This is a genomic window from Rhodoferax sp. GW821-FHT07G04 (assembly GCF_059418585.1).
Genome location: NZ_JBWKQD010000003.1, coordinates 112,054 through 224,489 on the forward strand (window position 1 = coordinate 112,054; position 112,436 = coordinate 224,489).

General features: G+C 62.9%; 104 protein-coding genes (2 of these 104 only partly in view). 45 read left to right on the forward strand and 59 right to left on the reverse strand.

What is annotated here, in order from left to right; genetic code table 11:
* Positions 1-573 carry the start of a M3 family metallopeptidase gene (locus tag AC07OO_RS17810; RefSeq protein ID WP_495083472.1) on the reverse strand. It extends 1,296 nt beyond the left edge of the window, so the window shows 573 of its 1,869 coding nt (coding positions 1-573); its start codon is at positions 571-573; its stop codon lies beyond the left edge, outside the window.
* 78 nt (positions 574-651) lie between these two features.
* Positions 652-1,398 (reverse strand): TerC family protein, encoded by a 747-nt coding sequence (locus AC07OO_RS17815; protein WP_495083473.1) that lies wholly within the window; start codon positions 1,396-1,398, stop codon positions 652-654.
* Positions 1,399-1,585: 187 nt separating this feature from the next.
* Here AC07OO_RS17815 and AC07OO_RS17820 point away from each other — a divergent pair, with 187 nt between their 5' ends.
* Together AC07OO_RS17820 and AC07OO_RS17825 are read left to right on the forward strand one after the other, a co-directional pair.
* Positions 1,586-2,152, forward strand: a complete 567-nt coding sequence (locus tag AC07OO_RS17820; protein ID WP_495083474.1) for a TetR/AcrR family transcriptional regulator — start codon at positions 1,586-1,588, stop codon at positions 2,150-2,152.
* Positions 2,153-2,204: 52 nt separating this feature from the next.
* The gene (locus AC07OO_RS17825) at positions 2,205-2,972 is read left to right on the forward strand and encodes an SDR family NAD(P)-dependent oxidoreductase (RefSeq protein WP_495083475.1); all 768 of its coding nucleotides are present in this window, start codon (positions 2,205-2,207) and stop codon (positions 2,970-2,972) included.
* 4 nt (positions 2,973-2,976) lie between these two features.
* Here the strand turns inward: AC07OO_RS17825 and AC07OO_RS17830 are convergent, their stop codons facing one another.
* Positions 2,977-3,912: a DUF2145 domain-containing protein gene (locus AC07OO_RS17830; RefSeq protein ID WP_495083476.1), complete on the reverse strand. Its 936-nt coding sequence runs from the start codon at positions 3,910-3,912 to the stop codon at positions 2,977-2,979.
* A complete protein-coding gene (locus AC07OO_RS17835) occupies positions 3,902-4,366 on the reverse strand; it encodes a hypothetical protein (protein WP_495083477.1) in 465 nt (154 codons plus the stop codon). Before AC07OO_RS17835 ends, AC07OO_RS17830 begins: the two co-directional genes overlap by 11 nt.
* A 204-nt stretch (positions 4,367-4,570) precedes the next feature.
* On the opposite strand from AC07OO_RS17835, the gene AC07OO_RS17840 reads away from it, so the two are divergent.
* The 4 genes from AC07OO_RS17840 (at position 4,571) to AC07OO_RS17855 (ending at position 9,026) form a co-directional block, all read left to right on the forward strand.
* Entirely contained in the window at positions 4,571-5,029 is a 459-nt protein-coding gene (locus tag AC07OO_RS17840) for a PA2169 family four-helix-bundle protein (RefSeq protein WP_495083478.1), read from the forward strand.
* A 69-nt stretch (positions 5,030-5,098) separates the two neighbouring features.
* Positions 5,099-7,255 carry an acyl-CoA dehydrogenase gene (locus tag AC07OO_RS17845; RefSeq protein WP_495083479.1) on the forward strand — a complete coding sequence of 719 codons (2,157 nt, stop codon included), beginning with the start codon at positions 5,099-5,101 and terminating at the stop codon, positions 7,253-7,255.
* A 129-nt stretch (positions 7,256-7,384) separates the two neighbouring features.
* Entirely contained in the window at positions 7,385-7,888 is a 504-nt protein-coding gene (locus AC07OO_RS17850) for an arsenate reductase/protein-tyrosine-phosphatase family protein (RefSeq protein WP_495083480.1), read from the forward strand.
* 106 nt (positions 7,889-7,994) lie between these two features.
* A complete protein-coding gene (locus tag AC07OO_RS17855) occupies positions 7,995-9,026 on the forward strand; it encodes a transporter (protein WP_495083481.1) in 1,032 nt (343 codons plus the stop codon).
* 12 nt (positions 9,027-9,038) lie between these two features.
* Here AC07OO_RS17855 and AC07OO_RS17860 read toward each other — a convergent pair whose 3' ends face one another.
* The 3 genes from AC07OO_RS17860 to AC07OO_RS17870 form a co-directional block, all read right to left on the reverse strand.
* The gene (locus tag AC07OO_RS17860) at positions 9,039-10,517 is read right to left on the reverse strand and encodes a C13 family peptidase (protein WP_495083482.1); all 1,479 of its coding nucleotides are present in this window, start codon (positions 10,515-10,517) and stop codon (positions 9,039-9,041) included.
* 65 nt (positions 10,518-10,582) lie between these two features.
* Entirely contained in the window at positions 10,583-10,975 is a 393-nt protein-coding gene (locus tag AC07OO_RS17865) for a VOC family protein (RefSeq protein WP_495083483.1), read from the reverse strand.
* 158 nt (positions 10,976-11,133) lie between these two features.
* Positions 11,134-11,940, reverse strand: coding sequence for a PRC-barrel domain-containing protein (locus AC07OO_RS17870; RefSeq protein WP_495083484.1), 807 nt, complete (start codon positions 11,938-11,940; stop codon positions 11,134-11,136).
* A 172-nt stretch (positions 11,941-12,112) separates the two neighbouring features.
* Here AC07OO_RS17870 and AC07OO_RS17875 point away from each other — a divergent pair, with 172 nt between their 5' ends.
* Positions 12,113-12,334 (forward strand): hypothetical protein, encoded by a 222-nt coding sequence (locus AC07OO_RS17875; RefSeq protein WP_495083485.1) that lies wholly within the window; start codon positions 12,113-12,115, stop codon positions 12,332-12,334.
* A 10-nt stretch (positions 12,335-12,344) separates the two neighbouring features.
* Here AC07OO_RS17875 and AC07OO_RS17880 read toward each other — a convergent pair whose 3' ends face one another.
* Positions 12,345-13,958 carry a diguanylate cyclase domain-containing protein gene (locus AC07OO_RS17880; protein WP_495083486.1) on the reverse strand — a complete coding sequence of 538 codons (1,614 nt, stop codon included), beginning with the start codon at positions 13,956-13,958 and terminating at the stop codon, positions 12,345-12,347.
* Positions 13,959-14,342: 384 nt separating this feature from the next.
* On the reverse strand, positions 14,343-16,442 hold the full coding sequence (locus AC07OO_RS17885; RefSeq protein ID WP_495083487.1) for an oxidoreductase: 2,100 nt from the start codon (positions 16,440-16,442) through the stop codon (positions 14,343-14,345).
* Between the two features lie 186 nt (positions 16,443-16,628).
* On the opposite strand from AC07OO_RS17885, the gene AC07OO_RS17890 reads away from it, so the two are divergent.
* Positions 16,629-16,958 carry a DUF7709 family protein gene (locus tag AC07OO_RS17890; RefSeq protein ID WP_495083488.1) on the forward strand — a complete coding sequence of 110 codons (330 nt, stop codon included), beginning with the start codon at positions 16,629-16,631 and terminating at the stop codon, positions 16,956-16,958.
* A gap of 33 nt (positions 16,959-16,991) precedes the next feature.
* Here AC07OO_RS17890 and AC07OO_RS17895 read toward each other — a convergent pair whose 3' ends face one another.
* Together AC07OO_RS17895 and AC07OO_RS17900 are read right to left on the reverse strand one after the other, a co-directional pair.
* A complete protein-coding gene (locus AC07OO_RS17895) occupies positions 16,992-17,462 on the reverse strand; it encodes a cupin domain-containing protein (RefSeq protein ID WP_495083489.1) in 471 nt (156 codons plus the stop codon).
* A gap of 205 nt (positions 17,463-17,667) precedes the next feature.
* Positions 17,668-18,075 carry a DUF5071 domain-containing protein gene (locus AC07OO_RS17900; RefSeq protein ID WP_495083490.1) on the reverse strand — a complete coding sequence of 136 codons (408 nt, stop codon included), beginning with the start codon at positions 18,073-18,075 and terminating at the stop codon, positions 17,668-17,670.
* 322 nt (positions 18,076-18,397) lie between these two features.
* On the opposite strand from AC07OO_RS17900, the gene AC07OO_RS17905 reads away from it, so the two are divergent.
* The gene (locus AC07OO_RS17905) at positions 18,398-19,885 is read left to right on the forward strand and encodes a M61 family metallopeptidase (RefSeq protein WP_495083491.1); all 1,488 of its coding nucleotides are present in this window, start codon (positions 18,398-18,400) and stop codon (positions 19,883-19,885) included.
* A gap of 156 nt (positions 19,886-20,041) precedes the next feature.
* Here AC07OO_RS17905 and AC07OO_RS17910 read toward each other — a convergent pair whose 3' ends face one another.
* Positions 20,042-20,941 (reverse strand): LysR family transcriptional regulator, encoded by a 900-nt coding sequence (locus AC07OO_RS17910; protein WP_495083492.1) that lies wholly within the window; start codon positions 20,939-20,941, stop codon positions 20,042-20,044.
* 91 nt (positions 20,942-21,032) lie between these two features.
* On the opposite strand from AC07OO_RS17910, the gene AC07OO_RS17915 reads away from it, so the two are divergent.
* From AC07OO_RS17915 to AC07OO_RS17930, 4 genes are all read left to right on the forward strand, one after another.
* Positions 21,033-22,043 carry a zinc-binding alcohol dehydrogenase family protein gene (locus AC07OO_RS17915; protein WP_495083493.1) on the forward strand — a complete coding sequence of 337 codons (1,011 nt, stop codon included), beginning with the start codon at positions 21,033-21,035 and terminating at the stop codon, positions 22,041-22,043.
* Between the two features lie 195 nt (positions 22,044-22,238).
* Positions 22,239-22,901 carry a DNA-3-methyladenine glycosylase I gene (locus AC07OO_RS17920; protein ID WP_495083494.1) on the forward strand — a complete coding sequence of 221 codons (663 nt, stop codon included), beginning with the start codon at positions 22,239-22,241 and terminating at the stop codon, positions 22,899-22,901.
* A gap of 70 nt (positions 22,902-22,971) precedes the next feature.
* Positions 22,972-26,364, forward strand: coding sequence for a response regulator (locus AC07OO_RS17925; RefSeq protein WP_495083495.1), 3,393 nt, complete (start codon positions 22,972-22,974; stop codon positions 26,362-26,364).
* A gap of 128 nt (positions 26,365-26,492) precedes the next feature.
* Positions 26,493-27,233 (forward strand): diguanylate cyclase domain-containing protein, encoded by a 741-nt coding sequence (locus AC07OO_RS17930; protein ID WP_495083496.1) that lies wholly within the window; start codon positions 26,493-26,495, stop codon positions 27,231-27,233.
* Here the strand turns inward: AC07OO_RS17930 and AC07OO_RS17935 are convergent.
* The 4 genes from AC07OO_RS17935 to AC07OO_RS17950 are packed head-to-tail and all read right to left on the reverse strand — an operon-like array spanning position 27,230 to position 30,143.
* A complete protein-coding gene (locus tag AC07OO_RS17935; protein ID WP_495083497.1) occupies positions 27,230-27,952 on the reverse strand; it encodes a LytR/AlgR family response regulator transcription factor in 723 nt (240 codons plus the stop codon). The genes AC07OO_RS17930 and AC07OO_RS17935 overlap by 4 nt on opposite strands.
* Positions 27,949-29,046 (reverse strand): sensor histidine kinase, encoded by a 1,098-nt coding sequence (locus AC07OO_RS17940; protein WP_495083498.1) that lies wholly within the window; start codon positions 29,044-29,046, stop codon positions 27,949-27,951. Before AC07OO_RS17940 ends, AC07OO_RS17935 begins: the two co-directional genes overlap by 4 nt.
* 15 nt (positions 29,047-29,061) lie before the next feature.
* Positions 29,062-29,766 carry a LiaI-LiaF-like domain-containing protein gene (locus AC07OO_RS17945; protein WP_495083499.1) on the reverse strand — a complete coding sequence of 235 codons (705 nt, stop codon included), beginning with the start codon at positions 29,764-29,766 and terminating at the stop codon, positions 29,062-29,064.
* On the reverse strand, positions 29,763-30,143 hold the full coding sequence (locus tag AC07OO_RS17950) for a LiaI-LiaF-like domain-containing protein (RefSeq protein ID WP_495083500.1): 381 nt from the start codon (positions 30,141-30,143) through the stop codon (positions 29,763-29,765). Before AC07OO_RS17950 ends, AC07OO_RS17945 begins: the two co-directional genes overlap by 4 nt.
* Before the next feature lie 196 nt (positions 30,144-30,339).
* Here AC07OO_RS17950 and AC07OO_RS17955 point away from each other — a divergent pair, with 196 nt between their 5' ends.
* The 3 genes from AC07OO_RS17955 to AC07OO_RS17965 all read left to right on the forward strand — a co-directional run bounded on the left by AC07OO_RS17955 (position 30,340) and on the right by AC07OO_RS17965 (position 32,805).
* Positions 30,340-30,747, forward strand: coding sequence for a YeeE/YedE family protein (locus AC07OO_RS17955; protein ID WP_495083501.1), 408 nt, complete (start codon positions 30,340-30,342; stop codon positions 30,745-30,747).
* Positions 30,748-30,758: 11 nt separating this feature from the next.
* Positions 30,759-31,250, forward strand: coding sequence for a DUF6691 family protein (locus AC07OO_RS17960; RefSeq protein ID WP_495083502.1), 492 nt, complete (start codon positions 30,759-30,761; stop codon positions 31,248-31,250).
* Between the two features lie 67 nt (positions 31,251-31,317).
* Positions 31,318-32,805 carry a DUF3336 domain-containing protein gene (locus AC07OO_RS17965; protein ID WP_495083503.1) on the forward strand — a complete coding sequence of 496 codons (1,488 nt, stop codon included), beginning with the start codon at positions 31,318-31,320 and terminating at the stop codon, positions 32,803-32,805.
* On the opposite strand, the gene AC07OO_RS17970 is transcribed toward AC07OO_RS17965, so the two are convergent.
* The 3 genes from AC07OO_RS17970 to coaE all read right to left on the reverse strand — a co-directional run bounded on the left by AC07OO_RS17970 (position 32,792) and on the right by coaE (position 35,453).
* On the reverse strand, positions 32,792-33,631 hold the full coding sequence (locus AC07OO_RS17970; protein ID WP_495083504.1) for a hypothetical protein: 840 nt from the start codon (positions 33,629-33,631) through the stop codon (positions 32,792-32,794). The two genes, AC07OO_RS17965 and AC07OO_RS17970, sit on opposite strands and share 14 nt — an antisense overlap.
* Before the next feature lie 69 nt (positions 33,632-33,700).
* Positions 33,701-34,840, reverse strand: coding sequence for a pantetheine-phosphate adenylyltransferase (gene coaD, locus AC07OO_RS17975; RefSeq protein WP_495083505.1), 1,140 nt, complete (start codon positions 34,838-34,840; stop codon positions 33,701-33,703).
* A 1-nt stretch (position 34,841) separates the two neighbouring features.
* On the reverse strand, positions 34,842-35,453 hold the full coding sequence (coaE, locus tag AC07OO_RS17980; RefSeq protein WP_495083506.1) for a dephospho-CoA kinase: 612 nt from the start codon (positions 35,451-35,453) through the stop codon (positions 34,842-34,844).
* Between the two features lie 83 nt (positions 35,454-35,536).
* Here coaE and AC07OO_RS17985 point away from each other — a divergent pair, with 83 nt between their 5' ends.
* Complete coding sequence (locus AC07OO_RS17985) at positions 35,537-37,783, forward strand: EAL domain-containing protein (RefSeq protein ID WP_495083507.1); 2,247 nt, start codon at positions 35,537-35,539, stop codon at positions 37,781-37,783.
* Positions 37,784-37,805: 22 nt separating this feature from the next.
* Here the strand turns inward: AC07OO_RS17985 and AC07OO_RS17990 are convergent, their stop codons facing one another.
* From AC07OO_RS17990 to AC07OO_RS18000, 3 genes are read right to left on the reverse strand one after another with little or no spacing between them, the layout of a single operon-like run.
* Positions 37,806-38,288, reverse strand: coding sequence for a BON domain-containing protein (locus AC07OO_RS17990; protein ID WP_495083508.1), 483 nt, complete (start codon positions 38,286-38,288; stop codon positions 37,806-37,808).
* Between the two features lie 45 nt (positions 38,289-38,333).
* Complete coding sequence (locus tag AC07OO_RS17995; RefSeq protein WP_495083509.1) at positions 38,334-39,149, reverse strand: hypothetical protein; 816 nt, start codon at positions 39,147-39,149, stop codon at positions 38,334-38,336.
* 43 nt (positions 39,150-39,192) lie between these two features.
* The gene (locus AC07OO_RS18000) at positions 39,193-39,666 is read right to left on the reverse strand and encodes a cupin domain-containing protein (RefSeq protein WP_495083510.1); all 474 of its coding nucleotides are present in this window, start codon (positions 39,664-39,666) and stop codon (positions 39,193-39,195) included.
* Positions 39,667-39,825: 159 nt separating this feature from the next.
* Between AC07OO_RS18000 and AC07OO_RS18005 the strand changes: the two genes are divergently transcribed.
* Together AC07OO_RS18005 and AC07OO_RS18010 are read left to right on the forward strand one after the other, a co-directional pair.
* Positions 39,826-43,740: a DUF748 domain-containing protein gene (locus tag AC07OO_RS18005; RefSeq protein WP_495083511.1), complete on the forward strand. Its 3,915-nt coding sequence runs from the start codon at positions 39,826-39,828 to the stop codon at positions 43,738-43,740.
* A gap of 214 nt (positions 43,741-43,954) precedes the next feature.
* Positions 43,955-44,740, forward strand: coding sequence for a dienelactone hydrolase family protein (locus AC07OO_RS18010; RefSeq protein WP_495083512.1), 786 nt, complete (start codon positions 43,955-43,957; stop codon positions 44,738-44,740).
* 17 nt (positions 44,741-44,757) lie between these two features.
* On the opposite strand, the gene AC07OO_RS18015 is transcribed toward AC07OO_RS18010, so the two are convergent.
* Positions 44,758-45,591, reverse strand: a complete 834-nt coding sequence (locus tag AC07OO_RS18015; RefSeq protein WP_495083513.1) for a substrate-binding periplasmic protein — start codon at positions 45,589-45,591, stop codon at positions 44,758-44,760.
* A 138-nt stretch (positions 45,592-45,729) separates the two neighbouring features.
* Complete coding sequence (locus AC07OO_RS18020) at positions 45,730-47,484, reverse strand: LTA synthase family protein (protein WP_495083514.1); 1,755 nt, start codon at positions 47,482-47,484, stop codon at positions 45,730-45,732.
* 408 nt (positions 47,485-47,892) lie between these two features.
* Between AC07OO_RS18020 and AC07OO_RS18025 the strand changes: the two genes are divergently transcribed.
* Positions 47,893-48,705 (forward strand): substrate-binding periplasmic protein, encoded by an 813-nt coding sequence (locus AC07OO_RS18025; RefSeq protein WP_495083515.1) that lies wholly within the window; start codon positions 47,893-47,895, stop codon positions 48,703-48,705.
* A gap of 28 nt (positions 48,706-48,733) precedes the next feature.
* Positions 48,734-48,907: a hypothetical protein gene (locus AC07OO_RS18030; protein ID WP_495083516.1), complete on the forward strand. Its 174-nt coding sequence runs from the start codon at positions 48,734-48,736 to the stop codon at positions 48,905-48,907.
* Positions 48,908-49,086: 179 nt separating this feature from the next.
* Here AC07OO_RS18030 and AC07OO_RS18035 read toward each other — a convergent pair whose 3' ends face one another.
* The 19 genes from AC07OO_RS18035 to AC07OO_RS18125 all read right to left on the reverse strand — a co-directional run bounded on the left by AC07OO_RS18035 (position 49,087) and on the right by AC07OO_RS18125 (position 68,313).
* Positions 49,087-49,983 (reverse strand): peptidoglycan DD-metalloendopeptidase family protein, encoded by an 897-nt coding sequence (locus tag AC07OO_RS18035; RefSeq protein ID WP_495083517.1) that lies wholly within the window; start codon positions 49,981-49,983, stop codon positions 49,087-49,089.
* A gap of 47 nt (positions 49,984-50,030) precedes the next feature.
* Entirely contained in the window at positions 50,031-51,047 is a 1,017-nt protein-coding gene (locus tag AC07OO_RS18040; protein WP_495083518.1) for a trypsin-like peptidase domain-containing protein, read from the reverse strand.
* Positions 51,044-51,451 (reverse strand): DUF4124 domain-containing protein, encoded by a 408-nt coding sequence (locus AC07OO_RS18045; RefSeq protein WP_495083519.1) that lies wholly within the window; start codon positions 51,449-51,451, stop codon positions 51,044-51,046. The genes AC07OO_RS18040 and AC07OO_RS18045 overlap by 4 nt, the downstream gene beginning before the upstream one ends.
* Positions 51,452-51,609: 158 nt before the next feature.
* The gene (locus tag AC07OO_RS18050; RefSeq protein ID WP_495083520.1) at positions 51,610-52,698 is read right to left on the reverse strand and encodes a TonB family protein; all 1,089 of its coding nucleotides are present in this window, start codon (positions 52,696-52,698) and stop codon (positions 51,610-51,612) included.
* Positions 52,695-53,192 (reverse strand): ExbD/TolR family protein, encoded by a 498-nt coding sequence (locus AC07OO_RS18055; RefSeq protein WP_495083521.1) that lies wholly within the window; start codon positions 53,190-53,192, stop codon positions 52,695-52,697. Before AC07OO_RS18055 ends, AC07OO_RS18050 begins: the two co-directional genes overlap by 4 nt.
* Positions 53,193-53,204: 12 nt before the next feature.
* Entirely contained in the window at positions 53,205-53,699 is a 495-nt protein-coding gene (locus AC07OO_RS18060) for an ExbD/TolR family protein (protein ID WP_495083522.1), read from the reverse strand.
* 13 nt (positions 53,700-53,712) lie between these two features.
* Positions 53,713-54,387 (reverse strand): MotA/TolQ/ExbB proton channel family protein, encoded by a 675-nt coding sequence (locus AC07OO_RS18065; protein WP_495083523.1) that lies wholly within the window; start codon positions 54,385-54,387, stop codon positions 53,713-53,715.
* A 51-nt stretch (positions 54,388-54,438) separates the two neighbouring features.
* Positions 54,439-54,768, reverse strand: a complete 330-nt coding sequence (locus AC07OO_RS18070) for a hypothetical protein (RefSeq protein WP_495083524.1) — start codon at positions 54,766-54,768, stop codon at positions 54,439-54,441.
* Positions 54,765-57,821, reverse strand: a complete 3,057-nt coding sequence (locus AC07OO_RS18075; RefSeq protein ID WP_495083525.1) for a tetratricopeptide repeat protein — start codon at positions 57,819-57,821, stop codon at positions 54,765-54,767. The genes AC07OO_RS18070 and AC07OO_RS18075 overlap by 4 nt, the downstream gene beginning before the upstream one ends.
* Positions 57,805-59,727, reverse strand: a complete 1,923-nt coding sequence (locus tag AC07OO_RS18080; RefSeq protein ID WP_495083526.1) for a tetratricopeptide repeat protein — start codon at positions 59,725-59,727, stop codon at positions 57,805-57,807. Before AC07OO_RS18080 ends, AC07OO_RS18075 begins: the two co-directional genes overlap by 17 nt.
* A 15-nt stretch (positions 59,728-59,742) precedes the next feature.
* Complete coding sequence (locus AC07OO_RS18085) at positions 59,743-60,309, reverse strand: AraC family transcriptional regulator (protein ID WP_495083527.1); 567 nt, start codon at positions 60,307-60,309, stop codon at positions 59,743-59,745.
* A gap of 16 nt (positions 60,310-60,325) precedes the next feature.
* The gene (locus tag AC07OO_RS18090) at positions 60,326-61,450 is read right to left on the reverse strand and encodes a DUF3570 domain-containing protein (protein ID WP_495083528.1); all 1,125 of its coding nucleotides are present in this window, start codon (positions 61,448-61,450) and stop codon (positions 60,326-60,328) included.
* 7 nt (positions 61,451-61,457) lie between these two features.
* Entirely contained in the window at positions 61,458-61,688 is a 231-nt protein-coding gene (locus AC07OO_RS18095) for a DUF4266 domain-containing protein (RefSeq protein ID WP_495083529.1), read from the reverse strand.
* Positions 61,685-62,221 carry a peroxiredoxin family protein gene (locus AC07OO_RS18100; RefSeq protein WP_495083530.1) on the reverse strand — a complete coding sequence of 179 codons (537 nt, stop codon included), beginning with the start codon at positions 62,219-62,221 and terminating at the stop codon, positions 61,685-61,687. Before AC07OO_RS18100 ends, AC07OO_RS18095 begins: the two co-directional genes overlap by 4 nt.
* Before the next feature lie 23 nt (positions 62,222-62,244).
* Complete coding sequence (locus tag AC07OO_RS18105) at positions 62,245-62,913, reverse strand: outer membrane beta-barrel domain-containing protein (RefSeq protein WP_495083531.1); 669 nt, start codon at positions 62,911-62,913, stop codon at positions 62,245-62,247.
* Positions 62,914-62,923: 10 nt separating this feature from the next.
* Entirely contained in the window at positions 62,924-63,664 is a 741-nt protein-coding gene (locus AC07OO_RS18110) for an SH3 domain-containing protein (protein WP_495083532.1), read from the reverse strand.
* A gap of 14 nt (positions 63,665-63,678) precedes the next feature.
* Complete coding sequence (locus AC07OO_RS18115) at positions 63,679-64,290, reverse strand: hypothetical protein (RefSeq protein WP_495083533.1); 612 nt, start codon at positions 64,288-64,290, stop codon at positions 63,679-63,681.
* 4 nt (positions 64,291-64,294) lie between these two features.
* Positions 64,295-67,264: an HzsA-related protein gene (locus tag AC07OO_RS18120; RefSeq protein WP_495083534.1), complete on the reverse strand. Its 2,970-nt coding sequence runs from the start codon at positions 67,262-67,264 to the stop codon at positions 64,295-64,297.
* A 41-nt stretch (positions 67,265-67,305) separates the two neighbouring features.
* Positions 67,306-68,313, reverse strand: coding sequence for an FAD:protein FMN transferase (locus AC07OO_RS18125; RefSeq protein WP_495083535.1), 1,008 nt, complete (start codon positions 68,311-68,313; stop codon positions 67,306-67,308).
* A gap of 432 nt (positions 68,314-68,745) precedes the next feature.
* On the opposite strand from AC07OO_RS18125, the gene AC07OO_RS18130 reads away from it, so the two are divergent.
* The 9 genes from AC07OO_RS18130 (at position 68,746) to AC07OO_RS18170 (ending at position 77,980) form a co-directional block, all read left to right on the forward strand.
* Positions 68,746-70,281, forward strand: a complete 1,536-nt coding sequence (locus AC07OO_RS18130) for an amidohydrolase family protein (protein ID WP_495083536.1) — start codon at positions 68,746-68,748, stop codon at positions 70,279-70,281.
* 30 nt (positions 70,282-70,311) lie between these two features.
* The gene (locus AC07OO_RS18135; RefSeq protein ID WP_495083537.1) at positions 70,312-71,016 is read left to right on the forward strand and encodes a response regulator transcription factor; all 705 of its coding nucleotides are present in this window, start codon (positions 70,312-70,314) and stop codon (positions 71,014-71,016) included.
* Positions 71,016-72,440, forward strand: a complete 1,425-nt coding sequence (locus AC07OO_RS18140) for a sensor histidine kinase (protein WP_495083538.1) — start codon at positions 71,016-71,018, stop codon at positions 72,438-72,440. Before AC07OO_RS18135 ends, AC07OO_RS18140 begins: the two co-directional genes overlap by 1 nt.
* Before the next feature lie 222 nt (positions 72,441-72,662).
* On the forward strand, positions 72,663-73,328 hold the full coding sequence (locus AC07OO_RS18145; protein WP_495083539.1) for a hypothetical protein: 666 nt from the start codon (positions 72,663-72,665) through the stop codon (positions 73,326-73,328).
* Positions 73,329-73,590: 262 nt separating this feature from the next.
* On the forward strand, positions 73,591-74,802 hold the full coding sequence (locus AC07OO_RS18150) for an MFS transporter (RefSeq protein ID WP_495083540.1): 1,212 nt from the start codon (positions 73,591-73,593) through the stop codon (positions 74,800-74,802).
* A 126-nt stretch (positions 74,803-74,928) separates the two neighbouring features.
* Positions 74,929-75,339 carry a cupin domain-containing protein gene (locus tag AC07OO_RS18155; RefSeq protein ID WP_495083773.1) on the forward strand — a complete coding sequence of 137 codons (411 nt, stop codon included), beginning with the start codon at positions 74,929-74,931 and terminating at the stop codon, positions 75,337-75,339.
* A gap of 127 nt (positions 75,340-75,466) precedes the next feature.
* Complete coding sequence (locus AC07OO_RS18160; RefSeq protein ID WP_495083541.1) at positions 75,467-75,976, forward strand: septal ring lytic transglycosylase RlpA family protein; 510 nt, start codon at positions 75,467-75,469, stop codon at positions 75,974-75,976.
* Positions 75,977-76,116: 140 nt separating this feature from the next.
* A complete protein-coding gene (locus AC07OO_RS18165) occupies positions 76,117-77,502 on the forward strand; it encodes a hypothetical protein (RefSeq protein ID WP_495083542.1) in 1,386 nt (461 codons plus the stop codon).
* 193 nt (positions 77,503-77,695) lie between these two features.
* The gene (locus AC07OO_RS18170; protein WP_495083543.1) at positions 77,696-77,980 is read left to right on the forward strand and encodes a hypothetical protein; all 285 of its coding nucleotides are present in this window, start codon (positions 77,696-77,698) and stop codon (positions 77,978-77,980) included.
* Positions 77,981-78,036: 56 nt separating this feature from the next.
* Here the strand turns inward: AC07OO_RS18170 and AC07OO_RS18175 are convergent, their stop codons facing one another.
* The 6 genes from AC07OO_RS18175 to AC07OO_RS18200 form a co-directional block, all read right to left on the reverse strand.
* Complete coding sequence (locus AC07OO_RS18175; protein WP_495083544.1) at positions 78,037-78,579, reverse strand: GntR family transcriptional regulator; 543 nt, start codon at positions 78,577-78,579, stop codon at positions 78,037-78,039.
* The gene (locus AC07OO_RS18180; protein ID WP_495083545.1) at positions 78,579-81,221 is read right to left on the reverse strand and encodes a TonB-dependent receptor; all 2,643 of its coding nucleotides are present in this window, start codon (positions 81,219-81,221) and stop codon (positions 78,579-78,581) included. The genes AC07OO_RS18175 and AC07OO_RS18180 overlap by 1 nt, the downstream gene beginning before the upstream one ends.
* A 63-nt stretch (positions 81,222-81,284) precedes the next feature.
* Positions 81,285-82,442 (reverse strand): ABC transporter ATP-binding protein, encoded by a 1,158-nt coding sequence (locus AC07OO_RS18185; protein WP_495083546.1) that lies wholly within the window; start codon positions 82,440-82,442, stop codon positions 81,285-81,287.
* Between the two features lie 39 nt (positions 82,443-82,481).
* Positions 82,482-83,339: a carbohydrate ABC transporter permease gene (locus AC07OO_RS18190; RefSeq protein ID WP_495083547.1), complete on the reverse strand. Its 858-nt coding sequence runs from the start codon at positions 83,337-83,339 to the stop codon at positions 82,482-82,484.
* Positions 83,340-83,346: 7 nt separating this feature from the next.
* The gene (locus tag AC07OO_RS18195) at positions 83,347-84,261 is read right to left on the reverse strand and encodes a carbohydrate ABC transporter permease (protein WP_495083548.1); all 915 of its coding nucleotides are present in this window, start codon (positions 84,259-84,261) and stop codon (positions 83,347-83,349) included.
* A 3-nt stretch (positions 84,262-84,264) separates the two neighbouring features.
* The gene (locus tag AC07OO_RS18200) at positions 84,265-85,515 is read right to left on the reverse strand and encodes an ABC transporter substrate-binding protein (RefSeq protein ID WP_495083549.1); all 1,251 of its coding nucleotides are present in this window, start codon (positions 85,513-85,515) and stop codon (positions 84,265-84,267) included.
* Positions 85,516-85,793: 278 nt separating this feature from the next.
* Here AC07OO_RS18200 and AC07OO_RS18205 point away from each other — a divergent pair, with 278 nt between their 5' ends.
* From AC07OO_RS18205 to AC07OO_RS18220, 4 genes are all read left to right on the forward strand, one after another.
* Positions 85,794-87,104, forward strand: coding sequence for an ABC transporter substrate-binding protein (locus tag AC07OO_RS18205; RefSeq protein WP_495083550.1), 1,311 nt, complete (start codon positions 85,794-85,796; stop codon positions 87,102-87,104).
* A gap of 22 nt (positions 87,105-87,126) precedes the next feature.
* On the forward strand, positions 87,127-87,846 hold the full coding sequence (locus tag AC07OO_RS18210; RefSeq protein ID WP_495083551.1) for a response regulator: 720 nt from the start codon (positions 87,127-87,129) through the stop codon (positions 87,844-87,846).
* Positions 87,833-89,314 carry an ATP-binding protein gene (locus AC07OO_RS18215; protein ID WP_495083552.1) on the forward strand — a complete coding sequence of 494 codons (1,482 nt, stop codon included), beginning with the start codon at positions 87,833-87,835 and terminating at the stop codon, positions 89,312-89,314. The genes AC07OO_RS18210 and AC07OO_RS18215 overlap by 14 nt, the downstream gene beginning before the upstream one ends.
* A 254-nt stretch (positions 89,315-89,568) precedes the next feature.
* A complete protein-coding gene (locus AC07OO_RS18220; RefSeq protein ID WP_495083553.1) occupies positions 89,569-91,074 on the forward strand; it encodes a hypothetical protein in 1,506 nt (501 codons plus the stop codon).
* A 13-nt stretch (positions 91,075-91,087) separates the two neighbouring features.
* On the opposite strand, the gene AC07OO_RS18225 is transcribed toward AC07OO_RS18220, so the two are convergent.
* The 9 genes from AC07OO_RS18225 to AC07OO_RS18265 all read right to left on the reverse strand — a co-directional run bounded on the left by AC07OO_RS18225 (position 91,088) and on the right by AC07OO_RS18265 (position 101,214).
* Positions 91,088-92,020, reverse strand: coding sequence for a carbohydrate kinase family protein (locus AC07OO_RS18225; RefSeq protein WP_495083554.1), 933 nt, complete (start codon positions 92,018-92,020; stop codon positions 91,088-91,090).
* Positions 92,017-93,231: an AGE family epimerase/isomerase gene (locus AC07OO_RS18230; protein WP_495083774.1), complete on the reverse strand. Its 1,215-nt coding sequence runs from the start codon at positions 93,229-93,231 to the stop codon at positions 92,017-92,019. Before AC07OO_RS18230 ends, AC07OO_RS18225 begins: the two co-directional genes overlap by 4 nt.
* A gap of 30 nt (positions 93,232-93,261) precedes the next feature.
* Positions 93,262-94,329: an ABC transporter ATP-binding protein gene (locus AC07OO_RS18235; RefSeq protein ID WP_495083555.1), complete on the reverse strand. Its 1,068-nt coding sequence runs from the start codon at positions 94,327-94,329 to the stop codon at positions 93,262-93,264.
* Between the two features lie 42 nt (positions 94,330-94,371).
* Positions 94,372-95,226 (reverse strand): carbohydrate ABC transporter permease, encoded by an 855-nt coding sequence (locus tag AC07OO_RS18240; RefSeq protein ID WP_495083556.1) that lies wholly within the window; start codon positions 95,224-95,226, stop codon positions 94,372-94,374.
* 22 nt (positions 95,227-95,248) lie between these two features.
* Positions 95,249-96,127 (reverse strand): carbohydrate ABC transporter permease, encoded by an 879-nt coding sequence (locus AC07OO_RS18245; protein WP_495083557.1) that lies wholly within the window; start codon positions 96,125-96,127, stop codon positions 95,249-95,251.
* 159 nt (positions 96,128-96,286) lie between these two features.
* On the reverse strand, positions 96,287-97,471 hold the full coding sequence (locus AC07OO_RS18250) for a carbohydrate porin (RefSeq protein ID WP_495083558.1): 1,185 nt from the start codon (positions 97,469-97,471) through the stop codon (positions 96,287-96,289).
* 100 nt (positions 97,472-97,571) lie between these two features.
* Positions 97,572-98,837, reverse strand: coding sequence for an ABC transporter substrate-binding protein (locus AC07OO_RS18255; RefSeq protein ID WP_495083559.1), 1,266 nt, complete (start codon positions 98,835-98,837; stop codon positions 97,572-97,574).
* 259 nt (positions 98,838-99,096) lie between these two features.
* Entirely contained in the window at positions 99,097-100,104 is a 1,008-nt protein-coding gene (locus AC07OO_RS18260; protein WP_495083560.1) for a Bug family tripartite tricarboxylate transporter substrate binding protein, read from the reverse strand.
* A 171-nt stretch (positions 100,105-100,275) separates the two neighbouring features.
* On the reverse strand, positions 100,276-101,214 hold the full coding sequence (locus AC07OO_RS18265) for a LysR family transcriptional regulator (protein ID WP_495083561.1): 939 nt from the start codon (positions 101,212-101,214) through the stop codon (positions 100,276-100,278).
* Between the two features lie 125 nt (positions 101,215-101,339).
* On the opposite strand from AC07OO_RS18265, the gene hpaH reads away from it, so the two are divergent.
* The 10 genes from hpaH to AC07OO_RS18315 all read left to right on the forward strand — a co-directional run bounded on the left by hpaH (position 101,340) and on the right by AC07OO_RS18315 (position 110,812).
* A complete protein-coding gene (gene hpaH / locus AC07OO_RS18270) occupies positions 101,340-102,143 on the forward strand; it encodes a 2-oxo-hept-4-ene-1,7-dioate hydratase (RefSeq protein WP_495083562.1) in 804 nt (267 codons plus the stop codon).
* The gene (gene hpaI / locus AC07OO_RS18275) at positions 102,140-102,964 is read left to right on the forward strand and encodes a 4-hydroxy-2-oxoheptanedioate aldolase (RefSeq protein ID WP_495083563.1); all 825 of its coding nucleotides are present in this window, start codon (positions 102,140-102,142) and stop codon (positions 102,962-102,964) included. Before hpaH ends, hpaI begins: the two co-directional genes overlap by 4 nt.
* Before the next feature lie 19 nt (positions 102,965-102,983).
* Complete coding sequence (locus AC07OO_RS18280; protein ID WP_495083564.1) at positions 102,984-104,462, forward strand: aldehyde dehydrogenase family protein; 1,479 nt, start codon at positions 102,984-102,986, stop codon at positions 104,460-104,462.
* Between the two features lie 30 nt (positions 104,463-104,492).
* Positions 104,493-105,380, forward strand: a complete 888-nt coding sequence (locus tag AC07OO_RS18285) for a DODA-type extradiol aromatic ring-opening family dioxygenase (protein WP_495083565.1) — start codon at positions 104,493-104,495, stop codon at positions 105,378-105,380.
* Positions 105,377-106,345 carry a fumarylacetoacetate hydrolase family protein gene (locus AC07OO_RS18290; protein WP_495083566.1) on the forward strand — a complete coding sequence of 323 codons (969 nt, stop codon included), beginning with the start codon at positions 105,377-105,379 and terminating at the stop codon, positions 106,343-106,345. Before AC07OO_RS18285 ends, AC07OO_RS18290 begins: the two co-directional genes overlap by 4 nt.
* Before the next feature lie 19 nt (positions 106,346-106,364).
* Entirely contained in the window at positions 106,365-107,951 is a 1,587-nt protein-coding gene (locus AC07OO_RS18295; protein ID WP_495083567.1) for a gamma-glutamyltransferase family protein, read from the forward strand.
* Between the two features lie 81 nt (positions 107,952-108,032).
* Positions 108,033-108,530, forward strand: a complete 498-nt coding sequence (locus tag AC07OO_RS18300) for a hypothetical protein (protein WP_495083568.1) — start codon at positions 108,033-108,035, stop codon at positions 108,528-108,530.
* A 31-nt stretch (positions 108,531-108,561) separates the two neighbouring features.
* A complete protein-coding gene (locus AC07OO_RS18305; protein ID WP_495083569.1) occupies positions 108,562-109,725 on the forward strand; it encodes a DUF4349 domain-containing protein in 1,164 nt (387 codons plus the stop codon).
* A 20-nt stretch (positions 109,726-109,745) separates the two neighbouring features.
* Complete coding sequence (locus AC07OO_RS18310; RefSeq protein WP_495083570.1) at positions 109,746-110,333, forward strand: DUF4349 domain-containing protein; 588 nt, start codon at positions 109,746-109,748, stop codon at positions 110,331-110,333.
* Positions 110,330-110,812, forward strand: a complete 483-nt coding sequence (locus tag AC07OO_RS18315; protein WP_495083571.1) for a hypothetical protein — start codon at positions 110,330-110,332, stop codon at positions 110,810-110,812. Before AC07OO_RS18310 ends, AC07OO_RS18315 begins: the two co-directional genes overlap by 4 nt.
* Positions 110,813-111,055: 243 nt before the next feature.
* Here the strand turns inward: AC07OO_RS18315 and AC07OO_RS18320 are convergent, their stop codons facing one another.
* A complete protein-coding gene (locus tag AC07OO_RS18320) occupies positions 111,056-112,297 on the reverse strand; it encodes an NADH:flavin oxidoreductase/NADH oxidase family protein (RefSeq protein WP_495083572.1) in 1,242 nt (413 codons plus the stop codon).
* Positions 112,298-112,366: 69 nt separating this feature from the next.
* On the opposite strand from AC07OO_RS18320, the gene AC07OO_RS18325 reads away from it, so the two are divergent.
* A protein-coding gene (locus AC07OO_RS18325; RefSeq protein WP_495083573.1) for a MerR family transcriptional regulator crosses the window boundary here: on the forward strand, positions 112,367-112,436 show its beginning. Its footprint extends 419 nt past the window's final position; only the first 70 of its 489 coding nucleotides appear in the window; it begins with the start codon at positions 112,367-112,369; the stop codon falls past the right edge of the window.

Here is a 112,436-nt window from a genome sequence, read left to right on the forward strand (position 1 = left end):
GTAATTGGCGAAGCCTTGGGCGCGTGCAAAGGCATTGCGCTTCTTCACAATGTCCAGCCAGCCATTGGCCAGTACCCAGCGCTCCAGCTGCATCAGCGCATCATGCGAGCTCTTGCGTGCGGCCTCATTGCGGTTGGTGCCCATGTTGGTGGACAGCATGCTCAGCGTGGCATCTTCTACCTGGCCGGCTTCATTGGTGTGCTGCAGCACCAAGTCGCGGCGCTTGGCAAACAGGTCGGCTTCCAGTTGGATCAGTTCCGCCATCATCGTGCGGGCCGCATCGCTGTCGATGATATTGGCCTCGAACAAGGCCAGCCAGCCTTTGAGGCCGTGGCGCAGGGCGGCCGTGGCCTCGTCCGCGTCGGTATCACCCAAGCTGGCCAAGGCCTTGCGTACCGTGGCCAGGCGGGCCGGGTCCGAGATGAAATTTTTGTAGGCCTCTTCGGCCCGGGCAAAACCTGCGTCGTCGCTGGAGACGGCCATATAGGTGTCCCAGAACAGGTCTTCTTTGGTCTTGTGAACGGCGAGGTAGTCGGTGTTGAGGGTGTCAAACACCGTGCGTGCATTCTGCATTTTTATCAGTCTCCTTGTGGGGAAGCTGATTCTAGGACCTGGCCAATACCCGTTGATTACCCTGGGGTGCTGGAGGACTCAGGCCCCGCTTTTCAAGGCCTTGCGTTTGGAGCGGGCGCGGATATTGAGTACCTCCACGCCCAGCGAGAACAGCATGGCCACATAGACATAGGCCTTGGGCACATGCACATCAAAAGCTTCGGCAATCAGCAGTGTGCCCACCATGGTCAGGAAGGCCAGCGCCAGAACCTTGATCGAGGGGTGGTTGTCGACGAATTCGCCAATGGGCTTTGCTGCAAACATCATGACCGCGACCGAGGCAATGACGGCAGCCACCATCACACCAATCTTGTCCACCATGCCCACGGCCGTGATCACCGAGTCCAGCGAAAACACAATGTCCACAATGCCGATTTGCACAATCGTCCCCCAGAACAGGGCGGCTCCGGTCTTCAGATTGTCTTTGTCGGTTTGGACTTCATCCGCTTCACGGGCTTCCACTTCCATGAAGATTTCATGGGAAGCCTTGTAAATCAGGAACAGCCCGCCGCCCAGCAGAATGAGATCGCGGCCGCTGATCGCCTGGCCCAGTGTGGTGAACAGCGGGGCGGTCAGCGTCATGACCCAGGTCAGGCTGAACAGCAGCGCAATGCGCGACACCATCGCAAAGCCCATGCCCAGGCGGCGGCCCAGGTCGCGGCTTTCGGGTGGCAGGCGTCCCACCAGAATGCTGATGAAGATGATGTTGTCTATGCCCAGCACGATTTCCAGTGCCGCCAGCATGAAGAAGGCAATCCAGGTGTTCGGGTCAGTTAGTAGTTCCATGGCACAAGCACCGCAAATAAAGGGGGCCAGTCTAGTGGGCCGCGGGTGTTTGCAGGCCCCAAATCGGCCAGGAGTCCTCAGCGGTCTTGAGGAATTGCGCTTGACGGGCGGAGCCTGTTGGCTCTGGAATGCGCCGTCTTTTTTAAAAACAACGACTACCTTCCATTAGGTAGGTTATACTTTCCCTATGGACACCAAAGAGCACATCCTTTCCAGCGCGCAACGTCTGGTGCAACAGCGCGGCTTCAACGGCTTCAGCTATGCCGATGTTGCCGACGAGGTGGGCATACGCAAGGCCAGCCTGCACCACCACTTTGCCAGCAAGACGGACCTGGGTGTGGCCTTGGTCGAGGCCTACGCGGCGCAGTTTGACGAGCGGCTGGCGGGCATTGAGCGCAGTGAGGGCTCCGCCCTGGACAAGCTCAAAGCCTATGCGGCCATTTACCGCACCACCCTGGACCATGAACGTATTTGCCTGTGCGGCATGCTGGCCGCCGAGGTGCTGACGCTGGATGCCGCCATGCTGCCCAAGCTCAAAGGATTTTTCAACCGCAATACCGAATGGCTGGCCCAGTTGTTGGCCGAAGGGCGCTCACAAGGGGTTTTCGCTTTCGAAGGTGCCGCGGCCGACCACGCCCGAGCCGCATTGTCCATGCTGCAGGGCGCCTTGCTGGTGTGCCATTCCAGCGGCGACACCGATGCCTTCGATCGTACGGTGGCGATTTTGGTCCATGGTTTTATGAGGAAGGGCTGACCTTTTTTTTAGCCCATAAAACTACCTACTAGTAGGTTAATAGGAGTGTTAAATGAAGCAAAATTTTTCCGGCAAAAGCGCATTGGTCATCGGGGGCTCCAGCGGCATAGGCCGCGCCGTAGCCCATCGCCTGGCCGATGCCGGCGCAGAGGTGTTGGTGGTGGGCCGCAGTACGCAGAAACTGACCCGCACGGCAGTGGAGCGCGAGGCGTCCATCGGCACGCTGCAGGCGGACATCACTACGTCGGCGGGATTGCAGGCGCTGACGGAAGCCGTGCAGTCGCGCAGCCAGCCCTTTGATCTGTTGGTCAATGCGGCCGGCGTGTTTTCGCCCAAGGCCTTTCTGGACCACAGCGAGGCCGATTACGACAGCTACCTCGCCATCAGCAAAGCGTTGTTCTTCGCCACACAGGCCGTTGCGCGGCGTATGGTCGCGGTGCAACGCGGGGCGATTGTCAACATCGGCTCCATGTGGGCCCAGCAGGCCATCCTGGCCACACCTTCATCGGCCTACTCGATGGCCAAGGCCGGCATCCATGCGCTGACGCAGCATCTGGCGCTGGAGCTGGGCGTGCACCACATCCGCGTCAATGCGGTCGCGCCGGCCGTGGTGGACACGCCGGTCTATGACAGCTTTGTACCGCGTGAGCAGCATGACGCGGTGCTGGCTAGCTTCAACGCCTTCCACCCGCTGGGCCGCATTGGCCAGTCCTCGGATGTGGCTAGCGTCGTGGCCTTCTTGTTGTCTGACCAAGCCAGCTGGGTGACCGGTGCGGTGTGGAACGTGGACGGCGGCGTCATGGCCGGGCGCAACAGCTAGGGCTTCACTGGGGCTGGGGAACGGCCAGTGCCAACACGGTGTCGCCCGCGTCCGGTTGGCATCCGCCAGCAATGGCACCCCAGCCCCGGTGCACCACAATGTGCCTTGGCGTGTAGCACAGCTCAATGCGCTGGGTATCAGGCAGGCGTTGGTGCACAAAAGCTTCAATTGAGGCGGGCATGCTGACCAGGTACTGGGCCTTGGCGATATTGGCTGGCGGGTGATCGTCCGTATGCAGCCATGGCAAACGGCCAGCCAGCCATGCCAGGGAACCCCACACCAGATCAAAGGTGCTGGCGGTATAGCTCTGGGCGCGCAACCACGCTTGCGCCTGCGCGCGTGCGTCATCGCCCTCTGGTGCGGGGGTGCCCCAGGCTTGCGCCATCAATTCAATCAGCCACTGGTTGCAATTTTGGTAGCGCTGGCTGAAGGCGTAGGCATTGGCGCTGTAGGTGCCACCCAAAAGGCGCAGGGCTTGTTGTTCGTCCAAAGCCATGCGTTCCAGTGCTTGTTCCGCATCTGGCGGCAGCAGCAGGACCGAGACATAGCCCTCGGCCGGGTCCAGCGCACCCATCACAAAGCCGGACATACCCTGGTCAAAAATGCGGGGTCGGCTTTCGTCGCAAGCGTAGTACAACTGGCGCACCGACCAGGGAATGCTGGGGCTGGCTTTGAGGCTGATACCGGCGTGGGAATAGCGGTGGTCAAATCGTTGCAAGGCCAGGCCGGAGCGGGCCACGATGGCAGCGCTGTGGCCGGAGCGCTCCAACTCCGCCTTGACCACGGCCGCGACCTGTATCAGGCGGTCTTGCGTGGCCGCGCTGGGCTCGGTCTGGCCCTGGCAATAGTTCAGCGAACTGGCCCATGCGCCCTGCACGGCCAGGCCATAGACCGCAACCCACATTGCGCGCCCCGCTGCGTGCAGCAGCTTAGACGCCAAGCGGGCGGCTTTGCAGCTCACCAAACCACGCGTCGTCCAGCACCAGGAAGAAGGGCGTGGCGGCCTGCCCTGCGGGATTCAGCGTCGTAAATGCCAGGCCATAGGGCCGGTGCTCGGCCGAGATGACCTGGCCAACAGCCAATTGCCCGCGCTCGGCGGCTTGCCGCGGCAGCAACAGGAAAAATTCGTTGCTGGCGCCCGGTGCCGGCATAACCGCCTGCAACTGCACGCGCAGCATATCGGGCTGCTGTGCCACGGCCACCATGTCCACCACGGTATAGGGGCCCTGGGCCACCTTGTCCTTGTTGGAGGAACTGTTGCTGGACTTCTCTATGGATGCCGACGAACTGCCAACAGAAGTAGACGATGCGCTGGAAGCCGAAGAGGTGCTGTCAGCCCATGCAGGATGGCCGGCCAGCGCCCATGCTGCGACCAGGGGAAGGGTGGCTTTCATTAGGTGGTGCATAGAAGGCATTGCGGTTAGTTAGTGGGGGCAAGACCCGGTGCGGGAAAAAACTGGCGCAAGGATAGCCGCAATGCCCCACCCCGCGCAATGTGTGATGTTGCACAGACCCCAAACCACGGGCTGCCTACATTGGACTGGTGGCGCGGCATATCTCGCTTGCGTTGCTTTCTTCTCAACCCGAAAGGACTTTGTATGAACGAAACCATTTTGAAACCTACCGAAGTGATCAACGCTTTGAATGGGCTCATTGAACTCAACCGTGATGGCCAAAAGGGCTACCAAGAGGCCGCTGACAAGATTGACCTGCACCAGACCAAGACCTTCTGCCTGGAGCAAAGCCGTGTGCGGGCGCACTTTGTCGGTGAACTGCAAGCCCTGGTGCATGGCCTGGGTGACGAGCCGGAAAACACGGGAACCGTTACCGGTGCGCTGCGGCGCGGCTGGATGGACCTGAAGGCCGCGTTGGGCGGTGACGACCACGCCATCCTGTCCGTTGTCGAATCCAGCGAAGACCAGGCTGTGCGTGAGTACCAGAAGGCGCTGGGCAAGGCTTTGCCTGCCAATGTGCGCGACATCGTTCAACGCCAGAGCAATAGCGTCAAGCAGGCGCACGACACCATCCACGTGATGCGGGACCGCGTGAGCATCTAGCCAGCCACGCCATACCTGCCTCGGCGCTGCGGCGTGCGCGCCGGCAAGGGCTAGCGGAGTCACACCACGATGAATCCTTTTGCCCTTACTGTCGGTCGCATGGCGATGGCGCCGTTTGCCCGTGCGCTGCCCAACTTGGGGCCCACCGAGCGCGCTGCACTGGAGGCGGGCACGGTGGGCTTTGAAGGGGCATTGTTCACGGGCCGCCCCAATTTCGACGATCTGCGTGCGCGCGGCATCAACCACCTTACGCCGCAGGAGCAACACTTTTTGGCGCAAGACGTCTGCATGCTGAACGCGATGCTGGACGAATTCGCCATCGACGAGGCAGGCGATCTGCCGCCCGAAGTCTGGGCTTTCTTACGCGAACACAAGTTCTTCGGAATGATCATCCCCGTGCGATACGGTGGTCTGGGCTTTCGCCACTACGCCCATGCCAGCGTGGTCGCACGCATCGCCTGCGTCAACGTGCCTGCGGCCGTGACGGTGATGGTGCCCAATTCACTGGGGCCGGCCGAACTGCTGCTGCGCTATGGCACGGCCGCCCAAAAAGACCATTACCTGCCCCGACTGGCCGATGGGCGGGAGCTGCCGTGCTTCGCGCTGACAGCACCCTATGCGGGCTCGGATGCCGCGTCTATCCCTGATACCGGTGTGCTGACCGTGCGTGAGCACAATGGGCGCAGGCAGCGGGGCTTTGTCTTGAACTTTGACAAGCGTTACATCACGCTGGCACCGGTGGCAACCGTGGTGGGCCTGGCGTTTCAGGCCATAGACCCCACGCTGTCGGAAGGTCGGCAGCAAATGGGCATCACCTGTGCTTTGATTCCGGTGCCCACCGAGGGCATGGAGATCGGCCGGCGGCACTCGCCGATGCGCTCGGCCTTCATGAACGGCCCGGTGCGGGGTACCGAAGTCTTTGTGCCCATGGACTGGATCATTGGTGGCGAGGAGCAGATCGGCAAGGGTTGGTCCATGCTGATGGAGTGCCTGGCCGCCGGGCGCGCCATCTCGTTGCCCGCGCTGGGCTCGGCGATGCAGCAGACCAGCTTGTTTGTCGCCAACGGCTATGGGCAAATCCGCGAGCAGTTTGGCCTGCCCGTCGGCAAATTCCATGCGGTGGCCGCCACTGTGGCGCGCATGGCCTTGGCCCTGTACGCCAGTGACGCGGCCCGGCGCTACACGGCAGCGGCACTGGACGCTGGCGAGCAGCCCAGCCTGGCCAGCGCCATGCTCAAGGTGCAACTGACGGAAGCCGGCCGCCGCGCAGTGAACGACGGCATGGACATACTGGGCGGCAAAGGCATCATGCGCGGCCCGCACAACCTGCTGGGTGTGGCCTACCGGCATGCGCCCATTGCTATCACCGTGGAGGGGGCCAACCTGCTGACCCGGGCCCTGATCACTTTTGGACAGGGGGCCGTGCGCTGCCACCCCTATGTGCTGCGCGAAATGGATGCCGTGCAGGCGGGTGATGCGTCTGCCCTGGGCAGCGCGCTGCTGTCCCATCTGGCGCAGGGGGTGCGCAACACCATGCGGGGGTTGCTGGGTGCGCGCGTCGTGGGTTCGCCGCCGGTGGATCTGCGCCCGCAGACCGCACAGATTGCACGGCTGTCGGCCCAGTTTGCGCTGGCGGTGGATCTGGCCATGGGCCTGCTCGGTGGCAAGCTCAAGCGGTTGGAGTTGCTGTCGGCCCGGCTTGGCGATGTGTTGTCGGCGCTGTACCTCGCCTCGTGCTGCGTGTGGCGTTACCAGGCAGATGGTGATGTTGCCTTGCTGCCAATCGCCCGTGCCGCGATCCAGATGCAATTGGCTGGGGCGGCTCAAACGCTGCGCGGACTGTATGCCAACCTGCCCGGTTGGCCGGTCGGATTGCTATCCCCGGCCCTGCAGGGTGGCATGCACCACTTGGCCATGCCCGATGACCGCACGCTGTTGGCCGTAGCGGAGTCGCTGCGCAGTGATGCACGGCTCATGCCGCGCCTGTGCCCCGACCTGGGGCGACCCAAAGCCGGTGGCCTGTTGGACTTGATGCTCGCACTGGAGGCCGCCAAAACCCTGGGGGATGCAGAAATGGCGACACTGAACCGCGCGCTGCGCAGCGGCGAGGCGCCGAAGACGGTTGCGGCCTTGTCACGCGATCCCGTCGCGGCACTGGCCTACCTGCTGGCGGCCGACCGGGTGATCCAGGTGGACGACTTTGCGCCCGGCCAAGCCCACAGCTGAACGGCGGTTCACGCGTCAGTGATGCCTTTGGGTTGCAAGTGCTTAGGAAAAATAGGCCGCTAGCCCTCGTCAAATATGTGTGTTCCGCTATCAAAAGCATAGTCAATATTCAGCCGCTAAGATGGCCGCATGTACAGCTCTGATGAATCAGCGGTGTTATTTGTGTCGCGTGACAATGCGGGCAGAAGCCTGCTGGCCGAGGCCTGTTTGCGGCACCTGGGAAAATCCCGTTTCCGGGCCTACTCCTGCGGGTTGCCGGCCTTGTCCACTGGGCAAGCCAGCGAGTGGACTTTGCTGGCACTGAAGACAACCGGCATTGCCACCGATGGCCTGCAGTGCAAAGGCTGGGGCAAATTCACCCGCAATGGCGCACCGCGCATGGACTACGTGATTGCGCTGGACGAAGAAACCAGCTACCAGCACCCCATCTGGCCCGGCCAGCCGCAAACCGCCGTCTGGGCGTATCCGCCCTTGGTGGCTGGCAAGGGTGCACCGGGTGTGGACGTGGGGTTGGCCACGCTGCAAACCCTGCATTCGCTACGCCGGCGCATCGAGCTCTTGGTAAGTCTGCATGCCCGAGGCGTCAAGGGGGCGGACCTGCGTGACGACCTGCGCGATATGGCCCATCTGTAATGCGGTGGGCTGGTGCTTGTCTGGCGGTAGCGTGGCACCGCCCGCGTCATGGCCACGACACAATTGACCGCCATACTGAAAAGTTTATCCAGCAAAGCCACATACCATGCCCACAACCCTTGCCACCACCTATGGCGCCGATGCGTCGGGGCTGATCTGCGGCTTCCAGTTCGATGCCAATGGCAAAGGCCTGCCCATTGATACGCAGCAGGCGCTGCAATGGCTGGCGCCAACGGCGGGGCAGGGCGATGCGGAGACCCCGGCCGGCTTTGTGTGGCTGCATTTCAATTTGGCGCACAGCGCCACGGAGAAGTGGTTGCGCGACAACGTGCGGCTCTCCGATGTCTTCCATGAATCCCTGAAAGACGGCACGCAGTCCACGCGCGTGGAATTGGACGACGACATGCTGATCGCCGTCGTCAATGACGTGCACTACGACTTCGCCTTTGAGCCCAGCGACATTTCCACGATGTGGCTGTCAGTCGGCCCGCGGCTGGTGGTCAGCGCGCGCCTGCAACCCCTGCGCTCTATCGACCGGCTGCGCGATGCTGTCAAGCGCGGCGCGCCGCTGCGTTCGTCGGTGGATTTGCTGGTGCACTTGATGCATGACCAGGGCGACGTCTTGGTTGGCATCGTGCGCACCACGACCGCGGGAGTGGATGAGATCGAGGACAACCTGCTGTCTGGCCGCCTGGAGAAAAAGCGGGCTAACCTGGGCGCGCTGCGCCGCCTGCTGGTGCGGCTGCAGCGGCTGCTGGCACCCGAGCCCGCCGCGCTGTTTCGCCTGCTGAAGCTGCCGCCCCACTGGATGGACGAAGAAGACGTGGAAGACCTGCGCCAGTCCACCGAGGAATTCAACGTGGCCCTGAGCGACATGGCGGCGCTGCAAGAGCGCATCAAGCTGCTGCAGGAAGAAATCGCGGGCCGTGTGGCCGAGGCCAACAACCGCAGCCTCTATGTGCTGACCATCGTGACCGTGCTGGCCCTGCCCATCAACATCATTGCCGGCCTGCTGGGCATGAATGTGGGGGGCATCCCCCTGGCGGACAGCCCCCACGGTTTCTGGACCGTGGTGGCCATCATCATCACCTTCACTCTGATTGCCGCGTGGATCGCGTTCAAGCGGCCACGCGACTGAGCCTGGCGTCGGTTACTGCGCCAGCTTGCGCTCGCGCTCCAGCTTGGCCAGTACGCCGCGTATGCCGTGGCCCACGGCGATCTGCGGATTGGAGAAGCCGTCCTCCTTGTTGCCTTCGATCTCGCGCTGCCGGATGATGGGGCCGGCCGCTGCAAAGGCCTCTTCAAACGAATAGGTCTGGCGCAATTGCTCGTCAAACAGGGCGCGGCCAAAGAAGGTGAGCTCCGAGCGGCTGCCGCAGCCATACGAGGTGTGGGTGGCATCGGCGGCTGTCATCACCAGCGTGCTGTCACTGGCCAGCGGCTCCACCCAGCCACCCGAGAAGCAGGCCGACACCGCGATGACCCGGTTGCGCACACCCACGCTGTCCAGCATGTCGCGCAGCATCTGCGGCGTCAGCTCGGCCACATCCAGCGGCGGATGCTGCGTGGCGAGCTTGAAGTCCGAACCGCCGTGCGAGCTGAGGTAGACCACCAGCACATCGTTCTCGCGGTCCATCTGCCGGGCCAGGGCCTGCAGGCTGGCGCGCAGGTTCTGGTTGGTGGCCCAGGGGATGCTGTCGGTGACCGCGGGATGGTTGACCAGTTGCACCACATGGCCCTGGGCGCCAAAGCGCTCTTGCAGCACACCGGCCACCATGGCGCTTTCGCGCACAAACACGCTCTGGGCATAGGGGGCATAGACCAATCCGAACACATTGATGCGGTCCGCCTGCCGTGGCGTGATGGCGCCTAGCGCATCGGCCAGCAGGGCCTGCTGGTCTTCAAAAACTTCCTGGCTTAGCGTCAGGGTTTCGGATGCGTTGGGAGTGGCTTCCGTGGCCTCCTGGTCGGCATAGTCGGCTTGCCAGGGCCGGCTGTCCAGCTGCACCGTGGAGAAGCCCTCAATCAGCAGCACGCCGACGATGACCCAGGTCTGCGCCACGCGGGCGCTGGTCACCGCGGCTGTGACCCGCCAGGCCACCAGCATCAACCACACCCAGACCAGGGCATAGAGCAGCCAGGCCAGCCAGGTGCCCTCCGTCCACCAGCCAGGCAGCATTTCGCGGGCGGACAGCGCAGTGAGCAACACACCTGCGGCCGACATCGGCACGCCAGCCACGCTCCACAGGCCGAACCACGCGGGTACCGGCGCCGGGTGGGCCTGAGGTGCGCGGGGATCTCCACTCAAGCTGGCCCAGACCAGAAAGACCAGGAAGCCTGCGGTACACAGCGGGTAGATCCAGCCCAGCAACTGGAAGCTGGCAGCGCCGGGCACCTCCAGCCGCGCCATCGCCAATTGCGCCAGCGCAGACAGTGCGATCAGCCAGAACAACTGGGCCCGGTTGGGGCTGGCACGCCCGATATGGGGCGCCAGGCATGCGGCGGCCCGCAGGCCCGCGGCGGTCCATTGCAGAAAATTCAGCTGCGCGGGGGGCTGTGGTGCCGGAGGTGGTGGCGGCGGCTCGGCAGAAGCGGGATAGGCGTGTGGCGCGTCGATCGGGTCTTGCATGGAAAAGGACTCAACTACGGTGGGCAATGCAGGTGCGCATTGTCTCCGACGCTGCCCTCCGGTCCTCAGGGCGCGCTGATACGCAGTTGCAAGACATTGCCTTCGGGGTCGAATCCGTCACAGGCACGAAAGCCGCGGGCTTCCCACTCGTGCTCCACCGGGTTCAGGCCACCGCCGAGTTGCGCGGCCACGGTGCGGGCCTGTGCAAGGTCTTGCACCGTGAAGAAGAGCTTGATAGCGGTCTCGGTGCGCCGCTCGGGCGGGGTGGTGATCTCAAAGCTATCAGCAATGTGCTGGGGGATCGCATGGACCACGAGCTGCAGGCCCTGTGCTTCCAGTACGGCATGGTCCGGCTCGCGGTGCACCACGGCCATGGACAGCAGGGATTCGTAGAACGCGGTGAGCCGGTTCAGGTCTTTGGCGAAGATGACGGCACCGGGCTTGGGGTTGCTTGCCATGGGAGACTCCATTGCTTGAGGGGTGAAATGGCGTTTTCGCCAAAACACCTTAAGCATAACTGGCATTCAGCCCTTGCCGAATATGCACGAGTAGCTATTGAAAGGATAGCATTCATTCCCGGCTGGTCTGGGCTTGCCAGCCGGCCGCAGGCCCATGGTCACTCCATGAATTCAGCGGGTACCACCTCGCGCGCGTGCTCCCGTTCCCAGTAGTTGGGGCGGCCATAGTGGCTGTAAAGCTCCAATTCATGGCTGCGGTTCAGGTCGGCGGTCGACTCGTAGCGCGGGCTGTTTCGGATGGTGGTGCGGGTCAGGTTCACGGTGAGGCTGGAGTCCGCCCAATTCACGTTCGTGATCCACTCCGGTGGGATCAAGACGCGGTTGCCTATCCACCAGTTGCTGGTGTCGATGACCATGTAGCGAATCGCCCAGGTGGCCTCGTCCACCAGCATGCTTTGCAGGTGACCAATGTCGCCATCGCTGGCATGGATGTGGTAGCCCATCACGGCCTGGCAGCTGCGCAGGTGCGGGTCGCTCTGGCTTTGCTGGCGCGCGCGCTCGGCCAGCGCATGCAGTTCTGCGGCGTCGGAGCGGTCGCTCTCCAGCGGGTAGTAAAGCCCATCACCCCAATAGCTGTCTGCGCCCCAGTAGTAGGGGTAGCGGTAGTAGTCCGCATAGGCGGCCTCATGTTGGCGTGAGACCGGCATATTCGTATCGATGTCCGGGCTGTTCTTGACCTGCTCACGGGACAGGCTGACCGCAAGGCGTTTGTGTTCCCAGTCGGCGCGCTGCACCGCATAGGGGGAGATCAGCACTTTGCGGCTGGTCAGCCAAGTGCCGGTGTCCACCACCAGGTAGCGGACCACCCAGGATTTGTCGTCAAAGAAGATGTCAGTGACTTTCCCGACCTCGCCATCGCTGGCCCCAATGGTGTAGTGCTTGAGTTCCTGCATGTTTCGCAGCATGGTGCATTCCCCCTCTTTGCATCGCTATCTGGATGCACTCCATGATGGCTGTGCGCCTGGGTTTGATCTGTGCGTCGGCACACAGAAAATGCGCCGCAGTCTGGGCAGACTGGGTTTTCCATCAGGGCGGGCAGCCCCCCGTTTTGAGAAACCTGTTGCGGAGAGAAAAACCATGAAGCACATCACACACTGCGCCCGTATCACCACTCCCATGCCCTATGTTGCCTTGGGTGGACGCGTGCGAAACATCCCCATCGGCCCCTGCCTGATCGAATCGGTGGGCAAGCGCTCCTTTGATATCGTCTGGGGACCCGACGGCCAGAACTTTGTGTCCATGCCCTTGGAAGTCATTGAGACGGCACGCGACGACGGCCGCCTGGTATTGCTGGACTGAAGGCTGGCGCTCAGTACGTGGAATGAAATTGAAAATTGTTGCGTCCATCTTCCTTGACGCGGTACATCGCGGCGTCGGCGTTTCGCAGCAGCTCGTCCACCTCGGTACCGTCTTGCGGGTAGCGGCCTATGCCTATGCTGGCCGTCACATGCAGTTCGTGGCCGGCCAAATGGTGCGTCGGGTTCAGCACAGCGCGTAGCTTGCGGGCGATCTTGGACACTTCGTCCTGCGGGCTGTAGTCTTCGACCAGGATCACGAACTCATCCCCGCCAATGCGGGCCACCAGATCGCCCTCGCGCACACACTGGCGCACGCGGGCGGCGACTTCTTGCAGCAGCAGATCGCCGACGCGGTGGCCGTAGTGGTCGTTGACCTCCTTGAAGTGGTCCAGGTCCACAAACAACACCGAGAACGTTCCGTTTTTTCGCTTGGCGCGGTGCAGCGTACGGTTCAGCGTGTCCATGAACATCGAGCGGTTGGGCAGCCCGGTCAGCTCATCATGGAAGGCACGGTGGCGCAGCTCTTCCTGGGCCTGCTTGCGTTCGTCGATGTTGTTGAGTGCGGTCAACAGGCATTCCTGTCCACCCAGCACCAGGCGCTGCGACGACAGCAGCACCCAAAAGGCCTTGCCATCGCGGTCTTGCAATTGCACCTCCCAATCGCGCACACTGCCGTGCGTGCGCAGGGCATCCACAACCCGGGCACGCTCCTCGCGGTTGACATAGAAGTCGGGTGCTACCAACACCCCCAGTTCGGCGGGGCTGATCTTGAACTGGGCCAGCGCCCGGGCATTGGCATAGGTGACCAAGTTCTCCGGCAGGCTGACGATGATGATGGGCAAGGGGGCAAACTGCAGCAGGTCGCGCAGCTGCTTTTCGTTGTCGACCAAGGCCTGGTGGTAGCGCTCGTTTTGCTGCACGATGCGGCGCGACACCAGGTAAGCGACCAACAGCAACACCGTAACCGTCAACAGCATCACGTAGCGCAGCACGGCGTTGGAGCGGCGTGAGATCTGCCCCAGTGAGAACGAGAACTCGTCTTCCAGCGGTGTCAGTTGCGCGTTGATATCGGCCAATTGCGCCAGAAAGCTGCGCTGGGTCTCTGGGTTCAGACCGGTTTGCTGTTGCGCGGCGGCTTGTATCGTTGCACCCAATGCGATCAGTTGGTCGATGTGTACATCGGCCGCCGTCCAGACGGCTATGGCACGGTCCAGCTCAGGCAGCGTGCGAAATGTGCGGTAGAGGCGGATCATGCCGTCTATGTCTTCCGGGTGGTTGCGGCCCTGCAGAAAGCCTTGGGCGGCAAGCTCCATATTGGGTATGGGTTTCTCCAGTTCCAACCGGGCCTGGCGGTCGCCCAGGCTGACCTTGAGGGCGTCTTGAAAGGCTTGGTAGTCCTGGGGTCTGTGGTCCGACGCATAGCGTGACAGCGCCATCACAGCATCTTTTTGCGATTTGGACCACAGGCCCTCGCCCCCCACATAGGCGCGGGCGGCGGACATCAGGCCAAAGCTGAAATACGCGAAGGCCAACAGCCCCGCCACCAGCGCGACGAAGATCCACACAATCATCAACAGGCGCCGGCTGTTGCCGACCGGTGACAAGGCCCTGGCGTTTTGTAGCATGCATCCCCCTGGCCGGTCTTGCGCGGCTGCGCACAGTGTTCCGACCCGTGTCAGTTGAAAACTCTATTGCACGCGTGTATGGCCAACCCGGCGAAGCCGCTGCCCCACAATGCGCTGCGATACCAACCAACGACGGTTATTTTTGGATACCTGTGCTCCGGTGGGAGCTCTGTGTGGGTATTTTCAGCAATTTATCCACTTGCGCAACACCTGCAAGCCAAGTCGTTTGTCTCAAAGTGTTGCGCCTGTCCGCGGGCGCGTGCAACGCGCAGGATCGCAAGCATGCTCGACCGCCGATGTGTGTTTCCGCACAGACTTTTCAAGCAATGACTGGGTGTTGAGATTCCAAGTGGCGATTCGCATTGATAGGTATAACCAGTGCTGTCAGATAAAGCTCATCATTTCTCGCCTAAAGGCCGCTGTATCCAGAGCCGCCATATCCCCATCCATCTCCCGCGCAGCCCTGTGCCCTGCATATACGGCAGCCGCCACCGTGCCCGGTGCGAAGGCATCCCCCACACACTGCACCGTCTTGACCCCCGCGCCCTGCCACTCGGTTTGCCGAGCTTGTAGTGCGGTAAACAATGCATCCACCGGATCACGCATGGTGACCAGCAACAGGCTGGCGCACTGCAATGGCGTGCGGGCATCGGTGTAGGTGTTGGCCAGCTCCACCTGCAAGCCTTCTGGCGCGGCGGATACGCTGGCGATGGATGTAGTGGTGTGGATCTGTACCCCCATCTTCAACAGCCCAGCCTGAATGCGCTGCTGCTCCATCGTCATATCGGTGAACTCAGACACTTTGACCGATGGCGTGACCAAGTGCACCTCCAGCCCTTGCTTGCGCAGCCGCTCGGCCAAGGCCCCAGCCATGTAGTAGTGGTCGTCGTCATAGATGAGCACGGGGGAGGGCAGTGTTACACCGGCAAATACATCATCGGGGCTAAATACCTTGGGCGCCACATCGGTGTGCGCGATGCCGACTATGGCCACGCGGTGCTGGCGTCCCAGACCGTCCTTGCGCCAGCGGGCGCCGGTGGCGATGAAGACACGGTTAAAGCCGAACTCCAGCACCTCGTCCGCGCCCAGGCGGCTATCCAGGTAGAGGTTGACGTTGGTCATCTTCTGGATCTGCAACATGCGGTGGTCGGCCACGCGCATCCAGGTGGCCAGGCCGGGCAGGGCGGCATCATTTATCAGCCGGCCGCCGACGCGCGTGCCGGCATCGGCCAGTGCGACCTCGTAGCCCCGTTGGCCCAAAGCGCGGGTCAGCTCCAGCCCGGTGGGGCCGGCGCCCACAACCAACACCGTGTCTTGGGACAGTGCGAGGGCAATACGCTCGGGGTGCCAACCCTTGCGCCACTCTTCACCCATGGTCGGGTTTTGTGTGCAGCGGATTGGCACACACAGGTTGTCGCCGGTCACGCAGATGTTGCAGCCTATGCATTCGCGGATATCGTCAAAGCGGCCCTCGGCAATCTTGTTGGGCAAAAATGGGTCGGCAATCGAAGGGCGCGCGGCACCGATCAAATCCATGACGCCGCGTTTGATGGCCGACACCATGGCGTCGGGCGAGGTGTAGCGGCCCACACCAACCACCGGCTTGGTGGTCAGGGACTTCACGTGGGCGATGTACTGCTCCTGGTAGCCCTCTTGCGAGAAGCGTGCGGTCTGGCTGTCGTTGGACCAGTCGGCGATGTTCACGTCCCACAAGTCGGGCAGCTCCGCCAGCAGGGCAATGGCATCGCGGCCTTCGCTTTCGGACGTGATGCCCAGCGGCCCCAGCAACTGGTCCACCGCCAGGCGCACGGCCACGGCGCAACGGTCGCCCACCGCGTCTTTGGTGTCTTCGATCAGCTCGCGCAAAAAGCGCACACGGTTTTCCAGGCTGCCGCCATATTCATCGGTGCGGCGGTTGGTGCGGCGCGAGAGGAAGTGCATGGGCAGGCCCAGGTCGTGCCCCGCATACACATAGACCACATCAAAGCCGGCGTCGCGGGCGCGCAGCGCGGCGGCGCGGTGCCAGCGGCGCACATTGGCGATGTCGGCCTTGTCCATGCTGCGCGCCTGAATGGGGTCGGTCGCCTTGACCGGCGTGTGCGAGGGCGCCATCGGTATCTCGCGGCTGTAGCGGTTGGGTGTGGCGTAGCCGTTGAAGAACAGCTCGGCTCCGGCCAGCGCGCCATGGGCATGGCAGGCGTCGGTCATCAGGCGCAGTGCGGGGATGTCGGAGTCATCCCACAGCCGGCCTTCGAAATGCGGCGCAATTTCAGAGAAGGGGCTGATCTCGATTTCTTCGGTGCAGACTACGCCCCAGCCGCCCTCGGCCTTGACGCCGCGCATGGCGGCCAGCGACTGCGGCTTGCCGTGGCCCATGCCGTTGCAGTGCGGCACCTGGTAGAAGCGGTTCTTGGTTGTAACGGGGCCGATTTGTACCGGCTCAAACAGGATGTCGTAGCGGGAGTCGCGGGGGCTGGTTGTCATATTGGCTTGCAATGCTCTCAATCCGCACAGTGTGCCGGATTTCGGCACCTGCACAGTTTGGGACTGTATGGTCAGCACAGAGGCCCTATGCGTGAACGCGCCCCTTGCGCAATGCGGCGCTGGCCCCAAGTACAGTCCCTGCTTCGCGCGCGAAGCGCAACATTCCTTTGAGAGGACCCTGCACCCATGTCACAAACCCCAACCGACTCTATTGCCGCTCTGGCCAACGTCAACCAAAAAATCCTGGCCGATGGCGAATCACTGCCTGCGGTCACGCTGAAGGATGGCAGCAAGGTGCAGACGGGTACTGTGGCGACCATGCTGGTCAATGTGGGGCTCTACAACCAAGGCGCCCGCGGCGATGTGGAGCGGGAGTTGGAGCTGTCCGTGCCCACGCTGATAAAAGTGGGCCTGTTTGATCTGTTCAGCGTGGACGAGTGGGTTGCCGGCAGCAACCCCGGCCGCCGCTTTGTGGGGCTCAAGGCCCAGGCGTTTCTGGCCCGGCAGGGCGGCTGATCGCCCCATATGGCGGCGTGGCTGGTTGGGGGATCAGTCCACAAACACGGTATCGCCCTGCGGCTGTGGCGGGATCTTGATGGCAATGGCCTTGACCGGGCCCTGAGTCACAATGGTGCCGGCATGGGCCGTGCCTTTGGGGATGATGATCAGCGAGCCGGGCTTGAACTCCTTGCGCTCCGCGCCCAGCCACATGGCGCCGCTGCCTTCGACGATGTACTGGATTTCATCTGTCTTGGGGTGCATGTGCTTGGCGACGTTGCCGGATTGGATGCCAATGGTCGCGTTGTCCGTGGTAACCAGGCCCCTGGCGCGCAACTCGGGGTTGGGGGTGGCGGCCAGGTCGGTGTGCTGCAGGGCCGCCAGGTCAATCACCATGGCTTGCAGGGGTGCCGCCTCGGCGTGCGCATCACCGATCAGATGCTGCGCCATTGGCGACAGCCCCAAGCCGAGGGCGAAGGCGCTGGCAACGGCCAGCAGGACAAAAGATGTAGTGTGGCGCATGGGGAAACTCCTATTAGCGAATGCATGTGAAGGGAAAGTAGTCAAACATACCCAATATGGGGTTTATGGCGACGCTTTGCCGATGTGTAGAGCGAAATGTGCCAATAGCCCTCGTGAAATATGGTTGTGAAGCTTCAAAAAATGTAGCATAGCGTTCCAGTCGCAAGTCCCACGCGCGGGTGCACACGACGCGGTTCGCGGGCCATCAGGAATGGTTGCCGTTGTTGCAGTATTTGCGGAACAGTTCGTCCGCCGTAGTGTGCAGGCCCTCGGCGCGCTCTGCGTCGGTGGGCGTGTCGATCAGGCGCAGCAGGTCTACCGATATGCCGTGCGCCAGTGCCCCCGATTCGCTGACGATGCAATCGAGCACCACCTTCTTCCATTGCTCGTCCTGTGACTGCAGCACATAGCGCACATGGGGCACCAGCGGCGCGCCAATGCGGGCGAGAAAGGGCAGGAACACCTTGGCCACAGGCCAGTTGGCGTCTTCCACCCACTCCAGTATTTCAGCGATGACCGGCTCTACCGCCGGGTAACCCAAGGCCACCAATTTGCTGGCCTTGCTGGTCTCGTCCTTGCTACCGGGTACGAGGTCGGAAAGACTACGGGCCATGGTGGTGGGCGGCCCGGTTGGGCCGCACTGCCTTCTTGTAGTAGTTGACGGTCATAGCTGACTCCTGCTCCAACAAAAAAATCAATTGGGGATGAACCACGGACCACAGGGTAGCTGAATTACCGCCACTTGTGTTGTGCGAACCGCTGGGCGGCTGACGGGCGGGTGCTCCCCTATTTCTGCAATCCAAGCCCGCGTTTTTACCGTTCATCTGTCGGCCATGGGCAGGCTGGCGCAAAGACCTTACAGTGGCGCCCGACTTGCAGCACCGTCGTTGGACTGCAAACAAATAAGCCTGCATGGACTGGAAGGAAACCAAAAAATGATGAACACCCGCTGCGCATTCGGCGCTGCCCTGGCCGCCTGGGTGATAGTGGCCAGCCCCACGGCCTGGGCCGCCTGGGACCAGCAGCCCAACCACTACCACGTCAGCATTGCCAAAGACGGCAAGCGTGCCCATGTGGAGGCCGATGTCTATGTGGAAGGCAATGAGCTGGCCCTGTTTGGCACAGAGATACTGCCCGAGCTGAAAAATGGCCAGGGTGACTTTCTGGAGAACATTGCGGTGCGCGACATGGCCGGCAAGCCGGTTGCGCTGAAGGACAAGGGCGAAGCTGAATACGAGGTGGACGGTGGCGACCGCCGCCTGTTGCTGAGCTACGACGTGCGCCTGGAGCACGACCAACACCGTTGGCCTGGCGGCATTGAAGAGGTGCTGTACCACACCGACGAGGGCATCATGGCCGTGGGCAACAGCCTGTTCCTGGTGCCCGGCGTGGCCATGCCGGGCAAGACCGAAGTGACATTCACCCTGCCCGATGGCTGGCGTGCGCAGACACCGTGGGCGGCGGGCGGCAAGCCGGGCAGTTTCATTGCCGAGACGCGGCGCGAGCTGACCAGCAACGCGATGTTTTTGGGCACGGCGCATGGCGAGCGCTTTATGGCCGGTGGCGTGGAGATCACGCTGGTCATGGGCAAGCGCTATTGGCCGCAAAAGGCTTTGTTCATGGACCTGATGCGGCGCCAGCTGGCGTCGTACCAAAGCCTGTTTGGCGGGCCACCGCGCACCAACCGCTACCTGGTTGTCATCAATGCCGGCGAGATCAGCGACGGCGGCGCTTTTGCCGGCAGCTTCAGCCAGGTCATCAAGGGTGATGCGGACGCCAGCTCCCGCGTGATCTGGGGCCGCATCGTGGCCCATGAACTGCTGCACTTCTGGAATGGCCACACGCTGGTGTCGGCCGAGCCCGCCGACGAGTGGTTCAAGGAGGGCGTCACCGACTACTTGACGCTGGTGACCCTGGTGCGCAACAAGGTCATGGACCGCGACTTTTTGATCAAAAATCTGGAGAACCTGCCGCGCGGCCAGGGCGTGGCCCGCAACCTGATGGGCCTCAAGGGCACGGTGCGCGATGCCGTCAACGACAAGCACCACAGCTGGCTGCTGGTCTACGGCGGTGGCACCATCGCCGGTCTGGCGATGGATGTGGAACTGCGCCGTGCGACGAACAGCAAGATCGGTTTGCCCGAGCTCATGCGCTCGCTGTACGCCGAATTTGGCCAGCCCGGCAAAGCTTTCACCCAGGCCGATCTGGTGCGCCACGGCCGCAAGCTCGCCGGTGTGGACCTGCAGCCCGTGCTGGAGCGCATCGTCAACTCCACGAACCTGCTGGACCTGGAGCCACTGATGGCCGACATCGGTCTGCGCCTGTATCAGTTCGGCATGCTGGAAACCCATCTGCTGCCCGACCCCAAGGCCACGCCTGCGGTGCGCAAGCGGTTTGCAGACATGTTCGGGATGGCGTTGTAGTGGGTGAGTCCCGCCGAGTGGTGGTTAAAGCCGTCTGAAAACCCCAATATAGGTATGTTTGGCGAGGGTTCCGGTATTTTCAAGAAAAATTCGCTTCTAGCCCTCGTCAAATATGACTATGTAGCTATCAAAAGCGTAGCCGTATCAAATCTGCTTTCACACAATTGCCGCAAACTTTTGCGCCAGATAGTCCACCAACGCCCGTACGCGCGTGGGCACGAAGCGGCCGCTGGGCAGCAGGGCGTGCAGGGGGTAGGGCTCGGTTTCCCAGTCGGGTAGCAGGCGCACCAGTTTGCCGTCTGCCAGATCGCTGCGCACGTCGACCGCCGATTTGAGCAGCACGCCCATGCCGGCCAGGGCCCAGTCGCGCGCCAGCGATGCATCGTCCACGCTGCGGTCTCCGTCGACGCGCACCTCGGTCCACTGGCCGTTTTGCGCGAAGCGCCACAGGCGGTGGCGCCGCCCGCCGCGTTCAAAGGTCAGGCAGTTGTGCTGCAGCAGGTCTTGCGGCTTTTGCGGCGCCGGGTGGCGGCTCAGGTAGCTGGGCGCGGCACACAGCACCGGGCTGGTCAAAGCCAGGGTACGCGCCACCAGGCGCGAATCGGGCAGCGTGCCGAAGCGCAGGGCCACGTCCACCTCGTCGCGCACCACGTCCAGTGGCCGGTCGCCCACATTCAGCGCCAATTGCAGGCCGGGATGCAGGGCCAGGAATTCGCTGAACCAGGGCAGCAGCGTGTTGCGCGTCAGGTCGGATGGCGCGGCCACGCGCAGCGTGCCCACCAAGGCCCCGCGGTCCTCAGTGACCTGGGATTCGCCCTCGGCCAGCAGATCGAAGGCACGTTTGGCGTAGTCCAGCAGGGTCTGGCCTTGGGCCGTCAGGCGCATGGCGCGGGTGGAGCGCTCAAACAGCCGCGTGCCCAGTTGCGTCTCCAGCCGCTTGAGCGTGGCGCTGGCGGCTGCGGGGGTGATGCCCAGCGCCCCGGCGGCGCCGGTCAGGCTGCCACTGCGGGCGGTGTGGATCAGCACATTCAAATCGGCCACATTTTCAATTTTCATTTGTAAATGATACTTTTATATTGAACTTATCAATATTGGTTTGCCAATTTACAGTTGCGGCTTCGCTACTTTTTATTCCTGAGGATCTCCCATGAAAGCCGTTGCCTACTTCCAAGCCCTGCCCATCAACAACCCTGAAGCTCTGCAAGACGTTGAGCTGCCCGCACCCGTGCCCGGCGCACGCGACCTGCTGGTGCGCGTCAAGGCCATCTCCGTCAACCCGGTGGACACCAAGGTGCGCGCCAGCTCGGCGCCCGCGCTTGGCCAGAGCAAGGTGCTGGGCTGGGACGCGGTAGGCGTGGTCGAAGCGGTGGGCAGCGCGGTCACCCAGTTCAAGGCGGGTGACCGCGTGTACTACGCCGGTTCCATCACCCGCCCTGGCGCGAACAGCGAATTGCACCTGGTGGACGAGCGCATTGCCGCCAAGGCCCCCAGCTCCTTGACCGACGCCCAGGCCGCCGCGCTGCCACTGACCACCATCACCGCCTACGAACTGCTGTTTGACCGGCTCAAGGTGGCCAAGGGCGGCGGTGCGGGCCAGACGCTGCTGGTCATTGGCGGCGCAGGCGGGGTGGGCTCTATCCTGATCCAGCTGGCGCGGCAGTTGACGCAGCTCACCGTCATTGCCACGGCCTCGCGCGCCGAGACGCGCCAGTGGTGCCTGGACCTGGGCGCCCACGCCGTCATCGACCACGCCAAGCCCTTGGCCGCCGAGCTGAAGGCCGGTGGCTTTGGCCAGGTTGACTATGTCGCCGGACTGACGCAAACGCCGCAGCACTATGCGCAAATCATTGAAAGCCTGAAGCCCCAGGGCGCCCTGGCCGTCATCGACGATATGCAGAACCTGGACCTGATGCAGCTCAAAGGCAAATCCATAGCGCTGCACTGGGAGATGATGTTCACCCGCTCGATGTTCGAGACGCCCGACATGGGTGAGCAGGGCAAGCTGCTGGCCGAGGTTGCCGTACTGGTGGACGCGGGCCGCGTGCGCACGACTGTCAATGCCAATTACGGGACCATCAACGCTGCCAATCTGCGCAAGGCGCATGCGCTGATCGAGAGCGGCAAGGCCCAGGGCAAGGTGGTGCTGGAAGGGTTTTAAGCCACCGCCGGGCGCACCCTCGTGTGCGCCCCAGGCAGGAGAATCTGCATCTTCCAAAGTACGCCGGGCACACCGCTTATACTGTAATTAATAACAGTATTTGTTTTCCCGGAATCCAACGGTATGGTCTGTGCTGGGCGCATCACAACGCTTGGCATCAGAACTGTTGGCCGTTCTATCTTTTGGAAATGCTTCATGCTCGACGACACCACCGCGCCAACCGGACTTTTCACCGATGACCAGCAGGTCACCCGTTGTGTGTGGTGCCGCGCAACCCCCCACTACCAGCACTACCACGACCAGGAGTGGGGTGTTCCGGTCCACAATGACGAGCGCTTGTTTGAGAAAATCTGCCTGGAAGGTTTTCAGGCCGGCCTGAGCTGGCTGACGATCCTGAACAAGCGCGAGTCGTTTCGCAAAGCCTTTGCCGATTTCGACATGGATAAGGTCGCGCAGTTTGGCGACGCCGATGTCAAGCGCCTGCTGCTCGATGCTGGCATCGTGCGCCACCGCGGCAAGATCGCGTCCACCATCAACAATGCCCAGCGGGCCCAAGAGTTGCGCAAGGAATTCGGTTCGTTGGCCGCGTATTTTTGGCGATTTGAGCCGCCGGCGGCCACGCGGCCTAGCCAGATCACGCGGCAGACCATGGCCGGCGTGACCACATCACCGGAGTCCATCGCACTGTCCAAGGATCTGCGCAAGCGCGGATGGAGCTTTGTGGGCCCCACCACCATGTACGCCTTCATGCAGGCCATGGGCCTGGTTAATGACCACCTGGAAGGTTGCGGGGCCCGTGAAAGGGCCTTTGCAGCACGTTTGGCATTCACGGTGCCGGCAGCAGCCGACAGCGGTTGAGCGGGAGCTGTCGGCGCAGTAGCAGACCTGGCATCCTTCGCGCAACCACCAGCCTGAGCCCAGGTCGTTCATGCAAACACAAGCAACGTCGTTGGAACAGAAGTTTTTCTCCTGGCTTGCCAGCGGGGTGCTGATTGCGCTGGTCATTGTCACGGGCCTGGTGGTTTATGGGTTGAGTCAAAGCCGAAGCCAATACATTGAGAGCGCACAGGAATCGTCCAAGACGCTGGCCGATCTGCTGCAGGCCAATCTGTATGCCAGCACCCGCGACATCGATCTGACCTTGCGCCAGGCCGAGGCCGAGTTCCGTCGGTTGCATGCGCAGCAGCGATTCGACACCGAAAGCTTCAGCGCCTATGTGCGCAGCCTGAAGGAGCGCATACCCGACGCCACCTCGATACGCGGCGCCAATGCGGAGGGCCAGGTGGTCTATGGCGAGGGTATTGATGCGGCCCGCATCGTGCAGTTGACCGCCAATGCCACGGGTAAGGAAATCTTCGAGCACACGCAATCCGAGCAGGGCGTGGTGTTTGGCTTGCCGGCCAAGTCCCGCATCACCGGGCTGTGGGTGCTGCCTGTGGCGCGTGCCTTGCGCTTTGAAGACGGCCGCTTTGGCGGTGTGGTGTATGCCAACACGAACATCGACCAAATTGCCAATATGTTCGCTGCGCTGAGCGCAGGCACCCATGGCGAAATCACTCTGTTTGACCCGCAGCGGCGTGTCTTGCACCAGTCCCCGGCATCGGAAAGTACCAAGGCTGGCGCCCTGTTTGCGGTGGACCCTGTCAAAGTGCGCAACGCGATGGCGGGCCAGGCGGTGGCAACTTATCTGAGCGAAGCCAATGGGGCTGGCCCGCAGCGCATGGTGAAACTCAACGCCATCTCGCCCTATCCGGTGCTGGTGTCGGTGGAGCAGAGCCTGGACAGTGTGCTGGCGCAGTGGCAGCAAAGGGCGCGCTTGGCGGCCTTGTCGGTGGCGACGCTGTATGCGATGGCCGGCCTGTTGTTGCTCGCAATCCGGCGCTCCATGCACCGCCAGCAAATGGCCCAAGACCAGGTGCAACGCCAGACCGAGTTGCTGGACGAGGTGATCAACCAACTGCCCTTTGGTGTGGTGGCCTATGACGCGCAGCGCACCATGCGTTTGTGCAATCGCAAGTTTGCCGAGTTGCTGCACTTCCCGCAGGAACTGCTGCAGCGCGATGCACTGAATTTTTCCGAAGTGGCGGCCCACGCGTATGCCCGCGGCGATTTTGGCTTTGGCGAAACGCTGGAGGTCTTGATGAGCCGCTATGTGGACATGATGGAGTCGCGTCAGACCGTCGTGCTGGAGCGGCAGTTGATCCAAGGCACTTACATCGAAATCCGCGGCATGCCCATCTATTCCGATTGGACGCTGCTCACCTATACCGACATTAGTGCGCACAAGGCGTCCGAGCATTCGCTGCAGATGGCGCGCGAGGCCGCCGACGCGGCCAACCGGGTCAAGGGTGAATTCCTGGCCACGATGAGCCACGAAATCCGCACCCCGATGAACGGCGTGCTGGGCATGCTCAAGCTGCTGCAGCACACCGAATTGTCGCGGCGCCAGTTGGACTACGCCAGAAAGGCCGAAGGCGCAACGCATGCGCTGCTGGGCATCATCAACGAGATACTGGATTTTTCCAAGGTCGAGGCCGGCAAGCTTGAATTGCACAACGAGCCCATGGTGCTGGGCGATCTGATGCGGGACCTATCCAGCATTCTGTCTGCCAATGTGGCCAACAAGGACGTGGAGGTCTTGTTCGCGCTGGCGGCCGATGTGCCCCCGGTCTTGGTGTGCGATGCCCTGCGGCTGCGCCAGATTCTGCTCAACCTGGCTGGCAATGCCATCAAGTTCACTGAGCAGGGTGAGGTGGTGCTGGGCATCCGCGTGCTGGAGCGCACCGTGGATCAGGCCACGCTGGAGTTCTCGGTGCAGGACACGGGCATTGGCATACCTGCCGACAAGGCGGAGCATATTTTCGAGGCCTTCAGCCAAGCGGAGTCGTCGACGACACGCCGCTTTGGCGGCACGGGCTTGGGTCTGGCCATCAGCCGGCAATTGGTCGCTCTGATGGGCGGCAGTTTGTCGCTGAGCAGCGTGGTGGGGCAGGGCAGTCGGTTCTATTTCAGTGCGTCGTTTGCCCTGGATACGGATGCGGCAGTGCCCCTGCCCCAAGTGCCGGCGGGACCCGGGCTGCACGTGTTGATCGTTGACGACAACGCTCTGGCGCGCGAGATCTTGCTGGGCATGGCCGCACCCATGGGCTGGATCGTCACCGCGCTGGACAGCGGCGAGGCGGCTATCCAGTGTCTGGCCGCCGCCGATGCACCAGGCTATGACTTGGTGCTGATGGACTGGCGCATGCCGGGCATGGACGGTTGGGAGGCCACGCGCCAAATACGCAAGCTACAGCACAACGGCAAACAGCCCGTGGTCATCATGGTCACCGCCGTGGGGCGCGAGACCTTGGCCGAAAAGGCCAAGCATGAAACCGCATTGCTGGATGGCTATCTGGTCAAGCCCATCACGGCGTCCATGCTGTACGAGGCCGCAGCTGATGCCCTGCAGGCAAAGGCCGGCGTGCGCCTGCAGCCGGTGCCGCAAGCCACGGGCGAGCGTCTGAGCGGCCTGCGCCTGCTGGTGGTTGAAGACAATCGCTTGAACCAACAGATTGCACAGGAGTTGCTGCAAGGCCATGGCGCCCAGGTCGATATCGCCGTCTGCGGGCTCGACGGTGTGTCACAAGGCTTGGCCGCGCAGCCACCCTTCGATGCGATTCTGATGGACATGCAAATGCCCGATATCGATGGCCTGGAGGCCACACGCCGCCTGCGCAACCACACCGCCATGCGCCGTGTGCCCATCATCGCGATGACGGCCAATGCCCTGCCATCAGACAAGCAGGCGTGCATGGACGCGGGCATGGTGGACCACGTGGCTAAACCCTTTGATCTGGAACACTTGGTGACTACGATTCTTCGGCATGTGCGCCGAGAATTGCCTTTGCCCCCACGTACGGATCGTGGTGCTGGCGCACAGCAGGGGTCTGCAAGCGCTGCAGCCGTCGACAATGGGGTGACGGTAGATGTGCAAGCGGCATTGGCGCGTCTGGGCGGTAGCCGCGGCTTGTATGACAAGGTCGTCCAATCCTTCCGCGAAGAAGCTGCCCAGTGCCTGTCCGAATTGCGCGACTTGTTGGCCGCATCCCGCTACCACGACGCCCTGCGCAGCGCGCACACGCTCAAGGGCCTGGCAGGTACGGTGGGGGCCGTGGGCTTGGCGTCGCAGGCCGCACAGGTCGAAGCGGCGCTGTGTGCATGGCAGGACGCGGCTGCTGCCGATATTGCTTCTGCCGCTGGCCATTCGGCCATTGCCGGGTTGTTGCCACAGTTGGCAGAGTCGCTGAAACAAACCTTGGGCGCTTTGGACAGCGTGTAACAGTCAGGGTACCGCGGGATTTACGATCGAAAAATTTACTTACGAATTTCCCGGCGGGCGCGGCGCATTGCCCTGCATACTGTGACCATCTCTTTTGTCAAGCTGAATGCTGCGTTCGGTGTACTCACGTGAAACAGTTACAAAATTATTATTGGCTGACCATAGTCGCATTGGGATTGGGAGTATGCGGGTACTGTTGGAACTTCGACTGGCTGTCGGATGTGGGCTTCATCGGTGTTCTGGCAGCGAGTCTGGCGGTGTCCTTGCTGGCAACCCAGTTTCTGTTGTTTCGGTTGCACCAAAGCGGTCGTATGCAGAACGCGTTGCACCATGAAACATCCCGTCTGAAGGCTCAAGTCAGACAGTTGCTGACGCAGGCCCATTACGACAATCTGACCGGTCTAGGCAATCGCAACCTATTGGCCGACCGCTTCCAGTTTGTCGTGGAGCGCTGCATGCGCAGCAAGGCCACGTTCGCGCTGATGATGATCGACTTGAACGATTTCAAAGCCATCAACGACACCTACGGTCATGCCGCTGGCGATGCCGTGCTGATCGCCAGTGCCGAGCGCCTGATGGCTGCGGTGCGCGCTTCCGACACCGTGGTACGCCTGGGGGGCGACGAATTTTTGCTGCTGATTGAACGCTTCGGAAAGTGTAACGATGTGTTCAAACTGGGGCAGAAACTGATCGACACGCTGTCGGAAGACATCCAACTGCCGTCTGGTGAATTTGTTTCGGTGGGCGCCAGTGTGGGCATCGCGCAGTTCCCACAAGATGGCGTCGATATCACCGGTCTTTTGGAATACGCCGACCAGTCCATGTACGAATGCAAGACATCGGGCCGCATGCCGCTGCAGTTCGCCTAAATGAGGGCCCTTACCCGCTCATGCCCGGAGCGGCTGATGGGCACCTGCTGACCGCTCTGCAGTACCGCCACAAAGCTGTCTTTGGCCAAGCGCTCAATATTCTTCAGGTAGGCCAAATTGATGATCCAGGAGCGGTGCACGCGCACAAACAAAGCGGGGTCCAGCCGGGCTTCCAGGTCGCTGAGGCTTTGCGTCTTGAGGTAGCTTTTGCCTTGCGCATAGACACAGATATAGTCATCCTGGGCCTCTACGCAGGCCACGGTGTCCAGCGCCAGCACATGCACCTGGTTGCGGTCGCGGATCAGCAGGCGTTCCAGCTTGCCGGTGGCTTGGGTGACCAGGGCTTTGAGTCCGGCTGAGCTTTGACCTATCAGCACCCGAGCTCTCTCCAGCGCTTCGTCAAAGCGCTGCTGTGAAAAGGGTTTGAGCAGGTAGTCCACCGCGCGCAGATCAAAGGCCTTGAGTGCATATTGGTCGTAGGCCGTTGTAAAAACAACGCCATGGTCGCGCTGTGTCAGTTCCAGCACTTCCAGACCGGTCAGGCGCGGCATCTGGATGTCGAGAAAGACCAGGTCCGGCCGCAGGTCCGTAATGGCTTTGACGGCGTCAAATCCGTTGTCGCACTCGCCGATGATGTGCACATCGCCGTGGGGCTGCAGGTACTCCCGCAGCAGGCGCCGTGCCAGCATTTCGTCGTCAACAATCAGGGCTTGGATCATGGGGTGTCGGGGCCTGGCGCATAGGGGGTGTAGGGCAGTGTCAATTCCACCACAAAGCGGCCGCCCTCCAGGCGTTGGTTGAGTCTGGCCTGGTCTCCATGGAGGCTGTGCAGGCGCTGCTGGATATTGCGCAGGCCCAGACCCAGGCCCTCGCTCACGGCCGGCGGCCCATAGTTCATGTCATCCGGTTCCACGGGGTTGTCTACTCGCAGGTGCAGCCAGGTGCTTTGCACCATGGCGTGTATGCACACCGTGCCGGCCTGGGTGCTGCGCGCAATGCCGTGCTTCACCGCGTTTTCCACCAGGGGTTGCAGCAGCATGGGAGGCACCTGCGCTTGGCCGGCTGCATCATCAGTGGCAATGTCCACGTTCAACTTGGCGCCAAAGCGCTGGGCCTCGATATCCAGAAAGCTTTGGCAGTGTGCAATCTCTTTTGCCAAAGGGATGTGGGCTTGTTCCGACAGCGACAGTGTCTGGCGGAAATACTGGGCCAGGGCGATCGTCATGCTGCGCGCGCCGGCTGGGTCCAGACTGGTCAGCGCACTGATGGAGTTAAGGCAGTTGAACAGGAAGTGGGGGTTGATTTGCGTGCGCAGCATTTGCAGCTCGGCCTCGTGGGCCAGTGCGCGGGACTGCAACTCGCGTTGCTGCGCATCGCGCATCTGGTCCAGCGCCATCATCACATCGTGCAGCAACAGCGACAGCAGGTAGATGCCGGCCCCAGTGCCCAACAATGTCAGGCCCAAGCCCTGCGTCAGGGCCATGCCGGCCCATTCCACCTCCAGGGCCTGGCTGAAGCGGTTCCAGCCCTGGCACAGCAACCAGCCTGCGCCACCCGCAAGGCCTGATGCCCCGGCGAACAGCGCCAGGCCCACTGCAAAGCGCCTGCGTGTGAAGGGCAGGGCGCGGCACACGTAATAAGCCGACGGGATCACAAAGGCGTAGCCCAGGCACACGGGCACGGCAAACCACAGCGCATTGCGCAGCGGGGTTGGTGTGGCTTCTGTCAAGACCCAGGCCAGCACCGCAGCGCCCAGCAGCCAAGCCGACAGATACCATGACAGGGCCCGTGGGCTGGACAGTACAGGATGCATGCGAAGAGGCTGGCCTTAGTTCTTGATCTCCATGCCGCCCATGATCAGGACGCCGGTGATGTGCAGGCGCTTGGTGGGGTTGGGTGGTGGCACGCTCTTGTCTTCAATGCCGGCCATCAGTGGGATGCCGTTGACGATGACGGTCCAGTCCGTGGGGATCTTGACGTCGATGCCGCCCATGGCGACGAACACGTTCAGCGTGGCCTCGTTGGTGATGGATGCGCTGCGCAAATCCAGCTCCACGCCGCCCATGACGGAGGTGATGTCGCCGCCACGAAACTCCGGCGAGTCCACGCGCAACTGCGTGCCGCCCATGATCACGGTCAGGTCCACGGCCGGGTCTTGCGTGGTCTGGTGGTACATGCCGTCTTCGCCCAGGGCCTGGCTTCGGCGCAACTGGCCTTTGAAGATCACGGACAGCCCCAAAACTATCAGGACCATCGGCCACCAATCACGCCAGCGGATTTCGACAATGCCCATATGGGACAGCGTCAACAGCAGCCCTACCACCACCATGCCGCCGCCCAGCATATAGCCGGCTGGGTGACGCGCCTGGCTCAGCTTGAGCGCGCCGATGGCGATGAAGACCACGGGCCAAAATGCCAGCACCGAGCGGGCATCGAATACGCGGAAGTTGTCGAGCAGAAACACTACGCCCAGAAAGGCCAGTACGAAGCCCAGCACCACACGCTGTTGTGGAGTCTTGTGTTTGCCGCTCATGATGGTGTGTTCCCGCTGGAGTTCTTGGGGGCGCTGAGCAGACCACCGGCGATGTAGCGCAGCCCCAGGCCGATCAACAACACGGGCCAGCTATTGTGGAAGCTCAGGCCCCACAGGTGTTCTAGGCAGGCGTACAACCACAGGGCCAAAAACACCAGGAAGCCTCCTTTGGCCATTTGCGCCGGGCTGCGGGCATCGATCATGCGGCCCACACCAACGGCCACGAGGATGAACGGCCAGTAATGCGTCCAGGCGCCAATCTCGATATAGCCCTGCCGCTCCAGCAGGAACAGGCTGCCAATGCCTATCAACACCAGGCCGTTGACCCAATGCCCATTGCGGGGGCGTCGTTGTTTGTTCTCAGATTCGTTGTCCATGCTGTGCTCGCTTTCTGTGACTGGGGGAGCGCCCGGTTGCGCCTTGGACCCGACTATGCCCGCAGTGGAAGCGGCTGTCGCGGCATTTTCGGCGAGTAGCGGTAGGGCGTCGGTGAATGACGCCGCCGGTTTCCTCGGGGCTATCATGGCAGCAAGGGTCTTGGTGAAGGGCCGGCATCGCTTTGGAGTACGCACTATGCATGGATATGGGCAGGCCCTGGTGGGTGGTATGTTGATTGGCTTGGCCAGCGTTTCGCTGTTCGCCAGTCTGGGGCGTATAGCCGGTATCAGCGGTATCAGCAGCGAGGCGCTGACCGGGGCGCCGGACTCGCGCTGGCGCTGGGCCTTTCTGGCGGGACTGGTGCTGGGGGGCTTTTGGTTTTCACAGAGCCTGGGTGTTGCGCCCACGGCAATGCGCTCGCCGGTGCTGTTGGTGGTGGCTGGCCTGCTGGTGGGCGGGGGCACCGTCTATGGCTCGGGTTGCACCAGCGGGCATGGCGTCTGCGGCCTGGCGCGGGGCTCTGTCCGCTCGCTGGTGGCCGTATTGACGTTCATGGGCTCCGGCGCGGTGACGGTTTATGTGATGCGCCACCTGTTGGCATGAGGATACAAGCCATGACTACGCACACACCCTCTGCTGCGCCATCCACTGCTCCCTCCGCGCGCACCACCCTGTTGGTGGCACTCGTCTGTGGGCTGCTGTTCGCCGCGGGCCTGGTGCTCTCGGGCATGACCCAGCCGGCCAAGGTTATCGGTTTTTTGAACTTTGCGGGTATGGCTGAAGGTACCTTTCCTGGCCAATGGGACCCCAGCCTGGCATTTGTGATGGGAGGGGCCTTGCTGGTTACCACAGTCGGCTTCGCCTGGTCCCGCCGGCCTGGAGCCCGGCCTTGGCTGGCGCCAGGTTTCAGCCTGCCCCTGCGCACGGCGGTGGACAGGCGCTTGGTGCTGGGCGCCATCGCATTCGGCGTAGGGTGGGGATTGGCAGGCTATTGCCCAGGCCCAGCCTTGGCCTCTGTCCTGAATGGCAGCCTGGATACCCTGATCTTTGTGGCCGCCATGCTGGTGGGCATGGTGGTGGCCAAACGTTTGGTGCGCAAAGCCTGACCCCTACGGGACAGCCGGCACCCGTTGGCCCGCGAGAAAGCGCCACAACGGCCCCACAATACGCAGCATGCGAGCAAGACTGACAGCCGAACAGCGCAGGGCCCTGGCCCAAGCCACCGACTACGCCACCTGGCGCACCCACGCGGTGGACCTGGATGCCCAGGCCGGCATGGATGTATGGAAGAGCGACCCTCAGTCGCCGTACTACCAATACCGGCTGATCCAGCAGCGCCTGATCAACCTGCGCAACTGGCGCAAGGCCGGGGACTGGCCGCAGGTCATCTTCAGCCTGCGTGAGGGCCTGCACCGCAACCTGGGCAATCTGGCCAATCCCGAGCTGTACAAGTACACGCGGGTGGGTACCAAGTTTTTGATCGACGACTACATCACCGAAGTCACATCGCTGCTGAACTATGTGTGCGACCACGACATCCCTGGTCTGCCGTACACCGAGAAGCTGATGTTCTTCCGGCACACCGGCCAGAGCTTTGGCCGTTCGGCGCTGATGCTCAGTGGCGGCGCCAACATGGGCATGTTCCATGTGGGTGTGGTCAAAGCCTTGCACCAGCGCAAGTTGCTGCCGCGGGTGATTTCGGGCTCCAGCGCCGGTTCGGTGGTGGCGGCCTTCGTGGGCACGCGCAAGGATAGCGAACTCGACACGCTGTTCACCGGCGAGGGCATGGACCTGCAATCCTGGCAGCGCCTGGGCCTGCGCGAAATGTTGAAGCAGAAGTCCATCATGGACATCGACTCACTGGAGCGCTTTCTGCGCAAGAACATTGGCGAGTACACGTTTGAAGAGGCCTTCAAGAAGACCAAGCGCATCATCAACATCACCGTCTCGCCGGTGGCCAAGAACCAGCATGCGCGGCTCTTGAACTACCTGACCACGCCCAACCTGCTGGTGTGGAGCGCGGTGCTGGCCTCCTGCTCGGTGCCGGGCCTTTTCCCACCGGTGAAGCTGATGACCAAGGACCGCCTGGGGCATGAAAAGCCTTACATGGCCTCCATTCGCTGGGTCGATGGCGCGATACAGAGCGACCTGCCCGCCAAGCGCCTGGGTGAGCTGTACAACGTCAACCACCACATCGTCAGCCAGACCAACCCGCATGTGCTGCCCTTCATTGCGGACCAGACGCGCAGGGAAGGCTGGCAGACCTTCCTGACCGATCTGCTCAAGAGCGAGGTCAAGTTCCGCAGCAAGCAGGTCATGCAATTGGCGTCCTATGGCTTTGAGGCCGGCATCATCAAGAACCTGCTGGAAGGGGCGGTGGCCATTGTCGACCAGCAGTACTACGGCGATGTCACCATCCACCCGCCGATGCGCTTCAAGGACTACCGCCGCATCCTCAGCAACCTGTCGCAAGAAGACTTTCAAGAGTGGGTGCTGACGGGCGAACGTGCTACCTGGCCCAAGATCGCGATGATCCGCGACCAGACCATCATTGGCCAGACGCTGGAAGACTGCATCATCCGCCTGAAGAAGCAACGCCAACGGCGCACCGCGGAGCAAGCGCCAAAACCCATCGCCAAAAGAGCCGTCAAGCTGTCTTGAAAAAGCGCACCAGTTCGCGCACATGGCCCACGACGGCTGCGTCACCCAGCACCTGGGCCACAGTGTTCTTGGCATCGCGTTCCACGCGGACGATCTCCAGGCGAACATGCTCGGCCAGGCCGTCGTGCTGATCCGCGGCCTCGGTGGCGCGGGCTTGCAGGGCGTGCAGGCGCTGATCCGTATCGCGGGTCGTGTCGGCGCACTGCTGGCTGAGCGCTGCCAATTGCTGCTCGACCTGGTGCAACCGACGGCGCAGCTCAACAGCATCTTCACGGGGCACCTCCACCTCGCGGGCAAAGCGGCCCAGGCGGTCCCGCACGTGGGCATAGGCCCGCAGGCCCGGGCGCAACAGCGTGAGCACAATGGCCGCTGCCGCACCCAACCAGCCAATCAAGCCCACCCCACTGTGGGCTACCAGGCACAGCACGGCGGCCGTGAGCAGGTGCAGCGCCAGCGCAACCCATAGCGCAATGCGGGACCAGCGCTTGGCATAGGCGACGGCGTCGGCATCGATACGGATACCGCGCTGCCGCGACGTCTCCGCATCGAACAACAATTGCTTGGCCTGAAACACCATGTTCCACGGCACGGTGACGACAAAGTACAGCCACAGCAACGTGATGACGCCAATGACGGCATCCAGGTTGGGGCTGAGCGGCAATTGCAGCCAGGTCGCCAACAACCACAAGCCCGCACCCACCAAGCCCAGCCACACCAGTTGCAGCAAACCGGACACACCCATGAAGACCCGCATAGACCACCCCATATGGACACCGACCACACCATTGTGGCCGTGGCGTGCAGTGTGGTTGCACTGCTGTGCCATGGGCTCGGGATTCCCTTCCGGTAGACAAAACCGGTACCGTGGGTAGCAGGGTTTGCCTGCGGAGCTGGGCTACGACAGGTCGGCAATCTCCGCAGCCAGATTGCGCGCGGCGCTGGCTTCGTAGAGGTCTTTGAAGTAAGGATCGTTGTACAGCGTGCCCGCTTGGGTGGCTTCGAGAAAGTGCTGCAACACCTGCTTGCGCCCTGCGCGGTAGGGTGCATCGTCTATCCAGGCGTACTCCGCGCGCACGGATTGTGCGTAGGTCGCATAGACCGCTGGCGACTGCCCCAGTATGGCCAGATCGACGCCCAGCATCACAGCCTTGAGTGCGTGGTTCAGTGACGGAGCCTGGGCATGGTCCGTAATGCGTATCAGGTCGGCTACGTCCTGGGGCGCGTCGATGGGCAAGCCGGTGCTCAGCCACAGTTGCGCGCTAGCCTCTTCGTTGCCCAGGCCTTGTTTAGGCACGGCGTACACGGCATCGTGGAACCAGAATGCCGCTTTCAGTTGTGCAACAGAGTCGGCGGTGGCGTCAGTGTTCGCCGCCCACACGTTGATCTCGGTCAGCCCGTGTACCAAATGGTCTAGGTTGTGGTAGTGCCGGCTAGGGGCACCGTAGGCGTCGGCGCCCGTCAATTTGGCAAACCAACCGTCCGAGCTGGCAAGCGCAGGCGCGCCCAGCTTCTCGTAGTCCCACAGTTGCTCCCACTCCTTGCGCAGCCAGCCGCGTATCCAAGCCTGGTAGGCCGGGGCGGGCACAAATTTCTGCATGCTCCAGTGCCAGCCCACCGGGCCTTGCAGGCCGCGCACGAAACTGGAGCTGACCGAACCCAGGTCGCGCGGCGGCATCAGGAACAGGGTCTTGGCACCCTCCACCACATCCACATTGGCTTGTTGCAGCAGATTCTCGTAATCGAAGTCGGTGGTGTTGCGGATGCCGCGCACCATGTAGTCAATGCCCTGGCGCTTGGCGGTGCGGGCTGTGTAGTCGCCCTTGACGACCACGACACTGACGTTGTGCCAGCCGCGCTGCGCCAGCGTCTCTTCCACGATGCTTTTGCGCAGGGCTGCCGAGAACAGGGGTTTCTTGAACGGGTTTTCAGAAATGAACACCACCACTTCGTCGGCCAGTGCGCGGGCCTCGCCGATGACCCACAGATGGCCATTGGTGATGGGGTCCAGTGTTCCAGAGAAAGCTATCTTCTTCACATCAACTCCAAAGTGTGCGGTAGTGGCGGTGCAGGGCCTCAACCCGCGCGTGTAGAACGTCGGGCGCGCCATTGTTCTCCAAGATGTCCGTCGGCAAAGCGCGGCGTGCTTGTGCGGTGGTTTGCATGGCTACGATGTTGGCAATGTCCTCGTCCGACCAATCCGGGTTGCGCGCGCGGATGCGGGCCACGCGCGCGGCCACGGTCGCGTCGACCACCAGCAGCCTGTCGACAGCGATCGCTTCCTGTAGTAGCAATGCGGACTCCCACACCACATAGGGGGTGGTCTGCTGCGCAGTCCAGCTGCGCAGGGCCGCCAGCACATGGGGCTTGAGGATGTCGATCAAGATGCGGTTGGCGGCTGGATCGCGTGCAAACAGGCCCGGTAGGCTACCCCGCTGCAGGGCACCGTCGGCTGTCATCCAGTCCGGGAAGGCAGCGGCCAGGGCATGGGTGGCTGCATGGTCGGTGTCCTGGTGCATGCCGCGTGCCAAGGCATCGGCATCCATGCAGGGCACACCCAACTGCGCGAAGGTCCGTCGCGCAGTCGATTTGCCGGCTCCAATGCCGCCCGTGAGTCCAAGGATTCTGGGGCGGGTAAAAGGGGTCTGCATGGGGTGGGTGTGGAAACTCTACGCAATGTTGCCACAGGGTTTGCCACGAACGCCCGGGCAGGGTGCCGCGCTAAACTCAAACCATGAGCGAGCAGATGACCGAGACCGAAACGCAGTCCCACACCAAAGCGTTGCTGCAGTTGTGCAAGCGCCTCGAACGGGCCTGGACCTTGCCCGACATTCTGGATGCCATATCCCCCGTGGCCGAGCATGTGCTGGGTTATCCCCACTCCTGGCTGGCGGTGTATGGTGAAAAGCCGGGCTTTGTGTCCGTCATCCTGCATGTGACTCAGGGCGTGGAGTCGGATGTATCGCGCGCCGCCCAGTCCATCGATATACCCATTGCCGGTGACACCATGCTGCAGGAGATCATGGCCGCAGACCATGTGGTCGTCGTCGAAGATGCGCGCACCGACCCCCGCACCAACAAGCAAATTGTGGAGCAGTTGCAAAACCGCACCATCATCAATGTGCCGCTGATCCTGGCCGAGCAGCGCCTGGGCTCTTTGGGTATGGGCACCTATGGCGACGCAGAGGGCGTGCGGGCACCGCAGCCCTGGCAGATCGAATTCATGCAGGCCATGGCCGGCCATGCCGCCGTGGCCATGGACCGTGTGCGCTTCATGCAGGCCCGCAAGGATGCCGAGGACGCGCTGTACCACGAGAAGGAGCGCCTGCAGGTCACGCTGCACTCCATTGGCGATGCCGTGATATCGACCAACGCGCAGGGTAATTTGCTGTACATCAACCCCGCTGCCGAGACATTGACCGGTTGGATCCTGACAGCCGCTGTGGGCAAGCCCTACCGCGAAGTGTTCCGCCTGCTGGACCCCGAGGGCGGCAATGCAGTGCCGGATGACATGGTGGCCGACGCCATTGCCTCGGCCGAGGCGCGCCGCTACCCGGACCTGAGCCTGCAGCAGTTGCACGGCGGCAGCCTCTTGGTGGAGCTTGCGGTATCGCCCATCAAGGATGCCGATGGCGAGGTGCAGGGCGCTGTGCTGGTTTTTCGCGATGTGACTGAGCAGCGGCGCCTGAGCAACGAGATCGCCTACCAGGCCACGCACGACGAGTTGACGGGCCTGGGCAACCGGCGCGCCTTTGAGCAAGCCCTGGCCCATGCCTTTGAGCGCACGCGCAGCCACCAGGTCCAGCACGATGTGGTGTGCTACCTGGACCTGGACGACTTCAAGGTGGTCAACGACACCTGCGGCCACACGGCAGGCGATGCCATGCTGCGTGAGATCGCACACCTGTTCTCGGGGCTGCTGCGCGAGGACGACCATTTGTGCCGCATCGGTGGCGACGAGTTCGGCATCCTGCTGACGGGTCAGAGCGTGGCCTCCGCCCTGCTGGTGGCCGAGCGCTTGCAGCAGTGTCTGGCCGGCTACCACTTTGTATGGCTGGACCAGAGCTTTGGCGTGGGCGTCAGCATCGGCATGGTGGCCCTGGACGCCCGCACCGAAAGCGTGGGCGCCTTGCTGCAAGCCGCAGACAGTGCCTGCTACGTGGCCAAGGACGCCGGACGCAGCCGCATCCACCTGTATGCCATCGACGACCCCGCATTGGCCCAACGCTATGGCGTCATGGAATGGGTCAGCCGCATCGAACACGCGCTCTTGCATGACCGCTTCGTGCTGTATGCGCAGCCCATCGTGCCGTTGGACGGCGACACCTCGGGTGGTCTGCACTGCGAGATTCTGCTGCGCATTTTGAACGAGCAGGGCGGGCTCGTGCTGCCCGGCCTGTTCATGCCTGCGGCCGAGCGCTACCACCTGGCGTCCCGCGTGGACCGCTGGGTTGTCGCGCATGCGTTGCGCTGGATAGTTGCGCACCAGGATCGCATTGAGCAGTGTTCAATCAATCTGTCAGGCCAGTCCCTGGGCGATGCGGCCTTCATGGCCTTTGTGCTGCAGACCTTGCAAGACGCCGATGTGCCTTACGCCAAGCTGTGCTTTGAGATCACCGAGACCGCTGCCATCGGCAACTTGCAGACCGCCAACCACTTCATCGAGACGCTGCGCGCGCGGGGCTGCAAGATTTCGCTGGACGACTTTGGCAGCGGCCTGTCATCCTTTGCCTACCTGCGTAACCTGCCGGTGGACGTGCTGAAGATCGATGGCCAGTTTGTCAAAGACATTGCACAAGATCCGGTGAGCCTGGCCATGGTCAAGTCCATCCACGAAATTGGTTGCCTGATGGGCAAAAGCACCGTGGCCGAATTTGTAGAAAGTGCCGCCATTGCCGATGTGCTGCGCAGCATCGGCGTGCACTATGCGCAGGGTTATGCAGTGGGCTACCCGGTGCCGCTGGAGGAGCTGCTGCACTGAATGTAGGAGCCGCACTGGTTGCTCAGCGGTCCAGAACCACCAGCTCGTTGATGACGGCCTCCACATCGTCAATGCCACGCACCAACTGCTCTATGCGCCGAGACTGGTCTGGCGTGCGCACGCAGCCCTTGATCCAGACCCAGCGGCGCTGGCCCTCTGCCCACACACGGGTATCGCCAAAACTGCCATCTGCCAGCAGGGCTTTCTGCACGCGGGGAATGATCTCCTGGTCATACAGATAGGAATTGGGCAAACGGCAGCGCCCGGCCTGGTAGCAGCTCGTGCCACGCTCGGCCCGGTAATGGGTCTGGGTCAGCACTTCGGCGTGTGTGATTTGCGGCCCCTTTTGCGTGGGGCAGGTGGGCAGACCATCGGTCACCTGCACAAAGGGATCGTTGAAGTAGTTGCCGCGGGGTTCTTCCTGCGCCTGGCATAGCGCGGCGGCCAGTAGCGTGGCGGCTGCGGTCAGCCGTGTTGCGCGTGAAAGAGGTGCAGTGGTGTGCATGGGCGGGGAAAGGTAGGGAAATGGCGGGGCATTGGGCATCGCGGTTCAAAAAATCGCAATCGTATTGCCCAGCAGTGCCTGGTACTTTTTGTCCAATGCTTCGCCGTGGGATTTCTTGAATTCCGGGATCAGTTTCCACAGCTTGTTGACCGTGTCGGGCGCAGTGGCGTAGTAGCCATTGGAGAACACCAGAAAGTAGTCCTTGCGGGTGATGGACGGGAGCAGTTTCTCAATGCCCTGGTACTCCGCTTGCTCACGCAGCTTGTCGACAAACAGGCTCTGGCCGGCATAGGCCTCAATGCGCTCGTGCAGCAGTTTGCCCAGGTTGTTGAGGTCGCCGGGCGCCTCTTCCACCGGCAAGCCGAGCTTGCCCAGATCGCTGACGATGGAATAGCCCGCGTTGGCACCCACGATGCTGGGCTTTCGGTTGAACTGCTTGCCATCCCACTTCAGCGTGGAGCCCTGCTTGACATAGAAATCGTACGACAGCGACCACAGCGCCAAGGCCGCGTCGGGTACGCCATTTTTCATGGGGTAGACCGAGAATGCCGTGCGCTCCTTGCTGTACGACAAGGCCAGGGTGGCATCGATGGCGTTGTACTCCAGCTCGCGGATGATGCGCTTGAGCGGCTTGCGTTGCCACACCATCTTGCAGCCCAATTGCGTGGCGGCCAATTCCACTAATTCGATGGCAGGGCCGGGGTTGGGCGGCGTCTTGCCGCCATCACCAAAGTAGTAGGGCGGGGCCGCAATATCGTTGTAGGCCAGCCGTATGACACAGGGCTCGGCCTGCGCAGCGGCGCCACAGGCAAGCAGGGCCACCCCGCAGAGAACAGCCCTGGTCAGGCGGCGAATGGTCACAGTGGGGGCTCCATGCGGATGTCAAGCGTGGCGCAGCTGTTGCTCAGGTTGTTGGGGGAGGCAGGTCCACCATGTGTTCATCCTTGCCGTTCATGTACAGGCGTTTGCGGCTGCGTGGGTAGTCGCAGACATCCTGCTCGAGCCGCTGGCCGCCTACCAGGCACACCAGGGGCTCGGTGCCGGTGTTGGACAGGCCATGGGCGGGCGAGTTCCGGCCAAAGCCCATGAAGTCGCCCGCTGCGACCGGGTGCAGTTGTCCATCGATGTCGGCCGTGCCCCGGCCGGACAGCACGTACAGGAACTCTTCCTCGTACCAGTGGCGGTGGTATTCCGTGGTGTCGCGCCCGGGCATCACCGTGACCATATGCACGCCCAGGTGCTGCAGGCCCACGGCATCACCCAGCGACTTGCTGCTGCGCACCGCATTGGGGTTGAGGTCGTGGATCTTGGTCTGGCCCGGCAGGGCGGCAATGGCGGCGGCGGTCAGCAGTTCGCGGGGATCGGCAGGTGTCGTCACGGTGGTTCCTTCAAGGCCAGGGTGCTGGGAGCGCACAGACTATGCAAGCACGGTTGCCTGCGCCAACTGTCGCACAAATTATGGCCCGCTTGTCCCGCCGGCGTGGCAACTAAAATCTACGCTCCCTACTCTGCCGTACCGACCGACGAAAGCGCACCCATGCAGTTCCCCTTTTCCATTTCCCCTGTGTGGTTGCGTCGGGCACGCTGGTGGGGTGGGGCGCTGCTGGCCGTGTGGGTGTTGGCTTGGTTGGCCGTGCCGCCACTGGTCAAACGCCTGGTGGAGGAGAAGGCCAGCCAGGCCCTGGGGCGCACGGTCAGTGTGGGCGCTGTGGCCTTCAGGCCCTGGTCTTTGGAACTGATACTGAGCGATCTGGCAGTGGCCACGGCCGACGGCAAGTCCAAGCAATTGCAAGTGGCTCGCATCTATGTGGATGCCGAGCTGGAGTCGGTGCTGCGCCTGGCCCCGGTCATGGATGCCATCACCGTCGATGCCCCTACGTTGCGCATCGCCCATCTGGGTGATGGCCGCTATGACGTGGACGACATCGTGGAGACGCTGGCCAAGGCGCCCGCTTCGGCTTCGCCTGCACCGTTGCAGTTTGCGCTGTACAACCTGAGCCTGAACGACGGTGCCGTGGACTTTTCCGACCACACGGCCGGCGGTGTGCGCCAGCACAGCGTGCGCGCGCTGCATTTGGCGGTGCCGTTCTTGAGCACGCTGGAGTCCAAGCGCACCGTCAAGGTCGTGCCCCGCCTGGCGTTCACGCTCAATGGCAGCGCGTTTGACACGGCGGCCGAGGGCACGCCCTTTGCGCAGACCAACAAGGGCGAGGCCTCGCTGAAGATCAGCCATCTGGATCTGGCGCCCTATCTGCCCTACTTGCCCAGCAGCCTGCCCGTGCGCGTGCAAGGCGCGGTGGTGGATGCCGACCTGCGTCTGGCCTTTGAGCAGGCGGCCCTGTCCAAACTCAAGCTCAGCGGTGCGTTCAAACTGTCCAAGTTGGCGCTGGCCGATGCGGTGGGTGCTCCGTTGCTGGCAGTGGACGCCGTGGCGGCCCAGCTATCCGACGTGCGCCCCTTGGAGCGGGTTGTCAAATTGGCCTCATTGGACGTGGAAGGCCCCCGCCTGCAAGCCAGCCGCAACCGTGCCGGCCATCTGAACCTGGCGCTGGGCGGTAGCGCGCCCGCTGCGGCAGACGCGACAAATGCTACCAATACTGTAGCTGCTCAACCAGATTCCACGAGGGCTAAGGCCAAGAATGCTAAAACACCGTCGGCGCCGGAGCCCGGCTGGGCGGTGGCTGTGGACCGCCTGGCATTGCACGGCGGCGCTCTGCAATGGGCAGACGACAGCACGCCACAACCGGCGCGGCTGGCGCTGGCCGATCTGGAGCTGCAGGCCCATGCGCTGCAATGGCCACTGGCGTCCACCGCAGCCCGCGCAGAGGGCTCGGCCACGGTCCCGTTCAAGGGTGGCAAGACGGCGCGCCTGGCCTTCAAGGGGGAGGGCGACCAAGCCTTGGCCAAGCTGCACATCAGTCTGGGCGATACCGAGCTGGGTCTGGCAGCACCCTATATGGCGCAGTTCCTGCAGCCCGCTGTGCAAGGCCTGCTGGATGCCGAGTTGGATGCCAGCTGGGCGGCTGGCAAGCAGCAGGGTAGCGACACGTTGCAACTGGCGGTGCCGCGCCTGGCCGTGCGCGATTTCGCGCTCAAGTCTGCGGGCAAGGATGCGGCCTCTGCACCCGTGGTGCCTGGCGCGGCCGGGCCCACCAGCGCCGAGCGCGCGGCCGCCGAGATGCCCCGCTTCAAGCTGCTGGAGATCAGCGATGCGCAATTGGACTTGAGCGCCCGCACCGGCGCTATCGCCAAGATCGCCCTGCGCGGCCCCAGCGCCATGCTGCACCGCGATGCGCAGGGGCAGTGGATGCCGCTACGCTGGCTGAAGGCAACCGGTGCCGCAGGCAACACTGCGGTGACTGCACCCGAACCGGTCAAGGCGGCCAGCGCAGATGGCGCCCCTGTTGTATCGGCCTCGGCGCCCGTTTCCACCCCTGCACTAACCGCTTCCGTCGCCAAACCCGCAACCGGCAACCCGGTCGCAAATCCCTGGCAACTGAGCCTGGCCGAACTCACGGTTGATGACGGCAGCATCAAGCTGGACGATCGCAGCCTGGGCCGTCCGGCGCGGCTGGAGCTTGCTGCCCTGAAGCTGCAATTGAAGGGCGCGGCGCTGGATGGCAGCAAGCCCGCACCGCTGACGCTGTCGGCCCGCGTCAAATCGGGCCGCACCGAGCCCGGCACACTGAATTACCGCGGCACAGTGACGTGGGCACCCGTGGGCATACAGGGCACGCTAGAAGCGGTGGACCTGCCGTTGCACGCCGTGGCCCCTTACCTGGCCGACCAGCTCAACATCGCCGTGCTGCGGGCCGACGCCAGCTTCAAGGGCCAGGTGCGTTACAGCGCCACCGCTGCAGGCCCCGAGGTGCAGGTGCAAGGCGATGCTGCGTTGGAGGACTTCCGCGCCAACTCCGTCGTGGGCACACCCGCCGCCGGCAGTGCCCCGGCCGACGCGCCCGATCTGGGGGTGACAGAGGAACTACTAAGTTGGAAGGCGCTGAATATGCCCGGCATCGCGCTCTCCATGGCTCCCGGTGCGGCCAGCCGTTTCCAGGTGGGCGAAGCCACGCTGTCGGATTTCTTCGCCCGCGTCATCGTCAACCCCAATGGGCGCGTCAACCTGCAAGACGTGGTCAGGGCCAAGCAGCCGGAGCAGACCGGTGGTGCGCAGGTCCCAGTGGCCGCTACCGCGCCGGCCAGCGCCACCCCGACCGTGCCCGCAGCCGCAGCGGCATCGCCCGCCCCGGTGGTCAGCATGGGCGGGATGCGCTTGGTCCATGGCAAGGTCTTGTTCTCCGACCGTTTCATACGCCCCAACTATTCAGCCGACCTCAGCGAGCTACAGGGCACACTGGGCCGCTTCAGCTCCCAAGCCAAAGACGGGGCCGTACAACTCGCGGATCTGGAGCTGCGCGGCCGCGCCGAGGGCACGGCGTCGCTGGAAGTGACCGGCAAGATCAACCCCCTGGCCCAGCCGCTGGCCTTGGACATCAAGGGCAAGGTGCGCGATCTGGACCTGCCGCCGCTGACCGCCTACTCGGTCAAATACGCGGGCTATGGCATCGAACGCGGCAAGCTCAGCATGGACGTGACCTACACCGTGCAGCCCGATGGCCAACTGACGGCCAGCAACAAACTGGTACTCAACCAGCTGACTTTTGGCGACGAGGTCAAGGGTGCACCCAACAGCCTGCCCGTGAAGCTGGCCGTGGCACTGCTGGCAGACAGCAATGGCGTCATCGACATCGACCTGCCCATCAGCGGTTCGCTGAACGACCCGCAGTTCAGCTTTGGGTCCCTGGCCTGGAAGGTGGTGACCAACCTGATCGGTAAGGCGCTGACCTCGCCCTTCAGCCTGCTGGCCCACGCCATGGGCGGTGGGGGGGCAAGCCATGAGGAGCCCAGCGCCGTGGCCTTTGCCCCCGGCAGCAGCGTGCTATCGCCCGCGGCCATGCAAGGCCTGGACCAGATTGCCAAGGCCATGGCCACGCGCCCCACGCTGAACGTGACCGTAGTCGGCACCGCCAGCCTGGACGCCGAGCGCGAAGCCTACAAGCGCGAACGCCTCAAGGCCCTGATGCTGGGCGAGAAGCGCCGTCGCGCCGTCGTCACCGGCCAGGACGCAGCCGCCACTACCGCGCTGACTGAAGCGGAATACGCCCAGTTGTTGAAAGACGTATACCGCCGCGCCGACATCACCAAGCCACGCAACCTGGTCGGCCTGGCCAAGGACATACCCGACGCGCAGATGGAGGCCCTGCTGTTGACCAGCATCCCCGCCAGTGAAGACAGCATGCGCGAACTGGCCCTGCAACGCGGTGTGGTCGTCAAGGACTACCTGGCCAGCCGCAAGCTGCCAGCCGAGCGCCTGTTCGTAGGCGCGGCCAAAACCGTGGCGGCGGATGGCGACTGGAAACCCCGCGCCGAGTTGGGTGTGGCGCAGCGCTGAAATGGCATGAGCCCACTGCGGGAGCCAAACCTGCAGTGGGAGATCAAATATACCCATAACAGGTTTGTTGAGACCCTGCTCACGGCATTCGTTGGTAAAAAGTACCAATAGCCCTCGTAATATCTACATATGGCGCTATGTAATTTGTAGTGTTGTCGAGTCGGAGCAAGGCGGATTTTGCCGAGCCGCTACCATGGATGCTCAGGGGGTACACATGGAGTTGGCAGGTTTCGAATCTTTTTCGTTCTCGCACGATGGTGCGGACCGCAGCGTCTACCGCCGCGGGCAAGGGCCGGGCGTGGTCATCCTGCACGAGATACCCGGCATCACGCCCCAGGTGGCTGCCTTCGCGCGGCGTGTGGCCGACCAGGGCTTCACCGTCTACCTGCCGCTGTTGTTTGGCACGCCGGGCCAGGCGATCTCGCTGCACTACATGGGGCAGCAACTGGCTGTGGCCTGCATACGGCGCGAGTTCTCGCTGTTGGCCAAGCATGCCTCCAGTCCGATCACGGACGGGTTGCGGGCGCTGTGTCGCCTGGCGCACCAGCAATGTGGCGGGCCCGGCGTGGGGGCCATAGGCATGTGCATCACCGGCAATTTCGCGCTGTCGCTGATGGTGGATGCCCCGGTCATGGCACCGGTGCTGTGCCAGCCCTCATTGCCTGCACCGGTGAGTGCATCGCACCGGGCTGCACTGCATCTGTCGCCCCAAGACCTGGCGGTGGTCAAGCGCCGTGTGCGCGAAGAGGGCTGCGGTGTGTTGGGCCTGCGCTTCACGGGCGACCCGCTGTGTCCCGCCGCGCGCTTCGACACGCTGCGCCGTGAGCTGGGCACGGGCTTCGAGGCCATAGAGATCGATTCCAGCCGGGGCAACCCGCACGGCATACCGGCCATTGCCCACTCGGCGGTGACTACGGACCTGGTGGACGAGGCCGGCCACCCCACGCGCCAGGCACTGGACCGCATCCTGGCGATGCTGGACGAGCGGCTCAAGCCTTAGCAGAAGGTCGCAGGCCTTTACAGGTACTTGGCCTTGATGCGCTTGTAGCTGCCGTCGGCATAGATGTCGGCAATGCCCTTGTCCAACCGGGGCACCAAGGCCGACAAATTCTTGGCCTTGTTGAAGACGACATAGGTGGCAATGGTCTGTACCGGCGGGCTGAGCTCGACGATGGCGTCTTCGCTGGCCGTCTGCTTGAGCAGGGTCATGGCCACGTCCTGGTTGGACAGCACACCATCGATGCGGCCGCGTTTGAGTTTCTGGAAGTTTTGCGGGTCCTGGTCTACCTCTTCAATGTGGATGTCACCTTTGGCCACCATCGCTTGCAGAGCCGGCGGCAGCTTGAAGCCGCGGCGTATGCCCAGGGTCTTGCCCTTGAAGTCGTCCAAGCCATTGAAGTGTGGAAAGGCGTCCTTGCGTGCGTAGATGCTCAGCACCGACAGCTTGATGGGCACGGTGGTGAAGTCCATCGTCAGTTTGCGCGCGTCGGTCAGCGTGTAGGCAAAGGCGCAGTCCACCGAGCTCTGGGCGCCTTTTTCGATTTCTTTCTCCAGCCGCACCCAGGGCAGCACTTTGAACACCACGTGGATGCCGACCCGTTTGCCCGCCTCGGCAATTGCATCGGTGTCGATGCCGCTGATCTTGTCCGCATCGGCCCCGATACCGCTATTGCCATTGCTGTCTTGCACCACATAGGGCGCGAAGACGTCGCTGTAGCACGTGAGTTCGGTGGTTTGCGCGGCCGCGAGCTGAGGCATTGCGGCCAGCAGGCAGAGGGCCGCCAGCGCGAGGGCGTATCCACAAGTCCGCACGGCGCGCAGGCGCGATGGGGCCGAGGTGTTGTCAGTCATGAGTGGGCTCCGCGCCAGTAGGCAAGCGCCCCGTATAGCGTTTTGCGAGAGGGCTTGCGGCGTATGGCGGTCGTGGAGATTGTCAATCAGGTGCTGCGGGCTGTAAAGTTGCCGCCGCAACCTGGCTCTAGCCTGGCCCTAGTGAAAGCCCTTGCCCAGCCGCAAACGGTGCAGTTCGTTCAGCAGGTCGGGTGCCGCCGATGCAGGTGCGTCGACAAACGCGGTTTGGTCGCCATTCAAGGCAATGGTGAAGTCCTGTGCGCCGCAATGCACAAACACGCGGTTCAGGTCATAGCTGCGGTTGGTGTAGATGCATCGGGGTGGATGCGATACCGTGGGCAGAAAGACGCCCTGGTTAGCCCCCGCGCACTGCGAGCCTGAGCCCGTGGCCTCGCGCAACGAGGGCAGCAGGTCTGTCTGCGAGAAGGCCGCAGTCTCTTCACGCTCCACCAAGCCTTCGCCCAGGATGGTCATCGGAATGCGGACATAGGCACGGTCACCGTACAGCGCTTGCTCCTGTGCGCTCATGGGGACCATGGCCCGGTGGTCGGCGGTGATGATCAACGTGCCGTGCTCGAAGAAGCCGGTGGCTTTGAGGTCGCGCACAAATCGACCCAGTTGGCGGTCGGCATACCGGTAGGTGAGCTCCTGGGAGTGGGCACCGGTCTCGGGATCTACATTGGGCAAATGTGTGGTCACGGTTTCCAGCGTCATGAAGGTGGGCGTCGTCTTGTGCGCCTGAAGATGCGACAGGGCGCTGGCGTACAGAGCGTCGTCGGACGCGGCGTCGAACTGGTAGCGCTTCAGGCCCTTGTAGGCAGGCGCCTCATGGCCCTCGACGACATCAAAGCCAATGTCCTTGAGCCATTTGCCCTTGCCGACAAAGCCCAGATTGCCGGTGGTCAGAAAGACCGTGTCGTATCCCCGGGTGTGCAGCATGCGTGGCACCGCATCGGCCGGGTTGCGGAATTGCTCAAACAGGGTTTTGGCATCTTTGCCCTTCGCTATGGGAGGCTCTCCGGTCAACAGGGCGACCAGGCCTTGCTCCGAGGTCACACCATTGGCATAGAAGTTGGAGAAACGCACCCCTGTTCTGCTGACTTTGTCGAACTCGGGCATCCAGTCTTTGATGCCGGAAAACAGGGCGCTGTGGTACATGGACAGCGACTCGAACACCAGCAGAATCACGTCGTTGCGGGCGTGCCTGCCCTTGCCGCAATGGGGGAGCTCCGGGGGCAGCGTGGCGGTCAAGGTCTTGGCAAATTCCTTGGAGTAGGGTGTGTCTTTGGTCTGCCGGCTGAAAAACACTTGCAGTGAGTTTTGCAAAAACGCGTCGTGGTATTCCTTGGTTTCCACCAACTCGCAACCCACCAGACCGACGGGCACCAGCAGGTATAAAAGCAGCGGTGGCAACGAGGGGCGCTTGTCCAGCAGGTAGCGCGCCAAGACCACAAGCACCATGGCACCTGCCACCGCTACTGCCACCATGACCCAGACATTGGGTAGCAACTGCCGCAAAAAGCCCGAGACGGCTCCCAGCTCCCCGGAAAACTCCAACATCTCGGACAGCGTCAGGCGGGTCCACAGCTCATGGGTCACCAGCAAATCGGCGGCGGTGATGAGCAGGCATGTGATCAACACCAGCCGCAGCAACACCCGCAGGGGCCGCCAGAGCGCAACGCAGGACAGCAGGTGGATGGCCAACAGCACCAGCACCAACTCTGACTCGTGCGACACCGCTTTGGTGGACAGGCACCACTGGCAGCCGATGTAGGTGCGCGACACCATTTCCAGCGCGAAGAGCTTGTAGCCGACCAAGGCCAGCACCAAGAGCAGGATGTGCACGCAGGGGTCGCACAGCAGCCGCCATGCGGTGGGCCTCGGGGGCGTCATGGCCGACCCCTACAGGCCTGCACCTTGGAGCGGCAGTCGGCGAAAATGGGTAGTGCTTGGCTGCCTGAATGTGAAGATCGCATGCAAATCGTTTTGGTTGTGAGCGAGGAGTGCGTGACGGTGTTGCGGTGAATCGCGCCACGCGCGCAAAATGTAAGCGGCAGTCTAGATTCGCGCCTCCCATAGACAGGTGAAATTGGGTTGCGCCAACGCTAAATTTGGTTACAAGATGCAACCACTCCTATAGAGCCAGGGTGTCTATAAGAACAAAGATACCCGTATTAGGTTTTTTAATCGTGCCTCGTGGAAGTTTTCAACGAAAGTAGCGAGTAGCCCTCGTCGAATATGCCTATGGTGCTACCAAATTTGATGTTTTCAACTGAACCGCATTGGGCTATAACTCTGCACATGCTCACTCGTTGTTTGACTTTGCGGCGCTGGGTGCTCGGCACGCTGTGTGCCGTGGCGGCGTGTGCGGCCCAGGCCAAGGAGTTTCTCGTCGTAGGCACCACCTTTGCCCGCATTTACGAGCAAACGGAGACCGGCGAGTTCATGGGCCTGGGTGCGGAACTGGCGCGCACCATTGCCCAGCAACAGGGCCTGTCGCTGAAGTTCGGCATCTACCCTTGGGCTCGGGCGCAGGAGATGGTGGCCAATGGCAGTGCCGATGTGCTGGTGGGACCGTATAAGACACCGGCACGGGAGGCGCGCTTTGCCTTCGCCGATCAGCCCTTCTACCAAGACAACATGGTGTTCTACAAGCTGGCCGGCTCCAAGGAAAGTTGGGACGGCAGCTACGAATCACTGAAGGGCAAACGCCTGGTCGCCGTCTTGGGCTGGGTCTATGGCAGTCCCTTCGATCAGGAGCGCACCAATCTGGGTGTGACCAACGCGAACACGGTGGAGAGTGGCCTGACGATGCTGCTGAACAACCGCATGGACTTCTTTGTGGCCAACGAGCGCAACACCACGGCCGGTATGGCGGCGCTGGGCAAGTACGACCAGTTCACCGTTGTGTCGCCGATGATCGGCAAAGAGGTGGGCTACTTCGCATTTGCCAAGGATGCCGAGCACGAAGAGCTGCGCCAAGCCTTCAATACGGGCCTGGGCAAGCTGATCGACTCTGGTGAGTACGCTGCCATGGCCAAGCGCTTCAGCATCACGGTGCCGGCGGCGCTAGCGGGCAAGGGGCGTGGGCCCAAGACCGGCACAGGCAAGTAGGCGTGCTGACTGACGGCATACTGTGGCCATGTTTACCATCGAACCCATTGGATTTGTGAAGTCGTCCCGCACGGCTGTGGAAGACGATGCCTGGGGCGCGCACCGCTCCGTGATCACGCTGACGTCTGCCTTTGACAGCACGGCTTTGGCCGGCCTCAGCGAGTTCTCCCATGTGGAATCATCTACTTGTTTGACCGCGTGACCGACGACAAGATTGTTCGCGGCGCACGCCTGTTATCGACATCAAGCCGGTTCTGGCGGAGTTTCTGCCACGTGGCCCGGTGCGCCAGCCATCGTGGTCGGTGGAGTTGATGCGGAAATACTGGGTTTAAGGTGCAAGCAAATCTACCGACGCATTGCTGAGTCGGTCCCTGACCGACCTCAAGCCGCCAAGAACAAAGCGGGGTCCACCATCTTGCGGTTCAGCACAATGGCCCAGTGCAGATGCGGGCCAGTCACGCGCCCCGTAGCGCCTACCGATGCGATGCGCTCACCAGTCTTCACCATATCGCCCACATTGACGTGGATGGCGCTCAAATGGCCCACCATGGTCAACAAGCCACCACCGTGGTCCAGAACCGCCGTATTGCCGCCAAAGAAGTAGTCGCCGGTGTCGATGACACGCCCCGGCAGCGGTGCCAGTACCGGGGTGCCCGATGCGGCCGCGATGTCCATGCCGCTGTGGGGGCTGCGGGCTTGGCCGTTGAACACGCGACGTAGGCCGAAGGAGCTGGAGCGCCGGCCCGGCACGGGCACGGCCATGCGCAGTTGCGCAGATGGGGGCAGAGGCTCGCTGAAGGTCGCCAGCACCTTGGCCATGTGCGTGCGTTCGCGCTCGAAGCGTGCCTCGTCCGCATCGGACAAATCCACCTTGCTGGCAGCGACCTTGAGCTTCTGTACCGGGTAGTCTTTGGGCGCCACGTGGAAGTCCACGGTGCGGCGGCTACCCGTTTCCGTCTGCACCGCAATGCTGGCAGGGCCGGGTGTGGCCGACAGCCCGATACCGACCAATGCGGTCCACTGCCGGGCGTCACCCAGCACCAGCAGGGGTACGTCGTCCAGATAGGCGCTGGGTCGCGTGGCGGCCGGGCCCAGGTTCAAGCGTGCCACACCGCCGGGCACGGCACTGGCGCGCGGCCAAGCCTCGGATGCGGCGGTGGCATGCAAGGGATGCAAGGCCGCCAGGCTCAGGCCTGCTAGCAGGGCGTGGCGGCGGTTTGGCTGCGGGTGTTCGGTGGGCGTATCGATGGGCAGGTGTTTGTGCAGCACAGTAGACAAAAAGAGGGCAAAAAAAAAAGGGCCGAGCCCGCACCGAATGGGCGGGTTTAACGGGTGCGCATGGTGTCCAGCCAGTCCACCGGCACAGCGAAATTGAGGTTTTGCCCCGCCTTGGCCTGGAAGGTGGTAATGCCTATCAAGCGACCGCGGCTATCGAATAAACCACCGCCCGATGAACCGGGTGAAATGGCGGCCGAGGTCTGTATGACCGTGCCATTGGGCATCGTGCGCAGGGCCGATATCAAGCCCTGGCTCAGCGTTCTGTCCAGGCCCTGGGGCGCACCGACGGCATATACGGTCTGCCCAACCCGCAGCAGGTTGCTGGCGGAGCCGCGCGCAACGCCATTGCCCGGCAGATTGGCGACTTGCAGCATGCACAGGTCGAGGTAGGTGTCGGACGTGCTGCTGCTGGCCGAATATTCAGTGCCCCCCAATCGAACCCGTATCTGCACCGCCTGCTGGACGACGTGGCAGTTCGTGACCACCTGTTGCGAGGCTGTGATGACTCCGCTGCCGGTGGCGAATACGCGGCCATACATGTCGGCGGCTTCAATCACCACGACGCTGGGCGCCACAGCTGCATACACCGCCTCAGGGGACAGTTCATTGGTGGGTTGTTGAACCGTGGCGACCGGCATGGTGCCGGGTACCGGGGCAAGCACCGGTGCGGCAGCAATCGTGGGCGTTGGCGTGACAAGCTGTCGCGCTGCCTCAGCCGGCACTTTCTTGGCATGGTGCTGCTGGTACCAGAAGCCAGCCAACACGAGAATGGCGGCGGCCAACACCAAGCCCCGCGGCTTTGCCAGCATGCTCATCACGCCGGATGGCTCTGCGTCCTCATCGGCTGCATCCGCTCGAACGACAGTGCCGTGCCTTTCCTGGCGCAATTTGGTGTCGTATGCCGCGCGGCTGATTGGGGAACCCAATACCTCCTTGGCATGCCGCAGGTAGACCCTTTCGTTGTTGTCTTTGGCAGCGGCCATTTTTTGGTCGACGGCTGCAGCAATCTCCTCCAGGCTCGCCTCGTTGGAGACGCCCAGCGCGGCATACAAATTGGGTTTCATGGACTGGACATCTTCGTACGGCACTGCGCCACGGCCTTCTGGGTCTTGGCCTGGATCTCAGCCGAATCCTGGTTCTTTTTGCGGGTGGCCTGCATCACTTCTTCATACGTCAGAGAGTCGGCCATCGTGTCGGCCACGCACTCGCAGACATTGCGTGGCGCCTTGCAGTTGGCCAGCATCACCGCCTTGAACTCCGCCTTCTCCGCGTCGTTGAGCGGGTTGGTCCCCGCACCGCGGCCCAGCAATTTTTCGCCCTTGCTGGCCGTGTTGGGGCAGGGCGTATCCGAGTAGGAAATGCCCCCACCGGGATTGGTGCACTTATAGGCCGCAGCAAAGGCGCTGCTGCCTCCCAGCAGCAGGCTGGCAGCCACGCAGAGGTAAAGCCAGGGTCTTGTTGTCGTCATGTTCGGTACCGGTAGTTCGGGCAATTGCGGCCGATACTATCGCACGACAGCGCCGCAGGGATGGCCAAGCCCCGCGAAAATGGCCGGAAAATACCGAGACAGGCCCCTAAAACGAGGCTTGGGTCGCCGCAAAAGCGCGCCTGTGCCTGGGTAAACCCTCAGGACGGCAAAAAGTCCACCGGCCAGGTCACGACCATCTGGTCCACGTCCTTGGCAGAAAAGTCAAACTGCCGTACACGGGCCAGCAGCTTGGCCTCCAGTTCTGGTGTCTTCAACTCGCTGGAGACGATGCGGCATTCCGTCACATTGCCCGCCGGCGCAATCTTCAGCTCCAGCACCACCTTGCCCTGCAGGCCGGGCTCGTCGCGCAGCGCCCGGTTGTAGATGGCGTAGATGGCACCCTTGTTGCGCTCAAAGACCAGCTTGATTTCTTCAATGGAACGCGAGGCCTTGCCGCTGCCGCCCTGCGCCAGCTTTCCACCCACACTGCCAGCGCTGCCAAAGCCGCTGCCGGTGCCGTCGCCCCGGCCACGTGCGCCACCCCCACCGGGGCCACCTCCGCCGCCCCCGCCCACCGCGCCTTCGACCAGCGTGGTGGAGCGACCGGCCAGGCCGCCGCCACCGGAGTTGTTGCTGTAGCCGGCCGTGTTGATGCCGCCGCTGCCGCTGGTGGCGTTGGATGTGATCAGCGCGCGCGTGGGCAAGCCCGGGGCGGTGCCCGCACCCACGCCCACACCGGTGCCCGTGCCCACCCCGGGGCCTTGCTTGACCGGCGCCAATTGCACGGCCAGCGGTGCGCCGTGCAGCTCGGCCAGATCCTTGGACATGGCCAAGAGGCCTACGCCCGCTGCCTTGCGGCGCGCAGCATCGGCCTCACCGGGGGATTTGTTGGGCACGGGTACGCGGGCCTCGGGCACGGGCGCCTCCTTGTTCTGCGCTACCTTGCGGGCGGGCTCCGGGTTGCGCGACACGGCTTGAGGCTGCTCGGGCTTGGGCACCAGTTTGGCCGCCGGCATGGCGGGCAGTGGCTTGGCATTCTCCAGCATCATCGTCGCCAACCGCGGCGGCAGATCGGGGGCCTGGCTGCGGTCGGGCACGACCACCGGCATCAGCAAGACGACCAGGCACACGAGCGTGCTGGCAATGAGCACCCCATTGCGCACGCGCGCAAAGCGCAGATCGTCTTCCGGCGAGCCCGCCCAAGGCAAGATGGGCTTGCGGAAGGAAACGGCCAGCGCGGCGCTCATGATTCCAGCCTCTGCCGTACGGCGAAGGACACATCGCTGAAGTTGGCCTGTGCGCTGGTCACCATGATGCGGCGTAGCAGGCGGTAGGGAATCTCCTTGTCACCCATGATGGTCAGGCGCTGGGCCAGCGCCGCGTTGTCTGCGCGCACAACCTGGCGGCTGTTTTGCAACAGGTCCAGCTCGGCTTTCAGCGGGGCTATCAGGTCGTCGCCCTGGGCCAACACATCTACGCTCGAGGCCACTCTGCGGCCATCAACCAGGATGTCGGCACCGCTGACGGTGACCACCACCGTGTCGCGTGGAGCAGTCTCGGACACGGACTCGGGCAACAGCACGGCCTTGGAGTGCGGCAGCGTCTCCACACCACCGGCGTTGCTGAGCAGGAAGAAGATCAGGATCGTGAACACATCGATCAGCGAGACCAGGTTCATGTCCACCATGTTCTGGTTGCGGCCGCGCCGTTCGGCGCGCCTTTGTAGGGGAGTGAGTTTCATGCTGTGTCCAACTCAGGGGTTGCGTGTTGGCGCATCCCCGATGGAGATATTGGGAAACAATTCGGACCGCACCACCTTGTCGCCCTGTGCCATATGGCCCGCGCGCACGACGTCCATGACCTGGACCAGGGTGTCGTAGGGCGTGTTGGGCTCGGCCAGGATGGTGGCATCCGCCTTGTCGGGGAAGCGGGTCTTGAGCTGCTGCACCAGGCGCGACAGGGCTTTCACATCCGGCCCGGTGGGCGTGGCTGCAATGCGTTCAATCAGCCCGCCCAGGCGGTCGCCGACCTCCAGCGCGTCGGCCCGCACAACCACTTCCAATTGCAGGTTGTCCGCCTTGACCTGCTCCAGTGCGCCGGAGTTCTTGGCCGGCAGCGTCAAATCGATGACGGACAGGCGGGTGAACACCGCGGTCGATAGCAGAAAAGGTACCAACACCACGATCAGATTGATGAAGGCGGTGATCTCCAGATGCGCCGCGGTTTTACGAAGGCGTCGGTTTCTCATGGCCGTGCCCGTGTCAGTGCGCCTTGGCGACCGCGCCACCGCCGGTCGTCTGCTCGGCATGGAGGCGCTGCACCAGGTTCAGGAAGCTCATCTTGGCCGCCTCCAGCCCATCCACGATCTCGCTGGTCTGGGCCTGCAGGAAGGCGTGGATCAGCAGGAAGGGAATGGCCACCATCAGCGCGAAGGCCGTGTTGTTCATGGCGATGGAAATACTGGCCGACAGTAGCTCGGCCTTTTCCGCCGGGTTGACCTGGGCCACGGCGGTAAAGCCCTTGATCAGCCCGATGATGGTGCCCAAAAGTCCCACCAGCGTAATGACGTTGGCAAAGGTGGCGATGTAGTGCGTGCGCTTCTCCAGGCGGGGCACGATTTCCATCATGCCTTCTTCCATCGCTGCGTCATAGTCTTCGCGGCGACCAGGGCTTTGCATGCGGGTCAGGCCGTAGTTGACGATCTTGCCCACGGCTGAGTCCGAGCCGGCTGTCAACACACGCACCTCTTTGAATAGGCCCTGTTGCAGCATGGGCAAAGTCTTGGCCCAGACGGAGCGGTTCTGGCTGCGGGCCCGGCTCAGGAACACATAGCGCTCGATCGCAATGGCCACACCCAGGGCCATGATCAGCACGCTGGGGTAAATAAACAGACCGCAATCCTGGAAAAACTTGATGGCTGTGTTGAGGGCGTTCATGGTGGTGGTCTCCGGTAAAAAATCAGGGGGTGAAGTCTGGGTGGGTTATCGCTACTTGGCAGGTGGTGCAGCGGTGGCGGTGGGCTGCGCGGTGTCGGTCGTCTTGGCCTTGGTCAGCGCGTCATAGCGCAGCTCGCGGCGCACCACGTCGCGGTCCAGTGGTGCTAGCGCTTCGTCCAGCACGCTGACCAGGGGACGGCCCGACAGATCGCCAGGCAGTGGTTTCTTCCAGGGCACGATGTACAGCACCTTGGGCAGCTCACGGTTGCCGGTGATGCGGGTGCGGTCGATCTCTGCACGGTCTTGCGCCAGCGCGGGCAAGGCCAGCGCGGTGGCCACGGCCGCAATGCCCATGGCGGTTCGAGCTTGGGTGGTGTTCATGCCTTCTCCTTGCGGTTCTTCAAATCGGCCACCCACTTGGCGACGGTGGCATCACCCGCTGGTGTCAGCGACAGGTAGCGCTCATACAGCGCCAGCGCCTGCTTGCTGTCCCCCAGGTAGAGGTCTTGCAAGATGCCCAGATTGAGGATGGCGGGCGTGTAATTGGCATCCAGCGCAATCGCCTTCTCATAGGCCTGCCGTGCCTTGTCAAACTGGCCGGCCTGGCGCTGGTTGACGCCCAACTGGTTCAGCGAGGCGGCCTGCTCGGCACCCTTGCCATCCAGGCGCTCGGTTTTGCCATAGCGCACCGGGCGCAATTCGCGCAGGGCTTCAAAGCTGCTCTTGACCCATTGGTCGTAGATTCCACTGGCCGCACGCTGGGCATTCAGTGTGTGGATCTCGGTCGCCTTTTCTTCAAACGGGAAAGCCTGCTCTTCCAGCAGCACGTTGTACTGTTCGCGCTCGGCCTTGTTGAGCTTCTTGGGCCGCTCGGAGGCCAGCAGGGCCTTGCCAAAGTCGCGGTAGACGGTGGCGATGCGGTAGCTGGCCTCGGTCGTCACATCGGCCACGCCCATGTCGGTGGCCACGGCATAGGCTTTCAGCGCCTCTTCCATCTTGGCCTTCTTCAGCTTGAGCTGCTTTTGCAGTGGCTCGGTCAAGGCCACTTTGCGGTAGGCATCGGCCGCCGGTTCGGCCAAAGCCAGCGCGGCTGCGGCGCCCAGGTAGCGCGTGCGGTCGGTGCGTGCCGTGCCACCGGTCTGCTCGGCCTGGAAGATGTCCTTTTGCAACGCCAGCGCGCGGGCTGGGTTGTGGTCTTCGCGGGCCAGGCGGGCCAGCCGTGCGCGGGTTTCCAGGGCGGGCTCCAGCGGCTGCGGGTTCTGGGCCAGGTAGCGCTCATAGGCCTTGGCGGCGGCGGGGCGTGCACCGGCTTTCTCGTAGAACTCGGCCGCCTGCCACAGCGCGTCCTTGGCAATGGCGGGGTCCTTGTTGGTTGCTGCCAGGCCTTCGAACTCGGTGGCGGCGTTGGCCCATTGGCCCTTCTCCACGTAGACCACGGCCAGCTTGCCGCCCACCTCGGCCTGCAGCGGATGCTTGGGGTAGCGTTTGCGGAAGTCTTCCAGGCTGCGCGCGGCAGCATCCCAGTCCTTGAGCGCGATGTGCGATGCAGCCGCGTCGTACTGGGCCGCAGCCTGCACTGTGGATTGGGGTGCCACGCCAGCGACCCGCTCGAAGTGGCCGACGGCCGCACGCGTTTCGCCTGCGGTGCGGGCCTGCTCCCCCTGCTTGTAAATGGCCGCGGCATGGCGCTCGACCAAGGCGTCGCGCCCGGCTGCCTTGTCGGGCGTGAGCTTGAGCACCTGGTCGTAGGCCTGCTCGGCGCTGGCAAAGTTGGCGGCGTCAAAGCGCGTATCGGCCAGCACGCTCCAGGCGATGCGGCGTTGGGCATCGGGTGCGGCGGGTTGCCGCTCCAGTATCTGCTGCGCCACGGCCGCGGCCTGCTTGAAGTCTTTGAGTGCCAGCAGTGTTTCGGCTGCATCGGCCAGCACCGGCGCGGCGCGGGTGTCGCTGCCAAAGGCCTTGGCGAAGCGCAGCGCACTGGCCACGCTGGCCTGCTGCAAGGCCGGCCGTTCGCTCGGATTGACTTTCTTCAGTTGCTGCGCGTAGCTGAGCAGGCTGGCGTAGCCGGCATCGGCGCTGGCCGCATGTGCCGGATAGTCGTAGGCCGTCTTATCGTACTCAGTGGTGGCTTGCGCATACTGGCCGTCTTCAAACAAGAGTTCGGCCAGCAGGAAGTTGTTGTGCGCGGCTTGCGGGTCCTTGGGGAAGGCCGCCAGGTAGTCGCGGTACCAGCGCGCAGCCTCCTGGTAGTCGGCAGGGCGCTTGCTCTTTTGTGCGTTGGCATGGTAGTGGCGCGCCAGCTCGACCATATGGGTCTGCACCAGGGGCTGGGCCTTTTGCCAGCCCTCGGGGTTGCTGCTGCGCAGAGCGCTGTTGCTGCCGTAGCGGGCCACGTACTCCCGCTTGGCGTCCAGCGCCAGGTTGGCAAAGCCATTGCGCTCGTAGATGCCAATCACGCGAGCCTGGAAGATGGGGGCCTGCGCGTCCAGCGGGCTGTTGCGGGCGAACAGCGCAAAGGTGTCGGCGGCGTCCTTGACCCGCTCCTGCTTGAGGTATAGCTCACCCAGTTGCGCATAGACGCGAAAGGCATAGCCCTGGCGTTCGGGCGAGTTGATATAGGGTGCGATCGATTCCGCTCCTTTGAGATTGGTCAGGCTCAGGCTGGTGACGCGGAAGGTGTCTTCGACCAGCTCACGGTCGGCGCGGGTCAGGCCTGCTATGGCGTCCAGATCGCCATCGCCGCTGTTGGTGAGCTTGTGGTCCAGCACGCCGAAGAAAGACTGTATGGCTTCTTCCAGTCGACCCTGCTTGAACTGCGACCAGCCCTGCATGTACAGCGCGCGGTCGTGGTAGCGGCCCGCCGCACCGCTGGCCAGTACGGTGGCGTAGGCCTTTTCGGCCTGTGCGTAGTTGCGGGCGGTGAACAGCAGTTCGCCGCGGCGGAATTGAGCCTCGTCGCCGTGCGTGGTGGCGGGGTAATCCTTGACCAGGCGGTCCAGTGTCTTCAAAGCACTGTCCAGATCACCGCCTTGCTCCTGGGCGCGGGCCAGCTGGTACAGCACGCGGTCGTTGCCGGGACTGTTGGGGTAGGCCTTGAGGACATCCTGGTAGCGTGCGATTGCGGTCTTGTAATCGGGTGCGCCGCCGGACGGTGCGTCTTCGCTGTGCTGGTCGGCGCTGTCCATCTCCAGATCGCCAATGCGTCGCATGGCCTCTTCGCGTTGCGGGGCCTTGGGTGCCACCGCCAAGAAGCCACGGTAGGCCGCGATGGCTTGCGCGGGGTTGGCGGCCACGCCGGCGTCTCGTTCCACTGTGACCGTGCGGCCGGCCAGTGTCTTGAGGGTGGGTTCGTTGTCGGGCGTGCCGCGCTGCTTGCTGGCGCAGGCGCTGAGCAGGCAGAGTGTCAGTAGCGTGAGCTTATGGCTGTTTTGCATGGTCTGCCTCCTTGCTTGAGGCGGAGCGGTCGGCGGCATGTTCGGTGCCACGGTCATAGAGCTGGGCCAGCGCAAAGCGGGCTTGTGTGGAGTACGCGCCCAGGCGCTCCTGCTGGCGTGTCAGTGCGGCAATAGCAATGCCTTGCACGGCCTGTTGCTGCTCATGGGTCAGTGCTGCCAGACGGGGCATCAAGGCGTCCAATACCGGGCTGACGGCGGCTATGCGCTTGTCAAACCGTGCGAAGCGTGCGGGCTCGTCTTGCTGTGCCTGTGCCAGGGCGGCATCCAGCCGCTGCGCCGTAGCCAGTTCGTCGGACACGGATTGCAGTTGCTGCCGCGAGCGCCAAACCCGTTCCGGGTATTGCTGCGCCAATTGCCAAGCCAGGGCGCCCGACGCCAGGCGCGCACGCTCGCGGGCATTGCCGCTATCCGCCTGGTCGGCGGTGGCCTTCAGCAGCGACTGCACATTGGCCAGCCGTGCCAGCAGATCCACCTCTTTGGCATCGGCAAAGGCCATGCCATCCGCTGCCTCAACACCGGCCGCAACCAACTGGGCCGCCGCCGCGTGGCGTTCGCGCAGCGGGGCAATGCCGACGGCGTCGGCACGGGCACGCACCTGGGGCAGGCGTTCGGCGAAGGCCTTACGGCGGTTGGCCAGCATGTCGTCAAACACGCTGAGCTTCTCACGCCACTCGTTGAGGTTCTTGGTCAGAAAAATCAGGTCGCGGTAGTTCTTCAGCGCTTCCTGGAAATCGTGCTGAGCCAGCACATGGGCCAAGTGGGCGGCGTGGGGCATATCGGGTAGTTCGCGCACGCCCCAGAACCAGCCCATTTCATCGCCGGGGTTGCTGTCCACCAGCGCCGCCACCAGCTTGCCGGTATTCAGGGCGGCAATGGACTCGTCCAGCGCACCGTACTCGCGGGTGAATGTGGCCACGGCCTGCTCGTAGCCGCGGGCGGACTGGCCGTAGGCGCCCAGTTCCGCATAGGCATAGGGAACGGCGATATGGGCCTCCAGCACGGCCGAATCTTGCACGTCGCGCTCGGTCAGCTCCATCCAGGGCACCAGGGCCAGCTCAGGCTCCTTCATTGAAGCGGCAGCCCAGCCCAGACCCAGCAATGCCTTGTTGGCCTGCAGGCTCTTGAGGCGCACACGCTCCAGGTAGTTGCGCGCGGCCTGGGGCTGGTTGTCGGCCATGGCCGCGAAGCCCAGGGCCAGGTTGGTGCGGTCACGCAGTCCGCGGTATTCCTCGTCTTCGGCCGGGGCGCGACCCAGCTCGTCCAGCACCGCTGTGCCGCGCTCAGTCTGGCTAGCCTTGATCAGCGCCACACCCAGGTTGTAGCGCAGGTAGCGCGCGCTGGGGGCCTTGCTGTCCACGGCAGCCAACGTGGTGGCCGCGGCACTGTATTCGCCCCGTGCCATCTGCAGGTTGGCCTGTAGCAGCGTGCGCTCCTCCTTGAGCTCGGGCGCCAGTGCGCTGCCTATCTGGTCCATGGCCACCTGCGCCTCGGCCAGGTAGCCGCGCTGGTAGCGGATCTTGGCCAGGAAGAACCAGGCCCGGTCGCGCGTGGGCGGTGTTGCACCCATGTCGATCAGGCGGGCAAAGATGTCGCCGGCCTCGCGGTGCAGGCCGTAGGACAGCAGGATGCCGCCGCGCAAGACCTCGGCCTCTTCGCGGTGGTGTGACACGCGGTCAAAGTGCTGGGACACCATCAGCGTGGTGGCCGCTGTGAAATAGTGGTCCTGAAAATATTGGAACAGCGTGTCGCCGTAATGCGGGTCCTTGACCTCACCCGCAGGCTGCGCGTGCAGTGTGCTACCGGCGCATAGCAAGCCCAGCATGACCCCTAGCGCGGCAGCCAGCGGCCGCACCGAGAAGCCTGTGCGGCAAGAAGAATCAGACATCCATTGCATCGGGGTTCATTGCCAAAATTTGATGTCGAATTCGGGCTGCAGCTTGGCACTGGAGTCCTTGATGCGCAGCTCGGCGTACTTGGCCTGGGTGTCTTTTTCAAACTTCACGGTGGCGCCACGCTTGTAGTCACGGGCATGCGGCCCACCTCCGGTGAAAAAAGCCACCAGCTCGTGTGGGCCGGTCCGCAGATTGCCCACGTAAATGCGCTGCACGCCGCCGCGGTGCAGGGCCTGCACCTCCAGTGGGGTGTAGAGGTAGCTGGCCACCAGCTTGTCGTCGATCTTGATCTGTACCGAATCCAGCTCAAACATCTTGCCCACGTCCATGGACACAAACAGCGCCACCTGGGTGTTGGCGGGGAACAGCAGTTCCTCCTCCAGCACCAGCAGGTCGCGGTTGAGCTTGACGACATCGCTCTTGATGTCTTGGATGCGGGTGTCCAGCACGGCGGACTCGGTGGTGGGTGCGGTGGCCGTCGTCGGGGCCGTGGGCGCGTCAGCGGCCCAGGCGGAGCCGAGTCCGCAGAGGCAGGCCAAGCCTGTGTAGATGAGTGTGCGGTGGAGTGGATTCATGGCAGTGCGGTGCGTCTCAGAAAGTGGCGCTCAGGTAGACCTGAAACAGGTTGGCCTGGGTGGCATAGGCCTCACCGGTGCGCAGGTCGGTGAAGTCGCTGAACTTGTAGCTGGTGTACTCATAGGCGCCATGGAGCTTGAGTGCGTATTTGCCGGGCACGGTGTGCAGCTTGTAGGCCACTTTTGCACCCAGACCCACGCTGCTGAAGCTGCTGAGCTGCCGGTTGCGCGAGATGTAGGTGGTTTCAGCCGTGGCGTTGTCGCTGTAGAACAAGGCATGGTCCTGGCGGTAGAAGCGCAGTGAGGTGTCGGCCAACCACTGGTCGCCAAAGTAGCGGCTGTAGCCCACTTCGGCGGTGTGGGCCTTGATGTCCCAGTTGTCCCAGAAGTAGCGGTAGTCGGCATGCACGGCATCGCGCGCGCCTAGGTCGCCAATGATGCGGAATTTGATGGCACGGGCCGAGCGCGTGCGCGGTGTGCGCTCGGCCACGGTGGCGCCAAACACGCGGGCCACGCGGTAGGGGCTGCCCAGAAAGCCGTCGTCGGCCAGCACCTCGGTGTTGGCACTCATGACCCACTTGGGCGACAGGATCTGCGTAACACCCAAGCGGTACTGCCAGTGGGCTGCTACATCGGCAAACTCGGGCGACGCATGCTTGCCAATCGTGTCATTGCCCCGCGTAAAGCCCAGGCTGACCGAGGTCATGCCGCCAAAGGTCTCTTGCGTGATGTCCAGGCCTACGCGGTTAGCCGTGTAGTCGGATTCGCGGCTGGTGGATGTGGTCAGCGAAATCTTGGAATCGCGGTACACATACTCGGCGCCCAGCGCATATTCGGTGCGGCTTTCACTGTAGGGGCTGGCCGTAGTGACCACGTCGATGGATGCATTGCTGACCGAGTCCATGTAGTAGCTGGCCGTCAGCGAGACCTTGTCCATCAACTGCTTGCGCACCAGCAGGGCGGGGCCAGAGGCATTGACGCCGCCGCCGTTGTAGGAGTGGTAGAGCGCTTCGGCCGTGTCCTCGGGCAGGTCGACCGCGCGTGCGCCGCTGGCGGCCAGCACGCCGCTGAGCAGGGTCGCAGCGTGGCGAATCCAGTTCCAACGGTTGGCCCGAGAACGTGCGGTTATGGGGGCGGTCATGCGTGCGTCAGTTGCAGCCACAGCCACCTCCTTGCACGCCGGTGGCGCCGCGTGCGCCTTCGCGGACATCGCGCACGTGCTCGAAATGCTTCTCGGACAGGCTTTCACGGGTGAACTGCATGATGGGGTCAGCCAGGTGTTCGCGTTCATAGGGCTTGACCCAGGGCTGCATTGCACAACCGGTTTGCAGGGCGGCGCACAGCAGCAGGGCGCTGCGGGTCAGGGGTGTCTTTGTCATTTCAGAAGGCCTCGGATTTCTTTGTCGTACAGGTCTTCATAACCCGCGAGGTAGCCGTTGTGCACATGGCGCACGCGGCCGTCGCGGTCTATCAGCACCGTGGTGGGCATGGTGCTGAGGTCGTACAAGCGGCTGACGGCCTTGTCGCTGTCCAGCAGTACCGGAAAACGCAGGCCCATTTTTTGTGCCACGTCGCCGGCATGCTGGCTGTTGTCGTCCACATTGATGCCTAGGAGCACAAAGCCCGCCGCGCGGTAGCGGTCGTAGAGCTTGTTCAATTGCGGCATTTCCTGGCGGCAGGGCCCACACCAAGTGGCCCAGAAGTTGACCAGCACCACCTGCCCCCGCTGCTCCTGCAGGCGCAGATTGGGGCCGCCTATGGTGCGCAGTGTGAAGTCGGGCGCTGCCGCCGACGGTGCAACGGCGGCGGATGCGGGGCCACGGGCAAGCAATGGCAGAGCCAAGGATGCCGCACAGCGCAGCGCAAAGTCGCGTCGCCGCTGCTGGTTGAAAAGGGAAGGGCTTGGGTTCATGGAGAAAAGGGGCAGCACTCAAATCAAAAGGAGGCGGTGAGGCCCAGCGTCAATTCCAGGTTTTGCGTGGTCTGGTTCTTGCCCAGCACATCCAGCGAGAAGATGTGGTCCCGCGCGTCAATCTGCATGGAGATGTTGTCGGTGAAGAAGACCCGCATGCCCGAGCCGAAGTTGAAGGTGGCACGGCGCTGCTGGTTGAACGAGGTGCTGCCCACACCGCCGATCACATACAGCGAGAAGGGCCAGGCGCGCTTGCTGCCCCAGAACACCTCACCAGGCAGCACGTTGTAGCCCACTGAGAGGTTGTAGTAGCTGAGGTTTTCTTTCTCGGTGGCAAATACGCCGCCGGGCAGGATCTGCCGGTAGTTGGCATCGCTGACCTGGGTCTGGGCAAAGACGCCTTCGGCAAAAAAGTCTTCGGTGATGTGGTAGCCCAGGCGCAGGCCCGCCACGGTGCTGGAGCCGAAATTTTGCGTGGAGTAGGTGCCGACGAAGGCGCCCGCTTCGAAGTCATTGGAGGGGAAGCGCGGCAGCTTGATGTCGCGGCGGCTGACACCGGGCACGATGACCTGCTCGGTGGAGGGTGTGGTCGTAGTCGTGGTCGTGGGCGCCGGGTCTGCCGCGCAGGCAGCAAGGGTGGTCAGAGTGGTGGCCGCGGCCAGAACAAGCGTGCGCAGGAGTGGTGTGAGCATGGTGGTGACCTCAGAAGAAAAAGGAGATGCCGGCAGTGACGGCGCGGTATTCGAGCGAGCGTGTGTCGGCGACAAAGGCGGTATAGAACGTGTAGTCACCACGCAGCACAAAGCGGTCGGTCAGGTAGTAGCGCACGCCCAGGCTGGCATTGGCCAGTTGCGCATCGGTCTGCGCGGCGCCCACCAGGCTGGGGTTGGGAATGTTCTTGAACTTACCCAGGCCTATGCTGAAGAAAGGAGAGATGCGCTGGTCCGACCAGGGCTCGCTGAGCACATTGATGTGCCAAAAGTCGGTGCCGGAGAAAACGCCCTGCACTTGGCCCAGCGTGCCTTCGGCACTCAGCGTCTCGGAGAAGCGGTAGCTGGTCCATAGCTTGAGCATGGGCTCGGACTTGAACTGCCCCCAGGCCGCGCCCATTTGCACACGGCGGCTCAGGTAGTCGTCCAGCAGCATATCGCGGAAGGTCTTCTTGTCACCGGCGTCGGTCAGCGTGCTCTCCAATTGCTGGCGCGTGACCCAACCGACCTTGCCGTCTTCGGTGCGCACCTTGTACCAGTCGGTGTGGCGCAGCTCGATGCCAATCCATTGAGAGCGCGGCGCCACAAAGAAGATGGGGAAACCCCGTCCAGGGCCGGTGTGCAGCTCGATATAGGGGTCGGTGATCTGCACCGGCTCTACCGCGCTGGCCAGCGGCGCACAAAGCAAGGTGAGGGCCCCGAGGGTCAGGGCAATGGCGACGCGGATGCTCATGGGTTTGCTGCGCCTCATTGGGTATTGCATGCGCCGGTCTTGGGGTCGGCCGGTGTGAACATGCTGTAGTTGGCCGTGCTGAACTCGTCCTGGCCTTGTGGCACGGGGCGGCTGATCCAGTACTGGATGAGCTTGGCATTGGGATCGTTTTCACTCAAGAAGATGAGGCCACCACCGTGCAGCACGCCCAGCAACAACGGCTTGGCCAGCAGACGGCTTTGCGAGATAGAACCAATGACCACGGCCGCCTGGGCCGAGTAAAAGTTTTTGTACATGTCGCTGGTGCGAATGACGGCCGGTGTATTGGCTGGATCGCTGAGGTCCACGGTGGGCGCATTGGGGAACAGGCGCAATGCGCCGCCGGTGCCTGTCTTCGTTTCATGGCAACCCGATGCCGAGCAGGTGTTGGTGCCCGCGCCGCCGCCTTGCACCGGCAATTGCGCCAGGAAGATCGGATTGATGCAGCGCTGGAAATAGGCGAACGACAAAGACTGCCCTGCGACCATGGCCGGGTTGCTGATGCTGGGCGGGTTGCCCAGCACGTCCGAGCCGCCTCCACCGCAGCCGCACAGTGCGAGGGTGGTGGCCACGGCTGCCAGGGATTGCAGATAGCGATGTGGAATCATGGGTTTAGCAGCCGGTGGCAATCCAGTTGGAAATCTTGTTGTAGTTGGCGTTGCCCACGGGCAGCACCACGGGGTGGGGGGCGCTGGAAGGGCGCTTGAGCAGCGCATTGGCGCCCACGTTGCAGGTGTTGGACACCATGGTCAGCGTCACGTTGTAGTCGCCGCTGGCATCACCCGTCAGCACAAAGCGGTTGTTGCGGAACGAGGTGGCACCTTGGGTCTTGGCCTTGTTGCTGCTGCCCACCGGCTGGTGGCAACCGGCCGCGCAGGTGCTGCGCAAGACGGGCAGCACATCGCTGGCGAAGGCACCCTGGCTCAGGCCCTTGGCCTGCACCATGCTGGCACCGCTGTTGAACGGGTCGTTGTAGTACTTGCCGCCCAGGTCTATCCATTCCGCCAGCAGGCGTTTCTCCGCCTTGTTCAGCATCGCGGCGTGGTTGGGTGCGGTGGTCGGTGGGTTGGGGTGGGCCGTGCGGGCCGCGCTGTCAGAGAACAGGTTCTGGCCGAACAGAATTTCCGCCAGGCGGCTCTTGCGGGCCAGGCCCAGGGCCTCGCCTTCGCTGGCGGCCGTGTCCACCAAGGCCGGCCCGCGCTCTACGATGACCACGCCATCGTCAACGCGGGTCTTGGGCTGGCCGGTGGCGGGGTCGATGACGGGGTCGCCGATCATCAGCTCGTCGTAGGAGCTGATGCGCCCGGTTGCGGCCTGCGTAGCGGTCAGGTCCAGTTTGACCGGGTCGCTGTGGCAGCCCACGCAGGTATTGGCACCGCGGTTGCGTGTCCACAGCGGCTGTATGTGCTCGGGGTAGTTGATGATGCCATTGGTGGGAACCAGCGTAGCCAAGTCGTCGCCGGCCGATGCATTGCCGGTGTAGCGCAGGGCCAGCGCGCCGCGGCCGATGACACCGGGTTTGCTGGTGTCGGCCCACACATCGGCATACACCATGTCGCGCACCAGTTGCAGCGCGCTGGGGTCCAGCCGGGTGCGGGTGCTGGCCATGGTCTCACCCGACAGGTGGGCGCCGGCCATGCTGGGTAGCACAGCGCTGGAGATGGTGTTGACCACGGCGCCGGAATTGAGCGCACCTCCACGGCGCGGGCTGTGGCAGCCGTCGCAGGTGCGGCGCTCGCCGGGGCGCACCTGTATCCAGTTGGTGTGGGTCTGGAAGGCGCGGCCTTGCGTGTCGATCACCGCCAGTGCGATGGGTGTGTCGGCTGGCACCTGCAGCTTGAAGGAGCCATCGGGCTCTATTGGCGCATAGCCCAGGATCTGCTGCATCTCGAACTCGGTTTCTCCAATGGCGCTGCGTGTGCCGGTCATGCCCTCGGGCGGCGCCACGGCGCGCACGGCGCGGACAAAACGGGCCGGTGCACAGCCATAGGCGGCGTCGGCCGGGTCCTTCATGCGCACGATGTCGGCCACCCGGTTGCGGGTGTCTAGCGGATCGGTCGGTGTGGTCTTTGCGATGGCGGTGCTGCAACCGGCCGGCAGGTCGGCCGCAGTCAGCACCTCGTCACCCATGCGGCCCAGCCCGTCGGTGTCGTAGACGCTGCGCACCTCCAGCAGGCCCAGATTCTGCGCAGCCAGTGTGCTGTCCAGTGCCGTGGCGGGCGTGGCATTGGGTTCGGCGCGTGCCTGCAGCGCAACCGGGTGGGTGTACATGAACCCGGGTGGGGGGGCGGCCACGATCAGAAAGGTCTGCTTGGCGGGGTCAAACATGTAGATGGCGTAGGTGGGCCGCACATTGTTTTGGATTTCGTCGGCGTTGGCTTCGGCCATCGAGCGGTTCTCGTCGCTGACGCGGGCCAACTCTTCGGGGGTCAAGGTGGCGCAGGACACCACGACGCCCTTGCGGGTGACCTCGCAAGGCGTGAAGCCCAGCAGCACGCGATCGGTGCCATCCCACAACGGGTAGGGCGTGGTGACGCGGCCATACAGTGAGGCCCCGCCTTCGATGTTCAGTTCTTGCAGCGTCATCTGCTTTTGGCCGCCCTGGGCGGGTGCGGTAGCGTTGGCGGGTGTGTCCTTCTCCGAGTAGTTGGCGGCGTCCACCATGACCAGGCCACCGCCCTCATCGGTGCGCGACAGGGGCATCAGGTCCGAGGTCAGAAAGCCCTTGTACTTGCCCTTGGGGTCCATGTCGCGCGGGTGCAGGAAGCTGTTGCCGGGGCTGTGTGCGCCGTACAGCACAAACAGATCCGTGCCATCGGGCCGGGCGCGGAAGATCTTGAAGTGGTTGCGTCCGGCCACATGGTCCCAGCGCGAGAACATGATGTCGCCATTGGGGCGCACCGTGGGGCTGCGGTCGTGGCTTTGGTTCACCGAAATCTGCGTGATGGCCTGGCCATTGGCATCCATGGTGTGCAGGTTGAACACCCGCTCGCGTTCGTATTCATCCAGCGCGAAATAGGTCTGGCCCACGGCCTGGTTGACGCTGGACTTGGTCTGGCGGTTGGACGTGAACACAAAGCCGCGGCCCGCAGGCAGGTAGGTTGGGTCCACATCGTCCGAGTCTTTGGAGCTGGTGATGCGGCGCAGCGTGCCATTGGTCAGGCTGCCGGCGCTCATGTCGTATTCCCAGATGTTCCAGCGGCCGGTGCAGGCGGGCTGGCCATTGATGGTGCCGGTGTTGGTCGTGGGGCAGCGCATCGAGAACACGATCTTCTTGCCGTCATACGACACATCGGGGTTGGACGCGTCGCCTGTGCCCTGCGTGTAGCCTGCTGTGATGTTGTATTCGGTGGCGCTGACCGAAGACTTCTCGCGTATCAGGATGTCACCGCCGGGTGCCGTGGGCGCGGCATTGGTCGGGTTGGCGCTGATGGTGTTGGAGCGCTTGGCATAGGCGATGGGGGCGTCGCCCGACACGGTCACGGTCTTGGTCTCGTCAGAGCTTCCGTTGCCGCAAGCGGTGATGGCTGCGGCGCATAGGGCCGACGTCGCCCATACGCAGAGGGTCACTCGCATAGTCATGGTGGGGGTCTCGTGTGGAGGTTGTGGGGGCGGCGTGCGGGCTATTGCCGTGTCGTCTGCCGGTCAGGTGCCAGCAGGCCGCGGGAGTAGTGCAGTGCGCCGGCTGCGTCGACGACCACTGCGTCGAGGGTGTGCTGGGCTTCGATCAGGCGCAGGCCTTTCTCCACGCCCAGCACAAAGACGCACTTGGAGAAGGCTTCGGTGCTGAGCCCGTCTTCGCCCAAGACGGTCACGCTGCGCACGCCGCGCGGGGAGTCACCGGTGGCGGGGTCTATCAGGTGGTGAAAGCGTGTGCCATCCGCCTCGTCGAAGTAGCGTTCGTAGTCGCCCGACGTGGAGATGGATGTGTCCTCCAGTGGCAACAGAGCCACCACCTCACCGGGCTGGCGCGGGTCGCAAATGCCTATGGTCCATGGGCGCCCGCGGCGGTCGCCCATGACGCGGCTGTCGCCACCGGCTGAGATGTTGGCGTGGGCAATGCCACAGCGGTGCAGCAGCTTGGCCGCGTTGTCCACGGCGTGGCCTTTGGCAAAGCCGCCCAGGTCAATGCACATGCCGGGGCGGGCAAAGCGCACAGTACGTGCGGCCGCGTCCAGCACCACGTTGCGCCAGCCGACCGCGGCACGCGCCTGGGCCAGTTCGGTGGCCGTGGGACGGGTGCGCTGGCGGTAGTCGTAGAGCCGGCCGACCGCGGCATAGCTGATGTCGAACGCACCCTCGGAGATATGCGCGAAGTGTTCCGCGCGGCTCAGCAGGTGGAACATCTCCTCGCTCAGCGGCACGGCCTCTTGGCCCGCATGGCGGTTGATGCGCGAGAGTTCCGAGTCGGCCTTGTGCGGGCTCATGGTGCGGTCTATGCGGTGCATTTCCTCCATGACGGCGTCGATGGCGGCCTCGCCGTCGGCGCGGTTGTCGCTCCACAACTCCACGCGGATGGAAGTCCCCATGATGGACGCTTCGCGTTTGAACCAGCCACTGGTGGCGGTGTACTGCAAAGGGCCGCCGGCAACGAATTTGCGGCTTGCGGTAGTGCGTGAAATGCCCAACATATGCATGGCTTCCTGTCGTTGTTTGGTGTCGACCCTGGGTGGCTGTGCTGCCGTGTGATAGGCATGCCTACCGCGTTTTGTGCGGCGATTCTTCCATGCGAGATTGCGCAAAGTTGTTCGAAAGTCCGTTGCACATGTAACAGACTGAAAGGCCTGAAACCGGCGCGGACCAAGGTCTTTGCGGCCGCATTTCAAGCGCTGCACGTGGCGGTAGGGCGGGGGCGGAAAGGTGGTGTTTGCACCCGGCGCTATGATGCGCAGCATCCCCTTATTTCTGATCAGAAGGTGTCCCACGCCATGCCAAGCTTTGCCACCGTTTCACGGCCCATGTTCCAGGTCCCCATGTTGCGCGTTCTGCGGCATTTGACACATTTCGTAGCACTCGCAGCAGTCTCTGTAACGCTTAGCGCACAGACACGCTGGAACCCCGAAATGGGTTTGGTGCTGGTTGGCAAGGTGGTGACGATGAATGATGCAGGGGATGTGCTGCCCAATGCCCGTGTGTGGCTGGCCGGCGGCAAGATCATGGCCGTTGCCCGCGCTGGCGAGGCCTTGCCCGATGGCGCCAAAGATGCGCCCGTGGTCGACAGCAAGGGCGTTATCTACCCCGGCATCATCGACCTGCACAACCACCCCGAGTACGCCATCTACCCCTTGCTCCCGGTGAACCGCAAGTACCGCGACCGCTATGAGTGGCGCTGGTACGACGATGTTTACAACAAGCGCATCACCTACCCCCAAGTGGTGCTGGCGCAGCCCCAGTACCTGGACCTGGCGACCGAGATCGGCCGCTATGGTGAATACAAGGCCTTGGCCGGCGGTACCACCAGCCTGCAAGGCGGGCGCACCAATCTGGCCTATTCCAAAGAGGAGTGCCTGGTCCGCAATATCGAGAACTCGGCCGTTGAGTCACGCGTGGCGGCCAGCCGTGTAGATATCGGCCGCAGCGCCAAGGAATGGGCCGCCATGCAGGCCGAGCGCAGCAAGGGGCTGCTGGTGGTGCACCTGGCCGAAGGGCCGTCGCAGCGCATGGCCACCGAGTTTGGCGCCATCAAGGACAGCAACCTCTTGGGGCCCGAGTTGATCGCCATCCACGGTGTGGGGCTGACCGAGCCACAGTTGAAAGAGATGGCCTCGGTGGGCGCCAAGTTGGTGTGGTCGCCGCTGTCCAACTTCATGCTCTACGGCCAGACCGCCAACGTGGAAGCAGCCAAGCGCGCCGGCCTGTCCATCAGCCTGGCGCCGGACTGGGCGCCTTCGGGCAGCAAGTCCAGCCTGGGGGAACTCAAGGTGGCGGACTTGGTCAACAAGCACGCGTTGCACGGCCTGTTCAGCGAGCGCGAGCTGGTGGAGATGGTGACCCGCAAGCCGGCCGATGCCATGGGCTGGAGCCAGCGCCTGGGCCAGATCACCGAGGGCTACCTGGCCGATGTGTTGGTGGTGGATGACCGCCAGGCTGACCCCTACCGCAACCTGATCAACGCCATCGAAGACAACATCCAGCTGGTCGCTGTGCGCGGTGAGCCGTTGTATGGCGATGTGGGCGTGCTCAAGGCCGTGCGCGGCGACGCCGACATTGAAACCACGGCCGTGTTTGCCAAGACCAAGCGCAGCAAGGCGATGACGCCCAATTGCCCCGGCACCAGCCTGCCGGCCATGAGCGTGGCCGAGACCAAAGCACGCATCCAGCAGGGCCTGAAGTTCGACACGGCCCAGTTGGCCGCCAAGCTGACGCTCGAACAATTGGCCAAAGACTTTGCCCAGTGCAATCTGCCGGCACCTACGGGCGCGACCGTCACGTCGGCCGATGCCAAGCGCTTGCTGGCTTGCCGCTTTGGGCTGCCGTTTGAGAAGACACGGTTGAGTGCCTTGACGACGAATGAAGACCCCGAGTTTTTCTCGCGTTTGATGAAGAACCCCAACCTGCCGAAGTACCTGCGGGCCTTGCCGTCCTACTACAAGCAGTGAGTTCAATGAGTTGATTTCCCTACGAGACCCATGGCCCACATACTGATTGCCGAAGACGATGACCTGCTGCGCGACGCGCTGTCTGCGCAGCTCACCCAGGCTGGCCACACGGTGGCCAGCGCCGCGCACGGCCTGCAGGCCCGCGAACTGCTGGAGAGCACGCGCTTTGACGGCGTCATTCTCGACCTTGGCCTGCCCAAGCTTGACGGCATGGCCGTGCTGCAATGGCTGCGCCAGCGCGTGCTGGCCTTGCCGGTGCTGATACTGACGGCACGTGACGGTGTAGACGACCGCGTGCTGGGTCTCAACGCCGGTGCTGACGACTACCTGACCAAGCCCTTCATCATGGTGGAACTGCAGGCGCGGTTGGATGCGATGCTGCGGCGTTCGCGCATGCCGGCCTTTGGCGGCTCGCTGGAGATTGGCGGGGCCAGCACCAGCAAGCTACGGGTGGATGCCGTGCAGCACCGCGCCTGGCTGGGCGATGACGAGATGGAGTTGACCCAGCGCGAATGGTCGTTGCTGTCGCTGCTGGTGGCCAACGCCGGCCAGGTGGTCAGCCGCGAGGACGTGCTCAATGCCTGGCAGAGTGAGCCCGGCGAACCCACGGGCGGCGTGGCCTCCAACGCGCTGGAGGTGTATGTGCACCGCCTGCGCCGCAAGCTGGCCGACTCTGGCTTAGGCATACGCAATGTGCGAGGCCTGGGCTATCTGCTGGAATCCAGCACCGGTTGATGCCTGCGATGAAACCGGGCGGCCGCACCCTGTTGCCAGGGCTTTCGCTGAAACGCCAGCTGCTGCTGTGGCTGTTGCTGCCGCAGTTGCTGCTGTGGTCGGTGGGAGGGCTGTTGGCTTGGCGCATTGCGCTGAGCTATGCCGACACCGGCATCAACCAGTCGCTGAAGCAATCGGTGCGCGCGCTGGCACGTCAGGTCAAACCCATGGGTTCGGGATTGCAGGTCGACTTTCCGCGGGCCGCGCAGGACGTGCTGGAGCAGGATCCGACCGATCGCATGGGCTACCTGGTGACATCCCCTCCGGGGAGCTTTTTGTTGGGCAATAGCCAGTTGCCACCGCCACCGCCCGGGTTGGCGATCCAGACCGGTGAGTCGCTGACCTATGACGCCCGCCTGGATGGCAAGAAGGTGCGTGTGGCGGTGCTGGAGGTCACGTATGGCGAAGCCAATGCGCCGCAGCGCCTGCGTGTGCAGGTAGCCAAGAGCCTGGCCGTGCAGGAGCGCGTGGCCCGAGAACTGGTGTTCGACATGCTGGTGCCGCTGGCTGCATTGGGTGTGCTGCTGGGCATCATCATCAACGCGGGCATCGCCCGCGGCCTGCGCCCGCTCAAGCGCCTAGAGGCACAGTTGGGGGACCGCTCCGGCCCCACCTTGTCGGCCCTGCAGCCGATCGAGCTGGCCCAGGCCCCGCACGAGGTGCACTCACTGGCACTGGCCGTCAACCAATTGCTGGATGCCGTGCGCCGCAGCCTCAGCCAGGAAAAGCGTTTCGTCAACGACGCGGCCCACCAGTTGCGCACGCCGTTGGCCGGCCTGGTCAGCCAAACCGAATTGGCCTTGAGTGAAAGCGAACCGGTGGCGGTCAAGGAGCGGCTGGGCAAGGTGCATGCCGGGGCCTTGCGCAGCGCCCACTTGGTGCACCAGTTGCTGTCGTTGGCGCGCACCGAGGCGGATGTAACGCTGCAACCGCTGGACGTGGCCCAACTCGCCCGCGAAGTGGCGCGGGAGTGGACACCCCGCGCCCTGGCCGCTGGCGTTGACCTGGGTTACGAAGGCGAGGGCAGTGTGCAGGTGGCGGGTGAGAAGCTGCTGCTGCGTGAGGTGCTCAACAACCTCATCGACAACGCCTTGCATTACGCGGGCACGGGTGCCACGCTGACCGTGCGCGTGCGGCGCGAGGGGGCCCATTGCGTGCTGGAGGTGGAAGACAACGGCCCTGGCCTGGTGCCGGCCGATTTGCCCCGCGTGTTTGAGCGCTTCTGGCGTGCCAGCGAAATGCCGGGTGGCTGCGGCCTGGGGCTGGCCATCGTCGCCGAGATCGCCCACCGCCACGGTGGCAACGCCACCGCCCTGGCGGCGCAACCCAGTGGATTGGTCGTGCGCATTACGCTGCCACTACCGCCGGCTGGCGGCATCCGCTAGTGGCGTTTCTCCGCGCGCCAAGCGCAACGCGGCGGCCCCATGCCGCGGAAAATAACGGCATCCACCACGCCATTTCCTTAAGATAAAACGTCTGCGTGCGAGTATTCTGCAAGCTCACCTAGGCACTTAGCCCAAAGAACGCTGGCGACAAGGCCTGGACTGTTCTCTGCGCTGGCGCACACTGCGGGCAACCATGGCAGTTCCCGCATTCAGGAGCAGGAGATGGCAAGAATCGTCGGCGGCTTTGTGCTGCTGTTGTGGTCGGCATGCGCGTTCGCCCAGGGCATCCCGAGCGTAGGGCAATGGATCAACGTTATTGAAGCGGTTCGCCAGCACGAACTGTTCAAGGATCTCAACATGACGTATGCCAAGGCGCCTCCCGCCAGCATTGGCTACACGCCGGTGGGTGTTCTGGAGCGTGACGGGGTGGATTGCGTGATAGTGGTGTCAGACGGCGAAAACCCGAAGATGGCGCAGATGATGGGCTTCCCCAGCAACCCCATGGCAACACTAGCCTTCATGGAGACGGTTGCCGCCCATGAGTTCGGCCACTGCCTTCGCATGCGTGGCAAGCAGCTGACGCTGCAAATGTGGGAGCGCGTGGCCGCTGCGGCTGAAGGCTCCGCCGAGCGCCTGGCGCTGGAGAAACAACTGTCGATGGAAGAGGCTTACGCGGATGCCTATGCCTTCGTCTACCTCAAGGATGTGCATCCACAGCTGTACGACGAAGTGCTGCATATCATGCAAAGCCTCCGGCACGAGCCGAACTTTGCAAACCCCTTCTACCAGGTCGATCCGCTGTACGCGCAGCTCAAGACCCAGGGGCTCGATGCCAGACTGCCGTTGCAGGAGCAGGTAATAGCCGTGATGTCAGATGCCAAGTTCTAGGTGCGTATACGCATCTTGGGTTCTATCGCCGCTATTTCGGAATGATCAGATATAAACTGGCCTGTAGCCCTCGTGGAATAATAGGATATAGCTATAAAAAATGTAGCTAGTGGTTGTTGATGGCCCTCCGAGCCCAGGGGCCGGTCTCGCTGTAACCCAAAAGAACCTGGTTTCACCCTGGGTTCGCGTTGGGGAAAAGCTATGCTGTGTGCCAATGCGGTGCTTGGGTGCAGCGCGACACCCTCGCTGCACTTGCTGCTCCATGCGCACAGACCATCTCGCCTTCTTTGCATCGCTGTTCCTCTCCCGGTTGGCCGACCAGATACTGTTGTTTCTGGTGCCACTGGTCGTGTTCCAGACCACACAGAGCGCCGCCTGGTCGGGCATGGCGTTCTTTGTGGAGACGCTGCCGCGTTACCTGTCGTTCCCGGTGTGTGGTGCGCTGTGTGACCGCATCGCGCCGTTGCGCCTGCTGCGTGCCAGCCAGATGCTGCGGGCCGCCGTCTGCGTAGTGGGGGCGGTGGCCTCGGCGCTGGCGGGCGGCGTGGTGTGGCTGGTGCTGCTGTCGGCCGTCTGCGGCGTGCTGACCACCCAAGGCCTGATGGCCCGTGAAGTCATGCTGCCCCAGGTCTTTCGCGATGCCCGCATGGACAGGGTCTTGGCCCATGCCCAGATTGCGGACCAACTGGGTATGGTGCTGGGCCCCATGCTGGCGGCGTTGGCCATGGCTTGGTGGTCCTGGGAGTGGGTGGTGGCTGCCACGGCGGTGTTGTTTTTGGCGGCCGATGCCGCGATGCAGTTGTGGCGCCGTAGCAGTGCCGTGCCTTTGGCGGACCCAGCCTCCGCGCAAGCCTTGCACGGCATGCATTGGCTGCAGCCCTACCGCACGGCGTGGCAGCATGTGCTGCGCCTGCCGGGCCTGGCTCCGTTGATCGTTCTGACGTCGGGCGTGAATCTGGTGCTGGGCGTTACGCTGGCCACGTCGGCGGCCATGGTCACGGGGCTGTTGCAGCAACCGGGCCAGGCCTATGCGCTGCTGCAGACCGCGGGTGCCGTTGCCACGGTCGTGGTTCTGGTGTGGGTGGCGCGCGGGACCATGGCGCTGCGCAGCTTGGGGCTTGTGTCGTACCTCTGCATTGGGGCCGGCACCGTGCTCACGGCGTGTAGCAGCACGCTGTGGATGTACGCAGTGGGCTTCCTGGCCATCGTGGGCTTCGACAAGATGTTCAGCGTCTACATCCGCGTGCGCCGGCAGACCGTCATACCCGCTGCCGACCTGGGCAAGACCACCGGCTTGGTGGTCTTGCTCAACAACCTGAGCCAGCCGGTTGCCGGGCTCTTGGTGGGGCTCCTGGCCGGGCCGGCCGACATGCAAAGCCTGATCCTTGCGCTGGCCCTTGGCATGGTCTTGCTGGGCGGCGTGGCATTGGCGTTGGACCGCAGGCGTGCGCCTGCGGCAAACGCTGGTCTCTGAACAACGCCAGGCGCAACCATCCGTACAACTACGCATTGATGGCAACAAAGGTGGGCCGCACACTGTGGCAGCTATCCACCTCATTCCCCACTCTTTTTTTGAAAGCCCGCTATGTACAAACACCCCATGCTTCGATCGGTCATCGTCGGTTCTTTGCTTGCCTTGTCTACTGGGCTCTGCCTCGCCCAAGCCTCGGGCCTGACCCGTGTGATGGTCACCAAGGCCGACGTGTCGGTCCCCAACCGCGAGGCCGTGGTCGCACGGGTCGAGGTGGCACCCGGCGCCACGGCGGGTTGGCACTCGCACCCCGGCGACGAAATCAGCTACGTGATGGAAGGCGAGGCCACGCTGATGATCGCTGGCCAGGCACCCCGCAAGGTTGCGGCGGGTGAGGCCTTTGTGATACCCGCCGGCGTGGTCCACAACGCCAAGAACGACGGCACCGCGCCGACCAAGCTGGTGGGTGTGTATGTGGTGGAGAAAGGCCAACCCCTGGCATCACCAGCACCAGCGCCCGCACCCGCACCCGCACAGTAACGCGATCTGTCCATAATCCGATCCAACAAATGGGGGCCCAAAAACGCGTGTTTTCCAAATGACATATCGGTGCTTTAAGGTGCTTGTCGGGCTGGGTGCGGCCGCTCTGATAGGGTGTGCGACACCCGTGCACCCCCCATCAGAGCGGCCAGCGAGCCTTGCGCCGCAGCCCCTGGTCTACGCCCCGCTGGCCGTGTCGCCAGCTCCGGCCCAACCCATTGAACCCGCGGCCAGCGACGCGAGCGCGCTACTGGGTGAACAGACGCAAATGCCTCTGGTGGCCAGTGAGCCCTGGAAGCAGCGGGGACTAGCCTCCTGGTACGGGAAAAGGTTTAACGGCCGACGCACGGCCAGTGGCGAGCGTTTCAGAGCAGAGGGCTTTACCGCAGCGCACCGTACCCTGCCCATTTCCAGCTACGTGCGTGTGCGCCGGGTGGCCAGCGGTGAGGAGGTGATTGTGCGTATCAATGACCGGGGCCCGTTTCATCCGGGGCGTGTGGTGGATCTCAGCTACGCAGCGGCCAACAAACTCGGCATCTTGGGATTGGGCAGTGCGGAGGTTGAAATGGAGCTCTTGACTGAAGAAGAATTGCGTTTCTCGGGGAGCCGCACCACGGCCGGCATCTTGCGCAAATAGCTCAGGCCACCAAGCCATGGCTTCGCGGTCACCAACATCATTTTGTAACAATCCAAAGCAAACGCTCACCGTGCGAGCAGTTCCTGTGGACTAGCATATTGGTGCTGATACGCAGCGCTCTTTAAGGGGATGGTTGGCTTATGCTGAAGCAGGTGGGGTTTAGCTTTTCAAGTTGGTTGTTCGCAGTGACGATGTTGTCGACTCCAGTACACGCCATCGACGCTTTCATTACAGGAACAAATGTTTTGACCATCCCCAGCGTTCAGGTTGGGGCAACGCAATACTCCAATGTCCAGGCGAAAATTGGCACTTACACGGTCGTCAGTGTGGGTGGCGCATCGGCTTCAGGCCTCGCGGATACGTTCAATGCGCAATCAAACCTGCTATTCATTGGGGGCGTCAATGTAGACGGCGCTGCGACGTATGGCAACGTATGGGTGCAACTCGGCCCTGACTACAGTATTCTGAGTGTTGGGGCATCCACCCCCGTTTCGGTGACTTCACGGGCCGCCGCCTTGGCGAGCAAGTTGCAAAAGCCAAGCCGCCTTTTGGTTGGCCTTGGTACCGGTTCTTCTGAGAGCTCGGTCCAAGCCCAAGGGCTCAAGCCTGATATCAACGATGCCTATCTCGTGGGCGTTGGGTCCGACGCCTGGCCAACCTGGAACAGTCCGAGTGGCGCCTATGTGAACGTTGCTGCAGCCAAAGCCGACAAGATGGGCGCTGTTCCCATGTTCACGTTTTACCAAATGGCCTCCAATGGGGACGGCAATCTCTCTGGCATCAATGACCCGGTCTTCATGGAGAAATATTGGGCCAACGTGCGCCTGTTGTACCAGCGGCTCAGCATCTATGGCAAACCGGCCTTGGTCAATTTCGAGCCGGACTTCTGGGGCTATGTCCAGCAGCAATCGCCAGGCAACGATCCACGCCGATTGCCTGCACAGGTTTCTCGCGGCAGTGGGTGTGCCAATCAGCCGGACAATGCAGTCGGCATCGCGGCATGTTTGGTAGAGCTTGGGCGCAAGTACGCGCCTAACGCGTTGCTGGGATTTTCGCCTTCCACTTGGGGCGGCAAGTCCGCTCAGGACGTCGCGACCTATATGACGGTTCTGGGCGCTCAGTATGCCGACTTTACTGCGGTGCAGACGCTGGACCGGGATGCGGGATGCTTTGAAGTACAAGGCCAAAATTGCAGCCGCGGCGGCTCGGGTTGGTACTGGGACGACAACGCGTACCGCAACCACCTTGCTGAGGCTGGCACGTACGCAAAGACGATTGGGCTACCCCTGGTTTGGTGGCAAACGCCTATGGGTGTTCCCTCGTCTACGGTGGGTGGTGCGTCAGGGAAATACAGGGACAACCGGATGCAATATTTCCTGACGCACCCTACTGACTTGACTGCGATCGGCGGGGCTGCCGTGGTCTTCAGTGTCGGTGCCGGCGGACAGACCAACATCGACACAGATGGTGGGCAGTTCAAACGGCTTTCAGAGGCCTACTTTGCCAGTCCTGCTCCATTGAAATAGTGGGTAGTTCTATTGATCGTGTAACGCACCGAATAGCGGGAATCTGCACGAGATACAAGCGATACAAAGTCGTGCAGTCATGACATCAATGCGATACGTGCGGTTCGCATAATTCTCCAACCGAACACATCGTTGTGTGGATTCTTTTCACGAAACGTTTCCTACTTTCCTCGATTACTTCTGGAGTCTTTCCATGAACCGCAATTTCCTCTCGCTGTCTTTACTGTGCTTGCTGGCACTGCAGGCCAAGGCTGAAAACCACGCTCCGATGGCTAGCCCCACCTCTGTGCCGGTAGCTTGTCAGAGCGATGTGTCCAAGTTCGAACAGGTTGTGGCTGTAGTGCGCCAAACCCATGGGGAAAAAGCTGCGAACGACCTACGCGAAAAGCTGCTACCCAGCAAAGAAGCCGATGAAGTGCTGAGCCAGTCTGGTCAATGCGGCTTGGCCCGACTGCTGCGTGCCAAGAAGCTTGTGTAGCCCATTCACTCGGCTGGTGGGTTGCTTCGGTACTGGAATTGCTGCAGATGAATTTCTCACCCACTCCGCCTAGTCTCCGCCACAAAATCATAGTAGTCACTGCGGCAGTACGAGTGCGTCAATTCAACGGCCTGACCTGACTCGAGGTAGCCAACCCGGGTAATGAGTAGCACCGCTTGGTGGTCCGGCACACCGAGTTGCTCGGCCAGGTGCGGCCGGGCGTTGAGTGCACGAATCTGCTGCAAAGCCCGTACCGGGGCCAGGTGGATGCGATCCAGCTGCTCGTACGCGGAGCCTTCGAAAGCCATCGGGTCTGGCACCACCGTTTGGGGGAACACGCTGACCTCGTAGGCCATCACGCAATCGTTCGCCATGCGCAAGCGCTCCAGCCGGGCCACCCGTGCACCGGGCGGCAGCCCCAGGCTGAGCTGTTCGTCTGCCATGGCCACGGCGATGCTTCGATCCAGCCAGCGCGAAGAGGGCGTGTAGCCGCGACGGTGCAACTGCTCGGAGATGTCCGCCAGCCGCGACTGCGGCTGGCCAACCCGTGCCAGTTGCCGGTACAGCGGCGAACTGTCGCTCGCGCTGTGTCTCAACATCAGAATTTTCCTCGAAGGCCTACGCTGTACCGCGCACCGTTTTCATACACACCCACCGGCAATCCATCCGTGGTGTTGGTGCGGATCACGGCATTGGTCAGATTCACGCCCGATGCATACAAGCTGAGGTTCGGCGTGATGTCCCAGTTGGCGGTGGCATCCCACTGGCCATAGGCGCTGTTGACGTCCTGCCCGCCTTCATTCAGACCGCCGTACGACTTGGACCGGTAGTTGTACGACAGGCGCACGCTGAAGCCATTCTTCTCGTAGTAGCCGCTGATGTTCATCTGGTCTCTGGAATTGCCGACCACATTCAATTTCTGCCCACCTGCCAAAGAGCCAGCCACGGCGTCCGTGAAGGTGTAGTTGATGATGCCGCCAAAGCCATTGCCGAAGGCCTGCTGCCACTGCAGTTCCACGCCGTTGATGACGGCACCGTTGTCTGCATTGTTGGGGCGCGTGACAGGGCGCATCACGCCGCCCACATTTTCTTGCGCGGTAGAGGTGTAGATGAAGGTATCCAAGCGCTTGGTGAACACCGTTGCTGACAGCATCGACGCATCGGCAAAGTACCACTCTGCACCCAGCTCAGCCTGGTCTGCATGGTAGGGCTTCAGCAGCGGGTTGCCGGCTGTTGCCGCATTGGTGGTGCCGCTGACCTCGGTGCTGGCGCTCAAGTCGCTGAAGGTGTTGCGGGCCATGACGCGTGAGATGGCGCCCCGCACAATGACATCGCGGCGCAAGTCGTAGACCACATTCAGGTTGGGCAAGACGTCGGTATAGCTGCGCGTGGTGCTGCCTATGGTGTAGTTGCCGTTGCCATTCAAGTCTTGGTAGGCTTCAGACGTCTGGTCCGTCTTCACCAGGCGCACACCAAAATCACCGCGCCACTTGTCGACGGCGAAGTCGGCCTTGGCATAGGCGGCCGTGATCTTTTCCTGGATGCGGTAGTACTCGCCTTTGGCTTCGTTGTAGACCATACCCTTGTCGTACATGGCAAAGCCTTTGCTGACGGCCAGGGCATCGTCTACCCAGGCATATTGCGTTAGCGAGCCTGGCGTTGCGGCTGCTTGGCTCAAGAGTGGCGAGGCGCCCGTGGAGAGGTCAGCCAAAGAGAACGACTGCCAGCCCACGCTGCCCGGTCCCACCGTGCCGATGGTGCGGTGGTTTTGCACCGTGTTGTCGCGGTATTTGAGGCCGACTTTGATGTCCTTGATGAAGGAGCCGCTCAGGTCCAGCGTCAGGTCGCCCTGCACGTAGTTTTCCTGGCTTTCCATCTTGCGAATCCAGTCCCGGGCATTTTGCAAGGTCAGCTTGGTCGGGTCGAGCGGGTTCATGTCGAGGTACTTCACCTCATAGGTATCGGGTGCCAGGTTGATGGTGGCGCGGGTGTCGCCGGTGAACCAGAAGTTGCGGTCATGCTTGCTGCCGCCTTCTGCAGCGGTGGTGCCGACTTGTCCGTGCACCTTCCAGCCGTCGCCTTCCAGATTACCTTCCAGATCCAGCACGCTGGACTTGATATAGGCCTCGCGGAAAATCGGCTCAAACGAAACGCCCGTGGTAGGTCCCACTGTTCCACCGACCAGTGCCTTGGTGCCGTCTGAGGTGGTGATGAACCGTGGATTGGTCACGCGGATCGTGTTGGTGCTGTCCGCCAAACCCCCGGCTTGCCACAGGTAGTTTTGGTTGCTGTTGTTCATGCTCATATCCGAATTGATGTAATTCAAAGATATGTCGCTGTCGCGGGTGGGGCGCAGCTGCATGGTCACGTTACTGGTCGTTCTTTCGCGGTCCTGGCGAAAGATGGCGGAGCCACCACCCCAAGACGCATAGGCATTGGGTGTGGCTACATTGTTCTGGTCCAGAATGGTGTACTTGGTTGCGTCGGTAAAGTCTTCCAAGCCATCACGGCGCATGGTGCGCTTTTGCTTGCTGAGAGAGACCAAGACTCCGAATGTGTCTTCTGCATTCTTCCAGTTCAGCAAGCCGGAAGCCTGCGGATCGGTCTTCGCAGGCAAGACGCTGTAGGTGCCCTCCAATGAAAACTGTGCCGTCAACGGCGCTTTGAACTGCAGGGGCTTGCGGGTCTTGACGATGACCAGGCCACCAATGCTGCCTTCATCCAGATCGGCCGATGGGCTCTTGTACACATCCAGGCTACCCACCAACTCCGACGGCAAGATGTCGTAGTTGAAGCCGCGGCTTTGTGAGTCGTTTTTCCACCAATAGGCAGACGCCACGGACTGGCCATTCAATTGCGTCATGTTGAGGCTTTTGTCCGTGCCGCGCACGAAGATATCGCGGCCTTCGCCCCAGGTGCGGTCGACGGAAATACCGGGCACCCGCTGCAGGGAATCGGCAACATTCTTGTCCGGGAACTTGCCGAGGTCTTCTGCATTGACGGTGTCGACAATGTTTTGCGCATCGCGCTTGCCGGCCAGGTTTTTCTTCAAGGTGTCACGTATGCCGCGCACCTCAACCGTTTGCAATCCGGCGGAGTTGTCAACAGCGGCCTGCGGTGCAGAGGCATCGGGCGTGGCTTGTGCGGCTGCCGTGGTAGCTTGTTGGGCCTGGCTGGATGCCATGATGCCCATAAGAGCAAGTGCGACTGCAGAGGCGATGGGTGTGCGGGTCAGCTTCATATCTTCCTTATTAATTAAAACGTTGGTGGCGGGGCAAGAGTCATCAAGTGATTGCGGGTTCAGTCAGATAGCGTCTCCTTCTGAGAAATGGCGCGCCGAACGCATGTTTCCGGGGCGCAAGCGCGGGCAAGCCACGCCGTTGGCGCGAAACAGGTACAAGGCCTCGGGCGCGGCGCGCACAATCACCGAGTCGCCCAGCCGCACGGCGGCGTTGCCATCGCCGCGCACGATCAACTCCTGGCCGTCGTCGGTTTTCAGGTAGAGAAGGTTGGACTCACCCAGGTGCTCCACCAGCGTGATTTCGGCGTCGAAGGCGGCGTCATCTGCGCCGGGTGCGCTGCCCGCGGCCAGCACCTCACAGTGCTCGGGGCGCAGGCCCACTTCCACCGATTCGCCCACCTGCAGCGGCCCCACGTCCACGGTGGCCAGCACCGTGCAGCCATTGCCCAGTTGCACCCGTGCGCCCTGCGTGCTGAGCTCCAGCACGCGCGCCGGCATCAGGTTGATGGTGGGTGAGCCGATAAAGGTAGCTACAAAGCGGTTCGCCGGTTGCTGGTACAGCGTGAGCGGCGTGCCCGCCTGCTGCACCCGGCCCTCATGCAACACCACAATCTTGTCACCCAGGGTCATGGCCTCGATCTGGTCGTGGGTGACGTACACCATGGTGGCGCCCAGGTCGCGGTGCAGGCGCGACAGTTCAATGCGTGTCTTGGCACGCAGTGCGGCGTCCAGGTTGGACAGCGGTTCGTCGAACAAAAACAGGCGTGGCTCGCGCACAATCGCGCGGCCAATGGCCACGCGCTGGCGCTGCCCGCCCGAGAGTTCACGCGGCAGGCGGTCCAGCAAATGGTCGATGTGCAAGACCTTGGCGGCGTCGCGCACGCGTTGGTCGATCTCGGCCTTGTTGGCGCCGTGGATCTTCAGCCCAAAAGCCATGTTGCGGTACACATTCATATGCGGGTACAGCGCATAGCTTTGGAACACCATGGCGATGCCGCGCTGCGCCGGGGGCAGGTTGTTGACCACATCGTCGCCAATGCGCAGCTCGCCGCTGCTGATGTCTTCCAGGCCGCACAACACGCGCAACAGCGTAGATTTGCCGCAGCCACTGGGCCCGACCAGCACAACCAGTTCGCCGTGTTCTATGTCCAGGCTGATGTCGTGCAGGATGGGGTTCTTGCCGTAGGACTTGGATACGTTTTTCAGGGAGACGCGTGCCATAAGGGTGATCTGTGGGTGCTCTTGAGAATGCTGGGCTTACTACTTCACTGCGCCAGCCGTGATGCCGCGAATCAGTTGACGGGAAAACAGGGCGTACAACAGCACCACGGGCACGATGGCCATGGACAGCGACGCCAACACGGCATTCCAGTCGGTGGCGTACTGGCCCACAAACTGCTGAATGCCCAAGGTGATGGTTTGGGTCTTTTCCGACGGCGCCAGGATCAGCGGAAACCACAGGTCGTTCCAGATCGGCACCATGGTGAACACTGCTACCGTGGCAATGGCCGGGCGCACCAGCGGCACCACCACCTGGAAGAAGATGCGGAATTCACCAATGCCGTCGCAGCGCGCGGCGTCCTTCAGTTCACCGGGCACTTGCCCCATGAACTCCGAGAAGATCATGATCGCCAGAGGCAGGCCCTGCGCCACATAGACCAGCACCAGCGCCGTGAGCGTGTTGACCAGGTTCAGGCCCACCATGGTCTGCAGGATGGACACCGTGCCCAGGCGGATCGGCACCATGATGCCGAAGGCAAAAAACAGCTTGAGCCAGCGGTTGCCGGGAAAGTGGTACTCCGACAAGGCCCAGGCCGCCATGGCGCCAAACAGCAAGATAAAAAACAGCGAGGCCACGGTGACGATGGCGCTGTTGCCGAAGTAGCTCAGCACATGGGAGTTGGCCAGCACCTTGCTGTAGCCGATCAGCGAAAAGGTGTCGGCCGTGGGCAAGGCCAGCGGGTTGTTGAAGATGGCGTCCCGGCTCTTGAAGGAGTTCATGAACACCAGCAGGATGGGCGCCAGCGCCAGAATCAAATAGGCAACCAGCGTAACGTGCACAAACACACGGCTGGGTGCCACACGCGGCATGCGAGGGGACATGGTGGATAGGGTCATCACGTCCTCACAGCGCGTAGCGTTGCAGGCGGCGCTGCACCGCCTGCAAATAGGCGGCCACGCCCAGCAGGATGACCAGGAACATCAGCGTTGCCACAGCGGCCCCCATGGTGGCGCTGGCCACTTGCGACTGGTAACCAAAGAAGGTGCGGTAGAACAGCGTGCCCAAAATATCGGTGCTGTAGTTGGGCCCGGCCAGGCCGCCCTTGACCGTGTAGATCAGGTCAAACGCGTTGAAATTGGCCACAAAGGTCAGGATGGTGACCAGCCCCAGCGTGGGCAGAATCAGCGGCAGGCGGATCGCATAAAAAATACGCCAGGGTGATGCGCCTTCCACCACGGCCGCTTCGATGATGTCGTCAGGTATCGCAATCAGGGCGGCGTAGATCAGCATCATGGGAATGCCGACGTATTGCCACACGGACATCAGCGACAGCGTGATCAGAGCCGACGATTCCAACCCCAGCCAGGGTTCAAACCAGTCTTGCAGCCCCAGCGCCCGGAGGAACCCTTCTGACACCCCCCACAGCGGCGACAAAATCAGTTGCCACACAAAGCCGATGATCACCACCGAGAGCAGGGTGGGCAAAAAGAATACGGTGCGGTAAGTGGCGGCAAAACGCACATTGCGCAGCGACAACAGCGCCGCCAGCAGCAGGCCCATGGGGTTTTGCGCCAGCATGTGGATGCCAAAAAACTTCAGGTTGTTCAGCATGGCATTCCAGAACGTGGCGGACCATTGCGGGTCGCCCAAGATGGTTTTGTAGTTGGCCAGCCCCGAGAAGCTGACCACCCCAAATTCGTCCGCGCTGTACAGGCCCAGACGCAGGGTGTCCAGCAGCGGCAGTGCGCTGAACACCGCGTAGATCAGCAAGGCGGGTGCGATGAACACCAGAACCGGCCAAGAGAAACCTTGCTTCATTTTTTACTTGGCCGGCGTGTACCACTTGGCAAAGCCAGTCTGGATTTGCTGCGCAGCGGCTGTGGGGCTCATCTTCTGGTTGATGACCTGGGAGCCCACATTCCACAGCTCGTTTTCCATGCTGGGCGTGCCGCGGCTCATGATCTGGGCGTTCAGGCGGATGGTGCTCTTGCAGTCCTTGCGCCAGCTGATCATTTCTCTGGCCACCGGGTTTTTCACATCCACCACGTGGTTGGAGAGCGAGAAGAAGCCGGTGTTCTTGTTGGTGTACAGGTCGGCAAACTCCTTGCTGGCCAGCCAGGTCAAGAAGACCTGGGCATCGGCCTTGTTCTTGCTCTTGGCGTTGATGCCCATGCCCATGTCGGTGTGGTCCGAGATGTAGCAGGTGTCGCCCTTCTTGGCCACGGGTGGGCGGAAGGCGCCGAATTCCAGGCCTGCATCTTTCTCAAAATGCGAGATATCCCAGGAGCCCGTGGGATAGATGGCCGCACGGCCGGTGGAGAACAGGTTTTGCGAGTCGCCATAGGTCTGTGCCTGGTAGCCCTTGGGCAGGTATTGCGCCCACTTGGCCATCTGTTCCCAAGTGCCCACGAACTCGGGGTCTGTGAACTTTTTCGTGCCCTTGAGCAGGGCTTGGCGGCCTTCTTCACCCTTCCAACGGTTCGCCCCTATGTTGGTGAACACGATCTGGTTGGTTTCCCACTGGTCTGCGGTACCCAGCGCCAGTGGCGCTACCTTGCCGGCCGCCTTGATCTTATCCAGTGCGGCGTAGAAATCTGCTTCGGTGGCCGGAACTCCCAGGCCCAGCTCGGCAAAAATTTTCTTGTTGTAGAAGAAGCCGTGGATGACAGAGGCCATGGGCATGCAGTAGGTCGACTTGCCGTCATCGGTCTGCCAGGCCACTTGCGCAGAGGCGGGGAAGCTCTTCATGCCGGGTGCGCTGTTCAGCGTTTCCAGATGCCCCTTTTTGAACAGATCCAGCGACACGTCAAACGGGCGGCAGGTGATCAGGTCGCCAGCGCTGCCGGCGGACAGGCGGGCATTCAAGGCCGAGTTGTATTCCGGGGGCGAGGTGGGCGCAAACTTGACGGTGATGCCGGGGTTGGCCTTTTGGAACGCGGGCAACAGCACCTCTTCCCACTGTGCCTTGTCGTCCACCCGCCAGCTTTCGATCGTGAGGGTGCCGGCGCTGGCAGCATGGCCACTGCACAGCAGCGCAGCAGCGGCTGCACAAAAACCGAGTTGATGAAGCATGAAAATGAATCTCCGGATCGTGGGTTGAATGAAACTGTTGGGGCTGACCCGAGCAAGGGTCTTACCGAACAGTGGCCCGGAGGTTATGCTGTGCGTCGTGTAACGGCAACTTGATGAGTAGTTGCCTTGTCACACTTCTAACTCATTGATTTCGTTGGGTATTTTTCAAATGCGGCATCCCTTTTGTCTACGCTTTCTTACGCTGCGCGGCGACGTAAGAGGCCAGACGTGTGCGCCGTGGGCAGGCCGTGATAGATAACATTACAAATCGCAAGAAAATGAAAGACGCCGTGCCGTTGCGGGCTATGCTCCAAGCACGTTTGCGCACGCTCTTGCTGGCCCTGCTGGTGTTTGTGGGCGGCATTCCCGGCATGGTGGATGTGCACCCCGCGCACGCCGAAGCACTGCCGGTGGATGTGCTGCACTGGTGGACCTCGGCCAGCGAACGCCGAGCGGCGGACCAATTGAGCGCACACTTACTGGCCAGTGGTGTGCAATGGAAAGACGCCGCCATTCCTGGCGGTGGTGGCATGGCTGCGGTCAAAGTGCTCAAGAGCCGTGTGCTCATGCGTGATCCGCCCGATGTGGCCCAGCTCATAGGCACCACGCTTACCGATTGGGCCGACGGTGGCCTGGTGCTGCCGCTCAACACCGTGGCCACGCGCAACAAGTGGACACAAGGCCTGTTCCCCACTGTGATGGACCTGGTGACCTACAAGGGCGACGTGATTGCCGTGCCCCTAGGCATCCACCGTATCAACACCTTGCTCTACAACCGCCGCCTGTTTGCGCGTTTGGGCATGCCCCCGCCCAAGACCTGGGAAGAGTTTGAAGTGGCCGCACGCAGGCTTGCCGGCATGGGTATCAAGCCCCTGGCCTGGAGTGACGAGCCCTGGCAGATGGCCACGGTGTTTGAAGCGATTTTGCTCGGCGAAGCCGGCCCTGCGCTGTACCGCGAACTGATGGTGCAGCGCAAGAGCTCTGCCTGGATGAGCCCGCGTGTGGAGCAGGCCCTCACACGTCTGCGCTGGTTGCGCAACACCAGCGGCGACGTGCCGGTGGAGCGCACCTGGCCCGATGCCGCCCGCGAACTGTGGAACGACGGTGCCGCGATGATGATCATGGGCGACTGGGCCAAGGGCGAACTGATGGCCTGGGGCGCCAGCGCCGAAAAAGACTTTGGCTGCGTGGCGGTGCCCGGCACGCAGAACATGCACCTCTACAGCATCGACACCTTGGCCATGCTGGTCAGTGCCCGCCAGCGCGAAGCCACACAGGAGAAAGTGGCCGAGGTGCTGGCCGGCGCGCCCGCACAGCTGGCTTACAACCGCATCAAAGGTTCGGTACCGGTGCGCCGTGACATGGACGTGAGCAGCCTGGATACTTGCGCCCTTGACTCCTGGGCCACCTTTGCCGCCCCGCACAGCGCCCGCGTCCCCAGCCTGGCCCACCGCATGGCCGCCGACGAGGCCACCAAGGACGCGGTCGCCCAGGCCCTGTGGCGTTACCTGAGTAACCCGCGCATGGACGCCCAGGAGACGCAACGCCGACTGGCGGCCCTGATCCGCGCGCCCAACGCCGACCATTGACTGAGCACTCGAACACCCACCTATGACCCGCACCCTGCTGATCGTTGACGACGACCAAAAAACCCGCAACCTGCTCAAGACCTACCTGGAAAAACACCAGTACGAGGTGCGTGTGGCGCACGACGGCGCCAGCTTCCTGGCCGAGTTCGAACGCTTCAAGGACGGCTTAAGCCTGGTCATCCTGGACGTGATGCTGCCCGACACCGACGGCTTCACGCTGTGCGGAACGGTGCGCCGCCAGTCATCGGTCCCCATCATCATGCTGACTGCCAGCGCCGACGACACCGACCGCATTGTGGGCTTGGAGCTGGGCGCGGACGACTACATCGCCAAGCCCTACAACCCGCGCGAACTGCTGGCGCGCATCAAGGCCATCCACCGGCGCATGCAGATTGGCGGGCAGGGCGGCGCTGCGCGTTATCTGCGTTTTGCCGGCTTCTCCATGGACCTGACCGAGCGCCTGCTGACCGACCCCCAGGGCGCACCCGTGGTCTTGACCAGCATGGACTTCAACCTGCTGCGTTTTCTGGTCGAGCACGCCGGTGAAACCATTGACCGCGCCCGCCTGATGGAGCAAACCCGGGGCCGCGACCTGGGGCCGCTGGACCGCTCGCTGGACGTGCAGGTGAGCCGCCTGCGCCAGCGCCTGAATGACGATGGCAAACAGCCCGCGCTGATCAAGACTGTGCGGGGCAGTGGCTACGTGTTCTCGGCCGAAGTGACCGCCAATGGTGAAGCCTGACCTCATCGTGCACTGGGCGCGCCGCTGTCTGCCCGACAGCCTGCTGGGCCGCATCGTGCTGGTGCTGGCCGTGGGTGTGGTCAGCGCCCAGTTGGTGGGCACCTTGCTGTGGGCGCGCCAGTTGCGCGAAAGCGCGCGGGCCGAAGCGCTGGAGGCAGGGCGGCACCTGGCGCTGAACGCGGCAGGTGCGCTGCGTTTCTTCCGCGACCTGCCGCCGCAGTTCCGCCCCATTTTGATCGAGCAGTTGCGCACCATGGGCGGTACCCGCTTCTTTGTCAACGTCAACCGTGCGCAGGTGCCCATCACCCCCTTGCAGGGCAATGCCCTGGTCACTGCGGTGGTGGATGTGGTGCGTGCCGACCTGGTGCACAACCTCGCGGCGGTGCCAGCACCGGCCGTGGCCTTCGCCTGGCCCGACAAACTGCAGGTCTCAGACGATGGCCGCACCGTGGCCGACCTGCCCGAGTCGTGGGTGGAGGCTACTTTGATCTTGCGGCCACGCCCCGCACCCGTGCTGGTGATACAGGCCGAGTTCGAACCCGGCCGCTGGCTGTACCTGGCAGCCCCCATGCCCGACCCGTACTTTCTGGACAATGCCAACCCGCTGACCGTGGACCGGGTGACACTGCAATTGGTTACGCTGCTGACCGTGCTGCTGCTGGCCGTGCTGCTGGTGCGGGGCCTGATCCGCCCCTTGAACCGGCTGGCCTCAGCCGCCAACGCCTTCGGCAGCGACAGCGCGCCCGAGTCCCTGCCCGAAACCGGCACCGCCGAACTGCGGCGCACGGCCCGCGCCTTCAACCAGATGCAGGCCCGCATCCAGGGCTATTTGGTGGACCGCGAACGCCTGTTCGTGGGCATCTCGCACGGGCTGAAAACCCCCATCATGCGGCTCAAATTGCGTACCGAACTGCTGGACGACGAAGCGCTGCGCGCCGAATTCCACGAAGACCTGGACGACCTGGATGTGATGGTGAAATCGGCCCTGCAAAGCGTCAAGGACACCGACATCCACGAAAACCTGACCCCCGTGCGGCTGGACACTTTGCTGGCCCGGCTGGCCACGCGCCCCATCCACCCCGACGCCGTCATCGAATGTGTGGCCGAGCCCCTCAGTGTGATGGGTAAACCCCTGGCCCTGGAGCGCGCCCTCAGCAACCTGATCGACAACGCCGTGCTCTACGGCGAACGCGTGCAGATACGCCTGGGCGTCCAGGGCAATCTGGCTGTGGTGGAAGTGCGCGACTTTGGCCCCGGCATTGCGCAGGCCTCCATGTCCCTGGCCTTCGAGCCCCATGTGCGCCTGAGCCACGGCCAGCAAAGCAACCGCGCCGGCACCGGCCTGGGTCTGGGCATCGCCCGCAACATTGTCCAGGCCCATGGCGGCGAGATACGCTTGCACAACCATGCCGAGGGCGGGCTGGTGGTGACGGTATTACTGCCGGCGGTTGCGACACCTGGGGACTAGGCAGGCTTTTGGGGTGACGGGATTTGCCTGAAAACCCTAATTTGGGGTTTTTAATGTGATTTTTGGACTTATCAGAGTGAAATGTGCCGCTAGCCCTCGTGAAATGTGCACAATGCGCTACTAAATATGTAGCGTCCCTTGGGCGCATGGTGCCTGCGCTGTTTTGTGGGTTATCCCAGTTACCGGATCAGTACATGTTTTCAGTACCAAAAAAATCGCTATTCCTTGTGATATTGCCAGCGGTTCTGGTTGCCTTGTCATTCGCATTCCAGGGGCACACGGACTTCAACTTATGGGACGAGGGATTCCTGTGGTACGGGGCGCAACGGGTGTTGGCGGGGGAGGTGCCGATACGGGATTTCCTGGCCTATGACCCAGCCCGCTACTACTGGGCGGCGGCTGTCATGGGTGTGCTGGGTGACAACGGCATCATCAGTCTGCGCATGGGGTCTGCACTGTGCGAGGTGGCGGGCCTGAGCATCGCCTTGCATCTGCTGCTGGGCCAGGCCAGAAAGCCGCTAGGCCGCGCGGACCACTTGTTTGCATTGGCCGCTACGCTGGTCTTGATGTTGTGGATGTATGTGCACTACAAAGTCTACGACGTGGTCGCGGCCTTGACTGTCCTGGCGTTACTGGCCTGTCTGCTGGAGAAGCCAACGCTGCAGCGGCACTTCTGGCTTGGCGTGGGTGTCGGCTTCGTGGCCACCGTCGGGCGCAACCATGGCGTTTACGCCTTGGCGGGGTGTGCGCTCGCCCTGGTCTATGTCCAGGTGGGGCAGCCGTCGCCACTGCGGGTATGGGGCCAGCGTGTGGCCGCGCTGGGTGCCGGCATTGCACTGGGGTTTGCACCGGTATGGATAGCGATGCTGGCAGTCGATGGTTTTGCGCGTGCATTTTGGGAAAGTGTCTACTTTCTGTTTGAAATGAAAGCCACCAACCTGCCCTTGCCGGTGCCCTGGCCCTGGAGCGCCACGGTGTGGGCTTTGCCGCTGCCACTGGCGGTGCATGGTGTCTTGGCAGGCATCTGCTTTGTGGCATTGCTGGCCTTTCCTGTGCTGGCGATCGCATGGGCCGTTGTCCGCGCAGTACAGAAGAGACCGCTGCCCCCCGCCTTGGTGGCCGCGGTCCTGCTGTCGGTTCCCTATGCGCACTATGCGTTCTCCCGTGCGGACGTGCCCCATTTGTCGTTTGCAATCTTTCCGCTGCTGATGGGCTGTCTGTTGCTGGCGCAGGGTCTGTCGCCCCGGTTCAAGTGGATGCTGACGACCGGTCTGCTGGCGCTCAGTGCGCTCTTGATGGCGCCGCTGCAACCAGCCGGGAAATGCCTGGTCGTTCACAAATGCGTGGGTGTGGATGTGGCAGGTGATCAGCTGCGCGTGCCTGAAAAGAAGGCGACGGAGATCAAGCTATTGAAACGCTTGGTTGCCGAGTATGCGCCCCGTGGCGGCACTTTTCTGGCGACGCCGTCCTGGCCCGGCGCCTATGCGCTGTTCGGCCAGCGCTCGCCGGTGTTTGATATCTACACGCTGCTAAAACGTTCCGATGCTTTCCAGCAGAAAGAGATCGCGCGCCTGGTGCAGGCCCAGCCCCGTCTCGTGGTTGTAGTGGAAGAGTCTTTGGACGGGTGCGAAGATCACTTCTTGCAGAGAACCAATCCGCTGATCCATGCGTATTTGCAGGCCCACTTTGAGGAGATACCGAGCATTGGATATCCCACTGTCAAGGCTTACCGGTCCAAGCCTGCGGAGCCGTCGCGGTGAGATGCCAACAGGCCTATGCCGATTCGATGTGAACCTTCTCCATCAGATCCGCGAGCATTTGCGCTGAGGGCGGTGTCGCCCCGGCCGCCAGACAAGCCCCGGCGCCTGCGGCCACCGCGGCGCGCAAATGCGTGCCCCAATCTGCGTGCGGTTGCTGCATGGCGCTGCTGAGAAAGCCGGCGAGGCTGCAGTCACCCGCACCTATGGTGTCGACGACGGTGATGCTGGGCGGTGTGGCATGCCACGTCTGGCCCTGTGCATGCAGCGTGGCCCCTTGCGCGCCGCGCGTGTAGAGGACCGTTGCCGTGGGCCGCATGGCGCGCAACTGCCCAAGGGCGGCCTGTGCATCCTGCGTGCGAAACAGACCACAGAGATCTTCTTCGGACACCTTGATCAGGTCGGCAATGGCGACCATGCGTGCCAGGATCGGGTCATAGCGGTTGTCCATCACATTGCGGAAATTCGGGTCGTAGCTGATACCCACGCCCCGCTTGTCCAGGCGTTCAGCCAGGGCCACGAGCCGCTCGGCCAGCGGTTGGCGGGCCAGGCTGATACCGCCAAAGTGCGCCCAGCGCACGGCGGCTTCCCAGCCGTGGGGCAGGGCTGTCACATCGAAGTGCAAGTCGGCGCTGTCGTCTCCCACGAAGAAGTAGGCGGGCGGTTGCGTTTCATGCACCATCGCCAGCAATGGTGATTTGTGCAGGCGTTGCAGGAAGCGCAAGTCGAGCCCGGTGCTGGCACTGGCTTGCCACAGTGCATCCCCAAAGCAATCGTGGCTGATGGCACCGCCAAAGGCACTGGCAACGCCAAAGCTGGCCATGATCTGGGCCACATTCCACGGCGCACCACCCGGCAGGCTCTTCCAGGCGTCTGCACCGGTGCGTAGCATGTCCGTCAGCGCCTCGCCGAACGCGATGAAGGTGGGTAGCGGGGCGTTGTTGTTCATGTCTGCGGGGCTGTGGAATTCTTGGCACGCAATATATCGAAGCAGGCGCCAATGGTGTGGTAGTCGACCTTGCCGGCTGGGCTCTTTTCACGCGTGTGGTTCAGGTTGGCAGGGTCCAGGATGCGAAACCAGGCGCCATGTTCGTGGTCCACAAAATGCTGCCAGCAGTAGGCCCAGAGTTTGTCGTACCAGCCCCAATAGGCTGAATTGCCGGTGCGGATGGCGAGCAGGGCCGCTGCAGCCAGTGATTCGGCTTGCACCCAGTGGTATTTGTCTGCGTCACAAATGCTGCCGTCAGGGCCAAAACCGTAGTGCAGGCCGCCGTGCTCAGTGTCCCAGGCCTTGGTGACGCCGGCCTCAAAGAGTGCCATTGCCCGGGGCATATGCCAGTCGGCGGGTGCATGGGCGTCCAACTGCAGCAAGAGCTTGGCCCACTCGGTCAGATGGCCGCTCTGGTAACCCCAGGGTCGGAAGATATTGGATTTGTCGTGCCGGTTGTAGTCCCAGTCCACGGACCAGTCCGGGTGGTAGTGTTCCCAGACCAGGCCATCGGCCAGCGCCGCCTGGCGGCAGGTGATGTTGTGGGCCAGAAGCTCGGCGCGTGCTATGTAGCGCGCCTCGCCCGTTGCGGCATAGGCGGCGATCATGGCTTCGCAGGCGTGCATGTTGGCGTTCTGGCCGCGGTAGGGCGCCAGGGTCCAGTCGGGAGTGGCTTCGTCGGCATAGAGACCCACTGCGGGTTCCCAGAAGTGCTTTTCGGCCAGATCAAAGGTCGCCGTCAGCCAACCGCGCGCTTCTTCCACGCCGCACGTCAGTGCATGGGCATAGGCCAGCATCACAAAGGCCATGCCGTAGCAATGCCGTGTGCCGTCCAGCACCGTGGCCCGCCCTTCGTGCCAGTCGATCATCCATGCATAGCCGCCGGTGGCAGGATCGAGAAACGCGTCACGCAAGAAGCCCACCGCATGACGCACACCCGTCTGGTAGTGCGCCGCACCGGTGAGCTGAAACAGCATGGAGTGCGTGATGACAAAGCGCGTGGCATTGACCAGATGGCGCGTGCGCTTGTCAAAGACCGTTCCGTCGTCCAGGTAGTAGTGGTACATGCCGCCGCTGGTGTCGATAGCCCGGGGGGTGTAGAAGTCCATGATCCAGCCGGCATGCTGGCGCAGAAAGCCGGCGGAACGGAAGTCAGGTGGTGGTGCAGGAATCGTCACGACGGGATTCTCCTGCAAGCCTGCTCAAATGCGCACGCCGGTGCCCGCATCGAACCAGCTCACGTGGTCCGCCGCCACGGCCAGACCAACACGGTCGCCGGCCTTGACACGGGCTTGGGCCGAGACACGCACCGTCACGTCGCCGGCAGCAGTCTTGACCACCACATAGGTGTCGGCGCCGGTTGGCTCGACCACGCTGACCTCACCGCGCCAGGGTGCATCGTCCACCAGGGACAAATGCTCAGGCCGCACACCCAGCAGCACATTGCCCGCGCGCGGTGCGGCCATGGGCATTTGCGTGAAGGCGATCTGGAATCCCTTGTCTCCCTCTGCCGTGCCGTTCTGACCCGGGATCAGGTTCATTGTCGGTGAGCCAATGAAGCTGGCCACATAGGTGTTGGCCGGGCGGTTGTAGATTTCGTCCGGCGTACCCAGTTGCTGCAGCACGCCGCCCTTCATGACGGCGATGCGTGAGCCCAGCGTCATGGCCTCTATCTGGTCGTGCGTCACGTACACGCTGGTGATGCCGGAGAGCTGGTGCAGGCGCTTGATCTCGGCGCGCATCTCCACGCGCAGCTTGGCGTCCAGGTTGCTCAGTGGTTCGTCGAACAAAAAGATCTGCGGCTGGCGTGCCAGTGCGCGGCCCATGGCCACGCGCTGGCGTTGGCCACCCGAGAGTTGTGAGGGGCGACGGTCCAGCAAGGGTTCAATCTGCAGCATGGCAGCCACCTCGCGGATGCGCTGGTCGCGCTGCGCCTTGGGCACCTTGCGCATCTCCAGCGCGAAGCCGATGTTGTCGTACACGCTCATGGTGGGGTAGAGCGCATAGCTCTGGAACACCATGGCGATGTCGCGCTGGGCCGGGGCCACGCCCACGACGTCTTTACCGCCAATGCGCACCTGGCCTTCAGTCGGGTCTTCCAGCCCAGCAATGATGTTGAGCAGGGTGGACTTGCCGCAACCGCTGGGGCCGACCAGTATCAAAAACTCGCCCGGTTGCACATCAATATCGATGCGCTGCAGCACCTCTATGGCCTTGTTGCCGTTGCCAAAGGCTTTGCGTACACCCGAAATCTGTAGAGAAGCTGCCATGTTGTTGTGTCGATGCAATGAAATGGATGGAGGGGTAAGGGCTTAGCCCTTCACAGCGCCGGCTGTGAGTCCTTTGACGAAATACTGGCCGGCCAGGATGTAGACCAGCATCGTGGGCAGGCCTGCGATCAGCGCGGCTGCCATGTCCACGTTGTAGCTCTTGACGCTGCTGGTGGTGTTGGCCATGTTGTTCAGGCCCACGGTGATGGGCTTGCTGTCGGCACCGCTGAAGGCCACGCCGAACAGGAAGTCGTTCCAGATATTGGTGAACTGCCAGATCAGCGTGACCATCAAGATCGGAACCGACAGGGGCACGACGATGCGGAAGAAGATGCGCCAAAAGCCCGCACCGTCGATGCGTGCGGCATTGACCAGTTCCTTGGGGATGGCTGTGTAGTAATTGCGGAAGAACAGCGTGGTGCCTGCCAGGCCTGCGATGCAGTGCACCAGCACCAGACCTGTCAGCGAGCTGGACAGGCCCAAGTAGCCCAGCACCTGGCTCATGGGCAGCAGCACCACCTGGAAGGGCATGAACACGCCAAACAGCATGAAGCCAAACAGCAACTCGCTGCCCTTGAACTTCCACATGCTCAGCACATAGCCATTGATGGCGCCCCACAGAGTGGAGATCAGTACCGCGGGCACGGCGATGGCGACCGAGTTCATGAAGTAGGGTTGTAGGCCGCGGCAGTCCACACCGGTGCAGGCGCTGGACCAGGCGGACCGCCAGGCGTCGAAATTCAAGGCGTGGGGCATGCTGAGCAGGTTGCCGGTGCGGATCTGCTCGGCGTCCTTCAACGACGTGGCCAGCATCACATACAAGGGGGCCAGGAAGAAGCACGCGGCCAGCAGCAAAGTGCCGTAGATCAAAACGCGCGGTAGGTGTTTGGCAATCATGGTTGAGCGATTCAAAGGCGTATCAGCGGTCGTGCGGTTTGGCACGCAGCTCGCTGTAGAGGTAGGGGACAACGATGGCGGCCACGGTGGCCAGCATCATGGTGGCGCTGGCGGCGCCCAGGCCGATTTGTCCGCGGGTGAAACTCATCACATACATGAAGGTGGCCGGCACATCGGTGGCGTAGCCAGGGCCGCCAGACGTGAGCGCCATGACCAGGTCAAAACTCTTGATGGACAGGTGTGACAGCACCAGCACAGTGGAGAACACCACGGGCCGCAGGATAGGCAGGATGATGCGCCAGTAGATGCGCGGCAATGACGCGCCGTCGATCTGTGCGGCCTTGATGATGCTGTCGTCGATGCCGCGCAGGCCGGCCAGTGACAAGGCCATCGCAAAGCCCGCCGATTGCCAGATGCCGGCAATGACGACGCAGTAGATGGCGGTGTCGGACTGCACCAGCCAGTCGAATGTGAAACTGGTCCAGCCCAGGTCGTGCATCAATTTTTCCAGGCCCAGGCTGGGGTTCAAAATCCATTTCCATGCGGTGCCTGTCACGATGAAGGACAGGGCCATGGGGTAGAGGTAAACAGTGCGCAGCACGCCTTCAAAGCGTACCTTTTGATCCAGAAAAATCGCCATGCCCATGCCCAAAGCCATGGAGCCGCCGACATATAGCACACTGAACAAGCCCAGGTTTTTCAGCGCCACATACCAGCGGTCTGAGGCCCACAGCTTGGCGTACTGGTCCAGGCCGACGAAGGCCTCGTAATTGGGCAGCATGTTCGAGCCGGTCATCGACAGCACGGCGTTCCAGATCATGAAGCCGTAGATGAATGCGAAGCCGATCACAAAGCCGGGCGCAATCACCAGTTTGGGCAAAATATTTTCAAATGTCTTCATAGATTTCGAAGTCTGTCTGAACGCTTCAGACGGCTGGGGTTCTAATTGAAAAAAGCGGCGGTCGCGAGACCGCCGCAAAACGCCTAACCCCCGAGAAAACCTACTGTAGCCTCCACGCCACCCCCGTGGGAGCGGTCGTGGGGACTACTATTTACTGAATCACCACCAGATTTCATACTGCACACCGGCAACGGTGCGCGATGTCTTGCCACCGGCGCCAAAGGTGCTGGCATTGGCCGCCGCCGCGGCATCGTTCCAACTGGACGTGGTCACATAGAAACGTAACTCTGGGCGGCTGTAGAAGTCAGGCCCCACCGACAGCGTGGGTGCAATCGTCAGCTTGTCCAGGCGCTGGTCCGGGCCATTGCCGGTGCGGGTTGTCGTTGCAGCATCGACCAGGATCTTGAAGTTCTTGGAGAAGGCATAGGAGATACGGCCACCGATGGAGGTGTCCTTGGTCTCCACGCCGGTCTTCTCGTCCTTGTTGGTCTGGTAGGCCAGCAGAGTTTGCCCACCGAAGGCGCCCAGTTGCCAGCTCAGCGAATCGGCAATGCGACTCACCTTCTGGCCGGCACCCACGCCGTCGATGTTCAAGAACTCGCCATCGATGCGGGCATGGCCGCTGGATGTTTGCAGGAACAACGCGTTGTTCAGCCCTTTGGTAATGAAGTCGCTTTGGTTGTGCGAGATCGAGATGCCGGAGCCGGAGTTGCTGTCGGCCAGGCCCGAGCCGTTCACACCGGTCATCAGCACGCGCAGCTTGCCGCCGGGGTTGATGTTGATGTCCGAGATATCGGCATTGAAGCGCGTGGCGGTGACGCCCACGGGCGAGGGTGTGTCGAACTTGTCGCCGGAGAAGACACCCAGGCCCAGGCGGGCGCCGCCGATCGGGATGTTGGTCACGCCAGCGCCCTGGTTGTCGCCGTAGTTCAGCAGGAAGTAGTCGACGATGTGCACGTCCTGAATACGCAGGCGGCGTTGGCCGACCCAGAACTTGGCTTCGGGTGCGAAGCTCAGGCCGTCGATTTCGACAAAGGCCTGCTCGGTGCCCACATTGCCGCTGTTCCACTTGGCGGGCATGTACTGCACCTTGTAATTGGCGCCATCGGTCTTGAAGGTCTTGATCAGGTCGATTTCGATACCGTTGTCGCCTTCGTTGCCCAGGCGGTAGCCCTGCAGGTCGCCGCCCAGTTGGAAGCGGCCCTTGACCTCGTCCGATTTGCTGAGCACCGGGCCACCGCGGGAGTAGCCGTGGAACTCGAAGGTACCGTCGTCGGCGCGTGCGGTGGCTGCGCACAATGCAGTGGCCATTGCGATGGCGCTGAGGGAGAAAGTGTGTTTCATGATGGGTCGTCTGCTTGTTCGTTGTTGAAATTTGGGAAAAAGGGTCTCCCGAGGGACGGCTTGCGCCGTCCCTTGAGCCTTACTAACGGAGGAGGGTTACTTACTTGGTCGCAGCAGCGGCCAGCAGTCGCTTCTGGCCTTCGGCCACGGAAATCTTGTCGTCATTCCAGAACTGGCTGACCACGTCCTTGATCGCGCCTTCGGTGGCGGGCTTGATGGCCATGCCGTGCGCCACGGAGGGCTGCAGGCTGCCGGTCTTGGCGGTTTCGACAAAGTCCTTGCTGGAGAGCTTGGCGCAGTCGTCAAACTTGTCCAGCTTCATGTTCAGGCGCACCGGGATGGAGCCCTTGTTCAGATTGAAGACTTCCTGGAACTCGGGGCCCATGATGGACGCTGCCAGGTCGGCCTGGGCTTTTTGCGAGTCAGCGGACTTGAGCTTGAACATCGCGAACGAGTCCACGTTGAAGGTGTAAGCCGTAGCCGTGCCTGGGGCTGCCGCGCACAGGAAGTCCTTGCCCGGAACCTTGCCTGCGGCCAGGAACTCGCCCTTGGCCCAGTCACCCATGAACTGGAAGCCGGCTTCACCCTTCATGACCATGGCGGTGGCCAGGTTCCAGTCACGGCCGGGGGCTGCGGCGTCGGTGTAACCCTTGATCTTGCGGAAGGTTTCCAGCGTCTTGGTCATGGTGTCGCTACCCAAAGCCTTGGGGTCCAGCATCACCAAGGCCTCGTGGTAGAACTTCACGCCACCCACGCCGAGTGCAACGGATTCAAAGGTGGTGAAGTCTTGCCAGTTCTGGCCACCGTGGGCCACGGCGATCAGGCCGGCCTTCTTGATCTTGTCGGCTGCAGCGAAGAATTCGTCATACGTCTTGGGCATGCCCGCCACACCGGCCTTCTTCAACACGTCGGGGTTGGCCCAGACGAAGTTCACACGGTGCACGTTGACCGGTGCAGCCACGTAATTGCCCTTGTACTTCATGCCATCGGCCACGACCTTGGGCAGCAGGCTGTCCCACTTTTCGGCCTTGGCGACCGCGTCCAGATTGGCCAGCACGCCTTCGGATGCCCATTCCTGGATGGCAGGGCCCTTGATCTGCGCTGCGGCAGGGGGGTTGCCCGACACGACACGGCTCTTGAGCAGCGTGGCTGCGTTGTCACCACCACCGCCGGCGACCGCGAAATCCTTCCACACATGGCCCTTGGCCTGCATGATCTTCTTCAGCTCGGCAACGGATTTGGCCTCACCACCGGATGTCCAGTAGTGCAGCACCTCCACTTCGCCGGCGTGCACCGCAGAGGTCGCCGCCATGGCCAGCACGGCCAGCGACAGCCCGGTCAGGCGCATACGTGAAACTTTCAACATGTCGTCTCCTTATGTGCTCATCTGGCGCGGGGCCACGAGCGGGGTTGAATCCAAAGAACACCGTTGTTCTTGAATTAATTAATTGTTAATTAATATTTAATCCAAAGACATAGGACTAACCCTAGGGCGTGCAAAACGACAACAGTGCTTGGACGGGTAAATAGGGGTTCTGGTCGGACTCGCTTAAGGAAAATTGGCCGCTAGCCCTCGTGCAGTATAGACATGCCGCTATCAAAAGTGGAGTAAAACCGGGGCGCACTCAATCCACCCGCGCGCCCGAGGCCTTGACCACCTGCGCCCACTTGGTGTGCTCGCTGGCGATCAGCGTCGCAAATTGCGCCGGCGTGTTGCCGCTGGGTATGGCGCCCTGGGCCAGCATTTTCTCGGCGATGGCGGGGCTGGCGAGCGCACGGGCCACCTCCTGCTGCAGCCGGTTGACGATGTCGCTCGGTGTGCCCGCCGGGGCCAGCAGGCCAAACCAGCTGGTGGCTTCAAAGCCCTTGAGGCCGGCTGCTTCTTCGATGGTGGGGGTTTCAGGCAGCGCACCCGAGCGCGTGGCACTGGTGACCGCCAAGGCTTTGATCTTGCCGCTCTTGATCAACTGCATGGCCGAGGGCAGGTTGTCAAACATCACGTCCACCTGACCGCCCACGAGGTCTAGCAGGGCGGGGCCCGAGCCGCGGTAGGGGATGTGCGTCATGAAGATGCCGGTCTGGCTCTTGAACAGCTCACCCGCCAGGTGAATGGACGTGCCGTTGCCGCTGGAGGCCATATTCAGCTTGCCGGGTTTGGACTGAGCCAGCTTGATGAAGTCCTTGACCGAATTGATGTGGTTGGCCCGCGCCAACTCGGCATTGACCACCATCACATTGGGCACGCTGGCCACCAGCGTGATCGGGGCGAAATCCTTGATGGGGTCAAAAGGCAGCTTGGGGTACAGCGCGCGGTTGATGCCATGCGTGCCCACGGTGCCCATCAGCAGCGTGTAGCCATCGGCGGGCGACTTGGCCACCGCATCGGCCCCCAGGTTGCCGCCAGCGCCGGCCTTGTTGTCCACGATGAATTGCTGTCCAAAGGCCTTGGTCAATTCCGGCGCTACGGCGCGAGCCAGTATGTCGGTGGTGCCACCTGGTGCAAAAGGCACGACGATGCGCACCGGTTTGTTGGGCCACGTGGCTTGTGCGTAGGAGTGGGTGCCAACGAGAGCCAGAACGGCCGTTGCGCCGGCCAGCAGCGCATATCTACGGTTGGAACGCAGTGGGGCCATGGCGTGTCTCCTAGTTGTTGTTTGGTGTGCGGGCCATCATAGCGACCCTAGCCCAGGAACGTGAGGTTTGTGCGGCTGAGCGGTTTGCGCAGGTAAAGGAGGAGCCCGCGCAGCGGGCGGGGGACACGGAGCAAACCGTTCAGCCGTACAAACCGGGCTCGCCGGAGGAGGCTAACCAGCGCTGCTTTTGCTTTTCTTGGATGCAGTGCTCCAGCGCTTGAGCCAAGGAACGAGGTACTCGGCAAACCCTTGGGCCGCCGGCGATATCGCGCGGGCTGTGGGTTGGTAGACACAGACTTGGCGTATGGTTTCGGGCTCGACAATGCGGCGCTTCACCAGGCCAAAGTGCTTGGCCAGTACTTCCACGTAGGCCGGTGCCAACGTGGCGGCCAAGCCCTGTGCGGCCATGCCCATCGCGGTGGAGACGTTGTCCACCACCTGCACCGGTGTGATGCGCGCGTCGGGGGGCGCATGGGCCTGCATGCGGGCCACGCTGCGTTCGTGGTCGCGCCCGGCTGCCACCAAGGCCACATCGCGCAGCGTGTCCCAACGTATGGACCGGCGGGCGGCCAGCGGGTGGGTGGGGGCGCACCACAGCACCCAGGGGCTGTCGAATGCGGGTGTGGCGGTGGCCAGGTCGCCCGTCGCTCGGTCGGGGCCAACTGCCAGATCCACATCGCCGTTGGCCACGCTGTCGACTAATTGGTCCACGGCCATATCGTGGATACGCACCACCACCTTGGGGCGCACCGCCAGATAGTCTCGGATGGCCTGGGGCAGTGCGGTACTGGCCAGCACCAGCGGGGCACCTACGCGCACGATGCCAGCGGCGCGCTGGCGCACATCGTTGGCCACCGTTTCGGCGGTGCGGGCGTGGCGCAACACCGACTCGACCGAGGCCAGAAAATCACGGCCGGCGCTGGACAGGTTGACGCGCCGCGTGGTGCGGTCAAACACCCGAAAGCCCAGCACCGATTCCAGCTCCGCCACCAACTGGCTGACGGCCGATGCGGTTAGCCCCAGCCGGTCGGCTGCGGCCGCAAAACTGCGCAGCTCGGCGATCGCCGCAAAGGCTTCGAACTGGCGCAGTGTGGTGCGGGTGAGGGCCATGTGTTGGATTGCCTTTTTTTTGATTATCCAGTAAAGCTAATGAATTGCACAAAATTGCTGACTTGTGGTTTGTGCGGCGTGGTTAGACACTGGCGGCCGTTGTCACACACGGGCCTACCATCCGCATGCTCCCCGCTTCCATCCACGCCGCGCTGGCGCGCGAGCTGCACCAATCCCAGCGCACGCGCGTGCAGCTGCAAACGTTTACCAAGCGCTATCCCGATATGACGGTCGACGATAGTTATGCCATTCAGCGCGCCTGGATGGAGCTGGAGCGTGCGGATGGCCGGCGCATCATCGGCCACAAGGTGGGCCTCACTTCGCGGGCGATGCAGATTGCCGCACAGATCACCGAGCCGGACCACGGCTGCCTGCTCGATGACATGGTGTTGCGTGACGGTGGTGAGGTGCAGGCGGCCCGCTTCATCGTGCCCCGGCTGGAGACCGAGCTGGCCTTCATCCTGGCCAAACCCTTGCGTGGCCCTAACGTCACCATCTTTGATGTGCTGGGCGCCACCGACTATGTGGTGCCCGCGCTGGAGTTGATAGACGCCCGCATTGAACAATTTGACCGCGAGACCAAGGCACCGCGCACCGTGCGCGACACCATTGCCGACAACGCCGCCAGTGCCGGCATCGTCATGGGTGGGCGGCCAGTGAAGCCCGACGCGGTGGACCTGCGGTGGGTGGGGGCGCTGCTGTCCAAGAACGGCGTCATTGAAGAATCCGGCTTGGGCGCCGCGGTGCTGAACCACCCGGCCAATGGCGTGGTCTGGCTGGCCAACAAGCTGGCCAGCTACGACCAAGGCCTGGCGGCGGGCGACATCGTGCTCAGCGGCTCCTTCACGCGGCCTGTGGCCTGTGCCGCAGGCGACGTCTTCCATGCCGACTACGGCCCTTTGGGCTCTATCGCACTGCGCTTTGTATGAGCACTACTCCAGCACCCACAGCAACCCCTGACAACGCCTTCAAGAAGGCGCTCGCACACGGCCCGGCGCAGATCGGCCTGTGGCTGGGCCTGGCCGACCCCTATGCGGCCGAGCTGTGCGCCACCAGCGGCTTTGACTGGCTGCTGATCGATGGAGAACATGCGCCCAATGACCTGCGCAGCATGCTGACCGCGCTGCAGGCGGTGGCGCCGTACCCGGTGCAGCCGGTGGTGCGCATTCCCGAGGGCAGCACGGCCCTGATCAAGCAGGTGCTGGATATTGGCGCCACCACGGTGCTGGTGCCCATGGTGGACAGCGCCGAGCAGGCCCGCGCCCTGGTGCGCGCCATGCGCTACCCGCCCCAGGGTGTGCGTGGCGTGGGCAGTGGGCTGGCACGCTCCTCCCGCTGGAACGCCTACACCAACTACCTGCACGAGGCCAATGATCGCGTGTGCCTGCTGGTGCAGGTGGAGACGGTTGCGGGCCTGGCAGAGCTGGAAGCGATTGCCGGTGTGGAGGGTGTGGACGGCGTCTTTATCGGCCCGGCCGATTTGTCAGCATCCATGGGCTACCTGGGCCAACCCACGCACCCCGAGGTGCGCAAGGCCATCGATGCCGCCATCACCGCCATCGCGCGGGCTGGCAAAGCACCAGGCATTCTGTGCACCGATGAAACCTTGGCGCGCCACTACCTGCAACTGGGCGCGCGCTTTGTGGCGGTGGGAGTGGACACCACGCTGTTGGCCACCGCCACCCGTGTGCTGGCTGCGCGCTTCAAAGCACCCGATGCTGCAGCTCCTGGCGGCACGGGCGGGTATTAAAAAACAGGAACCCCAAACCATGAGCAGCAGTCTCCCGTTGGAAGTGGCCGGCCACGCGGTTTCGCCCGACCACTACATTGGCGGCCAGCGTATCGCTTCGTCCCAAACCTTTGAGTTGCAATCGCCGATAGACCAGCGCGTACTGGGCCGCATCAGCGAGGGCCTGCCGGAGCATGTGGATGCAGCCGTCTCTGCGGCGCACAAGGCTTTTCCGGCATGGAGCGCACTCACGGCCGCGCAGCGCAAGCCCTACCTGGATCGCTTTGCCGCCGAAATCGGCAAACGCGCAGAGGCCTTTTGCCAACTGGAGAGCAACGACGCCGGCGTGCTGCTGTCCCGCATGCAACATGGCGTGGTGCCGCGGTCCATGCTCAACATCCGCTACTTTGCCGAGCAAGCGCTGACGCTGCAGGAGCAGCCTATTGAGACCGAGCAGGCCCACCACATCGTGCGGCACGACCCGGCCGGTGTGGCGGCCATCATCACGCCGTGGAACGCGCCGCTGATGCTGGCCACGTGGAAGCTGGGGCCGGCGCTGGCATCGGGCAATACGGTGGTGCTCAAGCCACCGGAATGGGCGCCGCTGACCAGTTCGCTGTTGGCCGAGTGCGCCCATGTCAGCGAGCTACCGCCGGGCGTGTTCAATGTGGTCCAAGGCTCTGGCGCCCAGACCGGTGCGGCCCTGGTCAGCGACCCGCGCTTGGCGCGTATCTCGTTCACCGGCTCAGTGCCCACGGCCAAGTGGATTGCGAAGGCCGCCGCCGCGAACCTAGTGCCCTGCAGCCTGGAGCTGGGTGGCAAAAGCCCCTTCATCGTGTTGGAGGATGCCGACCTGGACGCAGCAGCGGCCACGGCTGCCTTGATGTACCGCAACGCCGGGCAGGTCTGCCTGGCGGGCACACGCTTGCTGGTGCATGCAGCAGTGGCGGACCGCTTCACGGCCGCACTGCGTGACTATGTAGGCAAGCTGCGCGTAGGTGATCCGCGCGAGGCGGACACCGAGGTCGGCCCCATCATCCACCCACGTCAGGTGGAGCGGGTCGACGGCTTTGTGCAGCGCGCAGTGGCAGCGGGAGCTACGGTGCTGTGGGGCGGTGCGCGTCACCCCTACGGCGCCCAGTATTACCAGCCCACCTTGCTGTCCAAGGTCTTGCAGAGTGACGAGATCGTGCAGAACGAGGTCTTCGGCCCGGTGCTGACCTTGCAGACCTTTGCCAACGATGACGAAGCCATCACCATGGCCAATGGAACGGACTACGGCCTGGGCGGCGTGTGCTATGGGGAGACGGCCCATGCCACAGCCATGGCGCAGCGCGTGCGCACCGGCTTCATCTGGGTCAACTCCTTTGGCATCCGCGATCTGGCGGCCCCCTTTGGCGGCATCAAGCAAAGCGGCGTGGGCCGTGAAGGCGGCGCCTGGAGTTTCGATTTTTTCTGCGACGTCAAGGACGTGGTTGTACCGAAGCAGCCCTTCAAGGCCAGCTTCAGCCACCGCTGAAGAGAACCCCAAATAGAGGAGCCATTCACTATGGGACAGATTGTTGGCGCGGCCATCGTGTCGCACCACCCCGGCCTGATGCAGTGCGAGGAGTTTCGCGTGTTGCAGGGCAACGGGGCCGACTCCGACCTGATCGCCGGCTATGGGCGCATCCGCCAGAAGATCGATGCGCTCAAGCCCGATGTGCTGGTGATTTTTGACACGCACTGGTTCACTACCGGCTACCACCTGGTCGACGGCGGCGCGCACTACAGCGGCACCTACACGTCGGACGAGATGCCCTGGTACCTGCACGGCGTGCCCTACAGCTATGACGGATGCCCCGACCTGGCCCGTCTGGTGGAGACCGTGGCACGTGAACGCAAGGTGCAATCCCGTGCCGTGCTCAACACGAATATGGCGCGCCACTATGCCACGATCAACATCATCACCAAGCTGGCCCGGCCCGACAGGGGCGAGCGCATTGTCTCGGTCAGTACCTGCCAGAACTGCAGGCCTGAGCATTACCTGCAATCGGGCGCGGTCCTGGCCGAGGCCATTGCGCGCAGCGACCTGCGCGTGGTGCTGCTGGCATCGGGCGCCTTGAGCCACAAGTTCAATGCCATTGATTGGGTGCCCAAGAACCCGCGCATTTTTCACGAGAGCAATGTCTCCAACCCCGACAACATCGCCAGTGACAAGCAGGCCATCGCCCTGATGCGTGAAGGCCGCCACTGCGAAATACTGGACCGCTGGGACAGCGACTACCGCAAGAGTTTCTGGGAAGGCTTTGGTGCGCACTATCTGCAAATGGTGGGGGCACTGGGGGGCCGCGATTGCCGCGCCAAAGGCATACCCATGTCGGAGTACGAAAACGCCCGCGGTACCGGCAACATCCATGTGTGGTTCGACGTGGCCCAGCAGGAAGCCCTGGCATGAGCAGCAGCTTTGAATTCCCTTTGAAGGCGCTGCCGGCCGTGATGCAAGGAACGCGTGTGGAGCGCCGCCATGTGGTGGTGGACGGCAGTGCGCGCTGGGGCACGGTGGTGGAGCAGGGCAGTCAGCAGGGCTGGCTGCGCCTGGACGATGGTCGCGTGGTGGACCCCGCCACCGTGACCCATCTTCCCCCGGTGTCGCCGAGCAAGATCATTGCTGTGCACATCTCCTACAAGTCGCGCAGTTTTGAGACCCGCAACACGGCCAAGCCTACCGAATCGCCCACCTACTTCACCAAACCCACGACGGCGCTCAATGGCCATGGCGGCCAGATCCGCAAACCGGCTGATTGCAAGTACCTGAACTACGAGGGCGAGTACGCCGTCGTCATCAGCAAGACCTGCAGCAATGTCACGCCCGATGAGGCCTGGGACTACATCGCCGGGTTCTGCCCGGCGCTGGACATGGGACTGCAAGACTTCCGTGACACCGACCAGGGCTCCATGCTGCGCGTCAAGGGGGCGGACACCCTGTTGCCCATTGGCCCCGGCATCGTCAAAGGTGTGAACCTGTTTGAGCAGACGCTGCGCACCTACCGCAATGGCTTGGTCGTGCAAGAGGCCCATATTGGCGACGAGACCATCTGGGGCCCGCACTATGTGGTCGCTGACATTGCACGCCACATCACGCTGCTAGCAGGCGATGTGATCCTGATGGGCACGCCCTGCCATTCGCGCTCGGTGGACCCTGGTGATGTGGTGGAGTGCGAGATCACCGGCCTGGGCCGCTTGGCCGGCACCGTGGTGGCCGCACCTGCTCCCCGAGCCTCGGCCCTGGGTGTAGGCCACCAGCCGACCGACAGCCCGGAGGTGCGGCGTGTGGCTCTGGGTTTCGATGAACGCGTGCCCCAGCAGCTCAAAGACAACTACCGCGCCGCAGCCAGAAAACCCCATCACACGGAGCGGTAACGGTCTATAGTCCGGCTCCATGGACTGGACCAACCCCTACGTATCCGCCCGCTCCGCCGTCATGGGGCGCAACATCGTCAGTACCTCGCAGCCCCTGGCCGCCCAGGCCGGTCTGCGCATGCTGCTGGCCGGTGGCAATGCGGTGGACGCCGCTATCGCCACGGCCATGGCCTTGACGGTGGTGGAACCCACGGGTTGCGGCCTGGGTAGTGATGCCTTTGCCATCGTCTGGGATGGCAAGGAACTGCATGGCCTCAATGCCTCGGGCCGTTCGCCCGCTGCGTGGAAAGCGGACCGCTTCAAAGGCCAATCGCAGATGCCCGACAAGGGCTGGAACACGGTGACTGTGCCCGGCGCGGTGTCCGCATGGAGTGCGTTGTCGCAACGCTTGGGCCGCCTGCCGTTTGCTAGGTTGGCTGAGCCTGCAATTGCCTATGCGCGCCAGGGCTTCCCCGTATCGCCCACTATTGCGCGGCAGTGGACGCTTGGCGCCACACGACTGGGTGAGCAGCCTGGTTTTGCAGAATGCTTCATGCCACAGGGCCGGGCGCCCCATGCCGGTGAGCTGTTCCGTAGCGAGGCCCATGCCCGTTCGCTGGAAGCCATTGCCGCCAGCCATGGCGAAGCGTTCTACCGTGGGTCGTTAGCCCAAGCCATGGCCGCGCATGCGAAGGTTTGTGGTGGCGTGATGACCGAAGATGACCTGGCCCGCCACACTGTGGATTGGTGCGGAACCTTGGCGCAGCCATTTGCCGGTTCGGTGGTCCACGAAATACCGCCCAATGGCCAGGGCATAGCCGCATTGATGGCGCTGGGTATGTTGGACGCCTTGGGTGTTGGCCAGCAACCCGTAGACCACATCGACACCGTGCACTGCGCAATCGAAGCCATGAAGCTGGCCCTGGCTGACCTGTACCACTACAACGCCGACCCTGCCGCCATGCGCCTGGCGCCGAGCGCGTTGCTGGACCCTGGCTACCTGGCCGAGCGCGCCCAACTGATCGACCTGCGGCATGCTGGCGACCCAGCCTATGGTGCGCCCAAGCCCGGCGGCACGGTGTATGTGGCCGCAGCCGATGCACAGGGCATGATGGTCTCCTTCATCCAATCCAACTACATGGGCTTTGGTTCGGGTGTGGTGGTGCCCGGCACTGGCATCAGCCTGCAAAACCGAGGCCATGGTTTCTCGCTGGAGCCGGGCCACGCCAACGAGGTCGGGCCGAACAAGCGCCCGTCGCACACCATCATCCCCGCCTTTGCGATGCACGCCGACGGCACGCCGCAGATGGCCTTTGGCGTCATGGGCGGTCCCATGCAATCCCAGGGGCATGTGCAGATGGCCCTGCGCGTGCTGCGCTATGGCCAGAACCCCCAAGCCGCCGCCGACGCGCCGCGCTGGCGCGTGACCGGCGGCCGCGGTGTGGCGGTGGAGCCTGGCTTCGATCCCGATGTCGTGCACGCACTGGCGGCTCGCGGCCATGCGGTGCAAACCGAGGGCGGCGATGGCATGTTCGCTTTTGGCGGCGCACAGCTCATCCTCAAGCAGGGCGAGGCCTACGTCGCCGGCTCCGATCCGCGCAAGGACGGGCAGGCTGTGGCCTATTGAGTTTTGGAAAATCGGGCTGTAGCCCCCGTGGAATATGCGTTTGATGCTATAAATTCGAAAGTAACCCGATTGGTGAACAACATGACCTACCTACCCAAGTACCTTGCACTTCTGACCAGCCTGTTGGCAGCCCAGGCCTTTGCTGCCCATACCTCCGCGGACCTGGCGGCTGCCCAGGCGCGGTACAAGCGCGAGGTGGCCGAGTGCGCGGCGGCCCAGAAGTACGGCGTGGACAAAAGCAGTTGCGTCAAAGACAGCCGCAACGCCTTGGCAGACATCAAACGCGGGCGGATGGATGAGCCTACCAGCCAGGCAGACTATGCGAGAAACGCCTTGCTGCGCTGTGATGCGCACAAGGGCGAAGACAGATCCGACTGCATTGCCCGCATCCAAGGCAAGGGCAGGACGCAGGGCAGTGTGGCCGGTGGCGGCATTCTGCGCGAACTGACGACCACGAAGACACTCGCCGCCCCCGTTGCGGCGCAACCGGCCAAGCCGACAGTGCCGGAAGGCCCCCTGCCATCGGGGCTTATGTCCAACTGCCGCTGGGTTCCGCCCAGTGATTGGGTGTGTAAATAGCGACGGCAATACGCTGCAATAGGGAGACAACATGCCAATAGCGAAGAGAGCCATGTGCTGGATGGCACTGGCCGTGCTGCTGCACTGGTTGGCGGCCTGCGCGGCCTCGACGGGAGCATACGCTGTGTCGGAGTCGCCACCGCCCGCGTTCGTGCCACCGGCCGCCCCGGTCATGGCCTATGGAGCACCTCCTCCAGCTCCCGCGCCGGCGCCGCCGCCGCCCGGTGCGTCATATGGGAGGGCCGATAGCGGCATCGCCACGGCCAAACCCGTGCCTGTGGCGCAACGCAAGGTCCACTATGAGGGTGCGATCAGGCTGGTCGCCACACAGCCAGACAAAGTCATTGAACAGGCCGTCGATTGGGTACGCGGTGCCGGCGGCTACGTGGAGTCGCTGACAGGACAACACGTGGTGCTACAAATACCGGCGGCACGTTTTCGCCCGCTGTACGACCAAATACTGGGTCTGGGTGATGTGGTGGACAAATCCCTGTCCGCGCGCGATGTGACCGAGGAATTTATGGACGTCGATATGCGGCTGACGCAGGCCAAGGCGACGCGGGATCGACTGCTGGCACTGATACAGAAGGCACAAGACCACCGAGAAAAGTTGCGGCTGCTGCGCGAAGTGGAGCGCCTCTCAACCGAGATCGAATCGCTGGAATCGCAAATGGCGCGGCTGCGCACCCTGGTCGATTACTCGCGCTTGACGCTGAGCGCGGAAGGACGCAAGGCGTTTCAAGGGCGTGCGCCACAAGAGCCTCGCGGATTCGGCTGGATGGCCGCGTTAGCGACGGCCCAGCCCTGGGATGGCGACGCGGGGCGCTTTGCCTTGTCGGTGCCTGTCGGCATGGTGGACCTGGGCACTCTGCAGCGGTGGTCGGCGGCAAGCCCGGATGGCGTGAGCCTGACCACGCAGCAGCGCAGCAACGAACCCCGTGGCGCTGCGCGCTTCTGGGTGGACGCGCTGCAAGTGCGGTTGAAGGACCGGTTCGCGCAGGTGGAGCAAAAGGCAGCAGGCGACTTTACCGTGCTGCGTCTGCTCAGCCAGGACGATCCGCGTTTTGTCTATTGGATAGCAGTGGCGGCCAAGGACGACAAGTTGTTCGTTGCCCAGTCCTATTTCCCGTCGCTGGACCACGAACGCCGTTTCGGTGAGGCGGTGTTGGCCAGTCTGAAAGGAGGTGTGAAGTGATGGTGCAGCGCATACTCTCAATGCTTACGCTCGCCTTGGCTTGCACGCTGCTGCCTTGCGCTGTGCACGCGGCGGAGCAGGTTGCCATCAACTCCAACCTGACGATACAGGTTGCGGACCGCGACAAGACGGCTGCGGCCCTGATCAGCAGGGCTGAAGCATTGGGCGGCTATTTCAGCGCCTTCTCGAAAGATGTGGTCACACTCAAAGTGCCGGTGGACAAGTCACGCGAGCTGATCAGCTTTGTGAAGACCGACTGGAAGCCCGTGCAGGAAAGCTTCCATGCGGAAGACCTGGACACATCCCTGGGCCAGACGCGCGCACGGCTGAAGGCCAAGCTGGAGCTGTACGCAAGCCTGGAAAAAATGCTGGCCACTGCCGATGCTGCCAACATCATCGAAGTGGAAACCGCAGCTACCAGATTGATCCAGGAAATAGAAGGCCTCAAGGGGCGCATCCGCGCCTTGCAGCACCGCTTGGACTTCTCCACCGTCACTGTCAACTTCAGGCTTTTGCAGCGTGAACGTCCCCGTGATGATGGCCAATCGCCGTTTGTCTGGCTCAACGCCTTGGGCCTGGAAAACCTGTTGCAGGAGTTTGAACAATGAGCTGGGCGTATCGAAACCTCTGGATGCTGGCTGCCGCTGCCGCACTGTCGGCCGGCTGCACCACACCACAACCTCCACCACGCAGCCAAAGTCCAGCCGAATTCGGCACCTATGAAAATCCAAAGTCTTTGCAGGCGGTGAGCGCAGATCGCGTCGTCTACCAGGTAAAACACTTGGAGAACAAGCCGTTTGCAGACCAGGGCTTTTGGCAGGTGGCACTGAAGGAACGCCTGACCAAGGCTGGCTATATCGTCACCGGCGAAGGCACCATGGAGTCAGCCGGTAAGACAGGCTATTACGTGGAGACGACCGCACCGCGTGGCACGACGGACTATGCCTACCTGGTGGCGGTCTTTGTGCATGACAAGCAACTCACGGTAGTGGAGTCTGCGGGCGAGCTGGCGGCTTTCAAGGCGTGGCGCGACAGCATCTTTGCCGCGATCAAAAGTGGCGTAGTAGCGATGGCCGTCGGGCCCTAGATTGACCGCCTTTCTCACGCCAATTGCATAGCGTGCTTCGAGAAACCTAGCACACTCGGAAACGTGGAAAACAAGCCCCCGCCAAACTGCCTAAATAATTAGCACGCTATTGCAAGCCAAGCCTGGCGCGGCTCTCCGCGTTTGTGAACACGCTTATCCACAACCTAGCCCACACCCGCCGTGGCTAAGTATTTTTTTGCGGATTGCGCTCTGTACGGGCTCCAAAGTGTGCTTGGCTCTTGCTCACGATTGCCGTGCCAGGTGCCAACGCCGGTAGCGGCGGGTCAGCCACTTTGAGCGCAACTGGTCGTAGATGAGTGTGAAGATGGGTGAGTGCTGGCCTGCTGTGCCGCGGCGGCCGGCGCCCAATGCGCGCAGGCGTCGCTTGACCAGGGCCATGCGGGCCAGGGCCGCCATGGTCTGGTCTTTCCATTCGACAGCCGGGCTTTGGGCTACCGGGTCTTGTCCGGCCAGCCATTGGGCGGGCAGGTTGGGCACGATGGCCAATGCGGTGGCAATGCCCACGACGGCCACGCCGCTGTGGAGCACGGCTTCCGCCACGGCGCGGCGCCGGATGCCGCCCGTGGTCATGACGGGCATGCGCGCCACGCCGGCCAGTTCTTGGGCGAACTCCAAAAAGTAGGCCTCGCGCGCCAGCGTGCGGCCGTCGGCGGTGCGGCCCTGCATGGCCGGGCTCTCGTAGCTGCCACCGGACAACTCCACCAGATCCACCGGCAAGTCATTGAGCCATAGCAGGACTTGCTTGGCATCGTCTTCTGAAAATCCACCGCGCTGGAAGTCTGCCGAATTGAGCTTGACCGCGACGCAAAAATCCGGCCGCACGCGGGCGCGCACGGCACGCACCACGTCCAGCAGGATACGGGCGCGCTTGGCCAAGGAACCACCCCAGGCATCGTTGCGCTGGTTGGTCAAGGGCGACAAAAACTGCGAGATCAGGTAGCCGTGGGCCGCATGGATTTCCACGCCGGTAAAGCCCGCGCGTTCAGCGGCCTGCGCGGTGTCGGCAAAGCGAGTGATGGTCTCCTGTATCTCGGCCTCGGTCATCGCATGGGGTGTGGCAAACAGCTTGCTGTGTTTGCCCAGGTCCAGCGCTACGGCCGACGGTGCCCAGGCCGTGCCGCCCATATTGGCCATGACTTGGCGGCCGGGGTGGTTGATCTGCATCCACACCTGCGCGCCCTTCTGGCGTGCTACGTGCGCCCATTCGGTGAAAGGGGCCAACGGCGTGTCGCGTTCCAGCACGATGCCGCCGGGGCCGGTTAGCGCGCGGCCGTCGACCATCACATTGCCGGTGATGATCAGGCCTACGCCGCCCTGGGCCCAGGCTTGGTAGAGGCCGTGGATGGCGGTGCCGGGCATCTGACCTTCGGCGGCCATGTTTTCTTCCATGGCGGCCTTGGCCAGGCGGTTGGGGAGGACACTGCCATTGGGCAACTGCAGTGGTGAGGCAAGTGGGGTGGTCATCAAAAAGAGTCCAAAAAGGTTTCAATACCGCGAATGCTAAGATTCAAGTCAACTTGAAGGTCAAGCATTATGAAAATTGGTGAAATTGCCAGCATCACGGGGCTGGCCCCGTCAGCCATCCGGTTCTACGAGCAAAGCG

Excerpts from the sequence above, each read along its gene's own strand:
- AC07OO_RS17815 (WP_495083473.1), bottom strand. The coding sequence starts at position 1,398 with ATGGAACTACTAACTGACCCGAACACCTGGATTGCCTTCTTCATGCTG.
- AC07OO_RS17820 (WP_495083474.1), top strand. The coding sequence starts at position 1,586 with ATGGACACCAAAGAGCACATCCTTTCCAGCGCGCAACGTCTGGTGCAA.
- AC07OO_RS17825 (WP_495083475.1), top strand. The coding sequence starts at position 2,205 with ATGAAGCAAAATTTTTCCGGCAAAAGCGCATTGGTCATCGGGGGCTCC.
- AC07OO_RS17835 (WP_495083477.1), bottom strand. The coding sequence starts at position 4,366 with ATGAAAGCCACCCTTCCCCTGGTCGCAGCATGGGCGCTGGCCGGCCAT.
- AC07OO_RS17840 (WP_495083478.1), top strand. The coding sequence starts at position 4,571 with ATGAACGAAACCATTTTGAAACCTACCGAAGTGATCAACGCTTTGAAT.
- AC07OO_RS17845 (WP_495083479.1), top strand. The coding sequence starts at position 5,099 with ATGAATCCTTTTGCCCTTACTGTCGGTCGCATGGCGATGGCGCCGTTT.
- AC07OO_RS17850 (WP_495083480.1), top strand. The coding sequence starts at position 7,385 with ATGTACAGCTCTGATGAATCAGCGGTGTTATTTGTGTCGCGTGACAAT.
- AC07OO_RS17855 (WP_495083481.1), top strand. The coding sequence starts at position 7,995 with ATGCCCACAACCCTTGCCACCACCTATGGCGCCGATGCGTCGGGGCTG.
- AC07OO_RS17860 (WP_495083482.1), bottom strand. The coding sequence starts at position 10,517 with ATGCAAGACCCGATCGACGCGCCACACGCCTATCCCGCTTCTGCCGAG.
- AC07OO_RS17865 (WP_495083483.1), bottom strand. The coding sequence starts at position 10,975 with ATGGCAAGCAACCCCAAGCCCGGTGCCGTCATCTTCGCCAAAGACCTG.
- AC07OO_RS17870 (WP_495083484.1), bottom strand. The coding sequence starts at position 11,940 with ATGCTGCGAAACATGCAGGAACTCAAGCACTACACCATTGGGGCCAGC.
- AC07OO_RS17875 (WP_495083485.1), top strand. The coding sequence starts at position 12,113 with ATGAAGCACATCACACACTGCGCCCGTATCACCACTCCCATGCCCTAT.
- AC07OO_RS17880 (WP_495083486.1), bottom strand. The coding sequence starts at position 13,958 with ATGCTACAAAACGCCAGGGCCTTGTCACCGGTCGGCAACAGCCGGCGC.
- AC07OO_RS17885 (WP_495083487.1), bottom strand. The coding sequence starts at position 16,442 with ATGACAACCAGCCCCCGCGACTCCCGCTACGACATCCTGTTTGAGCCG.
- AC07OO_RS17890 (WP_495083488.1), top strand. The coding sequence starts at position 16,629 with ATGTCACAAACCCCAACCGACTCTATTGCCGCTCTGGCCAACGTCAAC.
- AC07OO_RS17895 (WP_495083489.1), bottom strand. The coding sequence starts at position 17,462 with ATGCGCCACACTACATCTTTTGTCCTGCTGGCCGTTGCCAGCGCCTTC.
- AC07OO_RS17900 (WP_495083490.1), bottom strand. The coding sequence starts at position 18,075 with ATGGCCCGTAGTCTTTCCGACCTCGTACCCGGTAGCAAGGACGAGACC.
- AC07OO_RS17905 (WP_495083491.1), top strand. The coding sequence starts at position 18,398 with ATGATGAACACCCGCTGCGCATTCGGCGCTGCCCTGGCCGCCTGGGTG.
- AC07OO_RS17910 (WP_495083492.1), bottom strand. The coding sequence starts at position 20,941 with ATGAAAATTGAAAATGTGGCCGATTTGAATGTGCTGATCCACACCGCC.
- AC07OO_RS17915 (WP_495083493.1), top strand. The coding sequence starts at position 21,033 with ATGAAAGCCGTTGCCTACTTCCAAGCCCTGCCCATCAACAACCCTGAA.
- AC07OO_RS17920 (WP_495083494.1), top strand. The coding sequence starts at position 22,239 with ATGCTCGACGACACCACCGCGCCAACCGGACTTTTCACCGATGACCAG.
- AC07OO_RS17925 (WP_495083495.1), top strand. The coding sequence starts at position 22,972 with ATGCAAACACAAGCAACGTCGTTGGAACAGAAGTTTTTCTCCTGGCTT.
- AC07OO_RS17935 (WP_495083497.1), bottom strand. The coding sequence starts at position 27,952 with ATGATCCAAGCCCTGATTGTTGACGACGAAATGCTGGCACGGCGCCTG.
- AC07OO_RS17940 (WP_495083498.1), bottom strand. The coding sequence starts at position 29,046 with ATGCATCCTGTACTGTCCAGCCCACGGGCCCTGTCATGGTATCTGTCG.
- AC07OO_RS17945 (WP_495083499.1), bottom strand. The coding sequence starts at position 29,766 with ATGAGCGGCAAACACAAGACTCCACAACAGCGTGTGGTGCTGGGCTTC.
- AC07OO_RS17950 (WP_495083500.1), bottom strand. The coding sequence starts at position 30,143 with ATGGACAACGAATCTGAGAACAAACAACGACGCCCCCGCAATGGGCAT.
- AC07OO_RS17955 (WP_495083501.1), top strand. The coding sequence starts at position 30,340 with ATGCATGGATATGGGCAGGCCCTGGTGGGTGGTATGTTGATTGGCTTG.
- AC07OO_RS17960 (WP_495083502.1), top strand. The coding sequence starts at position 30,759 with ATGACTACGCACACACCCTCTGCTGCGCCATCCACTGCTCCCTCCGCG.
- AC07OO_RS17965 (WP_495083503.1), top strand. The coding sequence starts at position 31,318 with ATGCGAGCAAGACTGACAGCCGAACAGCGCAGGGCCCTGGCCCAAGCC.
- AC07OO_RS17970 (WP_495083504.1), bottom strand. The coding sequence starts at position 33,631 with ATGGCACAGCAGTGCAACCACACTGCACGCCACGGCCACAATGGTGTG.
- coaE (WP_495083506.1), bottom strand. The coding sequence starts at position 35,453 with ATGCAGACCCCTTTTACCCGCCCCAGAATCCTTGGACTCACGGGCGGC.
- AC07OO_RS17985 (WP_495083507.1), top strand. The coding sequence starts at position 35,537 with ATGAGCGAGCAGATGACCGAGACCGAAACGCAGTCCCACACCAAAGCG.
- AC07OO_RS17990 (WP_495083508.1), bottom strand. The coding sequence starts at position 38,288 with ATGCACACCACTGCACCTCTTTCACGCGCAACACGGCTGACCGCAGCC.
- AC07OO_RS18005 (WP_495083511.1), top strand. The coding sequence starts at position 39,826 with ATGCAGTTCCCCTTTTCCATTTCCCCTGTGTGGTTGCGTCGGGCACGC.
- AC07OO_RS18010 (WP_495083512.1), top strand. The coding sequence starts at position 43,955 with ATGGAGTTGGCAGGTTTCGAATCTTTTTCGTTCTCGCACGATGGTGCG.
- AC07OO_RS18015 (WP_495083513.1), bottom strand. The coding sequence starts at position 45,591 with ATGACTGACAACACCTCGGCCCCATCGCGCCTGCGCGCCGTGCGGACT.
- AC07OO_RS18020 (WP_495083514.1), bottom strand. The coding sequence starts at position 47,484 with ATGACGCCCCCGAGGCCCACCGCATGGCGGCTGCTGTGCGACCCCTGC.
- AC07OO_RS18025 (WP_495083515.1), top strand. The coding sequence starts at position 47,893 with ATGCTCACTCGTTGTTTGACTTTGCGGCGCTGGGTGCTCGGCACGCTG.
- AC07OO_RS18030 (WP_495083516.1), top strand. The coding sequence starts at position 48,734 with ATGTTTACCATCGAACCCATTGGATTTGTGAAGTCGTCCCGCACGGCT.
- AC07OO_RS18040 (WP_495083518.1), bottom strand. The coding sequence starts at position 51,047 with ATGAAACCCAATTTGTATGCCGCGCTGGGCGTCTCCAACGAGGCGAGC.
- AC07OO_RS18045 (WP_495083519.1), bottom strand. The coding sequence starts at position 51,451 with ATGACGACAACAAGACCCTGGCTTTACCTCTGCGTGGCTGCCAGCCTG.
- AC07OO_RS18050 (WP_495083520.1), bottom strand. The coding sequence starts at position 52,698 with ATGAGCGCCGCGCTGGCCGTTTCCTTCCGCAAGCCCATCTTGCCTTGG.
- AC07OO_RS18055 (WP_495083521.1), bottom strand. The coding sequence starts at position 53,192 with ATGAAACTCACTCCCCTACAAAGGCGCGCCGAACGGCGCGGCCGCAAC.
- AC07OO_RS18060 (WP_495083522.1), bottom strand. The coding sequence starts at position 53,699 with ATGAGAAACCGACGCCTTCGTAAAACCGCGGCGCATCTGGAGATCACC.
- AC07OO_RS18065 (WP_495083523.1), bottom strand. The coding sequence starts at position 54,387 with ATGAACGCCCTCAACACAGCCATCAAGTTTTTCCAGGATTGCGGTCTG.
- AC07OO_RS18070 (WP_495083524.1), bottom strand. The coding sequence starts at position 54,768 with ATGAACACCACCCAAGCTCGAACCGCCATGGGCATTGCGGCCGTGGCC.
- AC07OO_RS18075 (WP_495083525.1), bottom strand. The coding sequence starts at position 57,821 with ATGCAAAACAGCCATAAGCTCACGCTACTGACACTCTGCCTGCTCAGC.
- AC07OO_RS18080 (WP_495083526.1), bottom strand. The coding sequence starts at position 59,727 with ATGTCTGATTCTTCTTGCCGCACAGGCTTCTCGGTGCGGCCGCTGGCT.
- AC07OO_RS18085 (WP_495083527.1), bottom strand. The coding sequence starts at position 60,309 with ATGAATCCACTCCACCGCACACTCATCTACACAGGCTTGGCCTGCCTC.
- AC07OO_RS18090 (WP_495083528.1), bottom strand. The coding sequence starts at position 61,450 with ATGACCGCCCCCATAACCGCACGTTCTCGGGCCAACCGTTGGAACTGG.
- AC07OO_RS18095 (WP_495083529.1), bottom strand. The coding sequence starts at position 61,688 with ATGACAAAGACACCCCTGACCCGCAGCGCCCTGCTGCTGTGCGCCGCC.
- AC07OO_RS18100 (WP_495083530.1), bottom strand. The coding sequence starts at position 62,221 with ATGAACCCAAGCCCTTCCCTTTTCAACCAGCAGCGGCGACGCGACTTT.
- AC07OO_RS18105 (WP_495083531.1), bottom strand. The coding sequence starts at position 62,913 with ATGCTCACACCACTCCTGCGCACGCTTGTTCTGGCCGCGGCCACCACT.
- AC07OO_RS18110 (WP_495083532.1), bottom strand. The coding sequence starts at position 63,664 with ATGAGCATCCGCGTCGCCATTGCCCTGACCCTCGGGGCCCTCACCTTG.
- AC07OO_RS18115 (WP_495083533.1), bottom strand. The coding sequence starts at position 64,290 with ATGATTCCACATCGCTATCTGCAATCCCTGGCAGCCGTGGCCACCACC.
- AC07OO_RS18120 (WP_495083534.1), bottom strand. The coding sequence starts at position 67,264 with ATGACTATGCGAGTGACCCTCTGCGTATGGGCGACGTCGGCCCTATGC.
- AC07OO_RS18125 (WP_495083535.1), bottom strand. The coding sequence starts at position 68,313 with ATGTTGGGCATTTCACGCACTACCGCAAGCCGCAAATTCGTTGCCGGC.
- AC07OO_RS18130 (WP_495083536.1), top strand. The coding sequence starts at position 68,746 with ATGGGTTTGGTGCTGGTTGGCAAGGTGGTGACGATGAATGATGCAGGG.
- AC07OO_RS18135 (WP_495083537.1), top strand. The coding sequence starts at position 70,312 with ATGGCCCACATACTGATTGCCGAAGACGATGACCTGCTGCGCGACGCG.
- AC07OO_RS18140 (WP_495083538.1), top strand. The coding sequence starts at position 71,016 with ATGCCTGCGATGAAACCGGGCGGCCGCACCCTGTTGCCAGGGCTTTCG.
- AC07OO_RS18145 (WP_495083539.1), top strand. The coding sequence starts at position 72,663 with ATGGCAAGAATCGTCGGCGGCTTTGTGCTGCTGTTGTGGTCGGCATGC.
- AC07OO_RS18150 (WP_495083540.1), top strand. The coding sequence starts at position 73,591 with ATGCGCACAGACCATCTCGCCTTCTTTGCATCGCTGTTCCTCTCCCGG.
- AC07OO_RS18155 (WP_495083773.1), top strand. The coding sequence starts at position 74,929 with ATGCTTCGATCGGTCATCGTCGGTTCTTTGCTTGCCTTGTCTACTGGG.
- AC07OO_RS18165 (WP_495083542.1), top strand. The coding sequence starts at position 76,117 with ATGCTGAAGCAGGTGGGGTTTAGCTTTTCAAGTTGGTTGTTCGCAGTG.
- AC07OO_RS18170 (WP_495083543.1), top strand. The coding sequence starts at position 77,696 with ATGAACCGCAATTTCCTCTCGCTGTCTTTACTGTGCTTGCTGGCACTG.
- AC07OO_RS18175 (WP_495083544.1), bottom strand. The coding sequence starts at position 78,579 with ATGTTGAGACACAGCGCGAGCGACAGTTCGCCGCTGTACCGGCAACTG.
- AC07OO_RS18180 (WP_495083545.1), bottom strand. The coding sequence starts at position 81,221 with ATGAAGCTGACCCGCACACCCATCGCCTCTGCAGTCGCACTTGCTCTT.
- AC07OO_RS18185 (WP_495083546.1), bottom strand. The coding sequence starts at position 82,442 with ATGGCACGCGTCTCCCTGAAAAACGTATCCAAGTCCTACGGCAAGAAC.
- AC07OO_RS18190 (WP_495083547.1), bottom strand. The coding sequence starts at position 83,339 with ATGACCCTATCCACCATGTCCCCTCGCATGCCGCGTGTGGCACCCAGC.
- AC07OO_RS18195 (WP_495083548.1), bottom strand. The coding sequence starts at position 84,261 with ATGAAGCAAGGTTTCTCTTGGCCGGTTCTGGTGTTCATCGCACCCGCC.
- AC07OO_RS18200 (WP_495083549.1), bottom strand. The coding sequence starts at position 85,515 with ATGCTTCATCAACTCGGTTTTTGTGCAGCCGCTGCTGCGCTGCTGTGC.
- AC07OO_RS18205 (WP_495083550.1), top strand. The coding sequence starts at position 85,794 with ATGAAAGACGCCGTGCCGTTGCGGGCTATGCTCCAAGCACGTTTGCGC.
- AC07OO_RS18210 (WP_495083551.1), top strand. The coding sequence starts at position 87,127 with ATGACCCGCACCCTGCTGATCGTTGACGACGACCAAAAAACCCGCAAC.
- AC07OO_RS18215 (WP_495083552.1), top strand. The coding sequence starts at position 87,833 with ATGGTGAAGCCTGACCTCATCGTGCACTGGGCGCGCCGCTGTCTGCCC.
- AC07OO_RS18225 (WP_495083554.1), bottom strand. The coding sequence starts at position 92,020 with ATGAACAACAACGCCCCGCTACCCACCTTCATCGCGTTCGGCGAGGCG.
- AC07OO_RS18235 (WP_495083555.1), bottom strand. The coding sequence starts at position 94,329 with ATGGCAGCTTCTCTACAGATTTCGGGTGTACGCAAAGCCTTTGGCAAC.
- AC07OO_RS18240 (WP_495083556.1), bottom strand. The coding sequence starts at position 95,226 with ATGATTGCCAAACACCTACCGCGCGTTTTGATCTACGGCACTTTGCTG.
- AC07OO_RS18245 (WP_495083557.1), bottom strand. The coding sequence starts at position 96,127 with ATGAAGACATTTGAAAATATTTTGCCCAAACTGGTGATTGCGCCCGGC.
- AC07OO_RS18250 (WP_495083558.1), bottom strand. The coding sequence starts at position 97,471 with ATGAAACACACTTTCTCCCTCAGCGCCATCGCAATGGCCACTGCATTG.
- AC07OO_RS18255 (WP_495083559.1), bottom strand. The coding sequence starts at position 98,837 with ATGTTGAAAGTTTCACGTATGCGCCTGACCGGGCTGTCGCTGGCCGTG.
- AC07OO_RS18260 (WP_495083560.1), bottom strand. The coding sequence starts at position 100,104 with ATGGCCCCACTGCGTTCCAACCGTAGATATGCGCTGCTGGCCGGCGCA.
- AC07OO_RS18265 (WP_495083561.1), bottom strand. The coding sequence starts at position 101,214 with ATGGCCCTCACCCGCACCACACTGCGCCAGTTCGAAGCCTTTGCGGCG.
- hpaH (WP_495083562.1), top strand. The coding sequence starts at position 101,340 with ATGCTCCCCGCTTCCATCCACGCCGCGCTGGCGCGCGAGCTGCACCAA.
- hpaI (WP_495083563.1), top strand. The coding sequence starts at position 102,140 with ATGAGCACTACTCCAGCACCCACAGCAACCCCTGACAACGCCTTCAAG.
- AC07OO_RS18280 (WP_495083564.1), top strand. The coding sequence starts at position 102,984 with ATGAGCAGCAGTCTCCCGTTGGAAGTGGCCGGCCACGCGGTTTCGCCC.
- AC07OO_RS18285 (WP_495083565.1), top strand. The coding sequence starts at position 104,493 with ATGGGACAGATTGTTGGCGCGGCCATCGTGTCGCACCACCCCGGCCTG.
- AC07OO_RS18290 (WP_495083566.1), top strand. The coding sequence starts at position 105,377 with ATGAGCAGCAGCTTTGAATTCCCTTTGAAGGCGCTGCCGGCCGTGATG.
- AC07OO_RS18295 (WP_495083567.1), top strand. The coding sequence starts at position 106,365 with ATGGACTGGACCAACCCCTACGTATCCGCCCGCTCCGCCGTCATGGGG.
- AC07OO_RS18300 (WP_495083568.1), top strand. The coding sequence starts at position 108,033 with ATGACCTACCTACCCAAGTACCTTGCACTTCTGACCAGCCTGTTGGCA.
- AC07OO_RS18305 (WP_495083569.1), top strand. The coding sequence starts at position 108,562 with ATGCCAATAGCGAAGAGAGCCATGTGCTGGATGGCACTGGCCGTGCTG.
- AC07OO_RS18310 (WP_495083570.1), top strand. The coding sequence starts at position 109,746 with ATGCTTACGCTCGCCTTGGCTTGCACGCTGCTGCCTTGCGCTGTGCAC.
- AC07OO_RS18315 (WP_495083571.1), top strand. The coding sequence starts at position 110,330 with ATGAGCTGGGCGTATCGAAACCTCTGGATGCTGGCTGCCGCTGCCGCA.
- AC07OO_RS18320 (WP_495083572.1), bottom strand. The coding sequence starts at position 112,297 with ATGACCACCCCACTTGCCTCACCACTGCAGTTGCCCAATGGCAGTGTC.